Source organism: Pseudoalteromonas sp. MIP2626, from assembly GCF_013414205.1.
Classification (GTDB): domain Bacteria; phylum Pseudomonadota; class Gammaproteobacteria; order Enterobacterales; family Alteromonadaceae; genus Pseudoalteromonas; species Pseudoalteromonas nigrifaciens.
This window is the reverse complement of sequence record NZ_JAATTW010000002.1, coordinates 115344-215250: the sequence shown is the minus strand read 5'-3', so window position 1 is coordinate 215250 and position 99907 is coordinate 115344. Positions and strand designations below refer to the sequence as shown.

Here is a 99907-nt window from a genome sequence, read left to right as displayed (position 1 = left end):
CATGTATGGGCTCCTTAGTAAAAGTTTGAACACTTATTACGTTACTTCTGATGGAAGTGGGAGTCCATACATCTGTTGACCTTTGCGGATTAAAATTGCAGCAGTGTGTTTGGTATTTAGGCAAGGCAGAGCCTATGTGGTGTGGTTATTCCCCATAAATAGGCGATAACGTAGCATCAATGCCAAATATGCGCTGCCCGAAGGGTTCTGCCTAGGGGCGATTAACTCTTTGTTGCTCGGTTTTTACTTAGCCCACTAGGTTACAAACCTCACGCCGTGATTAAATCGCCCCTAGTTTGAACAAACTTTAATCCGCAAAGGTCAACAGACCCTAGAGTAATAATCAATAAAATCATTAATTAACAAAAGCTTATGTTATTTTGTGTTTGATTCGGGTTACATGCACTTTTTAAATATAAAACGTATAAATTGGCAAAACGAATTTTGACTTTATACTGCTGGCCCACTAAGTTATTTACTTATGTCGAGTGTTTAACAGTATTGTTATAGCTGTATTTTAGGTTAATAAAAAGGGAGCTGTTTGGCTGGCTTTTGACTTTGCGACCTGTGCAGGGGAGCCTTGAGCAACAATTTGTCCGCCATGATCACCCGCACTGGGGCCCATGTCGATAACCCAATCGCTATTACTGGCAACCTGCATATCATGTTCGACCATAATAACGGTATTACCTGCATCTACAAGCTTATTTAATTGCACCATCAGCATTGCTATATCAGCTGGATGCAGGCCGGTAGTAGGCTCATCAAGTACATAAAGAGTATCACCGCGTTGTATGCGCTGTAATTCGGTTGCAAGTTTAATACGCTGGGCTTCGCCGCCAGATAACTCGGTTGCTGGCTGGCCGAGGCGTAAATATCCTAGGCCTACTTGTAACAAAGTGTCCAAAGCTCGCGATATTTGTGGTTCATCTATAAAAAATTGATGTGCAGATTCAACCGTTAAATCGAGTACTTGAGCAATGTTTTTATCGCGATAATACACTTCAAGTGTTTGCTCGTTATAACGCTGGCCTTGGCATACTTGGCACGGTGAATAAACACTTGGCAAAAATAACAGCTCAACACTAACAAACCCCACACCCTCACAATTAGCACAGCGGCCTTTTTTAACGTTGAACGAAAAGCGGCCCATATCGTAGCGTCGAGCTTTAGACTTGTTAGTGGATGCAAATAATTTGCGGACGTGATCAAATAAGCCAGTATAGGTGGCGAGGTTTGATCTGGGTGTACGCCCGATTGCCTTTTGGTCTACATTTACTAGACGTTTTACGTGCTGCATGCCATCTGTAATTTGCCCGCCAGTGGGAATTTCTAGTTCTTGCTCTAATAACTCGGCTTCGTCAGTTGGGCTCTCTAAAGTAGCTTTTTGTCCTAACGCATCATAGACCAGATCTACTAAAGCTTGACTAATGAGGCTTGATTTACCCGAACCAGAAACGCCGGTAACGGTTGTCATTACGCCCAATGGAAATTCAACATCTAATTTTTGTAAGTTATTACGCTCAATTGCTGCGAGCTTTAGCCAGGCTTGAGGTTGTCTGCAAGTGTGTTTGGTTATCGCGTCTGCAGTAAATAAAAATCGAGCGGTATGAGATTTAGCAACGCCTTGTAAACCACTAATAGGGCCGCTGTAAATCACTTCACCGCCATGCGTACCAGCATCTGGACCAACATCAACAATCCAATCGGCATGTTTAATCACGTTAACATCGTGTTCTACAACAAATACAGAGTTACCAGCTGCAATGAGTTGATCAAGCGCCCCAAGCAATGCTTGGGTATCTGCTGGATGTAGTCCTGCCGAGGGTTCATCTAAAACATAAACCACACCAAACAGTTGTGAACGAATTTGGGTTGCTAGTCGTAAACGTTGCAGTTCGCCTGCAGATAAAGTAGGTGTGGTACGTTGCAACGACAGATACCCTAAGCCAAGCGTTGTGAGTGCCTCTACTCGGGCCAAAATGTCGCTGGCAATTCGCTGAGCTACAATTGCTTTTTCTCTATTGGGCGCATTTTGGGTTGGCTTTATGTTAGCAATATCACGTAATCGCAGTGCTAGCTCTGTTAGTGTTAATTGCGATAACTCACCAATATCAAGGCCTGTAAACTTGACCGACAAGGATTGCTGTTTTAATTTTTTACCTTTGCAATCAGGGCATTCCGAAATTTGCATAAACTGTGATACACGTTTTTTAGTTCGCGGGCTTTGCGTGGTAGCAAAAGAGTGCAAAATAAAACGTTTAGCACTTGAGTATGTACCCATGTAACTCGGCTTCTCATTTTTTTCAATGGCGTTGCGAGTTTGCTCTTTGCTATATTGCGGATAAACAGGTACAACGGGAGTTTCGTCGGTAAATAGAATCCAATCGCGGGTTTTTTTAGGGAGTAATTTCCATGGTGTATCAATGTCATAACCAAGAGATACAAGTATACGGCTGAGGTTTTGTCCTTGCCACGCAGGTGGCCATGCAGCTATGGCGCGCTCGCGAATTGTTTTTGTATCATCAGGTACAAGTAACTTTTCAGTTACTGCAAACACTCGGCCAATACCATGACACAAGGTGCAGGCACCTTGTGGGGTGTTAGGTGAAAAGGCGTCGGCGTAGAGTATATTTTGACCGCTAGGGTAGTCGCCTGCACGAGAGTAGAGCATTCGCAGGGTATTAGAAATAGTAGTTACACTTCCCACAGATGAGCGAACCGATGGGGTGCCTCGTTGTTGTTGCAGTGCTACTGCAGGAGGTAGGCCGTTTATGTCATCTACATCGGGCTCATCTACTTGGTCAATTAATCTTCGCGCGTAAGGCGATACTGAATCGAGATAGCGGCGTTGTGACTCGGCAAACAAGGTGCCAAAAGCAAGAGATGATTTTCCAGAACCCGATATACCAGTAAAAACGATGAGTGTATTGCGGGGTAAGTCTACATCAACATTTTTTAAATTGTGAACCCGCGCGCCTCGGACCTGAATACAGTGCTCAGGTGCATTGGAAATGCTGTGTGTTTGCTGTTGAGGCGTGTGGTTGACAGACTGTGTTGCGTTTTTGCTGGTACTGCTCATAAAATTGCTGCTCCGGATTATATCGTGCTTTTCAATTTTTGATTTAGTTTGGCGTTGTTAGTCTAGCTTGTTTACCTTAACGTACCTGCATTTATACTTCAAACCTGCATTTTAGTTTATCTAGTTTGTATTATTACTTTATCGACAAATCGTATTTTAAAATAAGGGTATCTATATAGCGGGTTCTAAGTGTGTGTTGCTTTTCGTGATCGGCACCATGGCTCAAAGCTCGGTTTAGTAATTTTATAGCGGGGTGCAGTTTTGCACGCTCATCTTGATCTAACCCCGCTTTACTGCGTAATTCGGTTATGTCATCAACCACCAGGCGGCCTATATCAACAGCCACTATTTCGTCTATTAAGCCATTTTGAGTAAGCACGCCATATTTGCTGCATAAAAATTGCTGCCATACTTGTTGTACATGCTCTTCTATTTCGCAACCAAATAGTTCTTCGTTAAATTCAAACCCTTGCTGAGCAAGTTTAGTTAAGCTGGCGGTATATTGCCGGGCAAAGTAATTAAATGCCTGGCTGGATGAATCAATTTTTTGTTTTATTAGCCCTTGCCCCCAGTTTACACAACCTCGCGGGTAATAATCGTCGTACTCTTCGCATTCGTATAAACCCGAATATGAGCTACAACTTAGTTGGTTTTTAATACAATAACTAGGCTTAGGAAATACACTTTGCTGTTGCCAATGCTCAAGCTTATCTGCATCAATATTGAGTGCCTGGCATAGCTCGTCGGTATGATAAAAATGGGTTGTTAAGTACTGAGATAAACGCATAAAAGCTCGCCTAATATTAAAAATACAAACACTGTTTATATATACAGCTGTTCATTTTGTATTATCAAACTTAATATTACAAGCCATTTTATTACAAAATATGCGTTTACAGCTGCAAAAGCACACATAAATATGGTACAAATAGCGCAAGTTTTATAAAGAATGATTTTTTATGCGCAGCCTAGAACAAATTAAACAAGCAAGTCTTATTACAGCAATTAAAACACCTTATTTATCGAGTGGCGAAATTGACCTTGCAACATACGATCGCCTTGTCGAGTTACAAATAGCAGCTGGGGTTGATGGTATCGTTGTGGGCGGCACTACCGGCGAAGGCCAGTTAATGAACTGGGAAGAGCACTTAATGCTCATAGCCCATAGCGTAAATAAGTTTAGCAGTAAGCTAGTAATTGTAGGCAACACGGGCAGTAATAATACCCGAGAAGCGATTAAAGCCACTAAATATGGTTTTGCCAGTGGTATGGATGCTGCGTTGCAAATTAACCCTTATTATGGGCGCACCTCTATTGCAGGTGTAAAAGAGCATTTAAAGCGTGTTCTTGATATTGGCCCTGCATTTATTTACAACGTAGCGGGGCGTACAGGGCAAGATTTAACGCCTGATATTATTGAACCACTAGCAAAGCACGAGCATTTTATTGGTGTTAAAGAGTGTGGTGGTAACGAACGTATAGCTCATTATGAGAAGCAAGGCATAGCGTGTTGGTCGGGTAATGATGATGAAAGCCACGATGCTCGTCATACTCATGGCGCACATGGGGTTATTTCGGTCAGCTCTAATCTTATGCCAGAATTGTTTCGCCAGTTAATGGACGCGCCAAATGCTGCGCTAAATACGTCATTACAACCATTAATAAATTGGTTGTTTTGCGAGCCAAACCCAATTGCGATTAATACTGCACTTATGATGACTGAGGCAGTTAAACCGGTATTTAGATTACCATATTTACCCCTTAACGACGCGCAGCAACAGCAAGGTGAAAAGTTGATTAATCAGCTAAGCGCAAGTGATGTTGTTGGTGGCCATGCTCGCTGCATAAATGAACAAGAATTCTTTTTAATATCATAGAATTATTAGCCAGCGCTGAATGAAAATTCAGCGCTGGCTTTTTTTATTGTTTATTTTACTTTTTTTGTTAAAAAATGTAAGATCCTGCGTCCTATCATTAACTAAATATGTATATTTGTGAAATTTGTTGTTGAACAACTCGCTACATGGATCCAGCCAGAACAGCGACAAATAGAAAGCGATCATTGGTATGATAACTCGCCTATAACGCTTGATTGGGTTGCACCTATGCAACGCCGGCGTATGACTCGTTTTAGCAAAATGGTATTACACAGTGCTCAGCAAGTAAGTAGCGCTGATCAGTATACTAATTTATCGGCGGTGTTCTCATCGCGCCACGGGGACTTTCATAAAACAGCCAATTTATTAGTTGATATAGTTAATCAGCAACCATTATCGCCCACAGGTTTTGGCCTGAGTGTGCATAATGCCGCAGCCGGACTTTTTAGTATTATAAAAAGTAATACCTGTGCAATGAATGCTATTGCAGCAGGGGCTGAGAGTTTTATGTGTGCAATTGTAGAGGCCTACATTCGCCTTGTTGATAGCAATGAGCCGTACATGTTAGTAGTCCATAGCGATGAAATCCTCCCCGATATATATAACCAATTTGCTGACGAGCTACAAATTACTCATTCCATTGCTATGATAGTGCGCCTTGCTCAAGCAAATGAGCCGTGCTTTAGTTTAAATAAAGTACTTAACCCTGCTGCAAAAAATAGTAACTTACCAATGAGCCTGCAAGGTGCTAAAGCCCTACACGATAAAAAAAGTGCGATATTAACCCACACTACATTGGCTCATCATTGGCAACTTACCTACCATGATTAAACACATTATAAAAATAACAGGGCTTTGTTGGCGTGTGCTTGCAACCGGTGTTTGTTTTAGCGTGTTTGGCATAGGTGGTTTAGTACTGACATTAGTGGTTTTTCCGCTGCAAAACGTATTAGAAGCAGATGTAAACACCCGTAAAAACAGAGCAAGAGCGACAGTACATTACTGTTTTAAATTTTTTGTTGGATTAATGCATTACACAGGCGTTATTCGTTTTAATATTAAAGACAAAACCCAGCTTGCTAATTTAAACGGAAAATTAGTACTTGCCAATCACCCCTCTTTAATTGATGTGGTTGTGCTTATATCTGTGATTAAAAATGCAGATTGCGTAGTAAAAGCCCATTTATTTAAAAACCCCTTTATGCGCGGTGTAATTAAAAGTACTGGTTATATAAGTAACGAAGATCCAGAAGGTTTATTACGTGAATGTGAGCGCAGTATAAGCAAAGGAAATAACTTAATAGTTTTTCCTGAAGGCACACGTTCACAGCCCCATACTGCACTTAAGTTTAAACGAGGAGCGGCCAATATAGCACTTAGATGTAATGTGCCAATCGCTACAGTATTAATAAAAATGCAGCCTAATACCTTAACCAAGGGTACACCTTGGTATAAAGTAGCGCCTTATCAAGCGCACTTTAGCTTGCAGCTGGCCAGCAAGCAGTTTAACAGTAACCTGCCTTATGTTAGTGACACACCCGCTATACAATCTCGGCATTTAACTAACAGCTTACAACATTATTTTACAGAAGAACTGAGCAATTTATGACTGAATTAAAAGTACAAATTAAACAATTAATTATATCCAGCCTTGATCTAGAAGATATGACAACTGCAGACATTGCTGATGATGAAGCATTATTTGTTGATGGTTTAGGGCTCGATAGCATAGATGCACTAGAACTTGGTTTGGCAATAAAAAAACAATTTGATGTGAAAATAGATGCCAATTCAGAGCAAACAAAAGCGCACTTTGCCTCGGTGAATTCTTTAGCACACTTTATAGAACAAGCACGTTCTTAAATTATAAAAATATATAGGAATAACAATGAAAACCGCTGCTGAAATTTATGATGTATTACACGGCATTTTAGAAAACGATTTTGAGATAGACCCAGCCGACATAAACCTAGACGCCAACTTATATCAAGACCTTGATTTAGACAGCATTGACGCTGTTGACTTGGTAGTAAAACTAAGAGAAATCACCGGTAAAAAAATTGATCCTGATGCATTTAAGCAAGTACGTACTGTGCAAAATGTAGTTAGCGAAATAGAAAAGCTCGTTAACTAAATAAATGCTTAAAGCCTTGTTAACCACCCTTATTATGCTTTGTTTGGCCTGCTACCCAGTTATTGTGTATGTGGGCCTGACGCAGTTTAATAGCCAACTGCTATCGATCGTATTATTATTTTTGCTTGCACTACGCTTGTGGTTAAGCAAAGCATTATTTGACAAAATGCCGTGGTTAAAGCCAGCGACATTTTTAGCTGTGATAGCAATCGTATTGTCAAAAGTGTTCGACAGTGATGTGGGTTTACGTTTATACCCGGTGATTATTAACACTGTGATGTTGCTCGTGTTTAGCTACTCACTTTATAAAGGGCCATCAATAATAGAAACCTTTGCCCGCATCACTGAGCCTGAGCTCGATGAGCAAGGTGTGCAATACACTAAAAAAGTAACTCAGTTGTGGTGCGTTTTTTTTATAGTTAATGGTGGTATTGCCTTATATACCAGCCTGTTTGCTAGTTTGGCAGTGTGGGCTTTTTATAATGGTGTGATTGCTTATGTAGCTATGGGCGTGTTGTTTGCCTTAGAGTGGCTAGTCAGGCTAAAAGTAAAAAGGAAAGCGCGTGTTTAGTACCTTTCAAAGTAAAGTATTTCAAAGTAATAATGTTAGTGTGTGCTTTAATCATGAAAATAAGGCAGTGACACAACGCCAGTTTGTTAGCGATGTTAATCGGCTATTAGCTAAGTATTCACCGGCCACAGCGCCCACATCTGTGGTGTTATATAGCACTAACACTTATAAGTTTGCGGTGAGTTTAATGGCACTCACCTTGCGCGGTTGCACGGTTATACTGCCACCTAATGGTCAACCCGAAACACTCAAAGCCTTACTACAGCAAACGCCTTTTTTTTTAGGTGACTCAGAGCTTGTTGAACCACTGGGTATTGACTTTATCAATATAGAAAACTTGCCTGAACAGCCTGGCTTTTTTCCTTTAGCACAACTTGTTTGGCCCAAAGAAGGGAACTTGGTGTTTTACACCTCGGGATCAACAGGTAAAGCTAAGCCAATTGTAAAGTCGTGGCAAACAATTAACAAAGAGCTGAGCATTTTATCAAGCAGTTATGCGTTAAAATGTATGCCAATGTTTATTGCTAGCGTATCGCATCAGCATATTTACGGGCTGCTATTTAGGTTGTTATGGCCACTTAGTACCGGACATGTCGTTGATACCGATTTACTGCACTACCCAGAGCATATAGCCGCCAAGCTCAAGGGCGCTAAACAAGTGGTGTTAATTTCTAGCCCCGCACAGCTAAAACGATTACGCGCAGACAACGTATTAATTGAACAAAAATCTCACTTACAATGGATATTTTCATCTGGTGGGCCGCTGGCAAACGAAGATGCAGTATCGCTATTCAGTCAGTTAAATAAACCAATAACACAAGTGTTTGGCAGTACCGAAACCGGTGGTATAGCGTATCGACAAGTTACCTCGCTTGAAAACGTGAGCTCGTGGCAGCCGTTTTCAGGTATAAAAATGAGTGTTGGCACAAACGATAGACTCCTTTTAAATTCACCGTTAGTGAACCACAAAGATTACCCGCTTGACGATAGAGGTTTGGTGCTTAAAAGTGGTCAATTTAAACTGCTTGGTCGATTAGACCGAATCATAAAATTAGAAGAAAAACGCCTCAGTTTGGATGAACTAGAACACCACCTAGCAAGCAGTGAGTGGGTAAACGACGTTAAAGTAATTGTATTACCTGGGGCAAGGCAAGTAATAGGTGCGGTAGTTGTGCTTAGCCAGCAAGGGGTAAAACATTTACAAAGTGAAAGTAAATTAGCCACTAATAAGCTTTTAAAAGAGCATGCACTAACGCGTTTTGAGCGCATTTGTACGCCTAAAAAGTGGCGTTTTATAGAGCAGTTACCTTATAACAGCCAAGCTAAATTAAACTTAAAAGCATTGGAGCACCTTTTTGACAAAGTTGATTAAAACGCAGCCGCAACTACTTAAATGTGAGCAAACCGAGCAAGGTTATCAATTAAGTTTATTTGTGCCCAAGGATTTAGATTACTTTAATGGCCATTTTAAAGACGGCCCTATTTTAGCAGGCGTAGTGCAGCTAGATTGGGCGGTTGCTGCAATTTGTAAGCAGTATAATATTCAATTAGCGGTAAAGAATGTCGAAGTGCTAAAGTTTCAGGTGGTGATTACGCCGGGCCTTACTATGGTATTAGCCATAGAGCAAAAAGCGCTTAATAAGTATGTGTTTTCTTATCGCTCGGCTAAGGGGCAACATGCGTCTGGGCGGATTGTTTTTGAAAGTGTTGCTTAAATGAATAAGTTTTGTATTGTGATTCCAAACTACAATCATACCTCAGTGATAGCGGCGGTATTAACCAGCCTAGCTGAATATAACTTACCAATTATTATGGTAGATGATGCAAGTAATGAGGCAGCTAAAGCAGTGTTTTCTGCACTTACACAGCAGCACCCGTTACTTACCATTGTTACCCATGAGCACAACCAAGGTAAAGGTGGGGCGGTACAAAGCGGTTTGCATTATGCGTATCAGCAAGGGTATTCCCATGCTATTCAAGTTGATGCCGACGGCCAACATAACTTGGCCGATTTAGCGCAGCTTTTGCGCCTGTCAAACGCCAATCCACAGGCATTAGTAAGCTGTTGCCCAATATACGACGCTTCAGTGCCTAAGCATCGCTATTTAGCACGGTACTTAACTCATGTGTGGGTATGGATTGAAACCCTTAGTTTTGAAATTGTTGACTCTATGTGTGGCTTTAGAGTGTATCCGCTGGGAGCCTGCGAAAAACTGTTAAAAGAAGTTAAGCTGGGCAAGCGGATGGACTTTGATCCTGAAATATTAGTGCGTTTATATTGGCGTAATGTGCCGTTTATATTTTTACCTAGCCAAGTGATCTATCCAGAGAATGGGCTTTCTCACTTTCAGCCATTGCACGACAACGTGCGTATATCTTGGCTACATACGCGATTATTTTTTGGTATGTTAGTGCGCTCGCCTTGGCTTATAGCACACAAATTAAAGAGACGTTATGGCCGTTAAACATTGGTCTAAAATGCAAGAGCGCGGTAATTATTTAGGCATTCAAACTCTGCTATTTACACATAAAATACTGGGTCGCAAAGGGCTGTGGCTAATTTTGTTTCCTGTGGTGGTGTATCTCTTTATTACTGGTAGGGTTGCCCGTGCTGCTTCAAAACAGTTTTTACAGCAAGTTAATTTGTACACCGGCACTGGGCAAAGCGTGACACTTAGACAGCAACTAAAGCACTTTTGTAGTTTTGCCGACAGCGCCTTTGATAAAATAGATGGTTGGCTTGGGCGTATTAGCTTAAGTGATATTGAATATACCAACGAGCATTTATTTAGCCAATTAAATGAGCAACGCCAAGGGGCTATTTTTATTGGCTCGCATTTGGGTAATTTAGAAGTGTGCCGAGCGCTTAGCCAACATCGCAGTGGCAAAGTTATTAACGTGCTGGTGTTTACTCACCATGCAGTTGAATTTAATAAAATGCTGAAGAAAATTAATCCCGACGTAGCGGTTAACTTAATTCAAGTAACTGACTTAGGCCCAGGTTTAGCTATTTTATTGAAAGAAAAAATTGAGCAAGGCGAAATTATTGTTATTGTTGGCGATCGCACCAGTACCACCACTGCCGCGCGCTCTGTACAAGTGCCTTTTTTAGACAAGCCAGCCCCGTTTTCTCAAGGACCTTTTATTTTAGCGGCATTACTTGATTGCCCAGTTTATTTTTTGTTTTGTTTAAAAGATCAACAAAGCAGTAAGTACCACGTAATATTTGAGCAATACAGCAACAGCTTAAAAATGCCACGCACCCAACGACAGGCAATTTTAAACCAAGTTATTACAGACTATGCGCAGCGTTTGGGTCACTATGCTGCGCAATATCCTTATCAATGGTTTAATTTTTACGATTTTTGGCAAAATGATCAGCAAGTCGCCCGCGATCAAGCAAAGGAGAAATAGAAGTGCCAGTTCAAAACACACAGCTTTTTGGTCAGCAGCGATTATCAATCGAAAACATTGTTGATATTGCACATAACCATACCCAAGTGCAAATTAGTGGTTGCAGCGAATTTAGTAGCAAAATTAATAGTGCGCTGAGTTTTTTAGATACATTATTAAAAGAAGATGGCGTTATTTACGGTGTAACGACTGGTTATGGCGACTCAGTAACCGTAGCAGTACCATTAAATTTAGTAGATGAACTCCCCCTACATTTAACGCGATTTCATGGATGTGGACTAGGCGACGTATTTAATAAAGTACAAGGACGAGCAATTTTAGCCACGCGGCTTACGTCTTTATCGCAAGGCTACTCGGGTATTAGCTGGGAAATGCTAAATTTACTGCGCGACTACTTAAATCACGATATTGTACCGGTTATTCCTCAAGAGGGATCGGTAGGTGCCAGTGGCGACTTAACGCCATTATCTTATGTTGCTGGTGCTATGATAGGCGAGCGCGACGTATATTATAAAGACACCGTACGTAATAGCTTAGCGGTAATGCAAGAAGTTGGCTTAACGCCGCTCGTGCTGCGCCCAAAAGAAGGCCTTGCAATAATGAATGGCACCGCGGTAATGACCGCATTAGCCTGCTTAGCCTTCGACAGAGCCAATTATTTAGCCAAATTAGCCAGTCGTATTACCGCCATTGCTAGCTTAGCGCTCAAAGGAAATAGCCATCATTTTGATGAAATTTTATTCTCGGTAAAACCTCACCCAGGGCAGCAGCAAATAGCACGTTGGATCAGAGATGATTTAAATCATCACGACCATCCACGTAATGCCGACCGCCTGCAAGATCGCTACTCAATTCGCTGTGCACCGCATGTTATTGGTGTGCTGCAAGACAGCTTACCGTTTTTTAGGCAAATGATCGAAAACGAATTAAACTCAGCCAACGACAACCCAATTATTGATGGCGAAGGGGAGCATGTACTGCACGGCGGGCATTTTTATGGCGGCCACATTGCCATGGCAATGGACAGCATGAAAACCGCAGTAGCTAACTTAGCTGATTTAGCCGATCGACAAATAGCCTCCTTGGTTGATACAAAATATAACAATGGCTTGGCGTCTAATTTATCAGACAGTGCCCCTGAGCGTCGTTATATAAATCATGGTTTTAAAGCGGTACAAATTGGTGCCAGTGCTTATACTGCTGAGGCATTAAAATTAACTATGCCTGCCAGTGTATTTTCGCGCTCTACCGAGTGTCACAATCAAGACAAAGTAAGTATGGGTACCATAGCCTCGCGCGATTGTTTACGTATTTTAAAGCTTACCGAGCAAGTGATGGCCAGTACCTTATTAGCCGCTATTCAAGGGTTAAGGCTGCGAATTAAACAGGGCGAATTAGAATTTACGAGTTTAACTGACGATATGCAGCATATGTATAGCGATATAACTGGTTACTTTGAAAACCTGACCGAAGACAGACCAATGGAAGCGGTGCTAAGACAAACTATTAGCTATATTCAAAGCAAACGCTGGGCGCTTTATGAATAATAAAGGCGCATTACTTTCGCACAGCGTAGAAATAGAAATCCCTTTTCATGATTGCGATCCAATGAATGTAGTGTGGCATGGTAATTACCCACGCTATTTAGAAATTGCTCGTTGTGAGTTACTCAGAATATTTGACTACGACTACCTGCAAATGAAAGACTCTGGATTTGCGTGGCCCATTGTTGATATGCAAATTAAATACGTAGCATCAGCTGTATTTACACAAAAAATTAAAGTGGCAGCGTATTTAAAAGAGTATGAAAACCGCTTACGTATTGATTATATTATTACCGATGCAATCAGTAATAAGCGCATTACCAAGGCGTCCACTACACAAGTGGCGGTAGAAATTAGCTCCAAAGAAATGCAATTTGTTTCACCCCCAATACTTTATGAAAAACTAGCCCCTTTTTTAAAGTAGCTGGCAATTAAAGGAGAAGGAATGACAATGTTTAAATTATTTATAACCAGCGTATTGCTGCTATTTTGTAGTGCATTGCAAGCAAACACGGCATCGCAGGTAAATACCACATTAAAGGCTGATACAGTAACGGGTGAGTTTAAACAATATAAACAACTTGCTGGTTTTGCATCGCCGTTCGTCTCCTCTGGGGTGTTTTCTCTAAATGCCCAAAAGCTAGTATGGCAAGTAGAACAACCGGTAAAAAGCGCATTGATTGTAGAAAATGGCCAGGTATTGGTTGAAAATGCTAAAGGGGAGTTTGTACCACAGCCAGGCAGTGAGCAGTTTGTAGGGCTTTTAACTGACTTACTCAGTGTAGATATGAGCGCCCTCGCAACACGTTTTAGTATAAAAGCGCAAAACAATTGCCTGCAACTAACCCCAAAAGAAGCGTTGTTACAGCAATTATTTAGCCACTTTACTTTGTGTGAAAGTGATAAAACGGTACACAGCATCATCCTTTATGAGCATTCAGGTAGTAAAACAACTATTAAGTTTAGTTACCCTGAGCAGCCTTAACGGCTCAATCGTTTAAATAGTTAATTAATGGAATAGTGGATTGAAAAAACGAATTGGCATTGTTTTTATTTGGTTTAGTGGTTTTATTTTGCTTTTGACCAGTATATTTTGGCTGACTAAACCTACATTTAGTGCTGATATGTTTAGTTTGCTGCCAAAATCGCATTCTCAATTAGCTTATGGCGAACAGCTGTTTTTTGAAAAAAATGCCGACCGTGTGGTGTTTTCATTTGCTGGTGAGCAAAAAAATAACGCCCACGATGAATTTAACAATTGGCTTGAGCAGCAAGGTATAACAAGCACATTTAATTTTCCCTCTATAAACGCTTTAACAACCACATTTGCGCCTTATAAATATGCACTATTAAGTAAGCTCTATAAGCAAAAAATAGCAGACAAAGCCAGCTTTGAGCAGTTTTACCTGCAGCAATTAAATCAGTTAGGATCGCCATTTGTTAGTGCTACATTAAGTACTGATATTAGTTTAAGTTTAGCTGGCTTTATTAGCGAAAACTTAAGCCAAAGCCAAGTTTTTACTATTAAACAAAACCGCCTCACTCGCCAGTATGAGGGGGTTGAATATGCAATGCTTTTTGCCACACTGCCAGAGCCAAACTTGAGCATTAATAATGCAATTAGCTTAGCTGCTAAAATTAAAACGCAAATAAACACCCTAAGTAAAGCGCACCCAAATACCACTATTTCCTATTCAGGGGTGCTGTTTCATACGGCTGAAAATGCCCAACAAGCAAAATACGAAATGAGTTTGTTTGGTGGTATTAGCCTAATGGCACTGATGGTTATGGTGTTTTGGGTATTTAGAGCGATTAGCGGTATTTTATTAGCGAGCTTTACTGTGCTTAGTGCATTAATGGGCGGTGCGATTGTTATGCTATTGGTGTTTAACAGCATACATTTATTAACCTTGGTATTTGCCGTAACCTTAATAGGCATTGCTATTGATTACGCCTTTCATGGCATGACCGACTTAGCTAAAGTAGCAAATGGAACTGCACAGCAAGCCTCTTCTAACGGCTATAGCAAAGGGGTGAAATCAGCGTTATTACTCTCTTTTATTACGACCGCATTAGGCTACAGCTGCTTATTAGGTGCACCGTTAACCTTATTAGCGCAAGTGGCTGTGTTTGTTATAGCTGGCTTATTTAGTGCATGGTTGTTTACTGTGTTAATTTTACCATTTTGGCAGCAAACACTGCGTGTATCGACATCAAGTTTATTACTCAGTAAAAAAATAACGCGGGTGTTTTTGTACTGTAATAAAATAAAAAAACCACTGTTTATTGCGCTAAGTATAGTGCTTGCAAGCTTATTGATATTAAAACCGATTGAGTTTAATGATGATATTAGATTGCTTAATGCCAGCTCTGAGCAGCTAATGGCAAGTGAAAAAAAACACTTAACTTTACTGGATCAATGGCGCAGCCATATAGTATTTATTATTGGCGACAATGCACAACACGTGTTACAAAAACAACAGCGGTTAGTTAGCGATTTAACCGCGAGTAACCCGCATATTAAACACAATGCCATTAACCGATGGCTGCCTAGTATTGAGCAGCAAAAAAATAATTTAGCGGTGTTTAATCAAGCTAAAAAAAGTGGTGTGTTTGCACTCACCGAGCAATTAACTGGGCGGCAATTAAGTAGCGGCCCCGCGCAATTTATTACCTATAACACATTATTAAATAGCGAATTTAAACCCTTATTGTTAGCGCAAATGCATGTTGAGCCGCAGCAAGCCATAACCTGGATGACAATTACCAATATTAATACACAGAGCTTAAGCGCCGTGCTTTTAAAAGATGATGGCTTATTGCTATATAATAAACCGCAGCAAATTAGTGCGTTATTAAGCGATTACCGAGCATACTTATTGTTAAGTTTAATGCTTGCAGGGGCCATTAGTTGGTTACTTTTTAGTTGGCGTTTTGGCGTAAAAATTGCCACTTTACAACTGTTAAGCTTGTTATTAGTGGTTGTTAGCATGCTGTGGGTGTGTAATGCAATTCAAGGCAGCCTGTCGTTATTTAATATGTTGGGCGCGTTGCTAGTGGTAGCCTTAGCTATTGACTACCTTGTTTTTTATCAAATAAATAAGTTACAGCCAAAAAATATATTGGCAATTAGTTTATCTGCAGCGTCTTCTATGTGGGTGTTTGGTATGTTAAGTGCCTCAAGCACCCCTGCTATTTTTAGTTTTGGACTTACCGTAATGGTAGGGATTTTAGCGGTATATATTTTATCGCCGCTGAGTGTATTACCCTCGCAAAAGGAAGGATAAAGTGAATAACCCTGAGCAGTTTGATGTTGTTGTAATTGGTGCGGGCCCCTCTGGCGCACTTGCAAGTAGCCTTTTAGTGCAAAAAGGCTGGCGAGTATTAGTGCTTGAGCAACAGATTTTTCCGCGCTTTACTATAGGTGAGAGCTTGTTACCGCAATGTATGGAGTATTTGGCCGACGCTAATTTAGTCGCTCCATTGCATGAACACGCTGCTAGTTTGGGGTTTCAGTTTAAAAACGGCGCTGCGTTTCATCGAGCGGGTGAAAATACCGCTATTAATTTTACCGAAAAATCATCACCAGGGCCAGGTACTACTTATCAAGTGAAAAGAGGGCTGTTTGATAAATTACTAGCCGATAATGCACAGCTGCAAGGGGCTGTTATTCGTTATCAGCACAGTGTTAAAGACTACAAGGTTACTGATGTTTTTGAAAACAGTTCCGATAAAGGTAATACCAATAAAGATAGTACCGATAAAAATGGTGGTGCAACCTTATTAGTACACGACGCGCAGCAGCTGCCTTACCAAGTTCAAGCACGCTTTGTGTTAGATGCCAGCGGCTTTGGCCGAGTATTACCTAAATTACTAAACTTAGAGTTACCTTCTAACTTTCCGGTACGCAGTGCTTATTTTAGCCACTTTGTAGATAATATTAGCGATGAAAATTTTGATCGTAATAAAATCCTTATTACCGTACACCCAGAGCACCGAGATATATGGTATTGGCTAATTCCCTTTAGTGATGGCACCGCAAGTATAGGTGTTGTAGCAGAGTCTGAGCGTTTTAATGACGACGAAGCAGAGGTGATGTTAAATCGCTTTTTAGAGCAAGATCCACATTTAAAAGCACTGCTAGCTAAACGCGAATTAATTGGGCCAGCTCGTAGCATAACAGGCTACTCCTCTAATGTGAGTAAGCTGTATGGACAGCACTTTGCGCTATTAGGCAATGCGGGAGAGTTTTTAGATCCGGTGTTTTCATCAGGAGTAACCATTGCGCTTAAATCAGCAAGTTTAATTGCACCTTTGGTCGATCAGTATTTAAAAGGTGAGACGATTGACTTTGAGCAGCATTATGCAAAACCGCTACAAGCGGGAGTTAACTGTTTTAGAACTTTTGTTACAGGCTGGTACGATACGCGCTTTCAAGACGTAATATTTCATACAGAGCAAAACAAACAAGTGCGAGAAATGATCAGTGCAATTTTAGCCGGATACGCATGGGACACGAGTAACCCATTTGTTGCACAAAGTGAGCGCCGCTTAAATGTGCTAGCTCAGCTGTGCCGAACCTAATATGTTGAAATTAATATGCTTAAACTAATACTCCAGCGTGCACTGCTATTGCTAACCTGCATAGTGCTGTCAGCCTGTGCGAGTCAGTTTAGTTCCAGTGCAGCTATAAGCATAGCACCTGCGGCTAGCCTAAATTTAAATAGCATGGCGCCATCGATGTATGGCCGCTCTTGGCAACAAGTGTTATTTATTACCACTGGGCAAGAGCAGCATACCTTGTTATCGCAATTGGCGGTTAATGAGGCGGGAGGGGTCAAGTTGCTGATGATGACCAGCCAGGGCTTTCCAATTGTAGAGCTTGAAAAATCACCCAAAGAGCCAATTAAAGCTAAAAAAATGCTTGTAGGCGTCGATATAAATCCTGCTTATGTATTGGCCGACATTGCCTTAGTACATTGGCCTGTCGCGTTTATAAATGAGCAGCTGAGCGGCGCACTGGTGGAGCAAGTAGGCACACACAGACAAGTACTACAAAATCATAAAACCCTGATCACCATTGACTATAACGATGATGCAATTACGCTGCATAATATTGTACGTGATTATAAAATAATATTTAAAAAGGTAACTCAGTGACATATTGGCTAAATAACTTAGGTATTGTTAGTGCGATGGGAGTAGGCCCGCAGGCAACTCTCGATAGCTTAAACAGTTATAACTCTGCAACGCCTATATTAACTCTAAATTCTACACTTAGCGCGCAACAACAGCCGTTATATGTTGGCCAAGTAACCTCGGTTGCGTTGGCGCAAAAAAAACGTATAAATACCTTTATTGATATGTGTTTAGCGCAACTACAAACAACTATTGAGCAATTTTCGCATATCGATAAATCCCGTATTGCAGTGGTGTTAGGCACGAGTACTTCGGGTATTGCAGATGGTGAACGGGCTCGTGCTCATTTTGAACACACAGCGCAATGGCCAAATGACTTTCATTATTATGAACAAGAACTTGCCACCCCAGCACACTATATTGCGCAAAAGCTTGATGCAAAGGGACCCTGTTATAGTATTTCTACAGCCTGTACATCAAGCGCAAAAGCATTACTAAGTGCCCGCGCACTGCTAAAAGCTGATATGGCCGATGTTGTTATATGCGGTGGCGTTGACACCCTATGCCAACTTACTCTCAATGGTTTTGATTCGTTAGCGTCGTTAAGTAGCGGAGTTTGCCAGCCGTTTTCAAGTAGCCGAGACGGCATTAATATTGGTGAAGGCGCGGCATTATTTGTAATGAGTAAAGGCGTAAGCGCAATTACAGATAAAGCAATTGCACTGTACGGTGGCGGCGAAAGCTCTGATGCACATCATATTTCAGCGCCCGATCCCAATGGTATGGGCGCGCAATCTGCAATGCAAAAAGCACTAAAACAAGCGCAATTAGCTGCCCATGAAATTGACTACATAAATGCACACGGTACCGCAACGCTAAAAAATGATGAAATGGAGGCACTTGCAATTAATCGTGTGTTTGGCAACAATACGCCACTTAGCTCAAGCAAGCACTTAACTGGGCATACCTTAGGAGCTGCAGGCGCAATTGAAGCCGCGCTATGCTGGCTACTTCTTAAAGAGCAAGGCCAGTATGCATTGCCGTATAACGTATTATCAACGGGCGGTAACTTGGCCGATGTAAAAATAATAAAACAAGCATTTAAGCCCAAATTGCGTTACTGCTTGTCAAACTCATTTGCCTTTGGTGGCAATAACGCCAGTTTAATTTTAGGTATTGCCAATGAATGAGCTGAGCAGTAATCACTACGCAATTGAGCAGTTGCTTGCCCACGACGCACCAATGATTTTAATTGACACTTTAACGCATTATAGCGCCGAGAGTGCGCGTTGCCAGGTAACGATTACACCGCAAAGTGCGTTTTATAATGCCGATATTGCCGGTGTACCCAGTTATATTGGGGTTGAGTATATGGCGCAGTCAATAGCCGCTTACGCAGGCGCATTAGCAAACGATGCAAATGAGCCTCCTAAAATAGGCTTTTTAATTGGTACGCGTAAATATCAAACCCATCAAGCGTGTTTTAAAGTTAATAGTAGTTTAACTATTAAAGTGCATAAGCTATATCAAGAAGAGTCGGGATTGAGTGTGTTTGAATGCCAAATAATCCACGGCGATACATTAGCATGTGAAGCAAAAATTAATGTTTTTCAGCCCGAAAATCCGCTGGAATTTATAAGAGATAATCAATGACAAAACGAATTTTAGTCACAGGTTCAAGCCGTGGCATAGGCAGGGCTATTGCGCTTAAATTAGCATCCCAAGGGTATGACATTACAGTGCATTGTAAAAGTGGTGTGGCAGATGCACAAGCAACTTGCGCAGCAATACAGGCATTAGGCCAAGCTACTAGCTTATTACAATTTGATGTATGCGACAGAGCCGCCGCCAAAGCACAAATAGAGCAAGACATAGCCCAGCATGGTGCTTATTATGGCGTGGTATGTAACGCAGGTATTACCAATGATATGGCGTTTCCGGCTATGCAAGGCGAGGACTGGGATTGCGTTATTCGTACCGGGCTTGATGGCTTTTATAATGTGGTGCACCCCACGGTAATGCCTATGGTGCAAAACCGTAAAGGTGGGCGTATTGTAACCATGGCTTCTGTATCTGGCATTGCCGGTAACCGTGGGCAAGTAAATTACAGTGCGGCAAAAGCCGGTATTATTGGCGCTACAAAAGCGTTGTCGTTAGAGTTGGCTAAGCGAAAAATAACCGTAAACTGCGTTGCACCTGGGTTAATAGAAACCGCAATGACTGACGAGTTACCGGTAGACGAAATGCTAAAAATGATCCCGCTTAAGCGTATGGGCACAGTAGAGGAAGTTGCGGGTACTGTGGCATTTTTAATCTCAGATGATGCGGCCTACATTACCCGCCAAGTCATTTCAGTTAACGGCGGTATGGTGTAATGAAGCGCGTTGTAGTGACAGGTATGTCGGTGATCACCGCACTTGGCGATGAATGGTCGGTATTTAAACAAGCACTGATCAGAGGCGAAAATGCAGTGACCACTATGCCACAGTGGGACAAAGCACCAGAGCTTAATACGCGTTTAGCGGCGCCGGTTACTCATTTTGAGCGACCGAGTCATTATAAACGTAAACAAATACGCTCAATGGGGCGAGTGGCGCTTATGTCAACACGCGCTACAGAGTGCGCGTTAGAGCAAGCCCAGTTACTCAATCATAGTAGCTTAACCGATGGCTCTACGGGGGTTTCTTATGGTTCATCTATAGGGTCAACCCCGCCGTTACTCGCGTTTGCTAATATGATGGAGTCGGGCTCTATGTCTGGGGTAACAGCCACTAGTTATATTCAAATGATGGCGCATACTGCTCCGGTTAATGTTGGAGTGTTTTTTGGCTTAAAAGGGCGAGTGATCACCACAAGCTCAGCTTGTACCTCAGGCTCACAAGGTATTGGTTATGCCTATGAAGCAATAAAATTTGGTCGTCAAAAGGTGATGGTTGCTGGTGGTGCAGAGGAGTTATGTATTACCGAAGCCGCAGTATTTGATACCTTATATGCTACCAGCACAAAAAACGACACACCCAAGTTAACCCCCAGGCCATTTGATAAAGACCGTGATGGATTAGTTATTGGCGAAGGTGCTGGCACACTGATTTTAGAAGAGTATGAACACGCAAAAGCGCGCGGTGCCACTATACTGGCAGAGGTGGTTGGTTTTGGTTGTAATAGTGATGGTGAGCATGTTACTCAACCTACCTCTAAAACAATGCAAATAGCGATTGAACAAGCCCTACACGATGCAAATTTAACCGCCCAGCAAATTGGTTATGTAAGTGCGCATGGCACCTCAACCGATCGAGGCGATATAGCAGAGTCGCATGCCACTTTTAACGCATTAGGGGCAAAACCCATTAGCTCTTTAAAAAGTTATTTAGGCCACACTTTGGGCGCATGCGGTGCTATTGAAGCGTGGGCGACGATTAATATGATGAATGATAACTGGTTTGCCCCCACAATAAACCTCACCGAGGTGGATAACGAGTGCGCTCAACTTGACTATATAACCGAGCAAGGGCGAGAAATTAACACCGATTATGTAATGAGTAATAACTTTGCTTTTGGCGGTATTAATACCTCTTTAATATTTAAACGCTATAAAATAGATTAAACCATGCAAAAGTAAAGTAATGACTAACTGTTAGCACTTTTTTACTGTATAATTTGCGACCCTTGATAATGTGGCCGCAGGTTATACACCATGAATTTTAAATCTTTTAGTTTTGCTCCTGAACTTGTTCAGGCGTTAGACGAACTTAACTATCACACCCTTACGCCCATTCAGCGCGCAGCAATTCCTGCTGTTCGTAAAGGTAAAGACGTTTTAGCAAGTGCACAAACGGGTACGGGTAAAACCGCCGCGTTTGCGCTACCAATTATTCAAAAATTATTTGAGTCTGAAGTAAGCACTACTAATGCTCCGCATGCCTTAGTTTTAGCGCCTACGCGCGAACTTGCAGAGCAAATAGCAAATAACTTTAAAGACTTCGCAAAACACACTTCGTTAAAAGTAGTCAGCTTATTTGGCGGTGTTAACACCGCAGGCCAAGCTAATGCACTTAAAGAAGGTGTTGATATTGTAGTAGCAACGCCAGGGCGTTTACTTGATCATATTCGCTTAGGTAACTTAAGCCTTGCCAGCGTAAAGCATTTAGTACTTGATGAAGCAGACCGTATGCTAGATATGGGCTTTATTGAAGAGATGCAGGGCGTTATAAAAAGCTGCGCTGACGATCGTCAAATCTTGTTGTTTTCAGCCACTTTCCCAGCAGCAATTAAACAGTTTGCATCTAAAGTATTAAAACAGCCAGAAATAGTACGTGTTGATCAAACAAACAGTACTGCTAGCACTGTAGCGCATGTGGTTTACCCAGTTGAAGAGCGCCGTAAGCAAGAGCTGCTTTCTGAGCTAATTGGTAAGAAAAACTGGCAGCAAGTGTTAGTATTTGTAAACATGAAAGAAACAGCCGATGAGCTAGTAACAGAGCTTAACCTTGATGGCATTCCGGCTGCGGTTTGTCATGGCGATAAGTCACAAGGTAATCGTCGTCGTGCGCTGCGTGAATTTAAAGAAGGTAAAGTACGTGTATTAGTGGCAACAGAAGTTGCGGCGCGTGGTATTGATATAGACGGTTTACCGCGTGTAATTAATATTGACTTACCTTGGCTTGCAGAGGACTACGTACATCGTATTGGTCGTACCGGCCGCGCAGGTAAAGAAGGCCAAGCAATTTCGTTTGTAAGCCGTGAAGAAGAAAACATGTTGTTTGAAATTGAAACCTTAATTGGTCAAAAAATTAAACGTGTTTACTTAGAAGGCTATGCAGTAAGTAACCGTGAAGTATTAATTGATAAAATTGGCAAAAAGCCTGCACACTTACGTCGTACTCGTGCTAATAAGCCATCTGGTCAAGCAACTGGCGAAGCAAGAGCAGTAAATCGCTCACGTATATCTAAAATACGTAAAAGCTTAAAAGGCGAAAAACTGTCGCTTAAAAAGTAATTAATAATGCGCTAACCTAATATGGTTATTTGCAGTTACAAAAAAACCTGAGCTTGCTCAGGTTTTTTTATGGCTTAAATTAATAAAACGCTTATTTTGCGTTTTCTAGCATTGAAAGCGCCACCGCTTCAGCTGCTTTAATACCATCAATACCTGCCGATAAAATACCACCGGCATAGCCTGCGCCTTCTCCAGAAGGGTAAAGCCCTTTAGTATTAATACTTTGAAGTGTTTTATCGCGCTTAATACTTACCGGCGAAGAGGTACGTGTTTCTACCCCTGTTAGTAAGCCATCATTAGTTGAAAAACCACGAATTTGCTTATTAAATGCCGGAATTGCTTCACGCAGAGCATCAATTGCATATTTAGGTAATACATCGGCTAAATCGGTTAATTTAATACCCGGCGTATAAGATGATTGCACATCGCCTAAAGCTGATGACGATTTACCCTTTAAAAAGTCGCCAATAAGTTGTGCTGGCGCATCGTAATTACTGCCGCCAAGTTCGTATGCTTGTTTTTCAAGTTTACGTTGTAACTCAATACCCGCTAATGGGTGACCCGGGAAGTCTTGCTCTGGCGAAATACCTACAACAATAGCGCTGTTTGCATTGCGCTCACTACGAGAATATTGGCTCATACCATTGGTAACAACTAGGCCTTCTTCAGAGGTGGCTGCAACCACAGTCCCCCCTGGGCACATACAAAAACTATATACGGTACGGCCATTATCACAGTGGTGAACTAGTTTGTAATCAGCAGAGCCTAAAATGGGGTTACCTGCATTGTCGCCAAAACGGCACTCATCGATCATAGATTGCTTATGCTCGATCCTAAAACCCACCGAAAATGGTTTAGCTTCCATGTAAATACCTTTTTTATATAGCATATCAAAGGTATCACGGGCACTGTGACCCACAGCAAGCACTACATGGCGGGTATTTAGCTGCTCGCCATTTGACAAGGTTAAGCCCGTTACTTGGCCGTTTTCTAAATGAATGTCGTCTACGCGAGTGCTAAAGCGAATTTCGCCGCCAAGTTCTACAATATGCGCGCGCATTTTTTCAATCATAGTTACCAGTTTAAAGGTTCCTATGTGTGGCTTACTTACGTATAAAATTTCTTCTGGCGCGCCAGCGGCAACAAACTCGGTAATAACTTTACGGCCATAATGTTTTGGATCTTTTACTTGGCTGTATAATTTACCGTCGGAGAATGTACCTGCGCCGCCTTCACCAAATTGTACATTTGACTCGGTATTTAGTGCGCGCTTACGCCAAAAACCAAAGGTATCTTTAGTGCGCTCGCGTACTTCTTTACCACGCTCTAATATAATTGGCTTAAAGCCCATTTGTGCCAACACTAAACCTGCAAATAAACCACAAGGGCCAAAGCCTATTACGACAGGGCGCTCTTTTAAATCGTTATTTGCCTGGGCAACAAACTTATAAGCGGTGTCGGGTGCTACTTTTACATGCTGATCTTTGGCAAAAGTTGTGAGTAACTGCTCTTCGTTATCAACGCTTATATCTAAGGTATAAATAAGTAAAATAGCTGTTTTTTTACGGGCATCGTAACCACGTTTAAACACATTAAAACTATGTAACTGTTCTGGCGTTATTTTTAGCTTACTGACAATGGCATCTTTAATTGCATTTTCGTCATGATCTAGCGGTAGTTTTATTTCGGTTAAACGTATCATTTTGTCTCTTTTAGGTGTCTTAGCGGGCTTTTAATTACCGCTCACAATAAGGGGAGTAGCGCAAATAGCACCACAAAACATAAGGCGCTTATTTTACGTTAAATTACGCTATTATGGCACTTATATATTGTATTTTAGCCTTGGTTGGGTATGATCCGCCGTTGTCGTTATAAAACCTTAGGCATTGAACCATTATGGCATTTGTAGTCACCGAAAACTGTATTAAATGTAAGTACACAGATTGCGTATCAGTGTGCCCAGCAGATGCATTTTTTGAAGGCCCTAACTTTTTAGCTATAAGCCCAATTGATTGCATTGACTGTGGTTTATGCGTACCTGAATGTTCAGCTGATGCTATTTATCAAGAAGATGAATTACCAGAGTCACAACAAGAGTTTACCGAACTAAATGCCGAGCTTGCACTTATATGGCCACGCATTACGCAGGCAAAACCAGCCCCAGCCGATGCTGATGAGTGGAATGGTATTGCTGATAAACTCAAGCTTATTGAAACCTAATCGCTGCGCTTAAATATTTCTTTATTATTAATTAGTTAATGATATGCAAAAAACTATTTGCAAGGTGTTAACAAATCCATTGGTATAAACTACAATCCACGCCAGAAATTACTCTTATTGAGTAATTTAAGTCTAAATGGATGTTTATGCAGTACTTAATAATAAAAAAACAATCAGTGTTCTTTATTTTAAGCTTTTTCTTTCTTTTACTCACCACTCCAAGCGCGCTTGCCAATAAACAACACTATTCACTCACGCGTATTAATAAAAATATAACAGTAGATGGGGTAATGAATGAGGCGCATTGGCAAGATGCCACGCGCATTGCATTGCAGTTTCAAGATGAACCAAATGAAAAAGGTACGCCACCGGTAAAAACCGATGCTTATATATACGAAGACGGCAGTAACTTATATGTAGCGTTTGTTGCACACGATCCTGACCCAACGCACATTCGCGCTGCACTGCGAGATCGCGATACTCTGTGGCAAGATGACACCGTGGCACTAGTAATTGATACCTTTAATGATGAGCGCTCTGGTTATGAATTTTATGTGAACCCGCTAGGGGCTCAGGGCGATATTCGCATGACCGACACCGATGGCTGGCAACAAGACCTTTCTTGGAATGCCATTTGGGATAGCGCAGGCAAGATTACTGAGCAAGGTTATGTGGTAGAAATGCGTATTCCTTTTAAAGCGCTGCGTTTTGCACAAAATAAAGAGCAATTAACCTGGGGTTTTGCCCTAATGCGCAATTATCAACGAGATGTGCTTTATCAGTTATCAAACATTGGGTTTGATCGCGATATTAAGTGCAGCCTTTGTCAGTTTGATAAACTTACCGGCTTTGAAAAAATAACGGCCAGCAAAAACCTGCAATTAACGCCTACTTTAACTGCGCTGCGTAACGATACCAAATCACAGTTACCGGGTGATTGGGAAAATGGCGATGTAAACGCCGAAGTGGGTATAGATTTACGCTGGGGCTTAAGCCAAGACGCCGTTATAAACGCCACTATAAATCCAGACTTCTCGCAAGTGGAAACCGACTCTCTGGCACTGGATATTAATACCACTTACTCTATATACTATGAAGAAAAACGGCCGTTTTTTTTAGACGGTGCGTCATATTTTAAAAGTAGTTTATTTGAGCTTTTATATACTCGCACCATTGCAGAGCCTAATCTAGGCGCTAAATTAACCGGCAAAACAGCTAATCACAGTTATGCGGTGATGTTTGCCGATGACGACAATAGCAATATTTTACTGCCAACTAATCAGGGCTCAGGATTTGCAAGCTTAAACGAAAATACCAAAGTGGCAGTGGCGCGTTACCAGTACGATATTGGCCAGCAAGGCACTATAGGGGTTTCAAGTACGCATCGTGAAGGTGATGACTATCGCAATACGGTTTTATCAGTTGACGGTAGTTACTGGTTTAATCAATCAGACACCTTAAGTTATCAAGTTGCGAGCAGTGATACCCGCAACTCAGCATTTTTAGTTGAAAATTATAACCTGTCACAAACACAATCCGATCAAGCGTATGCAATTAAGCTCACCCGCGATAAACGCGATTATAAATTATTCGCAGAGTACGAAAATATTGGCGCAGATTATCGTGCTGATTTAGGCTATCAAGCTAAGGTCGATTACGAAAAAGTTATTTTAGGAGGCGGGCAAACCTGGTATCGAGATGAAAATGATTTAGTTACCTCTTGGTCATATGTAGCTGATTGGGATAAAACCTGGGCGAAAAATGGCGATTTACTTGAGCAAGAGTACGAAGGTTATTTAAGCTTTAAAGGCCAAAAACAGTCTATTTTCGAAATAGGGCTGATACATAGGTATGAAACTTATAACACTAATTTTTATAATCAAAACATTGGTTATATTTACAGCGGATTTAAACCAACAAAAGATCTTAGGCTGTCTTTGTATGTTGAATACGGGAGTCGCATTGACTACAGTAATGAGCAACTAGGTGACGCCTTTGATACCCAAACTCAAGCGGTGTGGGATATAAACAATCACTGGCAAGTTGACATAAAGCATAGCTACAGCCAATTAGACAACCCACAAGGGGAGCGTGTTTTTACAGCTAACCTAATTGATTTTAGGCTTTACTATAAATTTAATATGCGCTCAATGCTAAAGCTTATTTGGCAATTTGAAGATATTGATCGCAACGAAAATGCTTATTTTTATCAAGTGAACCAAACTAATAAAGATTACGGCAGCCAACTCGTTTATTCGTACAAAATTAATGCGCAAACATTATTTTACTTAGGGTATTCAGATAAAGGTTACCAAGATGATTCACTTAAAAGTTTAGAGCGCGACCAGCGCACTTTTTTTACTAAAGTCAGTTACGCATGGCAGCTTTAAGCAAGGTAAAAAACAACTCGAGTAGGGCTAGCAAGGATGATGGTTTGGATAAGTTTATCAACGCTTATAAAAGTAGATGCTCTAATAATTTAATAGCTTGAAAACTATGTAAAAAGGGTATTACGATTGCCATTGATGATTTTGCACTGGTTTTAGCTTTGTAAGTACTTTGGCTGATTTACCTATAGATGTGATTAAAATTGCTCGATCTTTTATTACTCAAGCAAATAAAAGTAAAAATGCCACTTAACTTAAGTGGCATTTTTTTGCTAAGTAATAGCATTCATTTAATTAATTAAGTTTATAAATTAAACGTACGTGATACGGCCAACACCAGGCGCTCATCTGTGTAGTCGTAATCTAAGCTGGTGTTCTCGGCGGCAACTTCAATATTAAAGCCTTCATAGCTAGTTTGGTATGCTAAGCGGTAATGGTTGTAAGATTTTTTTTCATTGCTATCCCACGCGTATTTTTTACCGTCTAATGAGTTTGAAATATCAAAACTTGCACGTAACGCATGGTTAGGTGCTAACTCATATGTATGCGCTATTTGTGATATAATATGCCCTGCGCCGCTGCCAAAGTAGTCCCAGCTGTACCAAAAGTTAAGCTCTGTTTGGCCATAATCACTCGCATAGCCAAATTTTGTATAGGCTTCGCCATAATTAAAATCACTGCCGTCACCTTGATACGTATAATAAGCAATACCGTAATCTAGACTAACCTGTTCGTTAAGTTGCATAAAACGCCCAACGTAAGCGTCAAGCTCAAAGTCTATATCGTCGAGACCAATAATATCTACGTTAGAGGCCCAAATACCCGCATAAACACCGTTATCAAATGCATAATCAAGGCTTGCTTGAATTGCTGGGTCACTGTCGGTTTGGGATACACCATTAAAAGTATAGTCAGAAGCTGCAGTAATAGTTGTTGACCAATTAGCCGCTGCAGTTGTAGATAAAAGTGTAAAAGGTAAAGCGATAAAAAGTTGTTTTAGTTTATTATGCATAGTGTTTTTCCTAGCTCATATTTTCAATTTTGGTGTAATCAATTTTGTTTGCTTTTGGTGAGCCTATAATGTCGTTCACCGTTTTTAATTTGTTGTAGCCAATATAAGCAATACAAATAAAGAACAAGGCAATAACTAATGCGCCAACCCATTGAATTTGCAAAAACTCTAACTTAAATAGTAATGTTAACAACGACAAAGCAACAATATTCATGGTTAAGTATTTAAATTTACCTAAGCGTTTAACCGTCAAGTTTAAGTTATCTGTGTATAACCGGATAAGCGAATCAAGAGAGTTAATTACAAAAATAATACCAACAAATACCATGGCAAAGTTTTTAATACCTTCGGTAGGAATACCAGCTTCGTGGTAGTGATAAAGCACACTAAACCAGATAGCAATTGGAATTGATGGGAAAATCAACATTGCAGCCAATACCTGGTAAGTTCTTAATCCACCGACAAAACGTGCAGTAAATTGACCTATCATGATGCTCCATGCAAACCACCAAAATAAATAAAACGCATGGTAGTCATTTAGCGGTAAAACAAATTCATTAATATTGGCAAAATAAGTACCAATAGCGCCTAAGTTATTCGAAAAGGCAGACAATTCACTGTCACCAAATACAAATGCACCCGCCCACATAAAGGCAATGAGCGCTAAAAACATCCAAGTAGTAGAAATACTTAAAATACGTACATACTTAATGTCGGTACTCGAGTAGGCAGCAAACGATATTGCAGCCAACACAATTAAATAAAACACCGGAATAACACTCGAACCATCGCCTAAATCGGGTAAGTACCAAGGTAAATTAGTCAGTAGTAGGTAAGCAGTAAATGCACAGGTGCCAATGATGACAACGTTATTAATAAACTTAACCCAAGGAATTTCGAAAAATTTAACTTTAGGTTCTATTACACAGAAATAAAAGCACGTAAGAAAGTAAAATCCCCAGATTAAAAACCCCCAATAGCCAAACTCAATAGCTAGCGGATTTGCAAATGCGTACTCTGGGCTTGCTTTTATGTCTGCATAACCGGCAAATTCGGTTAACGGAAACATAATAAGGCCAACATCTAGGCCTGAGGTAAATAATATGGCTATAAAGGTAAATGTTCTAACTGGCGTTACGCCTACAACACGTACATTGCCCCATTTAAATAAAATAGCGATTACAGCTAATAAGGTGAAAATAATCCCAGCACTAAGCCAAATAGTCATTATCGCCCTCCCAAAATAAATAAAAGTAATTCATAAATACTCCGTTTATTGTTTTTCTCGCGTTAACACAACATAACCAATTTATATCGTGAGCCACGGCGAGCCTCACAAAGGGTTAACTACCTAAGTAGCTAAACCTTTGCCAGTGGCTTAATTTATATCTTGCTATTACGTTGTGTTGTTTGCCAGTTAGCGCTCATTGCTACAGATGCATTGAGTTTTGCTAGTGGTTTATTACCTAAAATAATATCAGCGGCTTTTTCGGCCACCATAATGGTAGGGCCGTTTAAGTTACCGTTTGGTATGGTTGGAAATATAGACGAGTCAACTACTCGTAAACCTGCAATCCCATGTACTTGGGTGTTTGAATTAACGACTGCCAGTTCATCTTCACCCATTTTGCAAGAGCAAGAAGGGTGATAAGCGCTTTCAACCGTTTGACGTACAAAGGCATCTATTTCTGCATCGGTTTGAATATGCTTACCTGGCTGAATTTCTTCATCGCGATAATCATCAAAGGCACTTTGCTCAATAATTTCACGAGTTAGGCGTACACAGGCTCTAAAGCCTTCAATGTCATCTTGATGTTGTAGGTAATTAAACACAATTTTAGGTGGTTGCTGAGGATCAGCCGATGCAATAGTAACGCTGCCGCGGCTTTTTGGCTTGTTATGACCTACATGTACTTGAAAACCATGGCCGTCAAAGGCACTGCGTCCGTCGTAGCGCATTGCGGCAGGTAAAAAGTGGTATTGCAAATCTGGCCATTCAACTCCAGGCTTAGAACGAATAAAAGCACATGATTCAAAGTGATTTGTAGCGCCCAGTCCCTTGCGGGTTAATAACCAACGCGCACCAATTAAACCTTTTGAAATTAACCCTAATTTACCGTTTAAGGTAATAGGTTGTTTGCACTTATATTGAAAGTAAAACTCAAGATGATCTTGTAAGTTTTGCCCTACACCGGGTAAATGGTGTTTTACCTCAATGCCAGCTTTTTTAAGCACTTCGCTATCGCCAATACCCGATAGCTGTAAAATATGTGGCGAGCCAATAGAGCCGGCGCTTAATATCACTTCTTTTGCAGCAACAGCGGTTTTAATTTCGCCATTTACTTTGTATTCAATACCAGTGGCTTTTTTGCCCTCTAAAACAACGCGCTGGGCAAGTGCACCGGTAACAATAGTTAAATTATTACGCGATTTGACTGGGTCTAAATATTCACGCGCGGCTGAGCTACGTACACCGTCTTTTACCGTCATGTGCATTGGCCCAAAGCCTTCTTGCTGCGAGGCATTGTAGTCGTTAGTGTGTGCGTAACCCGCTTCAATGCCCGCTTTAATAAAGGTGCTGTACAAAGGGTTTTTCATTTCGTTACCGTTATTAACGCCCAGCGGGCCTTTACCGCCACGGTACTTATTTTCACCTAAGTAAAAGCTTTCTGCTTTTTGAAAATACGGTAAACACGACTGATAATCCCAGCCGTTTGCGCCATTTTGTTGCCATTCGTCAAAGTCTTTTGCATGGCCGCGTACATACACCATGCCATTTATAGATGACGAACCACCGAGTACTTTACCGCGCGGACAATGCATTTCGCGGTTGTCTAAATACGGCTCAGGTTGGGTATGAAACTGCCACGCGTACTTATCGCTATTCATTGGAATAGAAAGCGCGGTAGGCATTTTTATAAAAATGCTTTTATCACTGCCACCCGTTTCTAGTAGTAATACACGGGTGTTTTTATCGGCTGATAAGCGATTTGCTAACACGCAACCTGCAGAGCCTGCGCCCACAATAATATAGTCATACGAATTACTCATAATCAGTATCCTTTAAAATGGGCTTTCTATGTCGGTCATACCAACATAAACAGATTTAGTTTGGGTATAAGTATCGAGGGTTTCTATGCCGTTTTCGCGGCCAATGCCCGATTGCTTGTAACCACCCACTGGCATTTCTGCAGGTGAGTTACCATAAGCGTTAATCCAACAAATACCCGCTTGTAGTTGATGAATAACACGGTGTGCACGTTTAATGTCGCTAGTAAATACACCGGCAGCTAGACCAAGGTGAGTACCGTTTGCACGTTTAATCACATCGTCTTCGTCATCAAATACCAACACGCTCATTACTGGGCCAAATATTTCCTCTTTAACTATGCTCATGTCATCGTTGCAATCAATAAACACAGTAGGGGCAACAAAATAGCCGTTAGGTGCAGATGCAGGTGAAAGTGTTGTACCACCTGTTAGTAGCGTTGCGCCCTCTGCAATACCTTTATTAACGTAGCTCATTACTAAGTCTTGATGCTTTTTAGAAATTAGCGCGCCAAAGTTAGTATTTAAATCTTGAGGATCGCCGGCAATAATATTTTGTTCAGTGCGGGTTTTAAGCTCATCAATAAATTGTTGATATACATTTTTATGAACATAAATACGGGTACAATTAGTACACACTTCGCCTTGAGTATAAAAGTTGCCTAACATTGCAGCACTTACTGCTTGTTCAATATTGGCATCATCAAATACAATTAATGGCGACTTACCACCAAGCTCCATGGTGACATCTTTTAAAGATCCCGCAGCGCTCGCAACTACCTTTTTACCTGTACCCACTTCGCCAGTAAACGACACTTTATCTATATCAGTATGCTGTGTTAGCCATTGGCCTACATCGCCTGCGCCTTGTACTACATTAAATACACCTGCGGGTACGCCAGCTTCTACAAAAATTTCAGCTAGCTTAATTGCGCCAAGTGGTGTTTCTTCCGATGGTTTAAAAATAAACGCATTACCAGCGGCAAGAGCAGGGCCCGATTTCCAACAGGCAATTTGTAGCGGGTAGTTCCACGCACCAATACCAGCGCAAATACCTAAAGGCTCTTTACGGGTATAGTAAAAGTCGCTGCCAACCATTTGTTGTTGGCCAACTTGTGCCGGTGCTAAACCAGCAAAGAATTCAATAACATCAGCGCCTGTTTCAATATCTACACAGTTTGCTTCTTGCATTGGTTTGCCGGTATCAAGTACCTCTACCAGCGCTAGCTCATCATTGCGCTCGCGTAAAATTGCTACGGCCTTGAGTAAAATGCGACTGCGCTCAATAGGCGACATGACCGACCACTGCGCAAAACCTTGCTTTGCACTTGCAATGGCACCGTTTTGAATAAACTCGTCAGCAATTTCTACTGCATAAATAACTTCACCCGTAGCAGGGTTAGTTACATCAAATGTTTTGCCGCTTTTATTTGCAAGGAAATGGCCGTTAATAAAATTTTGATAGACAGGTGTTGTCACGCTAGGCTCCATATTGCTTGATGAGTGAATGCACATAACTTTTTGCTAGCTTTTCACTGTGATTAAACTGATGTTCGTTTGATTTACTAAGTACTGCTCGTAACCATAGGCCGTCGATCATGGCGGCGCTAAGTTCGGCTGCTTGTTTTGCTTGCTCAGCGGGCATTAATTGCTTAAATGAAAATGCTAAATTACTTTGCAAGCGTTTGCTGTTTACATTTTGTAGCCGGTGTAATCCGGCATCGTGCATTGATTGTGCCCAAAAGCTCAACCAAGTTCGTGTAGTATCTGAGCGCTGTTGCACAAGTGCAAAGTTGGCTTCAATAATAAACATTAAGCGCTGCGTCGCGTTGGTATTTGCTTCAAGTTTGCAAACAAGCTCCTGTTTTAAACTCGTAAGTAAATACCTCACCGTTGCTTCAATTAATCCCTGTTTACCACCAAAGTAATGACTAATTATTCCAGAGGATAATCCCGCATTTTTACTAATACTGTTAATAGTGGTTGCCTGTAAACCGCGCTGTGCAACCGACTCAATTGTTGCGTCAATTAGCTGCTGACGTCTTATAGGTTCCATTCCAACTTTAGGCATATTTATTATTAATTGACCGTTCAATGAACATAAGTTTAAGGTAATAGTTCTAACAATTCAAGGCGCAGGTAAATGATCGGATGCCTAAATGTAGATTAAATATTAACAAGAAATGTGATCTAGTATACGTAAATAACAAACATTGAATTTGTTTTATATTATTTAAAAACAAGAGTTTATGTGTTATTTTGTAGTGCAATAGGGGAGGGTTATTTTGGCTAAGAAATAAAATGTAAATAATTTAAAATAATATGCTTAGTACGGTAATCATTAGAGCACTAACGGTATGTGTTGCTGTTTATATAGCCAAAATTGCAATGGATATAATTATAACGACAGGCTGGTTTTATAAAGTTAATTGTAAATATAGCAAAGCAAGAAGGGCTAATATAGGTACAAAGCAGACGTATTGTTACAGCTTAATTTAAGGCGCTAATATACCTTTGAACAAAAGAGGATAACGCCTAAGACGATTTCCAATGTAGTCATCGGCCATAATTTGTGCGCAAATTTCATCCACGTTATTACATGCTGCAAACACCCAGTCAAATCGCTCAATAGCGAGGAGAAAGCCTTTTTTTAAATGGGTTTGGGTACGGTAGTAAGCTAGGTTGTGGCGAATAATTTCGAGCTTGTTCGGATTAGCTTCAAGCTCAATAATTACTTGCGTAATAAAGGAAGTATTGAGCTTGCTAGTGGCGCGTTTTTTAAGCCTGGGTGGCAGCATTAGGTTTCATTGGCAATATTGTGTAATTTTTTTAAAAAGTCATCTTTGTGTTTTTCATGTTCGTAATCAAGATGATACGTATTATGAAACCCAAAACGCAGTTCTACGCCGCTGCCTTGTAAATAAATGGTATAACCGTCTGCGTCTGAATACGCGGTAACGCCTTGATAATGCTTACCATCATCCTGCATTTCGCCGCGTTGTATTATGCGTTCATACACAGCCAAAATTTGCTTGTTGTCGATTTCATTTTTCATTAATTAATCCTTAACTTTACAAGTATATACGTTTTAGATATGTGGTCCGATCATCTTAAAAACAATGGTTAAAAAATGATGATATTACTTTGTAATTTGGTTATTTTAAATTATGCTCACAATTCATTATTTGTTGAGCTTACACCATGATAGACAAGGCGTTACTACTTAAAACTCGTGAATTATCAGATCAATTAGTTGCCCTGCAAACACCTATAAGAATACTGGATGCGATTAATTGGGATAAACAAATTAAAGAAGAATTTTTTAGACAGAAATGTCAAAAAAATCCACTTATCGATCGTGCTTATTATCAGCAGCGCGATTTAGGATTTGTGCCCAGCGAACTACGCCAAGCGTTTTCTACTTTGCAGCGTAACATTATTAACCAGTTAGGACAGCTAAACCCAATAGCTCAATATATGGGAAAAATGTGCAGCGAGTATAAAACCGTATTAAGCATGCTGGAATATCGAGGAACGCCTGAATTTCATGACCTATCAGTAGAGCTATTTGGGCACCCTAAAGATTTGTTTCATGCTGGTGAGCCTTCACTTACTGAGCTGGCAAACATGTTAGAGCGGCCGCTTAAAAACTTATTAATTGCCGATATACTGCCAGACGATCCTAAAAATATAGCAGCAAGCGATGCTGTGCGTATTTTATCTGAGCAAGTTAATGCCAGTATGGTAGGGATCAACGTAGAGGTAATACTAAGCGATGGCATAGTGAGCGATGCAGCCGCTGGGGCTAATAACATTAAGCTAAATAAAGATGTGAAGTTTTCGCAGCGTGAACTCGATATTCTAGAAGTGCACGAAGGCTGGATACATGTAGGCACGACGCAAAATGGCCTAGCGCAACCTTACTTAACCTGTTTAAGTAAAGGCACGCCAAGCTCAACAGTGACCCAAGAGGGCCTTGCGGTATTAACCGAAATTATTACCTTAAAATCAACACCACGGCGCTTATCTAAATTAGTTAACCGTATTCAAGCGGTAACCAAGGTAATTGATGGTGCTGAATTTGTTGATATTTACCGCGATTATGTAGCGCAAGGGTTATCGCAAGATGAAAGCTATACTTTAGCTCAGCGTGTATTTAGGGGCAGTACACCCACAGGTTTGCCGTTTACTAAAGACATTGCCTACATTAAAGGCTTTGTTTTAGTGTACAACTTAATTCGGGTTGCCATACAACTGGGCCGAATCGATCAACTGCCTTTATTACTGGTGGGAAAAATATCGATTGATGACTTTAGGCTGATTACGCAACTGCATAGTTTAGGAGTAATCGAATCGCCTAAGTTTGTACCGCCACACTTTAAAGACTTACGCGGTTTAGCAACTTGGCTTAGTTTTGGGCGCTTTATTGGTGATTTGTCGTTTGAACAATTAGAAAACGATTATAAGCCGCTGTTTTTATAATAACCACAGAGAGCTTGTCTCCCTTAAAGCAAAAAAAACGCAGTTGGAATGAGCAACTGCGTTTAAGTATATAGTTACAAGCCAACGTAACTATAGTTGAGGAAAGTTTGCTAGTAATTAGCCAGGTAAAACTTGGCTGTATAGTTGCTGATTTGCCTTGCTACAAACTAGGTCTTTAATCTTCTCGGATTGATTATAATCAAGAAGCGGCGAAATAATAAAACGTGTTTTTAATGTGTGCAATAGTTAATTTTAAATAACGTGGAATTAATTTAAGTTAATATAAAACAGTAGTTTGGGTTATTAATTTAAATCATCTTATCGATAAGTGAAATTTATCGAAAGCGCCATTACGTTAGTAAACCTCTTTACCAGAGCTCCGGTTAAATAAGCATAAAAAAAGCCCTTTACGGGCTTTTTAAAGAGTGACTAAATGCAGGCTAGTTAGCGCGCATTGGTACTTTCAAAAATTTTATCGGCAGAGGCTGCTACAAACCCGGTGTAAAGCTCGCCATCGGCTTTAGGGTAGCGAATAGCAAACTCATAAAAACAGCTAGGAATGCTCATTTCACCATCGCTAAAGCTTACTGAGTACTCATCAGCAAGGGTCGACGATTGCTCAAGTAATACCTCTGGCGAGCCTTTTACTTCGCCGCCTGAGCTATTAAGTGTAAAGCCTGCATCTTTTAGCGCTTGGTTAACATCTTCAATGTTATCAAATTTATCAAGGGTATTAATATTTACCGTAAAGTGATTAGCTCGGTAACCCCATGCCGACATCCACGCTGCGTATTCGCTCTCGGCAAGAAGTTGCTTATAAGTGTCTGTACTTACTTGCCAGTGCGTGCCTGAGTATAAAAAGTTATCGGCGGTCACTGCGTCCTCGTCAATTTGACTCACCATATCATTTACAATTGCTTGTAACTCAGCAGAGCATTTATCTACCAACAACTCAGAAATAAATACTTTTGGCTGTGTTAAATCACTGTGCTCGTAGTGCTTTGCGTATAGTTTTTTAGCTTCAAAGTGATACTCACCACATTCTTTATAACCCAAAGCTAAAAAGTGTGCTGCCAGCTTTTCTAAGCCCACTTTTTCAATGTTAAAGGTACGCAGAGCAATATGATCGTTAATAATGTCATCTTTTTGCGTTGAACCTAATAGATCATGAATTTTGTCTGCCGATGGCGTTACGTTTAAGTAGTTTTGCCATAGGTTATCAAATAATGTATTTACATCAGTATGCATTTTAAATCCTTAAATTTTGTTATATAGCTTAACGCTAGTTAAGTTGTATTTATTCAATTATTAAGCCCGGCGCGAGGGTTTGCGGTAAAGTTACTTTATCTGATTCAACAGAAGCTACCGGGTAGGCGCAATAATCGGCAGCGTAATAGGCGCTTGCTCTGTGATTACCACTGGCGCCAATGCCACCAAATGGTGCAGCGCTAGACGCACCGGTAATGGGGCGATTCCAGTTAACAATGCCAGCACGAATACGCTTTAAAAAGTGGTTATAATCGTTTTCACTATCGGCGAGTAAGCCGGCAGATAAACCAAAGCTGGTGTTATTTGCTTCATTAATGGCGCTGTCAAAATCGCTGTAGCGATATATTTTAATTAATGGCCCAAAATGCTCTTCATCTGGCATATCATTAACATTAGTCACATCGATAATACCTGGGCTGACAAAACCAGTACCTGGTTTTAATTGCTTAAGTTCAACTAAAATCTCAGCGCCTTTAGCGACAAGTTCATTTTGCGCAGCCACCATACCTAATGCTGCTTTTTCGCTGATCATAGCACCCATAAATGGCTGCTCTGTTGCAAAGCTGTCATCAACTACAATATTTTTAGTGGCGCTAATAAGCTTAGCTAGAATGGCATCGCCATTACTCGAGTTTTCAATAAATACACGGCGTGCACAGGTACAACGTTGGCCAGAAGTAATAAAGCCCGACTGAATAATGTCGTGTACTGCGGCGCTAACATCGTTTACGTCTTTAATTATAAGCGGGTTATTGCCGCCCATTTCAAGCGCTAAAATTTTACCCGGGTGGCCAGCAAACTGTTTATGTAATAAATGACCCGTATTAGAACTACCGGTAAAAAATAAGCCATCTATATCTTGGTGAGCGGCCAATGCCTTACCTGTTTCAATTTCGCCTTGTACTAGGTTAATTACACCAGCAGGTAAGCCCGCCTTTAACCACAGCGATAAAGTAAATTGTGCTACATGAGGAGTAAGCTCTGAGGGTTTAAATACCACAGTGTTACCCGCTAAAATAGCGGGCACAATATGCCCGTTAGGCAAGTGCCCAGGGAAGTTATAAGGGCCAAAAATAGCCACTACACCGTGCGGCTTATGCCTAATAAATGCTTTAGCACCTGGCATTGGGTTTTCTGTGGTACCGGTACGCTCATTATATGCTTTTACCGAAATAGCGACTTTACCTGTCATTGCGCCTACTTCAGTACGGGTTTCCCATAAAGGCTTCCCGGTTTCTTGGGCAATAATGACGGCAAACTCTTCGCTGTGTTCTTTTAGTTGTGCAGCAAAGTTCTCTAGTATGGTAATGCGCTGCTCAAGCGGGGTATCAGCCCACTGTAACTGCGCTGCTCTTGCGGCTTTTATTGCGCTATTTACTTGCTCAGCACTGGCGCCATTACCTTGCCAAATTGTTTCGCCATTGCTTGGATTAATTGAGACAAACGCGGGGCCTTGGCCTGCTTGCCATTGGTTATTTATAAGTTGTGTATTCATATATATTTACAGACGAAAGAATCGTGCTGCATCTCCTTGGCTTAACTTAAGTGCATCAGCCACTGCTTGGCTAATGATTAACGTATGCTTTGCATGATTATAATGCGCGTGTTTAGTAAATGTAGCTCTAAAGTCACTCACACCATGATTACAAATAGCGAGCGTGTCGGAACTGTTTTGTGTTATATGTTCAAGTTCACCTATGGTAATAGGGCACACTTGAGACTCGCGAATACTGCGAATATTACCTAGCTTGGCTTCTACAGTGGGGCCGGCATCAAATAAGTCAACATAGCCGCGATGTTCAAAACCTTCTTTTTCGAGAAGTTTAAGCGCGGGTTTGGTTTTTTCATGAACATGACCGATCACAGCTTGGGCTTTTTTACTCAGTAAATTTACGTAAATAGGGTACTTAGGCATGAGCTCGCTAATAAACACTTTATCGCCTAAACCGACTAAATGATCTGCTTGTGGAAACTCAATACTAAAAAAGTGCTCTTGTAGCCATTGCCAAAATGGCGAATGGCCGTGCTCGTCGCTTACACCGCGCATTTCGGCAATGACGGTATCGGCAAAGCGTTCACTGTGCTGCGCCATAAACAAAAAGCGCGAGCGCGATAAAAAGCGCCCAGTTAAGCCTGTACGGCTGTCTTCACGTAAAAACAAAGTGCATATTTCAGAGCAACCCGTGTAGTCGTTACACATGCTTAAAATATCAACAGTGTTGTATACATTTAATGTAGGCGAGTGATGCACTGTTTTACCTAAGTGATAATGATATAGCGGCACAGTTAAGCCTACAGCGGCTTCTATTGCGGTTGTGCCAATCACTTTACCTGTTTCACTGTCTTCTAAAACAAATAAATAGCTCTCGTCCAATGGTTTATTAATGTTTTTAGCAAAGCTTTTTTCAGCGCGGTCAATTTTTTCTTTTAGCTGGGTGTCATCTACGGGCAAAGAGGTAAACCCATGCCCAGACTCTATTGCTATTTGCTTAAGCGCATCAAAGTCGTTGGCTGTAATAGGACGTAATACTTGCATTAATTACTTGCTCCAATAGCACGCCCAAAGGCGTGCTGGTTTACTATTATTAACCGTTAACTACATCGCTTACGGCTTTATCAAAGCGCTCTAGGCCTTCTTTAATATCTTCTAACGGAATAACTAAAGACGGAGTAAAACGAATAACATCCGCACCGGCTACTAAGTTCATTAAACCATTGTTAGCACTGGCTATTAAAAAGTCGCGTGCACGCCCAGCAAACTTGTCGTTTAGTGCAGCACCAATTAATAAACCTTTACCGCGAATTTCACTAAATACATTATATTTTTCGTTAATCGCATTTAGGCCATCACGAAACAGCTGTTCGCGCTCTTTTACGCCGCTAAGTACTTTTGGGGTATTTACTGTATCAAAAGCGGCTTCGGCTACGGCGCAGGCTAATGGATTTCCACCGTATGTAGAGCCATGTGTGCCAACTTTTAAATGCGCTGCTATTGCCGTGGTGGTGATCATGGCACCGATAGGAAAGCCTCCACCTAACGCTTTTGCTGTAGTTAAAATATCAGGTACTACGTTTAAGCCCTGATACGCGTATAAATCGCCAGTACGGCCAACACCCGTTTGCACTTCATCAAAAATAAGCAGCGCGTTGTGCTTAGTACATAGCTCGCGTACTTTGTGTGCAAAATCGTCAGTGGGTGAAATAATACCGCCTTCACCTTGTAGTGGCTCCATCATTACCGCACAGGTTTTATCGCTAATAAGGGCTTCAAATGCGCTAATGTCGTTAAAATCGCAATGCACAATATCGGCAGGCTTAGGGCCAAAACCATCTGAATAAGCTGCTTGACCACCAACCGTTACGGTAAAAAAGGTACGACCGTGGAAGCCTTTATTAAAAGCAATAATTTGCGTTTTTTCAGCACCGTGTACGTCTAGGGCAAAACGACGCGCTAATTTTAGCGCTGCTTCGTTAGCTTCGGCACCCGAGTTGGCAAAGTACACTTTTTCAGCAAATGTAGCATCAACCATTTTTTTAGCTAAACGCAAAGCAGGCTCATTAGTCATTACGTTTGATAAATGCCAAATTTTTTCACCTTGCTCTTTTAGTGCATTAACTAAAGCCGGATGACAATGTCCTAAACAGTTAACCGCAATACCACCGGCAAAATCAATAAACTCGTTATTATCTTGATCCCATACACGCGAACCTACGCCGCGTACCGGAATAACTGCTGAAGGATTGTAGTTTGGCACCATTACATCGTTAAATAAGTCTCTAGTTACTTGCATTTTTACACCTAAATTATGTGGCTACTTAAAAAAGTGTTGCTAAAACAAAGAAGAACTTAGCCTGTATTCTTCAGTAAACACTGTGTTTTTTGTTATAAGTGTCATTATCGAAGGTTGTGAATGAAATTTGCAGTGCTATTTTGTGAAAAATGATTAGAATAAAAGTCAAATTAACGAAGGGTTTGTGCATTATGATAACTCCACAAGACGAAAAGCTATTATCTATTTTAAAAACCAATGCCAGAGCGAGTATTTCAGATTTAGCTAGGCACCTTAATTTATCACGCTCAACTGTACAAAGCCGCATGTTAAAGCTAGAGGAAAGTGGCGTAATTAAAGGTTATAGCGTTGATTACGGCGATGACTTTTTAAATAGTATGGTAGCCGCTCATGTGTCTATTAAAGTAAGGCAAAAACTGACGACAAAAACCAATTTAGAGCTAAAGCAAATTAATGCTATATCGCAGCTTTATGCTATTAGTGGCGAGTTTGACTTAATTGCAGTTGTGCAAGCACAAAACTTAGAACAACTTAGCCACTTACTCGATGATATTGGCAACTTAGATGGTGTAGAACGCACTACTTCATCTGTTATTTTAGAAACCAAATTTAAACGTTAGGTTTGTTGTATAAAAATGTAAACAGGTAGCGATTACGCATTGATATAGCAAGCAATTTATAATAAAGTTATTGCATAGAGTACAAGCTCTAATGTCATGAAAGTGGATACTATTAGCTTGTACTTTGTAAACAAGGACTGTTTAAATAAACTTAGGAAAGTTGAATTTTACTCTCCCTTTTAATTCAATTAATAGCAATCAATTTACAGTACATTGGGTAGTTTATTTCATTAGCCGCACTGCCAAGGAATCAGCAATCTGCTGACATAATAAGGACAAATTGTGAAAGTTATTATAACCATCATTGTTTTATTAATAATAACGAGTGGCTATTACCTTAGTGTTCATGCCGCCATTTTTAATGCGAACAAAACTATTGAAGTTAAAGAGTATAGCGATTTATTTTATAAACTAGGCTCAGATTCGGCCCCAGACTCAGTGAGCATAGATGAAATTATTGCTGGAGCTTCACAATTTGCACTTTCAATGTGCGATGATGCAGTTTATCAGCAGGTTTTAGGGAAAACGGTTGACTCTTGCAAACTCAAGTTTCATCAATCAAAAGCAAAATGCGCAACAGTTTTTAACGGCGCATAACGCAGCATTTTACGATAAAAAAACACCGGTTAGCTTAGTCGCAGAAAAGTTTATTGACTGCGTAAGTTCGTAATATTTTAATTACTTATCTTTTGCTCGGGTAAATGCGTTAAACTTGTCACTAATAATTTAGTGGCTTTCTCGTCATTTAAATAGCTCTCTTAATCAATGGTATTGGTATTAATCTTGATAAAGTGCACTTCATTGCAGCTTATATTTCTTAATTTGCTAAAATAAGTTTATTAAAGAGAGAATGATTAATTTACCCACTATTTAGTGGTAGCAAAAGGTAATTAGCAATGATGAACACCAAAGTATATAAAGCAGTACACGACTTAGCTGAAGAGCTAATGGCGGCTGCAAATAAAAACGATACAAAAAAATTCGAGTCACTTTACGCGCAGCTTAAAGCAATTTGTATTGAAAACGAAAACACCAGCAAAGATCACCCCGTACAATGGGAAACGCTGGCTGATTTTACCGAAGAGTTAGAAGAAGCAATTGAAGGCTACGAAAAAGCCTTAAAAAAATCGATAGCCATTAACTCTAAAGATCATATGTCGTCGGTTGCATTCTCTATGGCAACTTTGCAGCTAGAATTAGGCCAAAAAGAGGCTGCAATTAAAAACCTTCAAGATGCTAAAATCAGCGCTAATAAAATTTCGGATAAAGAGCTTAAAGCAGAAATACATGACCTTCTAGAGTCGCTGGTAGAAGAAGAAGGCTAGAGCCTTTTTTATTGATATTTATTTTGCTGAGCTACCTAAGCTCAGCACTTTAAAGTAATACATTAAGCACCATTAGTTATTATGGTTTTAAAGGGGCTTTTCTAATGATTTGCTTTTTGGCTTCGTCGAGTTTTATAACATAGGCATTACCGCCGATACCTTTAAATTCTTCATCGGTAAATACTATGGTGTTGTCGTCGTAAAAAGTAACCGCTTCTTTTTGGGTAACAATGCCTAGGTCTATTCGCGACACGTCACCCGAGAAAAACTTATCCCCTTTAAAGTTCTCAAATAACCAAAGGCTAGTTGAGTCTAATAACACTAGTTTTTTCCGATCAGGGCTCAGTGCAGCAGAGGTTATCCAGCAGAGCTTTTCCATGGTGGTGCAGGTTTTAAATGAGTCGATTAGTTCTGCGTTAAAATTAGCCGCATGATCACCCACTTTATATACATTTGTAATGCCATCAAAGGGTTCAGTACGATTTTTAGTAAATAAATATAAGTGCCTACCTAATGCTACAAACGCCTCTAAGTCATAATTGCGGTTATCTGGAGCAACCGGTGTACCGTCTAACTCGGGGTAGGTAAACTTAATTATTTCAGCTTCGGTGGTATCGGTTTTAATATCAATGGGGTTTTCTATTTTATAAATAGTAAGCCAGCGGCGCTCATTGGTGTTATTACCAAAATCACCTAAAAAAAAGTGACCAAATTTATTTTGGGTCATATCTTCCCAATCTATATTTTTAGCGTTAGTCACTAATATTTCTTTAGCAATTGAGCCATCATCATTGAGTCGGTAAAGTTTAGGCTCGTCGCCGCTATCGTTAATAGCCCATAAGCGTTTATGCTTATCATACTCAATACCAGATACTTCTTTGAGCCTAGGGTCAACAGAAATCATTTTTTTGCTATACAAGGTATAAATAGCAGAGCCTATATATATGGCACTAAAAATAAACAGAGCAGCAATAGAAAGTAGAATGCTTTTTTTCAACATCAAATTAATATATTTCAGAATGTTAATTAATATATCGTTATTATCGCTGATGGTAGAAGAGAACTAAAGACTTATCTTGTAGCGTTTATTAACGGTTGCTTAAAATTGCATGTATTTTAAACTAAACGGTTTAAATAACATGATTTTGTCGAAGAAAAGTGACAATTATTGCTGATTAGGCTATTAATAGCTAAGTATCATATAAAAACTAAGAAGTAGGTAATGTGTCTGTATTTGTTGCAAGGCAAGCAATATTAAATCGTCGCCAGAATGTGGTTGCTTATGAGCTATTATTTCGTGATAGTGATAAAAACTATTTTCCAGAAATATCTGATGGCCAAGCAACGGCAAGGCTGATCATGGAAAATCAGCTTAACTTAGGAACCCGCCATATAACGTCAGGTAAAAAAGCGCTGATTAATATAGGCCCAGAGTCGTTAAAGCTCGATTTATGTGCATTTTTACCCTGTAAAGATGTGGTGATTGAGTTACTCGAAACCATAGAGCCCACAGACGATAATTATGAGTTATGCCGTGATTTATTTCATAGTAATTATAAACTAGCGTTAGATGATTTTGTGTACACCCCACAGTGGGAGCGATTTTTAAAGCTGGTAAATCTGATTAAGTTTGATATACGTCAAACCCCATTACCGGAAATTGCCCAGGTTGTTAAAAAACTAAAAAAACATAAAAGAATAAAAATACTTGCCGAAAAAATAGAAACGCCTGAGGAGTTTGAACTTGCCTATAAAATGGGCTTTGATTACTTTCAAGGTTATTATTTTGCAAAGCCAACCATGCTTAAACAAAACGATATTGACTATAATTACGCGCTAGTAATTGCAATTTATGCAGAAGTTATGAAACCCAATCCAGATATAAGCGTAATTTCTGGTTTATTTGAGCTTGATGCTGCGCTGGCATACAAACTATTACGCTTAATTAATAGTGGTGTGTTTCCTATTAAAAGCCAAATATCTTCCCTTAAACAAGCATTAGTATACTTAGGTCAGGAACGGTTAAAAAAGTTTGTAAGTTTGATTGTGACCGCTCATACCGCTAAGTCTAAGCCTGCCGAGTTAATGCAAATATGCGTAGTTCGTGCTCGCTTTTGCGAACTAATTGCCGCGCAAATAAGTAAACAGCAAAAAGGTGAAGCTTTTTTAACCGGGCTATTTTCGTTACTCGATGCCATATTAGATCAACCTATGAGTTTATTAGTTAATAAACTACCATTTCCAGATGACATTAAAGCAGCATTACAAGGCGAAAAAAACACCTTGCATTATATTCTTGAAACCGTAAAAGCATATGAATCAGGAAGCTGGTGGACATTAGAGCAAGCCGTTTTATTAATAAATATAGATAGCAAATTACTACCTAACATTTATAAGCAAGCGGTAAACTGGGCCGATAGCTATAAAAATACCACGTAATGGAATAGGTAATGCGTAATTATAATTTAGACTTCATTCGTGGTATTGCCGTACTTGGCTTGGTGTTTATGAATATATACACCTTTGGAGTATTTGAACTCGGTTATACGCCCCTAACAACCCCACCAAGCAGTGATAGCCTGATTCAAACATTAAACCTAATATTTATAGAGGGGCGTTTTAGGAGCATATTTAGCATACTGTTTGGGGCGGGTTTATACATACAATGGCAACGCTATAACTTGGTTTTACCACTTAAAAGCCGCCTATATTGGTTACTAGTTTTTGGTTTATTGCATGGTTTTTTACTTTGGGCCGGCGATATTCTATTTTTGTATGGGGTGTCGGGGTTGCTTGCTATAAGGTACTTAAGCAGTACCAATGAGCAACTTTTAAAGCACGCTTATGGGTTTATTTTACTCTCGGGTTTGGCAACCGCTTTAGTTATGTATAGCGTACCAGAGACATTAATATACCGTGACTCGCCAGAGTTTAATGCTTTGTATAGCCAATACTTTCAATCATATGGCGATCACTTGTTATCTAACATAACTATGAACGCCTTAATGGTGTTTATGGTGCCTATACTTACCATGTGGGTAACGACAGCGCTAATGTTATTAGGTATATATCTGTATAAGCAACAGGTGTTTGCTAGCGGCTTATCGGCAAAGCAACTCATTTTAGTAATTAGTAGTGCGCTACTATTTACCAGTTTACGGCTAACTACAGAGCAATATAGCAGTGGTGTATTTTATGCGCTGCAAGAATTAATTAACAGTGTGGCAGCATTATGTATGGCGATTATTTATATTCACATTGCAGTTAAGTTGTGTAGTAACAATGCCAACACAGGAAAATTAATTCAACAAGTAGGGCGTTTAGCATTTAGTTTATATATAAGCCAAACGTTAATGCAACTTGTGTTGTTTAAAGTGTTTTTTAAGCAGTGGGCGCTCAGTTTTAATCGTATTGACTATTGTTTAGTTGCTACCTTACTAATCGTTATTCAGCTTATTATTACTGCCATTTATAGCCGCTATTTTCAACAAGGCCCTTTAGAATACATATGGCGAAAATTAACCTACGCAAAAATCACTGCTTAAACGGCTACAAAGGTTAAATTAAGGGCGAAAAATTATTGTGGGTGGTTTAAACTAGCAGCCTTTAAAATTAAGGTGAATTGCTTCCATGACAGACTTAAAACGATTAAATAAATTTATTAGCGATACTGGCTTTTGTTCGCGACGCGAGGCTGATAAATATATTGAAGACGGTCGTGTTACTGTTAATGGTATTCGCCCGGAAATGGGCGTAAAAGTTTCATCTACTGATGTTGTATTGGTAGATGGCAAAACACTTAAAGCAATCCCTAAACGCGTTTATATTGCCTATAACAAACCCGTTGGTATTACCTGTACTACAGAGCGAAAAATTCAAAGTAATATTGTTAAAGCCGTTAATTACCCCGATAGGATTTTTCCAATAGGGCGCTTAGATCGCCCATCTGAAGGGCTAATATTTTTAACTAACGAAGGTGACATTGTTAATAAAATTTTGCGTGCTGGCAATAATCACGAAAAAGAATATGTAGTTACTGTAGATAAACCAATAAATCGTCAGTTTGTAACTAAAATGGGTAATGGTGTACCCATACTAGATACCATTACTAAAAAATGTAAAGTAACCCAAACCGGGGCGCAGCAGTTTACTATTATTCTAACCCAAGGGTTAAATCGTCAAATACGTAGAATGTGTGAATATTTAGGCTACGAAGTGGTCACACTCAAGCGCGTACGTATTATGAATGTGACGCTTAAAGGTTTAAAAGTAGGGCAATGGCGCCATTTAACTGAACAAGAAATGGCGATTATAAATAACTCTATTTCTGACTCAGGAAAAACCCAAGAGCATTCAGTATACGATGAGGCAAACGCTTTACAGCAACAAAGCCCGCCAGCAGTAGCTAAGCCGCAAAAAACAAGTGACAAAAAACGTGATTTTCAGGGCGAAAACCCTAAACGTTTTAATCAAGGTGAGCGCACCGAAGAACGTAAAAAAGAGCGTAGTAAAACGCCTTATCAAAAGCGCTCAACTACTTATGTTGGCAAACCTAAAAGTATTAAAGCAAATAAATCATCCGACTCAAAAAGAATATTGAGCCTTAAAAAATAAAGTGATATTACAGTTAGGTACAGTACAGCAACTTAACTAACCTGCGATTTTGGTGGTTTATTATCAAAATCGCTATTTGTTGCTATGTATATATTCTATAAGTTTATCCAAAGGCATAGGTTTACAGTAATAAAAGCCTTGTATTCGAATATTATTGAACTTAGATAAATAACCGATCAGCTCAGGGCTTTCTACACCTTCTACGACCACTGTTTTATTTAACTGTGTACAAATATTAATAATGCCTTCTAGCAATGCTCTTTTTTGCCCAGCTAATTCGGCGCCAATGGTAAATTCACGATCTATTTTTATTATATTTGCCGGCTGACGCGATAAATAAGACAAACTAGAGTAACCCGTTCCAAAGTCATCAATTGCAACATTAAAGCCTTTATTCATTAACGCTTTAAGCACTTCTTCAATAGCGCCTTTTTCTGACATAATCATTTCAGTCACTTCGATGGTGAGTAACTTAGGTTGTATGTTTTTTTCAGACGTTAACTTATAAAGCTTTTCGGTAAAGTTTCGCTGTTGTATTTGTTGGGGTGAAAAGTTAACTGCAACACAAATGTTTTGTAATTCAGCTATGCTACTCATATCGTTTAGTACTTGAGTAAGCACTTGTTCGCCCACTTGTAATATTTGCCCTGTTTGTTCAGCAATAGGAATAAAAACAGCAGGAGAGATATAACTGCCATTATTTTTCCAGCGAACTAAAGCTTCTACAGCAACAATACACTGAGTAGTTAAGTTATAAATGGGTTGATAATAAACCTCTAATTCCCCATTTTTAATCGCTTTTTGTAGCCCACTTCTAATTGTAACCATAAAATTATGGCTCTCATCCATAAGCTTATGGTAAAAACAAAATTGATTGCCGCCTAAAGCTTTAGCGTTATCCATTGCTATATCAGCTTGTTGCAGTAGTAATGTAGGGCTAATAACCTCTCCATCAGACATAGCTATGCCAACACTCACTGTAAGGTGGATATCAACCTCACCTAAGTTATATATATCGGCTAGCGATTTTATTATAAGTGTAATTTCCTGCGATAATTGCTGCTTAGATATATTACAGTAATGCAATACAAACTCATCATTGCCAAAACGCGCTATGGCGCCCGCCCCAACAGCATTTTTCTTAAGCCTTTTAGCGACTAATTGCAAAACCATGTCACCTAATTTATGGCCCAAACTATTGTTTACTGCGCTAAAGCCATCTAAATTAAAAAACACCATCGCGCAATTAACATCTACACAGTTAACTTGCTTAGCCTCTATTTCTGCATTTAATGCATCACGGCGTAGCAGGCCGGTTAACTCGTCGTATTTAGCCATTTTATGTAACACAACAGACTGTTGCCTCAGCAAAAAAGTAGAATCATTGGCTAATATCAAAATATAAATAAACGCAAAAGTAAGCCATATTATCATTTGCTCAATTTGTGCAGCTTCCCTAAGTTTTGAATAGTCTTTAATAAAGCTATAAACGTTGTGCTTAATTAATCCTCTTACAACAATTTCGTTAACTATATAGTGCTTACTATAACGGCTTAATAAGCTATTTAAATCTTGAACATTTTTTTGGTTTTTGTCGATTGCGAAATAAATTTTAGGTGTTAACTCAATAAAAGTATCAAATGAGCTGAGATAATCTATGTATCTGCTTTCAATTAACAAGTTTAAATTTAACAGGGCCAGCACTTGGTATTTTCTACCATTGCTTGCCGTTATTGGAATTGAGAACATAATTATGGGCGTATCTGTGTCTAATGTTGCAGAGTTAGCCGCAAATCTAACTTCATTTTTAGCGGCTTTTAACCAGTTAGTAATAGGACTGGTTGCAATTAATCCGTCATTATCAAATTGCTTAGAATACGTTGTACCGCTTATGTAATTCAAATTTTCATCGAGAAGAAGCATACTGCTAATAATTTCAAAATCTTGGGTATAAATTTTTAAGTCTATATTAGCCATTTTTCTAAAATCGTCGGCATTCACTGCTTCTAAGCGTGTTTTTATGCGAGTAAGTGATGTGATATGACTTTCAAGGTTTTTATTGAGTATAGTTTCAACAAACTTAATTTTATTTTGTGCATCTGCAGCTACGCTAGTTACCGTTTTAACCGCGGTAACATGCCAAAGTGTTATGCCAATAAAAATAGCAAAAAACGTAATTACTTTAGCGGTCATTGAACCTTTAACGGTAGTGATAGGATTTTTGATTTTTATAATTAAAGCTAAAAAAAACACAAATACCATTACAGCACTAAAAGATGAGATAAAAGGGTTATGGCTATTGCAAAACCAGCTACAACTATTGTGTCGCCACAAACTTAGCTCAAAGTTAACAAACAATATAGCGCCGATAATGAGTAATATAGGTATGAGGTATTTAATTTTTTTTGTAGGTAAAACCTTAGGTAAAAAAGCTAATAAAATAGCTAACCCTAACGCAGTCAAAGAAAGTTGCAGAGAAATAACCGGCATTAAGCTTTGCGTAACAACAATACTTTCTAAGGCACCCAAAAAAGAAACAACAAGAAAAAATTGAATAAAACCTAAATACAATATACTTGCTGCTGATTGAGTTAGGGATAGTCTCATTATTTTCTCAAGTCCTTAAAATGATTAACCTCTAGGTTACATTAGCATTATTAAAACAAAATACCAGATATTTAAAATGTTTGTATGTATATAAAATATAAGAAAAACGACGTTATTTGAGCGGTATAATCATAATGGTACTTTATTACTAGGGGTAGGCAGTTTATAAGGCAGGTTTAGAGTGCAATATAAAATAAACGCAGCCTTAGCTGCGTTTATTAATTTAAAAAGAGTTTATTTTTTCTCTTGAATTTGAGTTTTAAGAGGCTGATATTCAATTTTATATATAATGGTATAAAGCACAGGCACTACAATTAAAGTTAATATGGTAGCAAAACCTAAGCCAAACATAATAGTAACCGCCATTGATTGAAAAAACACATCAAATAACAGAGGGATCATCCCCAATATAGTGGTTATTGCCGCCATAGCTACAGGGCGTACACGGCTCACTCCTGAATCAAATACCGCCTGATATGGCAATTTACCTTCAGATAATTCAAGATTTATTTGATCCACTAGTACTATGCCATTTTTTATTAACATACCGCTTAAGCTTAGTAATCCTAATAATGCCATAAAGCTAAACGGCGCATTCATAACCAATAACCCTGCGCTTACTCCAATAATTGCAAGTGGTACTGTAGCCCAAATAACTAAAGGCTGCTTAACAGAGTTAAACAGTAATACAGTAATTGCAAACATAGCCAAGTAGCCAATCGGCAATGAGCCAAAAATAGCTTTTTTAGCTTTACTAGATGACTCGTATTCGCCACCCCATTGCATTTCGTAACCGCGTGGCAGCTCAATGCTTTCGATATCTGTGCGAATACGTGCAAATAGTTTAGCCGGCGTTTCGTCACTTAATACATCATGGTCAGCCATAACGGTAATAGTACGCTTACGATCGCGGCGCATAATCAAGCTGTCTTCCCATTCAACTACAAACTCATCAACAACTTGAGTAACCGGTATAAACACCCCCAGCACTGGGCTGAAAATTTGTAGGTCGTGTACACTTTCTACGTTTAAGCGCTCGTTAGCAGGAGAACGTGCAATAATTGGCAGTAATTGGGTGCCATCACGATATACACCCACTTGCTTACCCGACAAATTAGTAAGCAATACTTGATCAAGGTCTGATTTACTAATACCTAATCGACGCGCTTTTTGCTCGTTAAACTGTGGGCGGATCATTTTGGTACGTGCCCGCCAATCATCACGAATATTATGCGAACCGGTATCTTGCGCTATGATATGTTTGGCTTGAGCAGATAGTTTTCTTAGTACAACTGGATCTGGGCCAGAAAAACGCGCTTCTATTTTTGCATCAGTTGAAGGGCCTATTTCCATAGGTTTAACTTTAAGCTGTGCGGCAACCGGATTGTACTGTGCAAAGTCTCGTACTTTTTGCATAACAGTGGCAACCGCTTCGCGGTCAGTTACACGAATAATCAACTGCCCGTACGCGGGGTATGATTTTTCAGGTGCATAGGTAAGCATAAAGCGCGGAGCACCTTGGCCAACAGTACTGGTTATTTCAGTAACGAGCGGGTTTTGCTGTAAAAACGCTTCTAACTTTTTAATCCCCTCAAGCGTTGAGCGAATATCAGCGCCTTGTTCTTGCCAGTAATCGACGTAAAACATTGGCGTATTAGATGCCGGAAAAAATGATTGTTTTACAGCGCCAAAACCAACAACAGCACTACACAGCAGTACTAACATTAAAACTAAGGTGCTTTTTCTAAAGCGCATAGCAAGGTTTAAACTGGCTTTGTAACTGGTAAATATAAAACCTTGATATGGGTCGTCATACTCTTGCTCGCCATCAGCGTTTAATTGCGTTTCTTTAAACATTAAATTGGCAAAAAATGGTGTGAGGGTAATGGCAGTGATCCAGCTTAATAAAAGGGAGATTAGCAATACCCAAAATAAACTACCGGCAAACTCACCGCTGGCATCGGAGCTTAAACCGATCGGCGCAAATGCAGTAATAGCAATCACAGTTGCCCCAAGTAATGGCCACTTAGTTTGTTCAACAATATTAATAGAGGCTCTTAGCTTAGTTTGCCCACGTTTGAGGTTAATTAAAATACCTTCGGTAACAACAATGGCATTATCAACAAGCATACCAAGTGCGATTATTAGCGCACCTAACGAAATTCTTTGCAAATCTATAGCAAATAACTTCATAAAAATAAAAGTACCTAAAACGGTAAGCAGTAAAATACCGCCAATTAATAGCCCGCTTTTAACCCCCATAAACAGCAGTAACACTATAATTACAATAGCAATCGCTTCAACTAAGCTAACAATAAAACCGTTTACCGATTTTTCTACTTCGTTTGGTTGGTTATAAACAGCATTAATTTTAATCCCATGTGGCCGCTGGTACTCAAGCGACGCAAGATGCGCGTCAATGTCGTTACCTATATCAACCACATTAACGCCCGACATAAACGATACGCCAATTAACAATGCTTGCTGTTGGTTGTAACGAATAATATTGCTGGGCACTTCGGCGTACTCGCGGTATACCTTAGCTACATCACCTAAATAAATTAGTTCGCTGGCACCCGATTTAGAAATAAGCAGGGTTTCTAACTCTTTTACATCTTTAAACTCGCCAGTAGGGTGTAAGCGAATAGACTCACTGCCCACCCTAATTTTACCTGCGTTAGAAACCGTATTTTGCGATTGTAATAATTGAAAAATATGACTGGGCGCTATGCCTAATTGAGCAAGTTTTTGCGTAGAAATTTCAACCATTACTTGCGCTTGTTGCTCCCCGGCAATAGTTACTTTACTTACGCCTTTAACCAATACTAGTTCGCGTTTAAGGTAGTCTACGTAGTCTTTAAGCTCGTCGTACGAATAGCCGTCGCCAGTTACTGAATACATTACGCCGTAAACATCGGCAAAGTCATCAATAATTTTACTGGCGTATACACCACTGGGCAAAGATGGATTGAGGTCGTTAATTTTACGCCGCATTTCATCCCAAATTTGTCTTAGCTCTTGTTTTCGGTAGTTACTTTTCATTTCTACGGTAATTTGCGACTTACCATTTGATGAAATAGAGGTAACGTAATCAACGTAAGGTAATTGCTGAATCGCATTTTCGATAGGGAAAGTAACTTCTTCCTCTACTTGCTGTGGCGACGCGCCAGGATACATGGTGATAACCATGGCTTTTTTTAACGTAAATTCAGGGTCTTCTAATTGCCCTAAGTCAAAGTAAGAAACACCACCGCCAATAAGTAGCAATAGAGTAAACATCCAACTAATAACTTTTTTCTCTATAGATAGTTGTGCAAAGCTCATAATTACAGGCCTCGCTCTTTATTCCATGGGCGTACTTGCATGCCTTCTTTTAGTGAATGTACACCGGCAGAAACAATTTGCTGTCCTTCTTTAATCCCACTGAGTACTTCAATGCCGTCGCGGTGTAATTGGCCCACTTTTACTGCTTGTTTATGTATTTGGCCGGTTTGCTCGTTATATAGCCATACATAAGCGTTATCACTAATAGATTGCTGCGGATCAGAAAACACTGCCTCGTTGGGCAAAATAGTGTACGCGGCTTGTGATTGCGTTACTTTACTTAAATCGATAAGTACGCGGCCAGTCATACCGGCAAGTAAGTTAAAGTCCTCTGGTACTGGTAGCGAAAACACAACTTTATACGTTAATGTGGCGGGATCTGCTTGGGTGTCCCACTCCTTAAGTGTGAGTGTGTATTTTTTATCGTGATAGCCGTCAAAAATAACCGTTGGTTGGTATTGAGTTCCTTTAATAAAGCGCGCCACAATTCTTTCAGGTACTTGAATTTCAACATCCATTAAATCGCGGGTTTCTAAACGCAGTATATTTTGCTTTGCTTGTACACTTTCAAAGTTTTTTACAAACACTTTTGCAACAGTACCCGCAAATGGCGCTCTAAGTTGGCTATATTCCACATTCGTTTGTGCAATTTTAAAGGCCGATTCGGCAACTTGCTTGTTAGCAATAGCCTGATCAAGCTCTGATTGGCTGGTAATGCGTTTTTCGAATAGTTGTTCAATGCGCCCTAATTGTGATTTAGCCAGCTCGTAGCGGGCTTTACGCTCATTATATTGCAGCTGAAAATCTTCAGGGTCTAACTTAGCTAATAGTTGTCCTTTTTTTACATGCTGACCCGCTAATACCGGAAACTCAACCAGCTCACCACTTACTCTAAATGCAAGGTAAGAGCCTTGATTTGCAACTACTTCACCAGGAAAACTGCGAATGTTAACTTGCGAATCGTGACCAATATTAAATAACTTTACCGGGCGTATTGGCTCTTCTTTTACTTGCGGCTCAGGCTCAGAGCAGGCTATTAAACCAAGTAAAGTCGTCGTTACTACACATAGACGTAAGAGGTGCATATTTTCTCCATGAAAATTAAAAGCTAAATAAAGTCAGTGCAGCATACTCCGCAAACATATAAAATAAAATTCATTAAATTTTAAAAACTCAATAAGTTTTACTTATGTTGTTATTGGCAGTGCTATGAAACTCAACCAGCTACAAATATTAGACGCCATTGTACAAAGCGCAAGCTTAAGTGCAGCGGCACTTAAACTACACAAAACGCAGCCAGCGCTTACGTTAGCAATTAAAAGTTTAGAGACAAAAATAGGCTTTGCGCTACTCGACCGTTCGCAATACCGTTTACAATTAACCGAAAAAGGGCGGATTTTTCATCGCCAAGCGAAACAACTACTCAATAACAACGAAGAGCTTGCACAACTTGCAAAAGAGCTAGCACTGGGCAATGAAGCGCAATTTAGAATTTGTTATGAACAAATATGCCATGTGCAAAGCTACAATGAGATTATAAGTAATACTTTTAGAGTATTTAATAGCACTGAGTTTAGTTTAACCAGTGGTAAACGCTTTATTTCGTTGGAGCAAGTTAATAATGGCCAAGCAGAGCTTGGCATAGGCCCTTGGTTTGACTTGTTTCATGCTACCGGCGATTTAGAAAGCTTGCCCATAGGCAAGCTCGACATTGGTATTGTTAGCGCAAAAAATATTATACCCAACACACTTAGCTACAGTGAATTACAGTCGTACCCGTGTTTAGCCATGTTTGAAAGCGGCCTGAGTATAGACAGTGATAGGTTGTCTTATTCTAAAGGCCCAGCAATGATGAAAATTGACGATATATCGAGCTTAAAATCGTTTTTACTATCGGGCGCTGGTTGGGCTATGATCAGCTTAGAGCATTGCGCTGAAGAAATTAAATCGGGGTTATTACAAAAAGTCAGCATAACTGATCGCGAGCATGAATTTAGTACGCAAATTCGCGTTTTTAGGCAGCACTCTAGCCATCATGGGCCAGTAGCACGTACTATTTGGCAGCAGTTTACTCTACTTAGCCAGGCGTATTTGAAAAAACATGGAAATTGATAAAGAAACGCTTATTTATACCGTTATTGGTAGTATTCCTAAAGGGCAAGTTGCAAGTTATGGGCAAGTAGCCGCTATTGCGGGGTATCCGCAAAATGCGCGTTTAGTGGGGCGGTTATTAAAGCTAATGCCCAACGACTCAACAATACCTTGGCATAGAGTAGTAAACAGCCAAGGTAAAATATCGTTTCCAATAGGCAGTAATAAATATCAAGAGCAACGACAAAAGCTGTTATTAGAAGGCATTGCATTTAAAAATGAGCGAGTGAATATGCGTGTGTACCAATGGCAGTAATATAACAAGTTTAATCTGCCTGCTGTTTACTTAGCCACTTGCTTAATGAGTGCGCTGTTAAAATAGTGCTAGCGTTAAAGTGTTTATAACTAAGTGCTTAACGCAATAAAAGGGCAAGTTAAATGCTTGCCCTAGTTTGCGTGTAAAGTGCATGCTTTACACTAAGTTTTTGCCTTTTTGTTTCGCATTTTTAAGATCTTTTATAAGTGAGCAAAGTAAAATAACAAATACACCAAAGGCAATCACAGGCCAAATTAATACATAAATAGTAAGTAATGTTGTAGACATAATTTTTCCTTATTTATTGTCACTAAATTCAACAACACGTTGCTTAATTAAAGCAAAATCAAACGCGCTTTTGTTGCTGGTTAAGGTAAGCACTACACAAATAATAGCGCTGGCACCGTAAGCGGTCAGTGAGCTTAGCAATACAATATAGTCGCGTAAAAAACCTAAAGTAAAAAACAGTAGTATTACGGCTGTTATTGCGCCCAAAATTAACCCCGCAGTGCGGCCAAAAAAACCAAAACACATTAAGCCAATAACAACACCGCCGCCTACGCTTGCTATTACCTCAAAAAATAACGCGACAGCGCCAGTTAATTCCAGCCACTCAAAGCGTGCGATAATAAAGAGTAAAAACGCGCCGGTTACCGCGGCAGTAAACGCCAAATTTGTCACCTTATTCCAATATAAGCTAGAAATAACTGGAAACACAATTGCGCCCCACAGTGCGCCAACAAAAATTAGCATTGAGAGAATATCGAGTTTAAGGCTTGCAAATATAACGCCTAACATGGTGGCAACAACCATGGTAAAGCGGCCAACCCAAAGCATTTTTTTAGGGTTAGGATTGTTTTTACTTAAATGTTTACCGTATACGTCGGTCATTATAATTGCGGATAAGGCTGACAAGTCAGAATCGGCGGTGGATGAAAGCGAGCCAATAATCATCACAAATAATACCAACACCATAATGGGCGACAGGTAGGTGGCGGCCATCTGTGGAATGAGGTTATTTAAATCACCGTCTATAGGTTGCACGCCGGCTAGTAACGCCAGTAAACCCAGCATACCTAAGCCTATAACAATAGAGCCATAACCTATGGTTGCGGTAATAAAGCTCGGTTTTATTAAGTCTTCGCGTACAGCAAATAAGCGTTGGGCAATAGTTTGATTACCAATAGCGTACGCAAGAACTGCAACAAAAAATGGCGCGCCTTGCTCTAAAATGGCAGTAGTAGAGAAAAAGTCAGCTTGTTCTATTGTTAAGTTACTCATGCCTTGAGTAAATAAGTCGGGGCCATCGAGCTCAAAAAATAGCATAGGAATAATAACCACAGCGGCGAGCATCATAGCCATTAACTGGCCAAAATCGGTAAAAACCGAGGAGCGAAACCCCGACCAAAAAGTGTATATAAGCACGCCAGAGCCTGCAATTAATACCCCTTCGGTAAAGTTCAGTGGTGATAAAATATCTACTAGCGCACCGGCTGCAGTAAAGTTAACCATTAAACTAATTATACTGCCGACTATGTTTGAAGAGGCTAAAATCATTTGGCTAGCACTGCCATGCCGCGCATGCATAATTTCGGCTAAGGTACGCGCATTTGGCGCAAGCTCTCTAAAGCGCTTACCAAAGGGGTAAATAAATAAAATCATCAGTGCGCCCCAAAAACCGTAATGGATTGCCCCCGATAAACCATATTTGTACCCCGAACTTGCAGCAGCATAAAACGATGCTGCCCATATCCATGTGGCTGTCATACTCGCTGCAGACATGCTAAATCCAACGGATCCGTTGGAAACCATATAGCCATCGGCATTTTCTTGTTTTTTGCCAATACTTAGCGTGAATAAAAAGGTTAAACCATAAAAAGCAAATAAAACCAGCAGTATAGTGCTGGTACTAAACTGAAACATTTTGACTCCTTCGCCGCGTCACTCGTCATTACAATAGAGATAATAAGGTGACGGTTATTATTTATTTTACGCAGTTAAAAACGCACGTAAATAATTAGAGGGCTACTAAAAACTTTATAAAATAGCTTAATAAAACTAGTAGCAAAAAATAGCTGATACGATCATCAGTAAAGAATAATGTAAGCAAAAACGCCCACATAAGAAATTAATGTTAACACAAATGGAGGATGTTATGTGATTTAGCTTGGTTTACAGTATTAAATGCTGAAATTGGTGCTGCTCAATATTTAATATAAATCAATTTTCCGCTAACGAATAACAACCAACAGGACGGCTATTTAATGTAATTACACAGCCAGTTTTCAGTGTTTGGTTAATACAGCAATAGCAACTTAAGCCTTATCGTTACCCTAAAAGGAAGTAAAATGTCGCTCTACCCATTTAAAAAATATTCAGCCACAGTGCCCACCCAGTGGGTTGATTTTAACGGCCATATGAATACAAAATATTATGGTTTAGTTATTTACGATGCGCATATAGATTTTACCGAACATCTGGATTTAGGTGAGCGATACCGTTATGCAAATAACTGCAGCAAAGCATTAGTAGAGAGCCATTGTATTTTTGAAAGGGAGTTGTGCGAAGGCGATGAAATTGAGGTTGTGTCTTGGCTGTTGTACGTTGATGAAAAACGTATTCATACATTTCATGAAATATATTGCACCAATAAAGGGTATCGCGCCGCTGCGGGCGAGCACTTAGATTTGCATATTGATTTAGCAACCAGGCGAGTATCTCCATTTCCAAGTGAGGTGCTAGAGCGTTTAAAGGTAATAGAGCAGCAATTTTGCCAACTACCCAAGCCCGTTAAAGTAGGCAGTACAATTAAAATACCCAGCATAACTTGAACTATGGATAACAAATCTATTTCAAGCAGCTATTTTCGGCGCTAACTACGTTAAAATTACTTGCAATAGGCTAGCTATTGGTGCGTTAATTCGCCTTGTTTTCACTGAAAATCTCTTAATCAGAGTTCATGTTATATATTTCACGTTGATTTTATTTTAGCGGCAGGTAGAGCATAAGCTGCCGCTAAAGCGAAACACAAAGCGGTTAATTTTTAGCGTTATTTATTTTTAACTGTTCTTTTTCTAAATATGTTTGGCTGCCAACCCCAATGCAGCGCGCCCAAACGTAAAAATACGGTAATAAACAAGGAGCCTAAAATACACCATATATAAGACACTCCGAGTAAAAACAACGCTGCATAAGTTAAACCGCCCGACAGACACGCAGTAGAATACAGCTCTTCGCGCATTACTAGCGGAATTTCTCTGCAAATTACATCGCGCATTAGCCCGCCAAATATACCGGTAGTCATACCCATGGTAATGGCAACTATCATGGTAGTGCCTTCAATTAACGACTTTTCAATGCCGACAATGTTAAATATAGCCATGCCTAATACATCAACTAGCAGCATGTAATAATTAGATACGTGCGGTAAATGGCGAATAAACACCACCGCAATAAATATTGCGCCATAGGTGGCGTATAAATAATCGGGCTCTGCAATCCAAAACACTGGCTGATTTAATAATATATCACGCAGTGTACCGCCGCCAAGCGCAGTAACTGAGCCTACAACTACAACACCAAAACCCCCAATGTTTTTTTCGTGGCCTAATAAAGTGCCCGATATAGCAAAAAAGGCCACCCCAATTAAACTCATAAAATGAAAGTATTCAAACGCCATGGTGTGGTTTCCTTACCATAATTAGGAGAGGTAGAATTAATAAACAGTGTAGCGTATTTAAAATTTATTATTGCTGAACACTCCCCCACAACAATAGCTTTAATATGAAATTACGTAGGTTGGTTTAGGCGCAGTGAACCCAACGAAAAAAGGCAGCATCAATTAATCTAGGCGTTTTGCATTATAGATTGGCTTAAATAATTGGCTAAACTAAGCATCAATTTAATAAATAAAATAAACCTTATTCACGATTTTATCGGCTTTATCAGAGGACGCTTTCCCTTCAATACACATAAAGACTAATGCCCACATAGTGGCAAACGCAGCCGGCAATAACAAATAAGTGCCAAATGGCGTGGCTAAATTGGGTGTTTTTGGCGCTGTAAAATACTGTGCCTAGGCTGTAAAAAATGCCGCCGGCGAGTAGCCAATATAATGCGTTTACATCAATTGCTAAGTAAAGCGGATAAATAATGGCGAGTGCAAACCATCCCATAAGTAAGTAGGTGGCAAGGGAGACTTTTTTATTACCATTGTGAACTAAAACTTTATACGCTACGCCAGCAAGTGCCACTGACCAAATAAAGGTGAGGGTTGCCCAAGACCAAACACCTGTTAACGACAGGTGTAAAAAGGGAGTGTAAGTACCGGCAATAAGAATATAAATAGCGCAGTGGTCGCACTTTTTATAAAATGCCCTGAGCCTAGGTTGTACACTGGCGTGATATAAAGTAGATGATAAAAACAAAATAAAGATGCTGGCGCTATAAATCGTTGCACTTATATAGGCTTTGGTGCTACTTGATTGATTAAACAGATCCCACATTACCCAGAAAGCAAATAACACACCTATTGCATGGCTAATTACATTGAGCTGTTCTTCTTTACGCGAATAGGGCGCATTCGATGACATAACTGATCCTACCACTTTTAATTGTTTTCAGTGTACGTGTGTACGCTGAATCTTTCAATTATTATAAGCAAACATAAGGGCAAACTTTCGCTTGCTTTAAAGGCTCATTAATTCAATATGTTTTACTACAAAATAGGCTGAACACTCAACTGTTACTGAAAGGGAAATTATGCAAAAAAGCTTTAAAGCAGCATTACTTAGCGCTTTAATTTACCCAGGTGCTGGGCACTTTGCGTTAAAAAAGCATTTAATAGGCGCTATTTTTGCGGGAGTATTTTCGGTTTTACTACTGTTAACTTTACAAGAGGTGTATGCAATGGCGCAATGCATAGCTAATGACATAGTAAACACAAGGGGCGGTGCTAGCTTTGATGATATTTTGGCTGCAGTAAAGCACCCATCAGCGCACTGTGCAGCATTAGGGCAATACCAGTATATTTACTTAATGTTGGTTATTTGGTTTTTGAGCATAGTAGATGCTTATAGGTTAGGTAGAAAGGTGGTTAAATAAACAGCGGTATTGGCGCATAAATACAGCGTGTTATATTAACTAAAATTTAGCTGAAAAGTTAAATTAATTAGTTATATTAACCAACGCTGAATTTCATTTTCGGCTACTAATATTTAAATCTGCTTTATAAACAGTTGGTTACAATTTTAATTTAGTGTGGCACATCCCTTGAATATGTAATTGAGTCGAAACAATACACAAACAAGGAAATCCATTATGAAACATTCAATTAAAATCGCTATGGCAAGTTTATTAGTATTAGGTTCATTGCAAGCAAACGCAACCGAAGTTGACCTTGATGTAACTGATATGCTCACACAAACAATTACCAGCTATATATCGCAAACCACCATAGAGCTTGAAAACTCAATAAAAGACACGCTTACTTTTAATACCGAAACTATGCTTAATAGCTGGTTAAGTGAGCCATTAATTACCGATACTCAAGCTGAAATTAAAACCGAAAATACCGTTAAACCAGTGCAATAATATACGTCAATTATAAGGAATAACCCTATGAGCAGTGAATTTGGATTATTTGCTTTAATGCTGGCGCCGGTTGTAAGTATGATCAGCGCTTATTATTCGGTGCAATTACTTAAAAGTATGGGAGCGTGGTTTAATATTTAACATTGGTTTAATAAAAGCTGATCGACTTAGTTAAAGCGCACGTAAATGAAGGCAGAATGTTTTAAACAAGTAGACTTTATGAAACGTGCGATTTTTCCATTACCCTTATTTATCCTCCCTGACGGTTATACGCGTTTGCGCATATTTGAACCTCGCTATTTAAATATGGTTAAAAGCGCATTAAAAGAAAACATTGGCTTTGTGCTTTGTAGTTTTGAGCACGACACGCCATTTAATATCAGCGCCCAAGGTTGCCTAATGAACATTATTGACTTTGATCAAGATGATAATGGCATGCTACTTATAGATGTATGTGCTACTCAAAGTGTGCAAATAAACGATGTGTTTCAAGACGAGCAAGAACTGCGCTACGGTTTAGTGTCGAACTGTAATACGCCTTATTGGTACACAGAGGCAAACAATAATATTGGCGAGCATAAACGCCTACAAGATACGCTGCGTGAAGTGTTCACTAATAACCCAGAGCTTAGTTCATTATATAAACAAACCTATTTTGACAAGCTTACTTGGGTTGCTGCTCGATGGCTTGAGCTGTTACCTATATCTATTGAGAAAAAACAGCAACTTGCGTTTGAAACTAACTTTGATAACTTACTAAGTTTCCTCCATACTGTGATTAATAACGAATTTGCCTAATTTAATTTGATCCTTATTTAATTATTGCCCGTATTTACATGTACTAAAGCAATAACGGGATAAATTACTATGGTAAGTCAACAACAATCATTACGTTGTGAACCTAATACAGGTAAGTACACTGCCATGCCAGAAACGCCAAGTAAGGAATTGATGCAAGCATTAATTGATGTTGCACAAAGCCGCGATAAAAAAGCATTTGCTTATTTATTTGAATATTTTTCGCCAAAAATTAAACGTTTTGGTATCAAGCAATTTGGTATTGAAGCTCAAGCAATGGAGTTAGTGCAAGAAACACTAACATCGGTTTGGCGTAAAGCACATTTGTACAATAGTGACAAAGGGGCTGCGACTACTTGGGTTTACACGGTAATGCGAAATGCTTCGTTTGATATGCTGCGCAAAATGAAAAGCAATAAAGAAGAAAACATCAGCGAAGATATTTGGCCGTTATTGAACGAATCGCAAAATACGCATCACGAATACACAGATCATTTAGAAGATAAACAAATTAAACGCTACCTTGAAAAGCTACCAGTAGCTCAGCGGGAAGTAGTAAGAGGTGTTTATTTTCAAGATATGTCGCAAGAACAACTTGCACAACAACTTAATATTCCAGTAGGCACGGTAAAATCACGGTTACGTTTAGCCTTGCAAAAATTACGTAATGAAATGGGAGATCAGCATGATTAAACATCACCCGAGTGATACTTTACTGACACAATATTGCAGTGCATCACTTAGCGCATCGTTAAGTTTAGCTGTGTCTATACACGTAGATATGTGCCCAGTATGCCAAGAAAAAGTAACAAAGCTTGAAGCTGATAATGCAGCTGAAGTGTTTAACGATGCATTACCTTCAGAGGCTAAGGATGATACTAGTGGTTATTTTGAGCAAGAAAGCTCAAGCTTATTTGACTTAATAACCAGCGATACCAGTATTGATGAAGTATACGAAGTTGAACCAATTGCTGTTGAAATAAACCAGCAAAATTATCAACTGCCGCGTGCTTTAACACGTATTTCGCACAGCAAATTTACTCAAGTTGGCAAACTAGCCCGCTCGCGCGTTGCCCTAGATGATGGCCCATTACGTACCAGCTTATTGCACATTGCTGCGGGTGGAGAAATACCAGAGCATACTCATACCGGATTTGAGATTACTTTGTTACTAAACGGCGAGTTTAGCGACGAAGAGGGTAGCTACGTACCGGGTGATTTTATTTGGCAAGATGGCAGCCATCTGCACACACCGGTAACAAAAGAAGGCTGTTTATGCTTTACAGTAGTCAGTAGTGCGCTACATTTTAATAAAGGGCTGAGTAAGTTACTTAACCCAATTGGTAATTTAATTTACTAATATAAACAGTTTATTAGGGATATTATGCAAGCGGATACAATTAAAATAGGCATTAGTGCATGCCTAGCAGGCGAAAAAGTGCGTTTTGACACAGGCCATAAACGCTCAAACTTTTGTATGGATGAGTTTGCAAAGCATGTTGAATATACGCGCTTTTGCCCAGAGGTTGCGGTAGGTTTACCTATTCCAAGGCCTACTATTCGCCAAGTACGAGTAGGCGATACTATCAAAGTGTGTCGCCCTGATGGTTCTGGCGACGTTGGCCCACAACTTACTGCTTACGGTATTAAAGTAGCAACCGAACAAGCGAAAGAGCTAAGCGGTTTTGTGTTTTGTGCTAAAAGCCCAAGCTGTGGCATGGAGCGCATTAAAATATACAATGAAGCGGGAACTGGTAATACATCAGAAGGCGTTGGCTTTTTTGCAGAGCAAATAATGAAGCACAATCCATTATTACCGTGCGAAGAAAATGGCCGTTTAAACGACATGCACTTGCGTGAAAACTTTGTAATGCGAGTGTATACGTTTAAAAATTGGCAAAAATTAATACAGCAGCCACTGAACGTTCATCGCTTAACCCAGTTTCATGCGCAATATAAATACTTGTTAATGGCGCATAATTACCAAGCTTACCGCGATCTAGGTCATTTGTTAGGTACGTTTTTAGGTGATGACGTAACCGAGCTTGCTGATAAGTACATTTTAGGTTTGATGAATGGACTTAAAAAGCCAGCCTCACGCAAAAATAATTGTAATACCTTAATGCACTTACAGGGCTACTTTAAAAAAGATTTATCGTCAGTCGAAAAACAAGAAATGCGAGAAGCAATTGATGAATACAGCGATGGTTTAGTGCCTCTTTACGTGCCACTTACTTTGCTAAAGCATCATTTAAAGGTGCACCCAAACGAGTATCTTGAAAAACAAGTATTTTTTAATCCTTATCCTAATGAATTAAAACTACGCTACGGTATTTAATGAACACATTATTTTGGTTTAGGCGCGATTTGCGCCTTTTTTCTAATGAGGCGCTAATTCAAGCGCTTAATAATGGCGCTAACCACGCTATTTTTTTTATCTGCGAAAAACAATGGCAGCAGCATCAAGCAGCGCCAATACAAATTGACTTACTTAAACGTCGCATTACTTACCTGCACCAGCAACTTGCTGATCACGGTATTACCTTACACATTATTGACGCACCATACTTTACTGATTGCGAAACTCAACTCATTGATTTTTGTAAGGCTAATAATGTTAAGCATGTAATTGCCAATACCGAGTATGAACTAAACGAAGTAAACCGCGATAAAGCCATTTTAGCAAAGTGCGATGAGCTTTCTATTACGTTTACCTTGTACGAAGGCGATTTAATTGCCCCGGTAGGCAGCGTTAAAAACCAAAGCAACGAAATGTACAAAGTATTTACGCCATTTAAACGCGCTTGGTTAAAGCAGTACATTGAGGTGCATTTTTCTTTGCCGCAGTGGCCTGTAGAGCACGTTAGCGGCGGTGCGCAGTTAAGCAAAAACGAAACAAATTTACTCAAAGGCGATAGCAGCTCTGAAAAATGGCCCGTTGATGATAAAACATTGGCCACTGTGGTCGATAACTTTATTTGCGATAAACTAACAAGTTACGACGATCACCGTGATATTCCCATTATTAAAGGCACCTCAGGCCTTAGCCCTTATTTAGCGCTAGGTATTATTAGTACCAAGCAATTATTAATAAATATACAACAGCGCTACCCCGATATTTTAAGCACTTCAAAAAGCAAAACCTTTACTTGGGTTAATGAGCTTATTTGGCGTGAATTTTATCGGCATTTAATTGCGCAATTTCCAAAGCTTTCGCGTGGCGATAATTTTAACGAAAAGTATAACGCGGTAGTTTGGCGTAGCAGCGATGACGACTTTAAAGCATGGTGCGAAGGCCGCACAGGTTACCCGCTTGTTGACGCTGCGATGAGGCAACTCTTGCAAACCGGGTGGATGCATAACCGTTTACGCATGGTGGTTGCTAGCTTTTTAACTAAACACCTACTTATAGATTGGCGCAAAGGCGAGCGTTTTTTTATGCAACACCTTATAGATGGCGATTTGGCCTCTAATAATGGAGGTTGGCAGTGGGCGGCAAGTACCGGGTGTGATGCACAGCCTTACTTTAGAGTTTTTAATCCTATAAGACAAAGTGAACGCTTTGATCCAAACGGCGAATTTATTCGTAAATACATACCAGAGCTTGAAAACGTGCCAGATAAACACATTCACTTTCCACATAGTTATTTAGCCTCATTGGGGCAAAGTGATTCGTGTTATTGGCCAGCAATTGTTGATCATAAAGCGGCGCGAGAGCGTGCCCTAGCAGCATTTAAGGTATGATATGGATAACCAGTTACCAGTAGATAAGTTTGTAGATTTATATCAAAAACTTAATAATAGTAACCTTGATTTATTAAGTGAAATTTACTGCGACGATATACAATTTACCGACCCAATGCACAACATTAATGGCATTGTTGAGCTGCGCAAATACTTTGCTAATTTGTATAGCAATGTTACGCATTGCCAGTTTGATATAACTGATTCCTTCAGTGTTGCCAATAATGCCTTTGTGTATTGGAGTATGCATTATGTGCATCCTAAATTAGCCTCAGGAAACACCATTACTGTGCAGGGGCACAGTAAGCTTACATTTAACGGTGACAAAATAATTGAGCACCGCGACTATTTTAACGTAGGCGAGCTACTGTATAAGCATATTCCTTTATTAGGCCGTGTTATTAAGCTTATAGATAAAAGGGCGGGCTAATTATGATCACACTTATTACCGGTGCTACCTCAGGTATTGGCGAACAATTAGCAATAAAATATGCCGAGCAAGGCGATACTGTTATTGCTTGCGGTCGTAACAGCGAAAAGTTAGCTGAGCTTGCTAAGCATAACAACATTCAAACCTGCCAATTTGATGCCACAAATTTACAACAAATAAAATCTGCTACCATTGGCTTTGCTCATTTTGATCGGGTCATACTCAATGCTGGTAACTGCGAATACGTTGACGATGCACGAAATTTTGACAGCGCCTTATTTGAGCGGGTCATTAGCGTTAATTTACTGGCTATGGGGTATTGCTTAGAAGCTTTATTACCTAAAATAAATAGTGGTGGCCAGCTGGTGTTAGTCAGCTCAAGTGTAACCTATTTAGCACTACCGCGCTCAGAGGCGTATGGCGCTTCTAAAGCGGGTGTAAGCTACTTGGCTAAAAGCTTAGCAATTGATTTAAATGACGTTGATGTAACCTTAGTGCATCCTGGTTTTGTTAAAACCCCTCTAACTAATAGGAATGACTTTCCTATGCCTATGGCCGTTACAGCGCAAAAAGCGGCAGACTACATGATAAAAGGCATACACAAGCGTCGTAAAGAAGTGCATTTTCCGTATCGTTTTACACTAATATTAAAAGCACTGCGCATATTACCATTGCCGCTGTGGCTCAAAATTGCAAAAGGACTAGCGCGTTGAAAAAAATAGCTATAATTGGCACTGGCGTTTCAGGTTTAACCTGTGGGCATTTATTGCATAAGCACTATGATGTAACGCTATTTGAAAAAAACAATTACATTGGTGGCCACACGGCTACGGTTGATGTGCAAGTTGATGGTATTGAACACGCTATTGATACTGGTTTTATTGTATTTAATAACAGAACCTACCCTTATTTTGAAAAGTTATTAGCGCGTATTGGCGTTGATAAGCAAGAAACCGAAATGAGTTTTAGTGTGCATAACGATGCCACAGGTTTTGAATACAACGGCCATACCTTTACGAGTTTATTTGCACAGCGTCGTAATATTTTTAGACCACAGTTTTGGCGTTTACTGTACGACATAGTTAGGTTTAATAAATTATGTAAAACAATACACGAGCAAGGCAGCTATAAAGCCGATCACTCATTAGGTGAGCTACTAAGTGAGCATAATTTTAACGACTTTTTTAAATATCATTATATTTTACCTATGGGCGCTGCTATTTGGTCTACCAGCATTAAAGAAATGCAAAATGTAGGCGTAGAATTTTTTGTTAAATTCTTTTTTAATCATGGTTTATTAGATGTAGTAAACAGGCCGCAATGGTATGTAATACCTGGTGGTTCTCGTCAATATATTAACCCGCTAATTAGAGGCTTTGCCGATAAAATCAAACTCAATACAGATATTAAATCAGTAACTAGAGCTGCCGATAAAGTAACCATTGTGTTTGCTAATGGTGAGCAAAGCGAGTTTGATAAAGTGATATTTGCTTGTCATTCAAATCAGGCGTTAGCGTTATTGGGCGATGCCAGCGAGCAAGAAAAGTCAGTGTTGGGCGCTATTCCTTATACCGAAAATTCAGTGGTACTACATACCGATACTAATTTATTACCCGACAGAAAAGCAGCCTGGGCTAGTTGGAATTATTTACTAAATAATAATACCGATAAAGCGGCTGTTGTTACGTATCAAATGAATATACTTCAAGGGTTACAGTCAGATACGCAGTTTTGTGTAACATTGAACCATCTACAAGGAATAGAAAAGAGTAAGATATTACGTGAATTTACTTACCATCACCCAGTATTTAACCAAGAATCGATAGCCGCGCAGCAACAAAAGCACAGCATTGACGGGAAAAATAATAGCTATTTTTGTGGTGCGTATTGGTATAACGGTTTTCACGAAGATGGGGTGCATAGTGGCGTAGACGTTGCCAAACAGCTTGGGGTTGAATTTGACTAGCGCTGTATATTTAGGCGATGTAAAACATCGCCGTTTTGCGGTTAAAAGCCATAGCTTTAGTTACCCTTTGTACATGATGTGGGTTGATTTAAATAACCCACAGCAATTAAACGGTGTGCATAGCCAATTGGGCAGTTCAGGTTTTAAAGCTCTTAAATTTAACCAAGCAGACTATCTAAATAAAGACCCTCAATTAAATACCTTTTCGTTAGTAGAGCGCGCGCGCAAACACCTTGCAAAGCTAGGTGTTAAACAAACCTTTAGCCATGTTTATATGCTTGGGCAATTACGCTGTTTAGGTATTTACTTTAGCCCTGTAAACTTTTATTTTTTTGGCCATAACGAAACAAAATTTAGCTACATGATTGCAGAGGTTAGCAACACACCTTGGAATGAACGCCACTATTATTTAGTTCCGTTAGAAAAAAAAGTGAACTTTAAGAAAACCTTTTCCGTATCACCCTTTATGGACTTGGACATGAACTACCACTGGCATATTCGACAAACGCAGGATAAAGCATTAATACAGATTAAAAATATACGCGACGAACAGGTATTATTCGACGCTACACTAAGGTTAAAACGCCACGAATTAACTGAGCAACAAGTAAGTAGGTTGCTTAAACGTTTTCCGGCGATGACTTGGTCAATTTTTAAGGGTATTTATTATCAAGCATTAAAGTTGTTTATTAAAAGAGTGCCTTTTTTAGGCCACTCAGGTAAGCCATAAAGCAAGTTGTTATGTTGTTTAAGAGTAATAATATAGGTGATTTTATGGAAAAAGCGACGCATTTACGTTGTCAAAATAATCGAAGCTGGCTTACTAATTTATATAAAAAAATAGTATTTAAAGCCTTTTCATCGATTCAAACAGGGCAAATAACGTTAGTTGATAATAACGAACGCAGTACTTTTGGCGATTTATCGTCAGCTGCAAAAGTAACGATTACTGTTAATAATAAAGCAATGTACAAAGCATTTTGTTTGTCGGGTAGTGTGGGCGCAGGCGAGTCTTATATTTTAGGACAATGGTCTTGCGATAACTTAACTCAGCTGATCGAAATATTTGCAATTAATCAAAATCAATTAGATGCTTTTGAAAAAAAGTTTTCTTTTTTCAGTAATATTGTCAATCGCTTAAATCACTTAAAAAACAAAAACTCAGAATCGGGTTCGAAAAAAAATATTATTGCTCATTATGATTTAGGGAATGATTTATACGAATCGTTTTTAAGCAAAGAAATGCTCTATTCGTGTGCAGTCTATCCCGAAAAAGAAGCAACCTTAGAGCAAGCTCAACAATATAAGTTACAACGAATTTGTGAACAAGTTGAACTACAAAAAGGCGACTCGGTAATAGAGATAGGCACCGGATGGGGGGCATTCGCAATTTATGCAGCTACTCATTACGACTGCTATGTTACTACCACGACTATATCTGATGAACAGCACGACTATGTTGAACAAAAAGTGAAGCAACTTGGGCTTGAACATAAAATAACTTTGCTTAAATTAGACTACCGCTCACTTAAAGGGCAATACGATAAACTGGTTTCAATTGAGATGATTGAAGCGGTAGGGCACGATTACCTACCAAGCTTTTTTACTCAATGTAGTGCGTTATTAAAAGATGATGGCGCTATGCTTATTCAGGCGATTACTATTGGCGATCAGCGTTATAAACATTATTTAAAAAACTCAGATTTTATTCAGCAATATATTTTTCCTGGTGGTTGTTTGCCATCGTTAAATGAAATGAGTGAACAAATTAAAAATAATACCGATATGGTTATTCATACCGTAAACGATATTGGTGCCCATTATGCACGTACACTTGCCGATTGGCGTACGCGCTTTATACAAAGCTGGCCAGACTTAGACAGCTCTAAATTTGATGAGCGCTTTTATCGTTTGTGGTTATTTTACTTTGCTTACTGCGAAGGTGCATTTAGAGCACGTGCAACTAGTACCGTGCATTTAATGGCGCGTAAACAACGTTTTATCAGTACTGATGATGAAATTGCACTCGGTTATTAATTTTGTGTTATTTCAAGCAGTGTGGTTTTTATCCTTACTGCTTGAATCAAGCTCTGTTGTGTTTAGTAGCGCTATTATTGCGTTGATGTTTTATTTATCAAAACAAAAGAAGCACGACGCATTACTGGTTTTAGTGGCTTTGCCCTTGGCTTTATTGAGCGAGTTTATTGCCGTTAAAAGTGGCTTATTAGAGTTTAAAGTATCCCCATTTCCTGTTTGGCTTGCCTTATTGTGGTTTGCATTACTGCTTAGCATAAACACCTCAATGCGCTTTTTAATCTCACTAAAACTTTGGCAAGTATTTATTATTTGCCTTGTGTTTTCCCCTGCAAGTTACTGGGCCGGCGCGCGCTTTGAAGTGCTAAATTTAGGCCTGCCACTATTGGAGTTTTGGCTGGTATACGGTGCTCTTTGGGCTGCTGTATTTACTTTAATTATTTTAGCTAATTTAAAACTTAAATTACTTATTACTCGCTGATCCTCGCCCTTGCCGCTCCCGTATGATTATTCACTTACCTGAAGGGATTTACCATGAACGCTATATTTAAAGTACTGTGTATTTGTTTACTCACAACGAGTTGTGTTGCTGCGGCAAACATTAGCTTAACGAAAGTAGGGGATGCGCGGATGGAGTATTTATTTTGGGACGTATACGACGCTACATTATTTACTACAACAGGAGAGTATAAGCTAGGCGATAATCCGATTAAATTTAAGCTGACTTATTTGCGTGACTTTGCTGCTAAAGACATAGTAAAAGCGACCAACGAGCAGTGGCAACATTTAGGTAAAAAACAGCTAACAACGCAATATAGCGATAAATTATTAGCGATGTGGCCAAATATAAAAAAAGGCGAGTCGTTAACGCTCGTAACAGACAAGCAAGGGCTTAGTGTTTTTTATCATAATGATAAACACATTGGTGAAATTAATGAGCCTGGCTTTGCCGCTGACTTTTTGGCGATTTGGCTGAGCGAAAACACCTCTGAGCCCGCACTTAGAAAGCAATTATTAGGAAATTAATATGACGATTTTAAATTATGCAAAAGTAACCTTTGCCGCTATATGTGCGCTGTTATTGGTAAGTTGCTCTGCCCCCAATGTCGAACATTACAATAACACCTCTCCAGAATTTGACTTTAAAACGTTTTTTAGCGGAAATTTAAAAGCCTATGGCGTTGTACAAGACTATAAAGGTGAATTAACCCGCAAGCTCGTGGTTGACATGCATGCAAGCTGGGAGGGCAACCAAGGCGTTATAGAAGAAGATTTTATTTATGATGATGGTGAAACTCAAAAACGTATTTGGAAAGTAACACTCAATGATGACAAGAGTTTAACCGGCACTGCAGATGATGTTTTAGGCACAGCTAAAGGGAAAAGTGATGGCAGTGTATTTCATTGGAATTATGATGTTGATCTGCCGTACGATGGCAGCACTTTAACGGTAAACTTTGATGATTGGATGTACTTGGTAACACAAACTCGCTTGATAAACCGTACGTCTATTGTTAAGTTTGGTATCGAAGTTGGGGAAGTTACCTTGGTTATCGAAAAAATATAGCTTATGACTTTGTGGCTTAACTTGCGTTAAAATTGCACTTAAATTAAGTCTTTGTTAACTCAACACGCTGTATTTTACCGATAATTATTTTAATTTTACGCATTTTATAAGATTTTAAGCAAAAAATGCAATTTGCTGTTGCTAACTCTTCAAAAATGCATAAAGATAGGTTTTGCGAAGGCAAAATAATAACGAATAGGAATCAAATAATGAATAAAGCTCAATTAGTTGAAAAAATTGCTACTGATGCAGAAATCTCTAAAGCCGCTGCTACACGCGCTCTTGACGCGTTTACTGGCGCTGTAACTTCTTCTTTAAAAGAAGGTGATTCAGTAGCGTTAGTTGGTTTTGGTACTTTTTCAGTTAAAGAACGTGCAGCCCGTACTGGCCGTAACCCACAAACGGGTGCTGAGATCCAAATCGCAGCGGCAACTATCCCAAGCTTTAAAGCAGGTAAAGGTCTTAAAGATCAAGTAAACCTTTAATTGTAGGTTTATCTAATTAAATGAAAAGAGGGCCTTTTAGCCCTTTTTTTATGCCTAAAATATTTGCCAACCTTGTTAACATTATAATTACATTTAATAATTGTAATAAAGTTAATCCACCTTTATTAAGGTGGATTAACTTTTTAGTTATTTATTTGGCTTTTAGGGCTTTATCGCCACGGCCAATGCCAACTGCCCCAGAGCGCACTACCTCAATAATGTCGGTTTCGTGGCGTAGCGTATCTAAAAATGATTCAATTTTATCTGTGCTACTCACTAACTGTAGGCTATAACTTAGCCGGCCCATATCTAAAATAGTCCCTTGGAATACATCTGCTACGCGGGTAACCGCTGCGCGTGTTGTTTCGTCTTGGGCAAATACTTTAACCAATAATAGTTCACGCTCAATATGACTCATTTCGGTTAAATCAATAATTTTTAGTACATCAACAAGTTTGTTTACCTGTTTGGTAATTTGCTCTACTACACGGTCATCACCCATAGTGGTAATAGTAATGCGCGATAAAGACTGATCATCCGTTGTGCCAACTGTTAGGCTGTCGATGTTATAAGCACGCTGCGAAAATAATCCTACAATACGCGACAGTGCTCCTGGTTCGTTTTCTAATAATATAGATAAAATACGACGCATTATGCTTTTACTCCTTTACGTAGCCACATCTCATCAATGCCACCAAACTTAATTTGCATTGGGTATACATGTTCTTTTTCGTCTACAAGAATGTCTAAAAATACTAAACGATCGTTAATCGACATGGCTTTGTCGATAGCCGGTTGTAACTCATCTAGGGTGTTTACTTTAATACCTACATGGCCGTAGCTTTCTACTAATTTAACAAAATCAGGCAAAGACTCCATGTAAGATGATGAATGACGCCCGCCATACACCATATCTTGCCATTGGCGTACCATGCCTAAAGAGCGGTTATTTAATGACACGACTTTTACCGCTAAGTTATATTGTAAACACGTAGCTAGCTCTTGAATATTCATTTGAATAGAGCCGTCGCCAGTAATACATACAGATTCTTTATCCGGAAAAGCAAGTTTTACACCCATGGCTGCAGGTAAGCCAAAGCCCATAGTGCCAAGGCCGCCTGAGTTGATCCACTGACGCGGATGTTTAAACGGGTAATACTGGGCTGCAAACATTTGATGTTGGCCAACATCAGAGCTTACATAAGCGTCGCCATTGGTGGCTTTATAAACTGCTTCAATAACGGCTTGCGGTTTAATTGCATCACCATCGGTGTTATAGCTTAAGCACTTTTGTTCGCGCCAGCTGATAATTTGACGCCACCAATCTTCTTGGGCGCTGCGATCAATTTGAATAGGGCTCTTATCAATACCAGCTTGTAGCTGCTCTAGTACGGTTGCAAGACAGCCAACTACCGGAATGTGAGCTTTAATTGTTTTAGAAATAGACGTTGGATCAACATCTACATGCACTATAGTGGCGTTGGGACAAAATTTTTGCACATTATTGGTGACCCGATCATCAAAGCGCGCCCCTAATGCTAATATTACATCGGCATTAGCCATGGCTTTATTAGCTTCAAGGGTGCCATGCATACCTAGCATGCCTACAAAGTTTGGATGCACGCCTGAAATGCCACCTAGCCCCATAAGGGTATTGGTAATTGGCGCATTTAGTGACTCTACCAAGTGAGTTAATTGCTCAGAAGTGTTTGAAATTACAATTCCGCCGCCAGAGTACACTACCAGTTTTTTTGCTTCTAGTATGGCGGTAACGGCTTTGCGTATTTGTTTTGAGTGGCCTTTAGTGTTTGGGTTGTAAGTTCTTAAATCGGTAGATTTAGGAAATTCATAATCAAACTTTATCTCAGGGTTTAGCATGTCTTTTGGCAGCTCTACTACCACTGGGCCTGGGCGGCCTGTGCTGGCAATATAAAAAGCTTTAGCTAAAATAGTTGGGATATCTTTTGCGCTTCTGCAGTTAAAACTGTGCTTTACTATAGGGCGCGAGCAACCAACGATATCAGTTTCTTGAAAAGCATCATCACCAATCAAGTTGGTAGGTACTTGCCCTGATAGCACGACCATTGGAATGGAGTCCATATAGGCTGTAGCAATGCCGGTAATACAGTTTGTAGCACCAGGGCCTGATGTTGCCAGTACTACGCCTACATCGCCAGTAGCACGCGCATAACCATCGGCCATATGTGTGGCGGCTTGCTCATGACGAACTAAAATATGTTCAATGTCGTCTTGCTGAAAAAGTGCATCGTATAAATCTAATACTGACCCCCCGGGGTAGCCAAATATGTATTTAACCTTTAATTCTTTTAATGCCTGAACAACTAGTTCAGAACCATTATATTGTTGTTTGCTCATCCTCATTCCTCTGCCGTTATTTTTATGCATAAAAAAACCCCCGCATGGGGCGGGGGTTTTTAAAAAGCAGTATCACCTTTCAATACATCCCCGCTGGGCTTATAACTAAGACCAGTACGAGTACGATTAATAGGCGAATTGTAGTATTCATAATTAATTACTCTATTACAAAGCGTTAATACTGCTTTAAACTAAAATTGTGTATGTGGTTATTTTTAAGGGTTTTGAGGGAGTATGTCAACCGCGAAATGGCTTTTTTGCATTATTTCTTCTCCTCATGCTATTTTTGTGCTGGAATTAGTTGTTTTTTGAAGTTTGAAAGTGGATAAAAGGAGGTTTTATGCAGTTTTATAAGTTGGAATATTAAAAAGCCAGCAATTGCTGGCTTTTTATATCAGTACGCTTACAAGTACTTATGTATGTACTTTATACTTTATATTACAAACGGTCGATAACAGCTTGAGTAAAGTCTGTTGTACCGTGGCTGCCGCCTAAATCGCGAGTAGTACGATCGCCTGACTTAATCACATCAGCAACTGCACTTCTAATGCGCTCTGCGGTGTCGCCCATGTTTAAATGCTCAAGCATTTGAATAGACGCTAAAATTACAGAAGTAGGGTTAGCTAGGTTTTTACCTGCAATATCAGGCGCACTGCCGTGTACTGCTTCAAAAATTGCAGTATCTTCGCCAATGTTAGCACCTGGTGCCATGCCTAAGCCGCCAACTAAACCAGCACATAGGTCTGATAAAATATCACCAAATAAGTTTGTGGTTACTATTACGTCAAACTCTTCTGGCGTCATTACTAGTTTCATACAGGTTGCATCAACAATCATTTCGGTTGATTCAATTTCTGGGAAACGCTCAGCAACTTCACGCGCTACTTTTAAAAATAGGCCTGATGTAGATTTTAAAATATTTGCTTTATGTACCGCTGTTACTTTTTTACGGCCTTCACGTACTGCTAGCTCGTAAGCAAACGTTACGATTTTTTCTGCGCCTTCGCGAGTAATAACAGATTTTGCTTCTGCTTCGTTACCATCTTCACTTACAATTTGACCAGCGCCAGAGTACATACCTTGGGTGTTTTCACGAATAGTGATGATATCAATATCATCATAACGTGCTTTTGTGCCTACAAACGATTTAACAGGACGTACGTTTGCGTACAAACCAAATTGCTTACGTAGTGTTACGTTTATAGAAGTAAAGCCTTCACCAACTGGCGTTGTTAAAGGACCTTTTAAGGTGATTTTGTTTTTAGCGATAGTATCGATTGTGTCTTGCGGAAGTAACTCACCTGTTTTTTCAAGTGCAGCTAGGCCAGCATCAACAAATTCATAATCAAAATCGCATCCTGCGGCTTTTAGTATTTCAAGTGCTGAGTCGATAATGCTAGGGCCGATGCCGTCGCCTTTGATCACTGTTATGGTTTGTTTGGCCATTAACTTATCCTTTAAAGAGTTTGATTTGCACATAAATTGTGGCTCCGAGGGAGCAACTGCTTGTTAGAAAATTTATGTGAACGAGCTTGAGAATTCAAGGGCGCATTTATACCAATTATTAAGTCATTTTGCCAGTTTATACTATTAATACTGGGTATAACCGCTGTTTATAGTTAAAATAAGTAGCTTAAATACTATCAAACAAAGCTAATGTTTGAAGTTTGTCATAAAAATCGGCTTGATTGTCCCAGCCCTGGGCTATTAATTGCTGCTTAAGTGTTTGCTGTTGCCAAGGTGTTAATGCTGTTTTTGGCTTAAACACGCTTTGCGCCACGACTTTAAATGCTACCCATAACTTACTTTGCTCAGTGAGTTCGTTTTTAGCTACTTGTTCGGCATCTAATAATGCAAAGGTCCATGGGTTATCACTTAAAAGCGCTGATAACTGCTGATTTAAATGCTTACTATCCATGTTTTCTATACCAAAAAATGCGCACATAGGTGTATCGGATGATTTATTGGGGGCGTGCGCTATAGACGTCTTTCTTGAAAGTTGCGTACTACAATGTATTAATAAGTAATGCGCGTAAGCATATAAAGGCAAACAAATATGCTCAAACTGATATTGCTTATTGTTATAGACCAATAGCCTCATTATATCGACCATACATTTGAGTCGATTAACTAAAAAAGCATGTAAAGGATGCGGAATAGCAAAAACTAGTTGCTCAAACACCACGCGCTGTATAATAGCTGGGGCATTATTGTAGCCAACCATAGACAAACTATGCGTTAAATTTTTAGCGGCTTGATGCTCTTTGTTATACGGTTTAACTGCTTGGCATAAGCTTTTAATAACATTAGGGTGTGGGGCTAATAAAGTATTTATATTGTTAAAGCTATACTCTTGTTGCAGTTTAATAAGCCCAATTAGATCATATAATGTGTTTTGGGTACTGGGAGTTGCGGCTTTTATATTTACATATTCAGTATCCCACACTTTATAAAGTATACGTTTATCAGCGCATAGCCATTGTACTGCGTTATCGTTAAGCGTTGCTTTTACCCTGTACCAAACTATTTTGTTCTTTAAGCTTTTAATAAGTATGTGGCGCTGCTCGGCGTCGGTTGCTAAATAAATCATTGCTTGTTCGGCATATAAAACTCGGCTCCCGGGGAGCAAAGGGCCAATATGCGCAATTAATGATTTTAAGAGTCGCTGAGCAAATAAATTTGGGGTTCGCAAATATAAGTCTGCTATCGCTTTATAAAAATTTATTTGCTGATTTGCTGCATTACACGTGAGGTTAACTGCCAAAATATTAGCTAACGCCACAATTATTGTGCCGCCATCGTATAACATTATTTTAGGGGTGCTAACTAAAGCGTGTTTATATTTACTCAGTTTAGCTAATACTTGAGTAATACTATGGGCAGGTTGCTTTGCGGTTAGTAATACGCGCGCTGCAAGTTTGTGGCGTAATTGCCATATTTGGCTTTCGGTACTGGTAAACGCTATTTGTTTGGACAGTTTATTAAGTTGAGCGCCTACGCACAAGTGCTCAATTAATGACGCACTAATATACAGCTCACTTAGTTCGTCATCGTAATTTTGGCTTACGCACAGTGCGGTTGTTAAAATACATTGGTTAATTACAAGGTTGGTAGCAAAGTCGTACTGAGTTTTATAAAGCATAAGTTGCGCTTGTAGAGCACTCGGATTTTGCTTATAAAGGGTTCGGTATTGCTCTGCAACTTTGCACACTAGCGGATAAAAGGTAGGCCATTGTTTTTTATTATTGTATGAAGCTAAAAATAGCTGCGTATGCTCAAGCAACCTTTTTAGCTTTATTGATACAGGCTCATCCATTATGCCGTTTCCCTAACCTGGTTTTAGATATTGATCGTAAGCACTGGGACCCCATAAAATGAGCTGCCCGTTTTTAAATAATAACCCGGTACATTCATCTATAGTAGTAATGCCGTCAGATGTTTTATGCTGGGTACGATAAAAAACAATTTGCCATACTTGCTCCTCATCACGCTTAGCAAAGGTAAGATCTGGGCTACCTAAATATTCGAGTACACTATTGAGGGTTGCAGTGTCTTCTATTTTTAGCTTTTCGATATAGCGTTTATTATAGGCTTCTCTGTCTTGCCAAATCATAGCTTGTGGATCATCTTTATAAAAAACGATCACTAACGTGGCTATTAGCGCATACAGCCCTAAACCTAAAATTAAATATCTAAAAAACTTTTTGAACATTACTTACTCTACTAACCATCACTGCTAATAGTATACGTATTGTCGTACGGCAGTGCTATTAACTTGCGACTAATTAAGCCTTAACTGCTTTAAACTAAAGCCTAAGTTTATATCGGTGCGTAAACTAACCAGTTGCTTTGAAATAACATACATATCCATATTCTCAGTTAGCTTTTTACGTAAGCTGGCACTAAGAGCATCGTCATTGAGTGCATCCTCGACAGAGCTATAGTTATTAACAAGTAGCTGTGCCGATTTAGTGCCTATGCCTTTTACGCCCGGAATATCATTGGTTTTATCGCCAGCAAATGCCCAAAAATCTACTAGTTTTTTTTGCTCAACGCCAAAGCGTTGCTTAATACTATCTTGATCTAAATAATGTTTTTTAAAATAATCATACACAGCTATATGCTCATTTAAAAAAGGTAAAAAGCCTTTATCAGTTGAGACAATCACACTGCTGATGTTGTTATGTGATGCCTTATTTGCGAGAGTTGCAATAATATCATCAGCTTCATCGTTTATTGGTTCAAACACTACAATACCGGTTTCTTCAATGGCGGCTTTAAATTGCACTAATGCATCTTTAAGTATTTGTGGCATAGGAGCACGGGAGTGTTTGTAATCTTTATAAAAATGATAGCGCCAACTTTTATCGCCATCAAATACGGCAATGGCATGGGTTGCTTTAGTGCTGCTTAAAAGTTTTGAGCAGGCATGCGCTACACGTGCGCAGCTTGCTTTAAGCATTTGCTCGTCACTGTGATGTTTTTGATTCGCGTCTACCGCGTAAATGCGCCTAATTAAATTAAGCGCATCAATAAGTAATAAATGGGGTTTCAATACAGAACTCACGCCTTGATTGTGTAGCAGGGGACATATTTACTGCCGGGTAGTTTCATTCTTCCCTCGTCAACATAAGCTTGTAATAACTTATCCATTGCTTTCATTAAACTAGGCTCGCCACTTAGAATATAAGGCCCATGTTGTTTAATTGCTTTTACGCCTTCTTCTTTAACATTACCGGCAACAATGCCCGAAAATGCGCGGCGTAAATTTGCAGCTAATAACTGTTTTGGTTGTTCTAGGTGCAAGTCTAGGTTCGCCATTTGTTCATGTGATGGTATAAACGGCTGTTGAAAGTCATTTTCTATTTTTAATGTCCAGTTAAAATAGTATGCATCGCCTTGGCTTTTACGATAGTCGCGAACATTAGCCATGGTCGACTTTAATTTTTGCGCTACTAATTGTGGGTTATCTATAATAACTTCAAATTTGCTGAGTGCTTCTACACCCAGTGTCATTTCAATAAAGTGGCACAGCTCTTTAAAGTAGGCTTCACTTTGTTTGGGTCCTGTTAAAATAACCGGTAGGCACTGCTTGTCATTTTCTGGGTGTAATAATATCCCTAATAAATAAAGAAACTCTTCAGCAGTACCAGCGCCACCAGGAAAAATAATGATAGCGTGAGCTGTGCGTATAAAGGCTTCTAAACGTTTTTCTATGTCGGGTAAAATGACTAATTCATTTACAATTGGGTTAGGCGGCTCTGCTGCAATAATGCTGGGCTCGGTTAATCCTAAATAACGATTGTTTTTAATGCGCTGCTTAGCGTGGCCAATAGTAGCGCCTTTCATTGGGCCTTTCATAGCGCCAGGGCCACAGCCGGTACAAATGTTTAAGCCGCGCAGGCCCAGCTCATAGCCTACTTGTTTGGTATATTTATACTCAACTTCACTAATAGAATGCCCACCCCAACATACAACCATGCTTGGTTCGCTGTTTACTTTTAGTGCATCGGCATTTCTGAGCATATCAAAAACCATGTGGGTAATGGCTTTTTGTTCTTTAAGATCTTTTTCGTATTTTTGACATATAAATAAAATATCGCGGATCACAGAAAATATATGTTCGTGAATACCGGTAATAATTTCACCATCAACAAATGCGGTATCAGGTGCGTTAATTAGTTCTATTTTTATGCCGCGCTCACGGCTAACTAAACGAATATCAAAGTCTTGGTATTTATCGTAGATGTCGCTACTTTCATCTGTATGGCTGCCTACGTTGAGGACGGCAAGCGCGCAGTTTCTAAATAATCGATAGCGTTCACTAGCGGAAGATTGCTCTAATAAATCAACTTCTAATTGCGACAGTAAATCTAAAACCCCAGTTGGGTTTAACTGTATTAACATCGGCATTCTCCTTGCTGCTTAATACCAATTGGGTGCAAGTGTTGATTGTTCTAGCAGGTTAAACTCATTAAGGGCACTTGAACTTATATAAGTAATATATAAGGCGCCGTACTTTTTTAGAGCGGTTGCTATAATTAACGACTCATTTAATACAATTGGCATAAAATGTAAAAAACTAGCTAGTTATAAAACTCAAAAAAAATTGAGCTAAATAACATTATTTACGTATACACAGACGATCCCGACCTGCGTTTTTGGCTTCATATAAAGCATCGTCTGCTCTATCAAATGCCTTTAATAATGTGTCACCTTGTTTAAACTGAGTTGCACCAAGTGACACTGTAATTTCTATTTGCTTATCTTTAAACTTAAACGGGATCTTTTTTATATTCTTTTTAAGTTTTTCGAGTTGGGGAATGGCATGCTCTAAAGAGGTGCCTGGCATTAAGAGTACAAATTCTTCGCCGCCATAACGCGCTATAAAGTCTGTTTTTTCTATCGATTTTTGCAAGGCTTTAGCAATAACTTGTAGCGTAATATCTCCAGCCGTATGACCAAACCTGTCGTTTATTGACTTAAAATAATCTACGTCTATTACCGCTAGAGTAACATCGGATGCTTGCACATTAAATAAGTGCATTTCGTGATTATACCGCTCATCGAAGGCGGCCCGGTTTGGCAGTTTGGTTAGGCTATCGAGCAGGCTTTGAAAACGTTGATCGTTAAGGCGCTTTTTATATTTAGTGAGTTTATTTTCTAAGCTGCCAATACGATTATTTATTTTATCAAAGCTGGTTATAAGTACTTTGCGATCTTTGCGTTCAAGTTCTTCTTTGGCAATAAAATCTTCACCGAGGGACTTTAGTTCATGATCAACCAATTTTCTTAACGATGAAATTGAGGTGGTACTCTTGGTTTGCTCATTAAGATTATTAATTTTAGTTTTAATACGTTTATTTAATGCGTCAAACTCAATCCCCATAGATTCGGAATGTTTACTGGTCGAAAAAATCGAATGGTGTAACTCTTCTAAGGTTTTATTTAAAGACACTAAAAAACTTTGCGCAGATTGGCGCTCGTTATTAATATTTTTTACAATAATACTAATAATTTCAATTGCGGCAGCGAGTAAGTCATCTACTGTATTACTTTGTAAAATGGCAGTTCTTATTGATTGAATTTGCTCTGCAGCTTCATCTTCAAGTACCAGCTGGTGGGCAAGTTCTAATAACTTTTTAGCAATTACTGGAGTGTCGGTATGTTGCTCTGCGGGTATTGCATTAAATTTAGTCTGTAACGCTTGGTTATAAATAGTAATTAATTGATTTAATAGCGGTATAAAACCATGGGTTGACTGAACGTTATTAAGCTCATTATCTAACAAGTTACGCAGCGCTCTGCGTGTGTCGTCAGGTAAGCCATTGGTTTTTTGTAATTGCTTGCCAGCATTTTTTACACTTGTGCGTAAATCTCGCTGATGGGCGAGTTGAGTGGCTTCTTGGCTTTTTAAAAGTACTAAAATATCATTAATTAACGGCGATAAGTGCTCAAAGCTAACCCCTTTATTAAGCGCGCTTCTAAATTTAGCTAGACGATTATCTAATTCAATATCAAGACCCTTACAGCTTAAAGACAATTTAGCTGCAAAATTTGACAGAGTGTCTACTTGAGTTTTCCTTGCGCTCTCAATTACTATTCGTTGCTCAATAGCTTGTTTGAGTTTTTTGTCCATAGAATTAGATTTATCAGGCACCTAAACATACCGCCATTGTGTTAATTAGTATCAGTTAAGTTTACAACAAATTTATATTAAGTGTAGTTATCTCATTAAAAACTTTGCATTTTAATAAGATATTGTCAATAAACGTATCTAAAAGTCTATTTATCGCTTTTAATTCACTTTTAAATAGCGCCTTGTTAGTCTTCTTTACACACTAAGTTATCTTTATGAGCCATTATGAAAAAGCTATTAGCGCTGTCTATTTTAGCCGCATGTTCTGCCCCTACGTTTGCTGATGTAAATTATTCATTAAACATTTCTCAGCCACAGCACCACTTAGGTAATGTTACGGTAGAGTTTCCCAAAACGGCACAAGCGCATTTAGACATTAAATTACCTGCATGGCGCACTGGGCGTTACGAAATATTAAATTTAGCCAATGGGGTGCGTTACTTTGATGCAAAAGACAGTACGGGTAACCCCCTAAAGTGGGAAAAAATTGATCACAGCACCTGGCGTGTACATTTAAATAAGCCAACTAAAGTTAACTTAGCATATCAAGTATACGCAAATGAGCTTGGCAAACGTGCGCGCCATATTGATGACAGCCATGCATTTATTGATGCATCAGGCTTTTTTATGTTTAGTGACTCATTTCGCCAAGAACCCGTTACGATTAATTTAGAGGTGCCTAAACAGTGGCGCTCTGTTTCTGGAATGAAAAATAACAAAGGTAAAAATACATTTAAGGCGGCAGATTATGACGTACTTGTAGATTCACCAATCGAGACAGGTATTAACCAATTACACACCTTTAAAGTTGATGGCCGTGAATACGATTTAGTTATATGGGGCGATGGTAATTATGATGTAGAGCTCATGCTAACGGATCTAAAAAAGTTAGTGGCTACTGGCAATGTTATTTGGGATGGCTACCCGTATGAACGTTATGTATTTATGGTGCATGCAACATCGGGAGCGGGTGGTGCTACTGAGCATTTAAATTCGACTATAATTCAGCGTCCGCGAGACCGATTTGCTAAACGCGAAGATTACTTAGCCTTTATAAGCACTGCGGCGCATGAATTTATTCATACTTGGAACGTTAAAGCATACCGCCCAGCGGGCCTTACACCTTACGATTACACCAATATGAATTACTCTAAATTACTTTGGATAGCAGAGGGCTCAACCAGCTATTTCGAAGATCATTTATTAGTGCGTTCAGGCATTCAAAGCACTGATGAGTTTTTTAACCTACTGAGTAAAACAATTAATCGTCATTTACAAACACCTGGTCGCGAAGTACAAAGCGCCAGCGAAACCAGCTTTGATAAGTGGATAAACCAAGGCGGGGACCACGCGCGTAATTACTCTACTAACATTTATTCAGAAGGCTCATTGTTATCACTTGCTTTAGATATTGATTTACTAGAAAAAAGCCAAGGTAAAATAAGTTATCGCGATGTACACAAGGCACTTTATAAGCAACATAAATTACCTGCAGGTTTTACTTCTTTAGATGTACTCAATATTTTAAAAGACCTAACCGGGCGTGATTACAACACTTGGTGGCAAACTATTGTCGACTCGCCAGCTTCACTAAATTTTGACGAGTTACTCAATAAAGTAGGTTTAACATTTGAGCGTCCAGAAAAAGCGAAAGCCTTAGCTAGTATAGATGCTGTGGCAAAAAATACCGGCCAACTCCTTACGCTTTCGCATGTTAAACGCGGTGGCAGTGCATGGCAGGCAGGCTTAACAACAGATGATAAAATTGTTGCTATTAATAAGCATCACGTTGGTAAGGATTTAACCAGCAGCCTAGAAATGTATAAAGCAGGGGATAAAATTACAATTGATTATATTCGCCGCGATGCACTTGCTAGCACCAGTTTAGTTTTATCAGAAGATTTTGATAAACCTAAAAAGGTGATTGCTAATAAGCAAGCATCGAGTGAACAAAAGGCGTTGTTTAAAGCATGGATAGGTGTTGAGCATCCTAATAACGCTAAAAAAGATTAACATTAATGAGTTAAAAATTAATAACTAAAAGGAGCAACGGCTCCTTTTTATTTTTACACTCTTATATTGCCGCATTACCTAAAAGCATTTATTCGCTCCTTTAAGTGTTAATTTAATTATTTCGTTCTATTATTAACATTAAGTATTGTTTAGTAATTAATCAGAATGAAATCTAAAAATAATATACATACTTTAGCTCATCAATATGTTGTTAATGACCCATTACATCAATTATTTGATGCTGTGAATGCTATTTCTGTACAGGGGTATGATGAACAACGCCGTGTTATTTATTGGAATAAAGGCAGCGAAGTGCTTTATGGTTATACGAATGTTGAAGCAACAGGTAAAAAGCTTGAAGATTTAATTATACCAAGTGATTTACGAGAGGCCGTGGTTGCTGGCCACGGAAATTGGATTAATAATGGCATAGAAATTCCTGCAGCAGAGCTAACTCTTCGTGATAAAAATAATAATGATGTTTCGGTGTTTTCAAGCCATGTAATGTTTATAAATCAATATGGCATTAAACAAATGTATTGTATTGATATTGATTTAACCGATGTTAAACAGGCGCAAGAACAGGCTATGTTCAGAGAGAAAATGTTGGAAACAATATTTGAGGCTATTCCTGATCTATTTTTTGTAATGCAAGAAGATGGCAAAATCCTTGATTATCAAGCCAGTAGCAGTAGTAGCAGTAATCTTTATGCTTTACCTCAGCAATTTATTGGTAGCAGTATGTTTGATTTATTACCAGACGATGTTAGCAGTAAGTTTAGAAAAAATATTTCCCAAGCCTTAAGCCAAAAACAGATGGTGAGCTTTCAATATGAACTAACCATGCCATTGGGAGTTGTGTACTTTGAGGCAAGAATTACCCATGTTTCTCAATATCAGCAAGTTATGGTTATTATTCGAGATATTACCGAGCAGCACAAGGCAGAAGAGCTGATCCGTAAACAAGCTTATTATGATAATTTAACCTCATTACCTAACCGCTTTTTAGCACTTGACCGACTATCGCATATGCTTTTTGAAGCACAAAGAAACAAGGGGCATGTGGCTGTACTTTTTATTGATTTAGATAACTTTAAAAAAGTAAATGACTCGTTTGGCCATGAACTAGGCGATAAGCTACTGGTTAAATCAGCTGCAAGATTACAGCAAGTCATTCGCAAAGAAGACACCATAGGGCGTTTAGGAGGAGATGAATTTATTGTACTATTGCGGGGTATTAATAGTCATTATAACGCAATAGGTATTGCAGAAAAGCTACTGAAAAGTTTTACCTCGCCATTTAAAATTGAAGGGAGAGAACTTGTACTCACTATGAGTATTGGGGTTGCTATGTACCCCGAAAATGGCGATACAGCGTCTGATCTTTTACGCAATGCAGATACGGCAATGTATCAAGCAAAAGCCTTGGGACGTAACAGTTACTCGTTTTTTACTCCACAAATGAATGTAGTAATTCAGCGCCGCCTTGCGATAGAGGAGCAGATGCAAGGTGCGTTACAGCGTAATGAATTTGAACTATATTACCAACCGCAGTTAGATGTTAAAAATAAACATGTTACCGGCGCGGAAGCTTTGCTACGTTGGTATAACCCAGTGCTGGGGAATATACCGCCCGATGAATTTATTCCAATAGCCGAGCATAATGGGTTGATTATCCCCATTGGGAAGTTTGTTATTAAGCAAGCCTTACAGCTTTTAAAAAAATGGCAAAATAAGCAGCTAAATAAAGGGCAACACCATAAATATACTATGGCTGTTAATTTATCCCCAAGTCAATTTAGAGACACAGCGCTAATTAGTTTTATAAAAGACACTCTTAGCGAGCTAGATGTAAAGGCTAAATATTTAGAGTTAGAAATTACCGAAGGGGTGTTAATGAATGCTAAATTGAATATAAACGACACTTTGCAAGAAATAACTAAATTGGGCATAAAGCTATCAATGGATGACTTTGGTACTGGGTATTCATCATTAAGCTATTTAAGGCAGTACCCTTTTAATGTTTTAAAAATAGATCGCATGTTTATTAATGGCATTACATCCAAAAAAGAAGACTGTAATTTAGTCAAAGCAACTATAGCCATGTCGCATAGCTTAGGGTTAACCGTGGTTGCAGAGGGAGTGGAAACGAAAGAGCAGCTTGTTTTACTTGGTGAGTTAAATTGCGACTTTGTACAAGGTTACTATTTTAGTAAGCCATTACCTGAGAAGTTGTTATTGGATTTTTCACCAAGGTTTTTATAAATAATCACATATTATATAAAGTAGTTATAAGTAAATACAAAATATAGCTGCCTCAGTTTGCTATTAACGCTATATATGAAGGTTTATAGGCCACATTGTAACAATTTATTACCACGGTATTGACCTGCATAATACTTCACGAGTAACCTGTTATAGAAACAATAAAAAGGACTCTATAATGCGTTTAACACCTCTTGTCGCTACAATAGCATCAACTTTAGCAATTACACTCTCAAGCACTGCAATTGCAGATGAAGGCATGTGGCAACCACATCAGCTTCCAGAATTAGAATCAATATTAAAAGCCAAAGGGCTTGAAATAGATGCTAAATCTATTTCAAAATTAACCGAATTCCCGATGAATGCGGTAATTAGCCTAGGTGGTTGTACGGCATCATTTGTATCGCCAAAAGGTTTGGTGGTAACAAACCATCACTGTGCTTATGGCTCTATTCAATACAACTCAACAACCGATAATAATATTTTAGAAAATGGCTTTTTAGCTAAAACTCCAGCGCAAGATTTACCCGCAGCTCCTGGCTCTCGTGTTTATGTTACTAAAACCGTAACTAACGTTACCGACAAAGTAATTAAAGACACTCAACAGTTAAGTGCTAAAGCACGCTACGATGCCCTTGAAAAAAATGAAAAAGCACTGGTGGCTCAGTGTGAAGCCGATGAGAGCTATCGTTGTAATGTGTATTCGTTTCATGGTGGCTTAGAGTATTACCTCATTAAGTCGCTAGAAATAAAAGATGTACGCTTAGCATACGCTCCCGCTATGGGCGTAGGTAAATATGGCGGTGATATAGACAACTGGATGTGGCCGCGCCATACCGGCGACTTTGGTTTTTACCGTGCGTATGTAGGAAAAGATGGTAAACCAGCACAGTACAGCGAAGATAACGTACCTTATGAACCCGATTCTTACTTAAGTGTAAGTGCTAAAGGTGTGCAAGAGGGCGACTTTGTAATGGTAACAGGCTATCCAGGGCGTACTAACCGTTACCGTATTGCTGCAGAAGTAGATAACGTATTTAACGACAGCTATCCTAAAGCGCGTGAACATAATTCAAAATACGTAGCACTTATTGAAGAAAACGCAGAGGACGGCAGTAAAGCGCGTATAGCTTACGAAAGCACTATTGCAGGTTACAATAATTACATTAAAAACTATGGCTCAATGATAGAAAGCTTTAAAAAAGGCACCATGTTTGAGCGCAAAAAACAGTTTGAGCAAGAACTAACTCAATGGATTAATAGTGATAAAACACGCAAGCAGCAATATGGCGATGTTTTAAATGAGCTATCGGCATTAGTAGCGCAATCGCAACTGCATAGCGAGCGCGATCGTATGTTAGGTTATGTACACAGATCACAAATGATCAGTACCGCTCGCAGCTTATACCGTTTAGCGTATGAGCAACAAAAGCCAAATGCAGAGCGAGAGTCTGGATACCAAGAGCGTGACTTACCGCGCATTAAAGCTGGGCTTGAGCGTATGACGCGTCGCTTTGATGCCAATGTAGATAAAGCTATTTTACTGCACTTTTTAGAGCTTTATGCTGCACTTCCGAAAGAAGAGCGCTTTAGCGAGGTTGATAAGGCATTTAAACTACAGAATGGTTTTGATAAAGCGAAACAAAGTGCATTGCTTGAGCAAATGTATACTAAATCAACACTTGATAACGAAGTTGTACGCAATTCATTGTTTGAGCAATCGTTTAGCCAGCTAAACCAAAGCCAAGACCCATTTGTGCAATATGCTAAAGCAATATTTAAAGTAATGAAAGCTGAGGAAGATAAATCAAAAGCACTTGCAGGCAAGTTACAAGCTGCTCGCCCGCAGTTAATGAGCGCTATTATTGCCTTTAATAAAGCACAAAATAAGGCCGTATATGCAGATGCAAACAGCACATTACGAGTAACTTACGGCACGGTAGGTGGCTACTCACCTCAAGATGGCTTGGTAGCAACACCCTTTACATCGCTTGAAGGGTTACTAGCTAAAAACACCGATGTTGACCCATTTAATGCACCTAAAAAGTTACAAGAGCAAATTAAAGCCAAGCTTTATGGTGATTACACCGGCGGCATGAACACAGTACCTGTTAACTTTTTATCAAACGTAGATACAACCGGCGGTAACTCAGGCTCGCCAACACTCAATGGTAAAGCCGAGCTGGTGGGTTTATTGTTTGATGGCGTATATGAAAGCATCATTGGCGATTGGGATTATAACCCAGAACTAAACCGCTCAATTCACGTAGATTCTCGTTACATGCTATGGGTAATGGACAAGGTAGATAATGCCCAAAATTTATTAGATGAAATGAAAATAGTAAAATAAGTTAAGCGTAAAAATAAAGCCGAACCTTTATTTTAGCTGAACTTTATAGCAAATAATAAAATGCCACTTGTTATTAACAGGTGGCATTTTTATATTAAAGAATGAGAAAGGAGATTAAATTATGAGCTATAATTTAAGCACAACACTTTTTATACTTTTTACCACTACCGCATAAACAAGGAGAGTTACGCTCAGGGACTTTATCGAATACTTGCGGTGTAGACTTAACCAGCGCGAATTCAAGCTCTCTTATATCTTCATCACTTTGAGTATTAAGCTCTACTGTAGCAAATAACCTATGTTCTTGTACTATTGCTTCTACTTCTAACTTGCGTTGTGGTGAATTAACCACTAACGATAATGGATGAAGCTCGCTGCCCACTTTTTCATTGCGCTTAGGACTAAAACCGTTACTGTTATTTTTACCCATTATATCGGGCTTACCCATAAAGAAAAATTTAGACATTATACTTATATAACCGTTCTACATTATTTAGACGGCGTATCCTAACAGCTTAGGCATAATATAACTAAGATGTACGCACTATTAGCCAATTTAAATAGTGAAGTTAAAAGTAGCGTTAATAAGTATAACGTCCTATCAAACTATCAATATTAAACTAAGCACTTAAATTAAAAGTGAGCATACCCATGGAAAGTTTAAAAATTGGATTATTAATATCGGCAAGTATTATTATACTTATTGGTTATTTACGCATTATTACAGATGAAAAAGGTAATATAAATTTAAATAATTATAGACTAACAGGGGGAGTATTATTGGTGTGCAAAGGGATATATAAAGGCACGTGCGACCTGATTGCAGGTGAGACATCAAAAAATATGAATCTGCATGTATTATTTATTTAGGCGTAATACTCTTTATTATTGGTTTTAGTTTACAGCTAAACTAGTTATAGCTTTAAAAGTTAACAGTGGTTGTTTTTAAAGGTTAAAAATTTCAATTGTCATTAGTATATTTCAAGTGCACTTAGTAGCATATAAGTGCTAATTTAACGCTAAGTAAATTAATAACAGGGAATATACTAATGAAACTAGAATCTTTAGCGCTGCATCATGGCTACGAATCAGAATCAACCACAAAGTCTGCAGCAGTGCCAATTTATAATACTTCATCTTATACGTTTGATAACACCCAGCATGGTGCTGATTTATTTGATTTAAAAGTACCTGGTAATATTTACACCCGTATTATGAACCCGACTAACGCAGTATTAGAGCAGCGTATCGCGGCTATGGAAGGGGGCGTAGGCGCACTGGCTGTAGCCTCTGGCATGGCAGCAATTACTTACGCAATTCAATGTTTATGTGAAGTTGGCAACAACATTGTTAGTACTAGCCAAGTATATGGCGGCACTTACAACTTATTTGCACATTCATTACCACGCCAAGGAATTGAAGCACGGATGATCAAAGCAGATGACTTTGAGGCCTTTGAAAACGCAATAGATGATAATACTCGAGCAGTATTTTGTGAATCAATTGGCAACCCTGCAGGTAATATTGTTGATATTGCCCGATTAGCCAAAATAGCACACAGTAAAGGTGTGCCCCTTATTGTTGATAACACAGTTGCAACGCCGTACTTATGCCGCCCATTCGAGTTGGGTGCAGATATAGTGGTGCATTCTTTAACTAAATATATAAATGGGCACGGTACAGCCATAGGTGGAATGATTGTGGACTCAGGTAAGTTTGATTGGAAAGCTAATGCAACACGCTTTGCCATGATGAACGAGCCAGATCCGTCTTATCATAATGTTGTTTATACCGAAGCCTTTGCAGAAGCCGCGTTTATTGGTCGCTGTAGAGTGGTTCCGCTTAGAAATACCGGTGCGGCACTTGCACCAAAAAATGCATCAGACATTCTAATTGGCCTTGAAACCTTAGGTTTGCGAATGGAACGTCACTGCGAAAATGCACAAAAGGTGGCTGAGTATTTACAAAAGCACCCTAAAGTTTCATGGGTTAACTATGCAGGCTTAGCGTCAAGTCCATACAACGCAATGTGTAAAAAAACAACTAATGGTAAAGCATCGGGTATATTAAGTTTTGGTATTGTAGGTGGCTTGGAAGCAGGCACTCGTTTTATCGACGCACTCAATATGATACTGCGTTTGGTAAACATCGGTGATGCTAAGTCGCTAGCGTGTCATCCTGCATCAACCACGCATCGTCAGCTTAATGATGAAGAACTCGCTAATGCAGGTGTGAGCCGTGATTTAGTGCGTTTATCGATTGGTATTGAAAATATCGACGATATTATTGCAGATGTAAGTCAAGCGCTCGGTAAAGCGTAAGCTATTTATAAGTAATAACATCGTTTAAAATGCCTCTATACACTGAGGCATTTGTATTTATTGACTCATTGAAAAGCATATAATTAAGTATCTAACTTGATAAGTAAACGGTCTAAGCAAGCCAGGATAGTATAAATAATTATCAATAAGGTTATATTTATCTAGCAAAATAGCTTAAAAGTGGCTAACCGCAATTATAATTGTTATGTTACGTGTAACATAATAAATTAATTACCTGTGATGAAAAAAAATAAACGCTCTTCACTTCAAAATATAGCGGATGCAGTTGGGGTCACTAAAATGACGGTAAGTCGTTATTTACGTAACCCAGAGAAAGTATCAGCAACAACTCAAATCAAAATTAAAGCAGCCATAGATTCACTTGGTTATATTGCTAATAAAGCCCCAGATTTATTATCTAATGCCAAAAGCTACTCTATAGGTGTGCTTGTCCCATCGTTAACTAATCAAGTGTTTTCGCAAGTTATTCGCGGAATTGAAGATATTACTGAGCCTGCTGGGTATCAAACAATGCTCGCGCATTATGGCTATAGCCCCGAAATTGAAGAAAAGAGAGTTGAATATTTATTATCATATCATGTAGATGGGCTAATTTTATCGGAAACAACGCATACCGACAGAACCCGAAAAATGATTGCTATGGCGGGTATTCCTGTGGTTGAAATAATGGATATTCATCACACTCCAATACACCAAGCGGTTGGTTTTGATAACGCTAAAGCTGCTTTTGAGATGACCAATGCGCTTTTAAATAAAGGCTACCGGAATATTGTTTACCTTGGTGCAAGGTTAGATATGCGCACACAATTGAAGTTTCAAGGCTATAGCGACGCAATGTTACTAAGGGGGCTTACTCCTAAAAGTGTGATGACAAATGAAGCTTCGTCGTTTAGTTTGGGCGCTAAATTATTGCAAAAAACACGTACTGAACACCCAGATACTGACTGTATATTTTGTACTAATGATGATTTGGCTATTGGTGCTATTTTTGAGTGTCAAAGAAATAATATTTCTGTTCCTCAACACATGGGGGTTGTAGGCTTTCATGGCCATGATATTGGTCAATCTATGGTGCCTCAGCTAGCCAGTGTGATCACGCCGCGTTATCAGATTGGTAACCTTGCGGGGGCTAAATTACTCAGTCGTATTAGTTCAACAGCAGATATTGAAATACCCGATGAGCAAATATGTGATACCGGTTATGTGATTCATTTAGGTGAAAGTGTTTGATTAACTATGTCACTCATAAAGCAAGAAAATATTAAACCTAGAATATTGAGTTGTAAGTGAAATATGGTGCTTGCCTCCATCAAACAGTAAAAGCTATAACACTCGAAGTAAACACCGATGCTGCTATTTAAGCACAGCATCGGACATATTCAGGGTTTTGAATAAAAATAATTTATAAAAAGAGGGAAATAATCATAGCTACAATAGCACCCGTTGTACCAATAATGGTCTCCATCACCGTCCATGTTTTCAGCGTTTGCATTTCAGTTAGGCCAAGGTAGCGATTAGCTAACCAAAAGCCAGAGTCATTTACATGCGATAAAACGATTGAGCCTCCACCAATGGCGATAGTAACCGCTGCAAGTTGAGCGCCATCTAGTCCAAGCGGCTCTAACATAGGTATAATTAAACCGCATGCTGTAAGCATAGCAACAGTTGCAGAGCCTTGAATTACGCGTACTGCGGCTGCTAATATAAAAGCTAACATAACAATCGGTAAGCCAGATCCCGCAAGCATATTACCAAGCGCTGCACCTACACCCGAATCAACCAATACTTGTTTAAATACTCCCCCAGCGCCTGTTACCAAAATGATAACGCCAGCAGGTTGTAAGGCACTACTGCAAATTTCCATTATACGATCTTGAGGCACACCACGTTTTACACCCAGTAAATAAAATGCCATTAAGCAAGCTGCAAGAATTGCAGTAAATGGGTGACCGATAAACTCCAGCCAATGATGTAAGTTAGATTGTTGTTCAACAAAACGAGAGCCAATCGTATTTAAAGCAATCATTAATAATGGCAGTGCAATTAAACCTAGAGCTAAGCCAAAACTAGGCTCGCCCTCACCGTCTCTAGTATTATCATTATTTTGGGCGTGTTCAGGTAGTTCAACATGAATTGACTTAGCAATTAGCGATCCCCAAAGAGGGCCGCCAATGATCATAGCTGGAATAGCAGCAAGCAAGCCAAATAAAATCATATAACCGTAATCGGCACCAAGTTGAGATGCTACCAAAATAGGGCCTGGCGCAGGGATGAGAAATGCCTGACAAGCAGCGATACCAGCAAGCAGTGCAATACCTATTTTAATAACACTACCACCGCCTTTACGTACCACAGCAAATGCAATACCAATTAAAAGTACCACAGCAACATCAAAAAATAGTGGTAAAGCACATATAAAACCAGTAAAGGTGAGCGCCCAGTTAGCGTTTTTCTCGCCAAAACGATGTAATAACGTATGAGCAATACGGTCAAGCGCTCCAGTTTCTTCCATTACTTTGCCAAACATGGCACCTAATGCAACCACAACAGCAACAAAGCCTAAAGTGCCGCCCATTCCTTTTTGGATAGTTCCAGCGATCATTTGTGGGCTCATTTCAGAGAATAGCCCGGCTATCATCGAAACTAAAATTAAAGCGACAACCGCGTGTAGCCTTACTTTCATGACTAAAAAAAGTAACAGTAGAATAGAGCCTACCGCGGTTAGTATTAAAGATAAATCTGACATATGTTCCCTACTTAAATCCAACTCAAATTATGACGGTTAACTTGTGTTTAATTTCATATTATATTAAGTTACGCGTAACATGTTGCCAGTAACTTAATATAAAAATTCATTCAAAGCTAATGAATTTTTAAAAAAGTAGAGTGAGATTAGCTAAATGAGCCACATAAATATGGGTCGAATATTTATTATTATGGGTGTATCAAGCACCGGAAAGTCGAGTATTGGTTATGCGCTTGCGAAAAAAATGGACGCTAAATTTATTGATGGCGATGATTTACATCCCAAAGCAAATATTTTAAAAATGTCATCAGGACATCCGCTTAATGATGATGATAGGGTGCCGTGGTTAGAAAGAATTCGTGACGCTGCGTTTAGTATTGAGCAAAAAAATGAAGTGGCCGTTATTGTTTGTTCAGCCTTAAAGAAAAAATACCGAGAGCAAATATGCGAAGGAAATGTGAATATTACTTTTTTACATTTACAGGGAAATTTTGAATTAGTTAAGCAGCGAATGCAAGATAGAAGAGGGCACTTTATGCCTACTGAGCTATTAAAAAGTCAATTCGAGACATTGGAAATCCCCCAAGCAGATGAGTTAAATGTAATTAGTATCGACATTAATAAATCATTTAAGCAGGTTGTAAGCGCTTGTTTTCAAGCTACGCAAACCGATATAAATTTAGCTAGCGGGTAACCTATAAGGTATAAATACAAAAATAATGAGTAATAAAGTAGATACCATTTATTTCAAACGTTCAATAACAGGCTAAATTTAACAACAGTTAGTTTTAGTCTATTATTGAAGTTAAAGTTTTATAACCCAGATGTTTAGCTTACCTATTAAAACCCCAGCTATTCATTGCTTAATCGGCTCGTGGGGTTGCTAAAATCACCTTTTTTTCATCTTCAGATAAAATAATCCACTCAAAAATTTCAGCATTGGTACGACCGCAGCCGGTACATAGCCCACTGCGTCGTTGGCAAACTCCAATACAATCGGTTTTAAATTTAGACTTGCTAGTTTTTGTTTGAAAACCCATAAAACCCTATAAAAAAATTATTGTTTAGTAGCCACTGATTTGCCAATTTCTAATGAGGTAGACCACGATTTTAAACTAGATAACGTTTTACCTGTGTAGATTGAAATAACAGGGGTGTTTTCATCAAGTACGAAAGTAGTACGAATCGAGTTTTTTGACTCTTTTTGGCTTTCATGCCAATTACTTTCAAGCAAGCATTGGCGAGTAAAAGCGACAGCTTTTTGATGATCTGTTACAGCAGCCATTTGCTCTTTGTAACTATTTTGACAGCGGTAAATAACATTGTCATGATCAAACGCAGTAATTTGGCATTGCTTACCCACTAAATGATAGTTAGTGCTCCAGCTATCCATAAATTTTGTGGTTACTTTGGTTGTTTTTAGCGATTCAAAACGGGTATCGTATGCACCTAGTAAGGTTTGAATTTTATTACATGGTGTAAGTTGATCTATGGCGGCTGTTTGCTCAGTAACAACGCTAGAACAACCTGAAATTACCAAGCCAGTAAATACGACAGAGGCTAACTTCTTCATTCAATATATCCTTTTAATTAATGAATTTAGTGCGCTATGTGCTAAAGCACACTAAATAATTTAAGTGTGCTTTTTATAGGAAGTTGTTGGTATTAAAGCTACAACTTACTTATGGCGACCTATTAAGCATTTTACTACGTCTTCAAGGGCTAAGCCTTGGCGTTGTAATAACACTGTAAGGTGATAAATTAAATCAGCCGACTCGTTTGTTAGCTCATCGTTATCGTGTTTCATTGCTGCAAGGGCAACTTCTACGCCTTCCTCGCCTACTTTTTGACAACTACGGCTTAAATCTTCTGCGAACAAAGACGCTGTATAACTTTTAGCTGGGTCGTCGTTTTTACGCGCTACAATAACATCTTCAAGTTGCGCTAAAAAGCTTAGGCTTGGTTTTGCATCATCGCCAAAACAGCTTTGTGTGCCTAAGTGGCACGTTGGGCCTTCTGGGTTGGCAAGTACTAAAATAGAATCGTTATCACAATCGGTATGCACTGACACAACATTTAAATAGTTTTGAGATGACTCGCCTTTGGTCCATAAACGCTCTTTTGAGCGCGAGTAAAAGGTTACTTTTTCAGTTTTTAATGTCACGTTAAGTGCTTCGCTGTTCATGAAGCCTTGCATTAAAATAATACCAGAGCGTGCATCTTGAATAATAGCAGGGATCATTTCACTTTTAGTGAAATCAACTTGAGTTTGGTTGTCGAGTGTTAATATCATAATCTTGCGGCCACTTGGTTATTAGTTAAAAATTGTTTTAGTTCACCAATGTTAATCACATTTTTATGAAAAACACTGGCTGCAAGTGCGCCATCAACTTCACTTTGTTTAAACACATCTACAAAATCTTGCATAGATCCAGCACCGCCTGAGGCGATAAGAGGAATATTACACAGTTCGCGTATTTTACTTAATTGCTCAATATCATAACCGTTACGTACGCCGTCTTGGTTCATACAGTTTAATACTATTTCGCCAGCACCAAGATCTTGTACACGTTTAACCCATTCTTGCGTTTTATAGCGGGTACGGCTTGACGCATTAGGATCGCCAGTAAGTTGGTACACTAAGTATTCACCGGTCACTTCATCGTAAAAGCTATCTATACCGACCACTACGCATTGCTTACCAAATTCATCGTGCAGCTCTTTTATTAGCTCAGGGCGGGCAATAGCAGGGCTGTTAATGCTGATTTTGTCTGCGCCGCGTTCAAGTACGCGAGCTGCATCGGCAACCGACTTAATACCACCTGCCACGCAAAAAGGAATATCAATATGGCGGGCAATACTCTCTACCCAATTTACATCGAGTAAGCGTTTTTCAACACTGGCACTAATTTCGTAAAAAACCAGTTCGTCTGCACCGGCTTCGCTGTAAGCTTTTGCCATAGTTAAAATATCACCAACTACTTCATGGCCTTTAAACTTTACGCCTTTGACTACTTGGCCGTCTTTAACGTCGAGACATGGAATTATACGTTTTGATAACATGGGAAAGTCTCGCAGGTAGTGTGTTTATTTTTAAAAATCATAGCAACTATTCTTTTCGTTAATATTTTGCATGAATAACAACAACATCAAAAACATTATTGTCGGCAAAAGTGATCTTAATAATTACCTACAGTATATATATATCTAAGCGTTATTTATAGGCGAAATATCTTATAGTTAATTACTTTTAAAGCTATTCAGAGGATTGTATAAATAACAAAAAGTGCGTGTTTACGGATGCTAATTACGTGCTGTATTAATGCGTTAACCTATAATGAACGGCTCTAAGCAGCCGCTAACTTAGCGCTTTTTAGGATATACATAGTGAAGCTGTAGGAATATTTGAGTTTTTCAGTTCAGTTCATTTAAGTTATGTATTGTTAAAATTAAATGCTCAACTTAAATTGACTTGTGGTTGGCTGTTATTAGCATGATCATGCTTTTTACTTTTATGTTCATACATTCTTTTATCCGCTTTGTTAAGTAACTCATCTAAGTTTGCTGCTTCGTCGGGATATAACGCATAGCCAATGCTCACTGTAATTAAGAGTTCGTTATCTTGCAACACAATAGGTAACTCAATAGCGTTTAAGTATCTGGTTATTTGTTTTTCTATTTGGTTGACGTTTTCAATATCGGTGCTTATAACAACGAACTCATCCCCGCCAATACGCGCGATACAGTCTGTTTTACGGGTAATATCCTTTAAACGATCGGCTATTACGGTTAATACAAAATCGCCAACTATATGGCCGTGAGTATCGTTTATTGGCTTAAGTTTATCTAAGTCAAAATATAAACAAGCTACTTTACTGTTCTCTTGTTTAGCTTTTCTAAACTCACATTCAGCAAACTTTGTTAGGCTGTTACGGTTTGCAAGCCCTGTTAAATAATCGGTTTGAGCTAGTTTTAGTACTTCGTTTTCAGCGATAATACGCTTTGAAATATCAGAATTAATACCGACTATGCTATCACCATATACTCGGCCATCGGCGTTTATATAACGTATTGTTCCACAGGGCAGTATAATTTTAAATTCAGCATGAAACTTTTCATTGTTTGCTATTGCCTTGGTCAGGCTATTTGTAACACTATCATAATCATCAGGATGAATTGTTTGTGACCACTGAGCATAGTTACTAGAAAAAGTACTCTTTTTAATGCCATAAAGTGTGTGCATCCAATCATCCCAAATAAGCACATCGGTTTTAAAGTTCCATTCCCATATGCCAATATTAGCCGCATCTGCGGCTAATGCCATTCGATGATGCAAATTATCTAGCTCAATTCTAGCTTCTCTGAGCTCAGTAATATCTTCAGCAATACCAAGTAAAAACTTAGCCTTACCTATACTATCTTTTATAATCACCTTGTGAGTACGTAAATAACGAGTTGTTCCATTTATGGTTACGGGTTCTTCGTTAATTGTTAGCGAATTGTTGGAGTTCAATACTTTGCGATCAGCTTTTACAAAAAACTTTGCTTGCTCTGCTGGGAATATATCAAAGTCATTTAGTCCAATAAGCTGTTCTTGTGATTTACCAAGTAATTTTTCAGCGGCTTTATTTACATGACTATAATTTAGGCTCTTAGTTTCTTTAATAAATAAAATGTTAGGTAGGGTATCAAATATAGTTTGTGTAAAGGCTTCTTGGTTTTGAATATCGGTTAAATCTTTAATAGTAGCGACTAAAGGGGCGTTAGATAACTCGCTTATAGGGTTGATTGCGATTGTTATGGGAAAAACTTGCCCACACTTATTGCACCCCTGTAATAATTGGCTTTTGCCAAAACTGGGTTGATCTTCATTAAATGAATGATAAAACTTTGCATGCTTTTTTGGCAGCAATATAGCAATGTTTTTGCCAATTAACGCCTGTTGATCAAAACCAAATACTTTAGCGGTTGGAGGGTTAGCAAATTCGATAATGCCTTGGCGATCAAAACATATCACTACGTCTTGTACTGTATTTAGTACTGCTTTTAATTTTGCCGATAACAAGCTTCTGGCACGTAATTCCATACTGCCTACTAAAAATAAGCTCAATACTAGCACTACAAATATAATCACTTGGGCAAGTTGTGCACTGTTGTCATTTGCAAGGTAGGTTGTATGGCTAGATTCAAATACATACATAGAGAGCATACCAATATAATGCATACCCGAAATAGCACTGCCCATTACCAGCGCTGCTAAGAAGTTAACCCGCTTTTGTTTATTTTGCGTTGTTTGGCGTAATTCATTTATTTTTAAAGCTAAGCCCGAAAGTGCTACGGCAATAAATACAGAGAACGTAAACAGAATGGGCTCATAAGCCATATGCGCTGGCATTATCATGGCTATCATACCTACGTAATGCATACTGCAAATACCTAAGCCCATAAGTATACTTCTTAACCATAAGTGTTTAAAACGCTCTAAATTAGGGGATATAACAAAATAACTAGCAAATATACTGGGTAAAATTGAAACTAGTGTTATAGGTATATTGTATCTTACAGGAATAGGGAGTTGGTAGGCTAACATGCCAACAAAATGCATTGCCCAAATACCTGCACCTAAAAAGCATGATGACAGTAGGGTCCAAAAAAGCTTTTCGTTTTTAAGTTGCGCGCCTTTAATACGAGCAGAAA

94 protein-coding genes and 1 pseudogene (1 of these 95 running past the window's edge) are annotated in these 99907 nt (G+C 39.3%); 58 read left to right on the top strand and 37 right to left on the bottom strand.

The window, feature by feature from the left end; translation table 11 throughout:
• Positions 1-517 precede the first annotated feature (517 nt).
• The gene (gene uvrA / locus HC000_RS02810; RefSeq protein WP_179806915.1) at positions 518-3082 is read right to left on the bottom strand and encodes an excinuclease ABC subunit UvrA; all 2565 of its coding nucleotides are present in this window, start codon (positions 3080-3082) and stop codon (positions 518-520) included.
• A 133-nt stretch (positions 3083-3215) separates the two neighbouring features.
• Complete coding sequence (locus HC000_RS02805; protein ID WP_089369237.1) at positions 3216-3869, bottom strand: DUF6058 family natural product biosynthesis protein; 654 nt, start codon at positions 3867-3869, stop codon at positions 3216-3218.
• Positions 3870-4041: 172 nt separating this feature from the next.
• Here HC000_RS02805 and dapA point away from each other — a divergent pair, with 172 nt between their 5' ends.
• From dapA to HC000_RS02700, 21 genes are all read left to right on the top strand, one after another.
• The gene (gene dapA, locus HC000_RS02800; RefSeq protein ID WP_011330016.1) at positions 4042-4959 is read left to right on the top strand and encodes a 4-hydroxy-tetrahydrodipicolinate synthase; all 918 of its coding nucleotides are present in this window, start codon (positions 4042-4044) and stop codon (positions 4957-4959) included.
• Between the two features lie 117 nt (positions 4960-5076).
• Positions 5077-5790 (top strand): beta-ketoacyl synthase chain length factor, encoded by a 714-nt coding sequence (locus tag HC000_RS02795; protein WP_086995798.1) that lies wholly within the window; start codon positions 5077-5079, stop codon positions 5788-5790.
• The gene (locus HC000_RS02790; RefSeq protein ID WP_089369240.1) at positions 5783-6568 is read left to right on the top strand and encodes a lysophospholipid acyltransferase family protein; all 786 of its coding nucleotides are present in this window, start codon (positions 5783-5785) and stop codon (positions 6566-6568) included. The genes HC000_RS02795 and HC000_RS02790 overlap by 8 nt, the downstream gene beginning before the upstream one ends.
• Positions 6565-6822 (top strand): phosphopantetheine-binding protein, encoded by a 258-nt coding sequence (locus tag HC000_RS02785; protein ID WP_011330019.1) that lies wholly within the window; start codon positions 6565-6567, stop codon positions 6820-6822. Before HC000_RS02790 ends, HC000_RS02785 begins: the two co-directional genes overlap by 4 nt.
• A gap of 25 nt (positions 6823-6847) precedes the next feature.
• Positions 6848-7093 (top strand): acyl carrier protein, encoded by a 246-nt coding sequence (locus HC000_RS02780; RefSeq protein ID WP_011330020.1) that lies wholly within the window; start codon positions 6848-6850, stop codon positions 7091-7093.
• 4 nt (positions 7094-7097) lie between these two features.
• On the top strand, positions 7098-7664 hold the full coding sequence (locus tag HC000_RS02775) for a hypothetical protein (RefSeq protein ID WP_086995804.1): 567 nt from the start codon (positions 7098-7100) through the stop codon (positions 7662-7664).
• Complete coding sequence (locus HC000_RS02770) at positions 7657-9036, top strand: AMP-binding protein (protein ID WP_179806914.1); 1380 nt, start codon at positions 7657-7659, stop codon at positions 9034-9036. Before HC000_RS02775 ends, HC000_RS02770 begins: the two co-directional genes overlap by 8 nt.
• On the top strand, positions 9020-9379 hold the full coding sequence (locus HC000_RS02765; protein ID WP_086995810.1) for a thioester dehydrase: 360 nt from the start codon (positions 9020-9022) through the stop codon (positions 9377-9379). The genes HC000_RS02770 and HC000_RS02765 overlap by 17 nt, the downstream gene beginning before the upstream one ends.
• Entirely contained in the window at positions 9380-10129 is a 750-nt protein-coding gene (locus HC000_RS02760; protein WP_011330024.1) for a glycosyltransferase family 2 protein, read from the top strand.
• A complete protein-coding gene (locus HC000_RS02755; protein ID WP_179806913.1) occupies positions 10119-11078 on the top strand; it encodes an acyltransferase in 960 nt (319 codons plus the stop codon). The genes HC000_RS02760 and HC000_RS02755 overlap by 11 nt, the downstream gene beginning before the upstream one ends.
• A gap of 2 nt (positions 11079-11080) precedes the next feature.
• Entirely contained in the window at positions 11081-12625 is a 1545-nt protein-coding gene (locus HC000_RS02750; protein ID WP_179806912.1) for an aromatic amino acid ammonia-lyase, read from the top strand.
• Positions 12618-13046, top strand: a complete 429-nt coding sequence (locus HC000_RS02745) for an acyl-CoA thioesterase (RefSeq protein ID WP_179806911.1) — start codon at positions 12618-12620, stop codon at positions 13044-13046. The genes HC000_RS02750 and HC000_RS02745 overlap by 8 nt, the downstream gene beginning before the upstream one ends.
• A gap of 21 nt (positions 13047-13067) precedes the next feature.
• The gene (locus HC000_RS02740; protein ID WP_179806910.1) at positions 13068-13607 is read left to right on the top strand and encodes an outer membrane lipoprotein carrier protein LolA; all 540 of its coding nucleotides are present in this window, start codon (positions 13068-13070) and stop codon (positions 13605-13607) included.
• A gap of 40 nt (positions 13608-13647) precedes the next feature.
• Positions 13648-15909, top strand: coding sequence for a transporter (locus HC000_RS02735; protein ID WP_179806909.1), 2262 nt, complete (start codon positions 13648-13650; stop codon positions 15907-15909).
• Between the two features lies 1 nt (position 15910).
• Positions 15911-17206 (top strand): NAD(P)/FAD-dependent oxidoreductase, encoded by a 1296-nt coding sequence (locus tag HC000_RS02730; RefSeq protein WP_179806908.1) that lies wholly within the window; start codon positions 15911-15913, stop codon positions 17204-17206.
• 15 nt (positions 17207-17221) lie between these two features.
• Positions 17222-17782 carry a DUF3261 domain-containing protein gene (locus HC000_RS02725; RefSeq protein ID WP_179806907.1) on the top strand — a complete coding sequence of 187 codons (561 nt, stop codon included), beginning with the start codon at positions 17222-17224 and terminating at the stop codon, positions 17780-17782.
• Entirely contained in the window at positions 17779-18951 is a 1173-nt protein-coding gene (locus HC000_RS02720) for a beta-ketoacyl-ACP synthase (protein WP_179806906.1), read from the top strand. The genes HC000_RS02725 and HC000_RS02720 overlap by 4 nt, the downstream gene beginning before the upstream one ends.
• Positions 18944-19414, top strand: coding sequence for a hotdog family protein (locus tag HC000_RS02715; RefSeq protein WP_225740935.1), 471 nt, complete (start codon positions 18944-18946; stop codon positions 19412-19414). Before HC000_RS02720 ends, HC000_RS02715 begins: the two co-directional genes overlap by 8 nt.
• Positions 19411-20136 carry a 3-ketoacyl-ACP reductase FabG2 gene (locus tag HC000_RS02710; RefSeq protein ID WP_086995832.1) on the top strand — a complete coding sequence of 242 codons (726 nt, stop codon included), beginning with the start codon at positions 19411-19413 and terminating at the stop codon, positions 20134-20136. Before HC000_RS02715 ends, HC000_RS02710 begins: the two co-directional genes overlap by 4 nt.
• Positions 20136-21365: a beta-ketoacyl-ACP synthase gene (locus HC000_RS02705; protein ID WP_179806905.1), complete on the top strand. Its 1230-nt coding sequence runs from the start codon at positions 20136-20138 to the stop codon at positions 21363-21365. The genes HC000_RS02710 and HC000_RS02705 overlap by 1 nt, the downstream gene beginning before the upstream one ends.
• Positions 21366-21455: 90 nt before the next feature.
• The gene (locus tag HC000_RS02700; protein WP_011330036.1) at positions 21456-22757 is read left to right on the top strand and encodes a DEAD/DEAH box helicase; all 1302 of its coding nucleotides are present in this window, start codon (positions 21456-21458) and stop codon (positions 22755-22757) included.
• Between the two features lie 91 nt (positions 22758-22848).
• On the opposite strand, the gene HC000_RS02695 is transcribed toward HC000_RS02700, so the two are convergent.
• A complete protein-coding gene (locus HC000_RS02695; RefSeq protein WP_179806904.1) occupies positions 22849-24459 on the bottom strand; it encodes an NAD(P)/FAD-dependent oxidoreductase in 1611 nt (536 codons plus the stop codon).
• Between the two features lie 194 nt (positions 24460-24653).
• On the opposite strand from HC000_RS02695, the gene fdxA reads away from it, so the two are divergent.
• The 3 genes and pseudogenes from fdxA to HC000_RS18500 all read left to right on the top strand — a co-directional run.
• Positions 24654-24977: a ferredoxin FdxA gene (gene fdxA / locus HC000_RS02690; protein ID WP_011330038.1), complete on the top strand. Its 324-nt coding sequence runs from the start codon at positions 24654-24656 to the stop codon at positions 24975-24977.
• Positions 24978-25123: 146 nt separating this feature from the next.
• Positions 25124-27367 carry a carbohydrate binding family 9 domain-containing protein gene (locus tag HC000_RS02685; RefSeq protein WP_179806903.1) on the top strand — a complete coding sequence of 748 codons (2244 nt, stop codon included), beginning with the start codon at positions 25124-25126 and terminating at the stop codon, positions 27365-27367.
• A 36-nt stretch (positions 27368-27403) separates the two neighbouring features.
• A pseudogene (locus tag HC000_RS18500) lies at positions 27404-27605 on the top strand (EAL domain-containing protein); the annotation flags it as partial.
• A 63-nt stretch (positions 27606-27668) separates the two neighbouring features.
• On the opposite strand, the gene HC000_RS02680 reads toward HC000_RS18500, so the two are convergent.
• The 7 genes from HC000_RS02680 to HC000_RS02650 form a co-directional block, all read right to left on the bottom strand.
• On the bottom strand, positions 27669-28376 hold the full coding sequence (locus HC000_RS02680; RefSeq protein WP_179806902.1) for a TorF family putative porin: 708 nt from the start codon (positions 28374-28376) through the stop codon (positions 27669-27671).
• Between the two features lie 10 nt (positions 28377-28386).
• Positions 28387-29604, bottom strand: coding sequence for a BCCT family transporter (locus HC000_RS02675; RefSeq protein WP_179806901.1), 1218 nt, complete (start codon positions 29602-29604; stop codon positions 28387-28389).
• A 155-nt stretch (positions 29605-29759) separates the two neighbouring features.
• Complete coding sequence (betA, locus tag HC000_RS02670; protein ID WP_179806900.1) at positions 29760-31427, bottom strand: choline dehydrogenase; 1668 nt, start codon at positions 31425-31427, stop codon at positions 29760-29762.
• 12 nt (positions 31428-31439) lie between these two features.
• Positions 31440-32903 carry a betaine-aldehyde dehydrogenase gene (betB, locus tag HC000_RS02665; RefSeq protein ID WP_179806899.1) on the bottom strand — a complete coding sequence of 488 codons (1464 nt, stop codon included), beginning with the start codon at positions 32901-32903 and terminating at the stop codon, positions 31440-31442.
• 1 nt (position 32904) lies between these two features.
• Positions 32905-33480 (bottom strand): transcriptional regulator BetI, encoded by a 576-nt coding sequence (betI, locus tag HC000_RS02660; RefSeq protein ID WP_179806920.1) that lies wholly within the window; start codon positions 33478-33480, stop codon positions 32905-32907.
• A gap of 439 nt (positions 33481-33919) precedes the next feature.
• Positions 33920-34222, bottom strand: a complete 303-nt coding sequence (locus tag HC000_RS02655) for a hypothetical protein (RefSeq protein WP_179806898.1) — start codon at positions 34220-34222, stop codon at positions 33920-33922.
• Positions 34222-34479, bottom strand: coding sequence for a DUF3081 domain-containing protein (locus HC000_RS02650; protein ID WP_011330048.1), 258 nt, complete (start codon positions 34477-34479; stop codon positions 34222-34224). Before HC000_RS02650 ends, HC000_RS02655 begins: the two co-directional genes overlap by 1 nt.
• Before the next feature lie 146 nt (positions 34480-34625).
• On the opposite strand from HC000_RS02650, the gene HC000_RS02645 reads away from it, so the two are divergent.
• The gene (locus tag HC000_RS02645) at positions 34626-35906 is read left to right on the top strand and encodes a flavohemoglobin expression-modulating QEGLA motif protein (RefSeq protein WP_179806897.1); all 1281 of its coding nucleotides are present in this window, start codon (positions 34626-34628) and stop codon (positions 35904-35906) included.
• A gap of 444 nt (positions 35907-36350) precedes the next feature.
• On the opposite strand, the gene HC000_RS02640 is transcribed toward HC000_RS02645, so the two are convergent.
• Genes HC000_RS02640 through HC000_RS02625 form a run of 4 tightly spaced genes read right to left on the bottom strand, consistent with a single transcriptional unit; the run spans position 36351 to position 40966 of the window.
• The gene (locus HC000_RS02640; RefSeq protein ID WP_179806896.1) at positions 36351-37154 is read right to left on the bottom strand and encodes a DUF1338 domain-containing protein; all 804 of its coding nucleotides are present in this window, start codon (positions 37152-37154) and stop codon (positions 36351-36353) included.
• A 49-nt stretch (positions 37155-37203) separates the two neighbouring features.
• Entirely contained in the window at positions 37204-38670 is a 1467-nt protein-coding gene (gene astD / locus HC000_RS02635; RefSeq protein WP_179806895.1) for a succinylglutamate-semialdehyde dehydrogenase, read from the bottom strand.
• Positions 38671-38676: 6 nt separating this feature from the next.
• Positions 38677-39711, bottom strand: a complete 1035-nt coding sequence (gene astA, locus HC000_RS02630) for an arginine N-succinyltransferase (RefSeq protein ID WP_011330052.1) — start codon at positions 39709-39711, stop codon at positions 38677-38679.
• A gap of 49 nt (positions 39712-39760) precedes the next feature.
• A complete protein-coding gene (locus HC000_RS02625) occupies positions 39761-40966 on the bottom strand; it encodes an aspartate aminotransferase family protein (RefSeq protein ID WP_011330053.1) in 1206 nt (401 codons plus the stop codon).
• 191 nt (positions 40967-41157) lie between these two features.
• On the opposite strand from HC000_RS02625, the gene HC000_RS02620 reads away from it, so the two are divergent.
• The 3 genes from HC000_RS02620 to HC000_RS02610 all read left to right on the top strand — a co-directional run bounded on the left by HC000_RS02620 (position 41158) and on the right by HC000_RS02610 (position 42911).
• Entirely contained in the window at positions 41158-41586 is a 429-nt protein-coding gene (locus HC000_RS02620) for an Lrp/AsnC family transcriptional regulator (protein ID WP_011330054.1), read from the top strand.
• Positions 41587-41868: 282 nt separating this feature from the next.
• Positions 41869-42183, top strand: coding sequence for a hypothetical protein (locus HC000_RS02615; RefSeq protein ID WP_257025410.1), 315 nt, complete (start codon positions 41869-41871; stop codon positions 42181-42183).
• A gap of 299 nt (positions 42184-42482) precedes the next feature.
• A complete protein-coding gene (locus HC000_RS02610) occupies positions 42483-42911 on the top strand; it encodes a hypothetical protein (protein WP_011330057.1) in 429 nt (142 codons plus the stop codon).
• Between the two features lie 79 nt (positions 42912-42990).
• Here the strand turns inward: HC000_RS02610 and HC000_RS02605 are convergent, their stop codons facing one another.
• On the bottom strand, positions 42991-43911 hold the full coding sequence (locus tag HC000_RS02605) for a hypothetical protein (protein ID WP_058375028.1): 921 nt from the start codon (positions 43909-43911) through the stop codon (positions 42991-42993).
• 224 nt (positions 43912-44135) lie between these two features.
• Here HC000_RS02605 and HC000_RS02600 point away from each other — a divergent pair, with 224 nt between their 5' ends.
• From HC000_RS02600 to rluF, 3 genes are all read left to right on the top strand, one after another.
• Positions 44136-45350 carry an HDOD domain-containing protein gene (locus HC000_RS02600; RefSeq protein WP_179806894.1) on the top strand — a complete coding sequence of 405 codons (1215 nt, stop codon included), beginning with the start codon at positions 44136-44138 and terminating at the stop codon, positions 45348-45350.
• Between the two features lie 11 nt (positions 45351-45361).
• Entirely contained in the window at positions 45362-46456 is a 1095-nt protein-coding gene (locus HC000_RS02595) for a DUF418 domain-containing protein (protein ID WP_179806893.1), read from the top strand.
• 85 nt (positions 46457-46541) lie between these two features.
• On the top strand, positions 46542-47525 hold the full coding sequence (rluF, locus tag HC000_RS02590; RefSeq protein WP_179806892.1) for a 23S rRNA pseudouridine(2604) synthase RluF: 984 nt from the start codon (positions 46542-46544) through the stop codon (positions 47523-47525).
• Between the two features lie 72 nt (positions 47526-47597).
• On the opposite strand, the gene HC000_RS02585 is transcribed toward rluF, so the two are convergent.
• Positions 47598-49718 (bottom strand): bifunctional diguanylate cyclase/phosphodiesterase, encoded by a 2121-nt coding sequence (locus HC000_RS02585; RefSeq protein ID WP_257025409.1) that lies wholly within the window; start codon positions 49716-49718, stop codon positions 47598-47600.
• Here HC000_RS02585 and HC000_RS18495 point away from each other — a divergent pair.
• A complete protein-coding gene (locus HC000_RS18495) occupies positions 49675-50079 on the top strand; it encodes a hypothetical protein (protein WP_257025408.1) in 405 nt (134 codons plus the stop codon). The two genes, HC000_RS02585 and HC000_RS18495, sit on opposite strands and share 44 nt — an antisense overlap.
• 287 nt (positions 50080-50366) lie before the next feature.
• Here HC000_RS18495 and HC000_RS02580 read toward each other — a convergent pair whose 3' ends face one another.
• Positions 50367-53456, bottom strand: coding sequence for an efflux RND transporter permease subunit (locus HC000_RS02580; RefSeq protein ID WP_179806890.1), 3090 nt, complete (start codon positions 53454-53456; stop codon positions 50367-50369).
• Positions 53457-53458: 2 nt separating this feature from the next.
• On the bottom strand, positions 53459-54541 hold the full coding sequence (locus HC000_RS02575) for an efflux RND transporter periplasmic adaptor subunit (protein WP_179806889.1): 1083 nt from the start codon (positions 54539-54541) through the stop codon (positions 53459-53461).
• A 124-nt stretch (positions 54542-54665) separates the two neighbouring features.
• On the opposite strand from HC000_RS02575, the gene HC000_RS02570 reads away from it, so the two are divergent.
• Positions 54666-55568: a LysR family transcriptional regulator gene (locus HC000_RS02570; RefSeq protein ID WP_179806888.1), complete on the top strand. Its 903-nt coding sequence runs from the start codon at positions 54666-54668 to the stop codon at positions 55566-55568.
• Positions 55558-55863, top strand: coding sequence for an MGMT family protein (locus HC000_RS02565; RefSeq protein ID WP_011330066.1), 306 nt, complete (start codon positions 55558-55560; stop codon positions 55861-55863). The genes HC000_RS02570 and HC000_RS02565 overlap by 11 nt, the downstream gene beginning before the upstream one ends.
• Positions 55864-56019: 156 nt before the next feature.
• On the opposite strand, the gene HC000_RS18410 is transcribed toward HC000_RS02565, so the two are convergent.
• Together HC000_RS18410 and HC000_RS02560 are read right to left on the bottom strand one after the other, a co-directional pair.
• Positions 56020-56151, bottom strand: coding sequence for a putative transporter small subunit (locus HC000_RS18410; RefSeq protein WP_011330067.1), 132 nt, complete (start codon positions 56149-56151; stop codon positions 56020-56022).
• A 9-nt stretch (positions 56152-56160) separates the two neighbouring features.
• A complete protein-coding gene (locus HC000_RS02560; RefSeq protein ID WP_011330068.1) occupies positions 56161-57786 on the bottom strand; it encodes a sodium:proline symporter in 1626 nt (541 codons plus the stop codon).
• 425 nt (positions 57787-58211) lie between these two features.
• Here HC000_RS02560 and HC000_RS02555 point away from each other — a divergent pair, with 425 nt between their 5' ends.
• The gene (locus tag HC000_RS02555) at positions 58212-58694 is read left to right on the top strand and encodes a thioesterase family protein (RefSeq protein ID WP_011330069.1); all 483 of its coding nucleotides are present in this window, start codon (positions 58212-58214) and stop codon (positions 58692-58694) included.
• A 218-nt stretch (positions 58695-58912) separates the two neighbouring features.
• On the opposite strand, the gene HC000_RS02550 is transcribed toward HC000_RS02555, so the two are convergent.
• Complete coding sequence (locus tag HC000_RS02550) at positions 58913-59542, bottom strand: trimeric intracellular cation channel family protein (RefSeq protein WP_011330070.1); 630 nt, start codon at positions 59540-59542, stop codon at positions 58913-58915.
• A gap of 283 nt (positions 59543-59825) precedes the next feature.
• Entirely contained in the window at positions 59826-60455 is a 630-nt protein-coding gene (locus HC000_RS02545) for a hemolysin III family protein (RefSeq protein WP_179806887.1), read from the bottom strand.
• Positions 60456-60624: 169 nt separating this feature from the next.
• Between HC000_RS02545 and HC000_RS02540 the strand changes: the two genes are divergently transcribed.
• The 16 genes from HC000_RS02540 to HC000_RS02465 all read left to right on the top strand — a co-directional run bounded on the left by HC000_RS02540 (position 60625) and on the right by HC000_RS02465 (position 72479).
• A complete protein-coding gene (locus tag HC000_RS02540) occupies positions 60625-60966 on the top strand; it encodes a hypothetical protein (protein ID WP_179806886.1) in 342 nt (113 codons plus the stop codon).
• Between the two features lie 216 nt (positions 60967-61182).
• Positions 61183-61455 (top strand): hypothetical protein, encoded by a 273-nt coding sequence (locus tag HC000_RS02535; protein WP_179806885.1) that lies wholly within the window; start codon positions 61183-61185, stop codon positions 61453-61455.
• 219 nt (positions 61456-61674) lie between these two features.
• Entirely contained in the window at positions 61675-62253 is a 579-nt protein-coding gene (locus HC000_RS02530; protein ID WP_179806884.1) for an LON peptidase substrate-binding domain-containing protein, read from the top strand.
• Positions 62254-62322: 69 nt separating this feature from the next.
• Positions 62323-62946 carry a sigma-70 family RNA polymerase sigma factor gene (locus HC000_RS02525; protein ID WP_011330075.1) on the top strand — a complete coding sequence of 208 codons (624 nt, stop codon included), beginning with the start codon at positions 62323-62325 and terminating at the stop codon, positions 62944-62946.
• Positions 62939-63613 (top strand): ChrR family anti-sigma-E factor, encoded by a 675-nt coding sequence (locus HC000_RS02520; RefSeq protein WP_011330076.1) that lies wholly within the window; start codon positions 62939-62941, stop codon positions 63611-63613. The genes HC000_RS02525 and HC000_RS02520 overlap by 8 nt, the downstream gene beginning before the upstream one ends.
• Positions 63614-63637: 24 nt before the next feature.
• A complete protein-coding gene (locus HC000_RS02515; protein WP_011330077.1) occupies positions 63638-64591 on the top strand; it encodes a DUF523 and DUF1722 domain-containing protein in 954 nt (317 codons plus the stop codon).
• Complete coding sequence (gene phrB, locus HC000_RS02510) at positions 64591-65997, top strand: deoxyribodipyrimidine photo-lyase (RefSeq protein WP_179806883.1); 1407 nt, start codon at positions 64591-64593, stop codon at positions 65995-65997. Before HC000_RS02515 ends, phrB begins: the two co-directional genes overlap by 1 nt.
• 1 nt (position 65998) lies before the next feature.
• On the top strand, positions 65999-66427 hold the full coding sequence (locus HC000_RS02505; protein ID WP_179806882.1) for a nuclear transport factor 2 family protein: 429 nt from the start codon (positions 65999-66001) through the stop codon (positions 66425-66427).
• Between the two features lie 2 nt (positions 66428-66429).
• Entirely contained in the window at positions 66430-67140 is a 711-nt protein-coding gene (locus HC000_RS02500; RefSeq protein WP_179806881.1) for an SDR family NAD(P)-dependent oxidoreductase, read from the top strand.
• Positions 67137-68393 carry an FAD-dependent oxidoreductase gene (locus tag HC000_RS02495; RefSeq protein ID WP_179806880.1) on the top strand — a complete coding sequence of 419 codons (1257 nt, stop codon included), beginning with the start codon at positions 67137-67139 and terminating at the stop codon, positions 68391-68393. The genes HC000_RS02500 and HC000_RS02495 overlap by 4 nt, the downstream gene beginning before the upstream one ends.
• Positions 68386-69123: a DUF1365 domain-containing protein gene (locus HC000_RS02490; protein ID WP_179806879.1), complete on the top strand. Its 738-nt coding sequence runs from the start codon at positions 68386-68388 to the stop codon at positions 69121-69123. Before HC000_RS02495 ends, HC000_RS02490 begins: the two co-directional genes overlap by 8 nt.
• 44 nt (positions 69124-69167) lie before the next feature.
• Positions 69168-70430 (top strand): cyclopropane-fatty-acyl-phospholipid synthase family protein, encoded by a 1263-nt coding sequence (locus HC000_RS02485; RefSeq protein ID WP_179806878.1) that lies wholly within the window; start codon positions 69168-69170, stop codon positions 70428-70430.
• Positions 70408-70908, top strand: coding sequence for a DUF2878 domain-containing protein (locus HC000_RS02480; protein WP_011330084.1), 501 nt, complete (start codon positions 70408-70410; stop codon positions 70906-70908). Before HC000_RS02485 ends, HC000_RS02480 begins: the two co-directional genes overlap by 23 nt.
• Positions 70909-70961: 53 nt before the next feature.
• A complete protein-coding gene (locus HC000_RS02475; RefSeq protein WP_257025406.1) occupies positions 70962-71453 on the top strand; it encodes a chalcone isomerase family protein in 492 nt (163 codons plus the stop codon).
• A gap of 1 nt (position 71454) precedes the next feature.
• Positions 71455-71994, top strand: coding sequence for a DUF3833 domain-containing protein (locus HC000_RS02470; RefSeq protein ID WP_179806877.1), 540 nt, complete (start codon positions 71455-71457; stop codon positions 71992-71994).
• Between the two features lie 209 nt (positions 71995-72203).
• Complete coding sequence (locus HC000_RS02465; RefSeq protein ID WP_008166804.1) at positions 72204-72479, top strand: HU family DNA-binding protein; 276 nt, start codon at positions 72204-72206, stop codon at positions 72477-72479.
• A 151-nt stretch (positions 72480-72630) separates the two neighbouring features.
• On the opposite strand, the gene ilvN is transcribed toward HC000_RS02465, so the two are convergent.
• The 8 genes from ilvN to HC000_RS02425 form a co-directional block, all read right to left on the bottom strand.
• Entirely contained in the window at positions 72631-73131 is a 501-nt protein-coding gene (gene ilvN, locus HC000_RS02460) for an acetolactate synthase small subunit (protein ID WP_011330087.1), read from the bottom strand.
• Complete coding sequence (locus tag HC000_RS02455) at positions 73131-74855, bottom strand: acetolactate synthase 3 large subunit (RefSeq protein ID WP_011330088.1); 1725 nt, start codon at positions 74853-74855, stop codon at positions 73131-73133. The genes ilvN and HC000_RS02455 overlap by 1 nt, the downstream gene beginning before the upstream one ends.
• Before the next feature lie 438 nt (positions 74856-75293).
• The gene (locus tag HC000_RS02450; protein WP_011330089.1) at positions 75294-76301 is read right to left on the bottom strand and encodes an isocitrate dehydrogenase; all 1008 of its coding nucleotides are present in this window, start codon (positions 76299-76301) and stop codon (positions 75294-75296) included.
• Between the two features lie 187 nt (positions 76302-76488).
• Positions 76489-78171, bottom strand: coding sequence for a hypothetical protein (locus HC000_RS02445; protein ID WP_179806876.1), 1683 nt, complete (start codon positions 78169-78171; stop codon positions 76489-76491).
• A 12-nt stretch (positions 78172-78183) separates the two neighbouring features.
• Positions 78184-78567 (bottom strand): DUF3192 domain-containing protein, encoded by a 384-nt coding sequence (locus HC000_RS02440; protein WP_089369274.1) that lies wholly within the window; start codon positions 78565-78567, stop codon positions 78184-78186.
• A 69-nt stretch (positions 78568-78636) separates the two neighbouring features.
• On the bottom strand, positions 78637-79410 hold the full coding sequence (gene xni, locus HC000_RS02435; protein WP_179806875.1) for a flap endonuclease Xni: 774 nt from the start codon (positions 79408-79410) through the stop codon (positions 78637-78639).
• Between the two features lie 8 nt (positions 79411-79418).
• Positions 79419-80762 carry a nucleotide 5'-monophosphate nucleosidase PpnN gene (ppnN, locus tag HC000_RS02430; protein WP_179806874.1) on the bottom strand — a complete coding sequence of 448 codons (1344 nt, stop codon included), beginning with the start codon at positions 80760-80762 and terminating at the stop codon, positions 79419-79421.
• 217 nt (positions 80763-80979) lie between these two features.
• Positions 80980-82494, bottom strand: a complete 1515-nt coding sequence (locus HC000_RS02425; RefSeq protein ID WP_179806919.1) for a GGDEF domain-containing protein — start codon at positions 82492-82494, stop codon at positions 80980-80982.
• A gap of 225 nt (positions 82495-82719) precedes the next feature.
• Between HC000_RS02425 and HC000_RS02420 the strand changes: the two genes are divergently transcribed.
• The 3 genes from HC000_RS02420 (at position 82720) to HC000_RS02410 (ending at position 89122) form a co-directional block, all read left to right on the top strand.
• A complete protein-coding gene (locus HC000_RS02420; protein WP_179806873.1) occupies positions 82720-84507 on the top strand; it encodes a PDZ domain-containing protein in 1788 nt (595 codons plus the stop codon).
• Positions 84508-84672: 165 nt separating this feature from the next.
• Positions 84673-86772, top strand: coding sequence for a bifunctional diguanylate cyclase/phosphodiesterase (locus HC000_RS02415; protein ID WP_179806872.1), 2100 nt, complete (start codon positions 84673-84675; stop codon positions 86770-86772).
• Between the two features lie 178 nt (positions 86773-86950).
• The gene (locus tag HC000_RS02410) at positions 86951-89122 is read left to right on the top strand and encodes a S46 family peptidase (protein WP_086997434.1); all 2172 of its coding nucleotides are present in this window, start codon (positions 86951-86953) and stop codon (positions 89120-89122) included.
• A gap of 133 nt (positions 89123-89255) precedes the next feature.
• On the opposite strand, the gene HC000_RS02405 is transcribed toward HC000_RS02410, so the two are convergent.
• On the bottom strand, positions 89256-89588 hold the full coding sequence (locus HC000_RS02405) for a PBPRA1643 family SWIM/SEC-C metal-binding motif protein (protein WP_179806871.1): 333 nt from the start codon (positions 89586-89588) through the stop codon (positions 89256-89258).
• Between the two features lie 185 nt (positions 89589-89773).
• On the opposite strand from HC000_RS02405, the gene HC000_RS02400 reads away from it, so the two are divergent.
• From HC000_RS02400 to gntR, 3 genes are all read left to right on the top strand, one after another.
• Entirely contained in the window at positions 89774-89992 is a 219-nt protein-coding gene (locus tag HC000_RS02400) for a MetJ regulator of methionine regulon (RefSeq protein WP_257025405.1), read from the top strand.
• A 179-nt stretch (positions 89993-90171) separates the two neighbouring features.
• Complete coding sequence (locus HC000_RS02395; protein ID WP_179806870.1) at positions 90172-91443, top strand: aminotransferase class I/II-fold pyridoxal phosphate-dependent enzyme; 1272 nt, start codon at positions 90172-90174, stop codon at positions 91441-91443.
• 240 nt (positions 91444-91683) lie between these two features.
• Positions 91684-92694 carry a gluconate operon transcriptional repressor GntR gene (gene gntR / locus HC000_RS02390; protein ID WP_041454938.1) on the top strand — a complete coding sequence of 337 codons (1011 nt, stop codon included), beginning with the start codon at positions 91684-91686 and terminating at the stop codon, positions 92692-92694.
• Positions 92695-92866: 172 nt separating this feature from the next.
• On the opposite strand, the gene gntU is transcribed toward gntR, so the two are convergent.
• A complete protein-coding gene (gene gntU / locus HC000_RS02385) occupies positions 92867-94210 on the bottom strand; it encodes a gluconate transporter (RefSeq protein ID WP_179806869.1) in 1344 nt (447 codons plus the stop codon).
• 154 nt (positions 94211-94364) lie between these two features.
• Between gntU and HC000_RS02380 the strand changes: the two genes are divergently transcribed.
• Entirely contained in the window at positions 94365-94904 is a 540-nt protein-coding gene (locus tag HC000_RS02380) for a gluconokinase (RefSeq protein WP_218910916.1), read from the top strand.
• Between the two features lie 169 nt (positions 94905-95073).
• Here HC000_RS02380 and HC000_RS02375 read toward each other — a convergent pair whose 3' ends face one another.
• The 5 genes from HC000_RS02375 to HC000_RS02355 form a co-directional block, all read right to left on the bottom strand.
• Entirely contained in the window at positions 95074-95250 is a 177-nt protein-coding gene (locus tag HC000_RS02375) for a DUF1289 domain-containing protein (protein WP_179806868.1), read from the bottom strand.
• Between the two features lie 17 nt (positions 95251-95267).
• Entirely contained in the window at positions 95268-95783 is a 516-nt protein-coding gene (locus tag HC000_RS02370) for a hypothetical protein (RefSeq protein ID WP_179806867.1), read from the bottom strand.
• Positions 95784-95888: 105 nt separating this feature from the next.
• Positions 95889-96503: a bifunctional phosphoribosyl-AMP cyclohydrolase/phosphoribosyl-ATP diphosphatase HisIE gene (hisIE, locus tag HC000_RS02365; RefSeq protein WP_086997536.1), complete on the bottom strand. Its 615-nt coding sequence runs from the start codon at positions 96501-96503 to the stop codon at positions 95889-95891.
• Positions 96500-97273: an imidazole glycerol phosphate synthase subunit HisF gene (gene hisF / locus HC000_RS02360; RefSeq protein ID WP_011330107.1), complete on the bottom strand. Its 774-nt coding sequence runs from the start codon at positions 97271-97273 to the stop codon at positions 96500-96502. Before hisF ends, hisIE begins: the two co-directional genes overlap by 4 nt.
• 394 nt (positions 97274-97667) lie before the next feature.
• Positions 97668-99907 carry the 3' portion of a diguanylate cyclase gene (locus HC000_RS02355; protein ID WP_179806866.1) on the bottom strand. It continues 136 nt past the right edge of the window, so only the last 2240 of its 2376 coding nucleotides appear in the window; its start codon lies beyond the right edge, outside the window; its stop codon occupies positions 97668-97670.

What these genes read in the sequence shown, in the direction of transcription:
- uvrA (WP_179806915.1), bottom strand. Translation starts at nt 3,082, where the DNA reads ATGAGCAGTACCAGCAAAAACGCAACACAGTCTGTCAACCACACGCCT.
- HC000_RS02805 (WP_089369237.1), bottom strand. Translation starts at nt 3,869, where the DNA reads ATGCGTTTATCTCAGTACTTAACAACCCATTTTTATCATACCGACGAG.
- dapA (WP_011330016.1), top strand. Translation starts at nt 4,042, where the DNA reads ATGCGCAGCCTAGAACAAATTAAACAAGCAAGTCTTATTACAGCAATT.
- HC000_RS02790 (WP_089369240.1), top strand. Translation starts at nt 5,783, where the DNA reads ATGATTAAACACATTATAAAAATAACAGGGCTTTGTTGGCGTGTGCTT.
- HC000_RS02785 (WP_011330019.1), top strand. Translation starts at nt 6,565, where the DNA reads ATGACTGAATTAAAAGTACAAATTAAACAATTAATTATATCCAGCCTT.
- HC000_RS02780 (WP_011330020.1), top strand. Translation starts at nt 6,848, where the DNA reads ATGAAAACCGCTGCTGAAATTTATGATGTATTACACGGCATTTTAGAA.
- HC000_RS02775 (WP_086995804.1), top strand. Translation starts at nt 7,098, where the DNA reads ATGCTTAAAGCCTTGTTAACCACCCTTATTATGCTTTGTTTGGCCTGC.
- HC000_RS02760 (WP_011330024.1), top strand. Translation starts at nt 9,380, where the DNA reads ATGAATAAGTTTTGTATTGTGATTCCAAACTACAATCATACCTCAGTG.
- HC000_RS02755 (WP_179806913.1), top strand. Translation starts at nt 10,119, where the DNA reads ATGGCCGTTAAACATTGGTCTAAAATGCAAGAGCGCGGTAATTATTTA.
- HC000_RS02745 (WP_179806911.1), top strand. Translation starts at nt 12,618, where the DNA reads ATGAATAATAAAGGCGCATTACTTTCGCACAGCGTAGAAATAGAAATC.
- HC000_RS02740 (WP_179806910.1), top strand. Translation starts at nt 13,068, where the DNA reads ATGACAATGTTTAAATTATTTATAACCAGCGTATTGCTGCTATTTTGT.
- HC000_RS02725 (WP_179806907.1), top strand. Translation starts at nt 17,222, where the DNA reads ATGCTTAAACTAATACTCCAGCGTGCACTGCTATTGCTAACCTGCATA.
- HC000_RS02715 (WP_225740935.1), top strand. Translation starts at nt 18,944, where the DNA reads ATGAATGAGCTGAGCAGTAATCACTACGCAATTGAGCAGTTGCTTGCC.
- HC000_RS02710 (WP_086995832.1), top strand. Translation starts at nt 19,411, where the DNA reads ATGACAAAACGAATTTTAGTCACAGGTTCAAGCCGTGGCATAGGCAGG.
- HC000_RS02705 (WP_179806905.1), top strand. Translation starts at nt 20,136, where the DNA reads ATGAAGCGCGTTGTAGTGACAGGTATGTCGGTGATCACCGCACTTGGC.
- HC000_RS02700 (WP_011330036.1), top strand. Translation starts at nt 21,456, where the DNA reads ATGAATTTTAAATCTTTTAGTTTTGCTCCTGAACTTGTTCAGGCGTTA.
- HC000_RS02695 (WP_179806904.1), bottom strand. Translation starts at nt 24,459, where the DNA reads ATGATACGTTTAACCGAAATAAAACTACCGCTAGATCATGACGAAAAT.
- fdxA (WP_011330038.1), top strand. Translation starts at nt 24,654, where the DNA reads ATGGCATTTGTAGTCACCGAAAACTGTATTAAATGTAAGTACACAGAT.
- HC000_RS02685 (WP_179806903.1), top strand. Translation starts at nt 25,124, where the DNA reads ATGCAGTACTTAATAATAAAAAAACAATCAGTGTTCTTTATTTTAAGC.
- HC000_RS02680 (WP_179806902.1), bottom strand. Translation starts at nt 28,376, where the DNA reads ATGCATAATAAACTAAAACAACTTTTTATCGCTTTACCTTTTACACTT.
- HC000_RS02675 (WP_179806901.1), bottom strand. Translation starts at nt 29,604, where the DNA reads ATGACTATTTGGCTTAGTGCTGGGATTATTTTCACCTTATTAGCTGTA.
- betA (WP_179806900.1), bottom strand. Translation starts at nt 31,427, where the DNA reads ATGAGTAATTCGTATGACTATATTATTGTGGGCGCAGGCTCTGCAGGT.
- betI (WP_179806920.1), bottom strand. Translation starts at nt 33,480, where the DNA reads ATGGAACCTATAAGACGTCAGCAGCTAATTGACGCAACAATTGAGTCG.
- HC000_RS02655 (WP_179806898.1), bottom strand. Translation starts at nt 34,222, where the DNA reads ATGCTGCCACCCAGGCTTAAAAAACGCGCCACTAGCAAGCTCAATACT.
- HC000_RS02650 (WP_011330048.1), bottom strand. Translation starts at nt 34,479, where the DNA reads ATGAAAAATGAAATCGACAACAAGCAAATTTTGGCTGTGTATGAACGC.
- HC000_RS02645 (WP_179806897.1), top strand. Translation starts at nt 34,626, where the DNA reads ATGATAGACAAGGCGTTACTACTTAAAACTCGTGAATTATCAGATCAA.
- HC000_RS02640 (WP_179806896.1), bottom strand. Translation starts at nt 37,154, where the DNA reads ATGCATACTGATGTAAATACATTATTTGATAACCTATGGCAAAACTAC.
- astD (WP_179806895.1), bottom strand. Translation starts at nt 38,670, where the DNA reads ATGAATACACAACTTATAAATAACCAATGGCAAGCAGGCCAAGGCCCC.
- astA (WP_011330052.1), bottom strand. Translation starts at nt 39,711, where the DNA reads ATGCAAGTATTACGTCCTATTACAGCCAACGACTTTGATGCGCTTAAG.
- HC000_RS02625 (WP_011330053.1), bottom strand. Translation starts at nt 40,966, where the DNA reads ATGCAAGTAACTAGAGACTTATTTAACGATGTAATGGTGCCAAACTAC.
- HC000_RS02620 (WP_011330054.1), top strand. Translation starts at nt 41,158, where the DNA reads ATGATAACTCCACAAGACGAAAAGCTATTATCTATTTTAAAAACCAAT.
- HC000_RS02610 (WP_011330057.1), top strand. Translation starts at nt 42,483, where the DNA reads ATGATGAACACCAAAGTATATAAAGCAGTACACGACTTAGCTGAAGAG.
- HC000_RS02605 (WP_058375028.1), bottom strand. Translation starts at nt 43,911, where the DNA reads ATGTTGAAAAAAAGCATTCTACTTTCTATTGCTGCTCTGTTTATTTTT.
- HC000_RS02595 (WP_179806893.1), top strand. Translation starts at nt 45,362, where the DNA reads ATGCGTAATTATAATTTAGACTTCATTCGTGGTATTGCCGTACTTGGC.
- rluF (WP_179806892.1), top strand. Translation starts at nt 46,542, where the DNA reads ATGACAGACTTAAAACGATTAAATAAATTTATTAGCGATACTGGCTTT.
- HC000_RS18495 (WP_257025408.1), top strand. Translation starts at nt 49,675, where the DNA reads ATGCCAATAAAAATAGCAAAAAACGTAATTACTTTAGCGGTCATTGAA.
- HC000_RS02585 (WP_257025409.1), bottom strand. Translation starts at nt 49,718, where the DNA reads ATGACCGCTAAAGTAATTACGTTTTTTGCTATTTTTATTGGCATAACA.
- HC000_RS02580 (WP_179806890.1), bottom strand. Translation starts at nt 53,456, where the DNA reads ATGAGCTTTGCACAACTATCTATAGAGAAAAAAGTTATTAGTTGGATG.
- HC000_RS02575 (WP_179806889.1), bottom strand. Translation starts at nt 54,541, where the DNA reads ATGCACCTCTTACGTCTATGTGTAGTAACGACGACTTTACTTGGTTTA.
- HC000_RS02570 (WP_179806888.1), top strand. Translation starts at nt 54,666, where the DNA reads ATGAAACTCAACCAGCTACAAATATTAGACGCCATTGTACAAAGCGCA.
- HC000_RS02565 (WP_011330066.1), top strand. Translation starts at nt 55,558, where the DNA reads ATGGAAATTGATAAAGAAACGCTTATTTATACCGTTATTGGTAGTATT.
- HC000_RS18410 (WP_011330067.1), bottom strand. Translation starts at nt 56,151, where the DNA reads ATGTCTACAACATTACTTACTATTTATGTATTAATTTGGCCTGTGATT.
- HC000_RS02560 (WP_011330068.1), bottom strand. Translation starts at nt 57,786, where the DNA reads ATGTTTCAGTTTAGTACCAGCACTATACTGCTGGTTTTATTTGCTTTT.
- HC000_RS02555 (WP_011330069.1), top strand. Translation starts at nt 58,212, where the DNA reads ATGTCGCTCTACCCATTTAAAAAATATTCAGCCACAGTGCCCACCCAG.
- HC000_RS02550 (WP_011330070.1), bottom strand. Translation starts at nt 59,542, where the DNA reads ATGGCGTTTGAATACTTTCATTTTATGAGTTTAATTGGGGTGGCCTTT.
- HC000_RS02545 (WP_179806887.1), bottom strand. Translation starts at nt 60,455, where the DNA reads ATGTCATCGAATGCGCCCTATTCGCGTAAAGAAGAACAGCTCAATGTA.
- HC000_RS02540 (WP_179806886.1), top strand. Translation starts at nt 60,625, where the DNA reads ATGCAAAAAAGCTTTAAAGCAGCATTACTTAGCGCTTTAATTTACCCA.
- HC000_RS02535 (WP_179806885.1), top strand. Translation starts at nt 61,183, where the DNA reads ATGAAACATTCAATTAAAATCGCTATGGCAAGTTTATTAGTATTAGGT.
- HC000_RS02530 (WP_179806884.1), top strand. Translation starts at nt 61,675, where the DNA reads ATGAAACGTGCGATTTTTCCATTACCCTTATTTATCCTCCCTGACGGT.
- HC000_RS02525 (WP_011330075.1), top strand. Translation starts at nt 62,323, where the DNA reads ATGGTAAGTCAACAACAATCATTACGTTGTGAACCTAATACAGGTAAG.
- HC000_RS02520 (WP_011330076.1), top strand. Translation starts at nt 62,939, where the DNA reads ATGATTAAACATCACCCGAGTGATACTTTACTGACACAATATTGCAGT.
- HC000_RS02515 (WP_011330077.1), top strand. Translation starts at nt 63,638, where the DNA reads ATGCAAGCGGATACAATTAAAATAGGCATTAGTGCATGCCTAGCAGGC.
- phrB (WP_179806883.1), top strand. Translation starts at nt 64,591, where the DNA reads ATGAACACATTATTTTGGTTTAGGCGCGATTTGCGCCTTTTTTCTAAT.
- HC000_RS02505 (WP_179806882.1), top strand. Translation starts at nt 65,999, where the DNA reads ATGGATAACCAGTTACCAGTAGATAAGTTTGTAGATTTATATCAAAAA.
- HC000_RS02500 (WP_179806881.1), top strand. Translation starts at nt 66,430, where the DNA reads ATGATCACACTTATTACCGGTGCTACCTCAGGTATTGGCGAACAATTA.
- HC000_RS02485 (WP_179806878.1), top strand. Translation starts at nt 69,168, where the DNA reads ATGGAAAAAGCGACGCATTTACGTTGTCAAAATAATCGAAGCTGGCTT.
- HC000_RS02480 (WP_011330084.1), top strand. Translation starts at nt 70,408, where the DNA reads ATGAAATTGCACTCGGTTATTAATTTTGTGTTATTTCAAGCAGTGTGG.
- HC000_RS02475 (WP_257025406.1), top strand. Translation starts at nt 70,962, where the DNA reads ATGAACGCTATATTTAAAGTACTGTGTATTTGTTTACTCACAACGAGT.
- HC000_RS02470 (WP_179806877.1), top strand. Translation starts at nt 71,455, where the DNA reads ATGACGATTTTAAATTATGCAAAAGTAACCTTTGCCGCTATATGTGCG.
- HC000_RS02465 (WP_008166804.1), top strand. Translation starts at nt 72,204, where the DNA reads ATGAATAAAGCTCAATTAGTTGAAAAAATTGCTACTGATGCAGAAATC.
- ilvN (WP_011330087.1), bottom strand. Translation starts at nt 73,131, where the DNA reads ATGCGTCGTATTTTATCTATATTATTAGAAAACGAACCAGGAGCACTG.
- HC000_RS02455 (WP_011330088.1), bottom strand. Translation starts at nt 74,855, where the DNA reads ATGAGCAAACAACAATATAATGGTTCTGAACTAGTTGTTCAGGCATTA.
- HC000_RS02450 (WP_011330089.1), bottom strand. Translation starts at nt 76,301, where the DNA reads ATGGCCAAACAAACCATAACAGTGATCAAAGGCGACGGCATCGGCCCT.
- HC000_RS02445 (WP_179806876.1), bottom strand. Translation starts at nt 78,171, where the DNA reads ATGGATGAGCCTGTATCAATAAAGCTAAAAAGGTTGCTTGAGCATACG.
- HC000_RS02440 (WP_089369274.1), bottom strand. Translation starts at nt 78,567, where the DNA reads ATGTTCAAAAAGTTTTTTAGATATTTAATTTTAGGTTTAGGGCTGTAT.
- ppnN (WP_179806874.1), bottom strand. Translation starts at nt 80,762, where the DNA reads ATGTTAATACAGTTAAACCCAACTGGGGTTTTAGATTTACTGTCGCAA.
- HC000_RS02425 (WP_179806919.1), bottom strand. Translation starts at nt 82,494, where the DNA reads ATGGACAAAAAACTCAAACAAGCTATTGAGCAACGAATAGTAATTGAG.
- HC000_RS02420 (WP_179806873.1), top strand. Translation starts at nt 82,720, where the DNA reads ATGAAAAAGCTATTAGCGCTGTCTATTTTAGCCGCATGTTCTGCCCCT.
- HC000_RS02415 (WP_179806872.1), top strand. Translation starts at nt 84,673, where the DNA reads ATGAAATCTAAAAATAATATACATACTTTAGCTCATCAATATGTTGTT.
- HC000_RS02410 (WP_086997434.1), top strand. Translation starts at nt 86,951, where the DNA reads ATGCGTTTAACACCTCTTGTCGCTACAATAGCATCAACTTTAGCAATT.
- HC000_RS02405 (WP_179806871.1), bottom strand. Translation starts at nt 89,588, where the DNA reads ATGTCTAAATTTTTCTTTATGGGTAAGCCCGATATAATGGGTAAAAAT.
- HC000_RS02400 (WP_257025405.1), top strand. Translation starts at nt 89,774, where the DNA reads ATGGAAAGTTTAAAAATTGGATTATTAATATCGGCAAGTATTATTATA.
- HC000_RS02395 (WP_179806870.1), top strand. Translation starts at nt 90,172, where the DNA reads ATGAAACTAGAATCTTTAGCGCTGCATCATGGCTACGAATCAGAATCA.
- gntR (WP_041454938.1), top strand. Translation starts at nt 91,684, where the DNA reads ATGAAAAAAAATAAACGCTCTTCACTTCAAAATATAGCGGATGCAGTT.
- gntU (WP_179806869.1), bottom strand. Translation starts at nt 94,210, where the DNA reads ATGTCAGATTTATCTTTAATACTAACCGCGGTAGGCTCTATTCTACTG.
- HC000_RS02380 (WP_218910916.1), top strand. Translation starts at nt 94,365, where the DNA reads ATGAGCCACATAAATATGGGTCGAATATTTATTATTATGGGTGTATCA.
- HC000_RS02375 (WP_179806868.1), bottom strand. Translation starts at nt 95,250, where the DNA reads ATGGGTTTTCAAACAAAAACTAGCAAGTCTAAATTTAAAACCGATTGT.
- HC000_RS02370 (WP_179806867.1), bottom strand. Translation starts at nt 95,783, where the DNA reads ATGAAGAAGTTAGCCTCTGTCGTATTTACTGGCTTGGTAATTTCAGGT.
- hisIE (WP_086997536.1), bottom strand. Translation starts at nt 96,503, where the DNA reads ATGATATTAACACTCGACAACCAAACTCAAGTTGATTTCACTAAAAGT.
- hisF (WP_011330107.1), bottom strand. Translation starts at nt 97,273, where the DNA reads ATGTTATCAAAACGTATAATTCCATGTCTCGACGTTAAAGACGGCCAA.